This is a genomic window from Gilliamella sp. WF3-4, assembly GCF_001690275.1.
GTDB classification, from domain to species: Bacteria; Pseudomonadota; Gammaproteobacteria; order Enterobacterales; family Orbaceae; genus Gilliamella; species Gilliamella apicola_C.
In genome coordinates this window covers 1-115,343 of the sequence record NZ_LZGW01000001.1, presented here as the reverse complement: position 1 = coordinate 115,343, position 115,343 = coordinate 1, and the positions used below count along the sequence as shown (strand labels likewise).

At 36.3% G+C, this 115,343-nt stretch carries 116 protein-coding genes, 1 tRNA gene, 2 pseudogenes and 1 other annotated feature (1 of these 120 running past the window's edge); of the genes and pseudogenes, 72 read left to right on the top strand and 47 right to left on the bottom strand.

Annotated elements, in window-relative coordinates; genetic code table 11:
- The 4 genes from A9G47_RS00585 to A9G47_RS14100 form a co-directional block, all read left to right on the top strand.
- On the top strand, positions 1–255 hold the 3' portion of the coding sequence (locus tag A9G47_RS00585; protein WP_065641955.1) for a DNA adenine methylase. It extends 558 nt beyond the left edge of the window; only the last 255 of its 813 coding nucleotides appear in the window; its start codon lies beyond the left edge, outside the window; it ends in the stop codon at positions 253–255.
- A 5-nt stretch (positions 256–260) separates the two neighbouring features.
- Positions 261–2,351 (top strand): replication endonuclease, encoded by a 2,091-nt coding sequence (locus tag A9G47_RS00580; RefSeq protein WP_065641903.1) that lies wholly within the window; start codon positions 261–263, stop codon positions 2,349–2,351.
- A 461-nt stretch (positions 2,352–2,812) separates the two neighbouring features.
- Positions 2,813–3,010, top strand: coding sequence for a hypothetical protein (locus A9G47_RS00570; protein ID WP_065641901.1), 198 nt, complete (start codon positions 2,813–2,815; stop codon positions 3,008–3,010).
- Positions 3,011–3,194: 184 nt separating this feature from the next.
- The gene (locus tag A9G47_RS14100) at positions 3,195–3,359 is read left to right on the top strand and encodes a hypothetical protein (protein WP_176700623.1); all 165 of its coding nucleotides are present in this window, start codon (positions 3,195–3,197) and stop codon (positions 3,357–3,359) included.
- Here A9G47_RS14100 and A9G47_RS14750 read toward each other — a convergent pair.
- Genes A9G47_RS14750 through A9G47_RS00555 form a run of 3 tightly spaced genes read right to left on the bottom strand, consistent with a single transcriptional unit; the run spans position 3,349 to position 6,489 of the window.
- Positions 3,349–3,603, bottom strand: a complete 255-nt coding sequence (locus A9G47_RS14750) for an ogr/Delta-like zinc finger family protein (protein ID WP_065641900.1) — start codon at positions 3,601–3,603, stop codon at positions 3,349–3,351. The two genes, A9G47_RS14100 and A9G47_RS14750, sit on opposite strands and share 11 nt — an antisense overlap.
- A gap of 43 nt (positions 3,604–3,646) precedes the next feature.
- Positions 3,647–4,720 (bottom strand): phage portal protein, encoded by a 1,074-nt coding sequence (locus tag A9G47_RS00560; protein WP_065641899.1) that lies wholly within the window; start codon positions 4,718–4,720, stop codon positions 3,647–3,649.
- Positions 4,702–6,489 carry a terminase large subunit domain-containing protein gene (locus tag A9G47_RS00555; protein ID WP_065641898.1) on the bottom strand — a complete coding sequence of 596 codons (1,788 nt, stop codon included), beginning with the start codon at positions 6,487–6,489 and terminating at the stop codon, positions 4,702–4,704. The genes A9G47_RS00560 and A9G47_RS00555 overlap by 19 nt, the downstream gene beginning before the upstream one ends.
- Before the next feature lie 166 nt (positions 6,490–6,655).
- Here A9G47_RS00555 and A9G47_RS00550 point away from each other — a divergent pair, with 166 nt between their 5' ends.
- From A9G47_RS00550 to A9G47_RS00450, 23 genes and pseudogenes are all read left to right on the top strand, one after another.
- Entirely contained in the window at positions 6,656–7,534 is an 879-nt protein-coding gene (locus A9G47_RS00550) for a GPO family capsid scaffolding protein (protein ID WP_065641897.1), read from the top strand.
- A 19-nt stretch (positions 7,535–7,553) separates the two neighbouring features.
- Positions 7,554–8,543 (top strand): phage major capsid protein, P2 family, encoded by a 990-nt coding sequence (locus A9G47_RS00545; protein ID WP_065641896.1) that lies wholly within the window; start codon positions 7,554–7,556, stop codon positions 8,541–8,543.
- Between the two features lie 50 nt (positions 8,544–8,593).
- Positions 8,594–9,298: a phage terminase small subunit gene (gpM, locus tag A9G47_RS00540; protein ID WP_065641895.1), complete on the top strand. Its 705-nt coding sequence runs from the start codon at positions 8,594–8,596 to the stop codon at positions 9,296–9,298.
- Between the two features lie 91 nt (positions 9,299–9,389).
- Positions 9,390–9,842, top strand: coding sequence for a head completion/stabilization protein (locus A9G47_RS00535; protein WP_065641894.1), 453 nt, complete (start codon positions 9,390–9,392; stop codon positions 9,840–9,842).
- On the top strand, positions 9,821–10,315 hold the full coding sequence (locus A9G47_RS00530) for a phage tail protein (protein WP_141674766.1): 495 nt from the start codon (positions 9,821–9,823) through the stop codon (positions 10,313–10,315). Before A9G47_RS00535 ends, A9G47_RS00530 begins: the two co-directional genes overlap by 22 nt.
- Positions 10,305–10,997 (top strand): phage virion morphogenesis protein, encoded by a 693-nt coding sequence (locus A9G47_RS00525; protein WP_065641892.1) that lies wholly within the window; start codon positions 10,305–10,307, stop codon positions 10,995–10,997. Before A9G47_RS00530 ends, A9G47_RS00525 begins: the two co-directional genes overlap by 11 nt.
- Positions 10,994–12,106 (top strand): DUF2586 domain-containing protein, encoded by a 1,113-nt coding sequence (locus A9G47_RS00520; RefSeq protein WP_065641891.1) that lies wholly within the window; start codon positions 10,994–10,996, stop codon positions 12,104–12,106. The genes A9G47_RS00525 and A9G47_RS00520 overlap by 4 nt, the downstream gene beginning before the upstream one ends.
- 18 nt (positions 12,107–12,124) lie before the next feature.
- Positions 12,125–12,583: a phage protein gene (locus tag A9G47_RS00515; RefSeq protein WP_065609042.1), complete on the top strand. Its 459-nt coding sequence runs from the start codon at positions 12,125–12,127 to the stop codon at positions 12,581–12,583.
- 12 nt (positions 12,584–12,595) lie between these two features.
- A complete protein-coding gene (locus tag A9G47_RS00510; RefSeq protein WP_065581744.1) occupies positions 12,596–12,883 on the top strand; it encodes a hypothetical protein in 288 nt (95 codons plus the stop codon).
- On the top strand, positions 12,883–13,242 hold the full coding sequence (locus A9G47_RS00505) for a D-Ala-D-Ala carboxypeptidase family metallohydrolase (RefSeq protein WP_065641890.1): 360 nt from the start codon (positions 12,883–12,885) through the stop codon (positions 13,240–13,242). The genes A9G47_RS00510 and A9G47_RS00505 overlap by 1 nt, the downstream gene beginning before the upstream one ends.
- Entirely contained in the window at positions 13,235–13,573 is a 339-nt protein-coding gene (locus tag A9G47_RS14095; protein WP_065641889.1) for a hypothetical protein, read from the top strand. The genes A9G47_RS00505 and A9G47_RS14095 overlap by 8 nt, the downstream gene beginning before the upstream one ends.
- Positions 13,574–13,710: 137 nt before the next feature.
- Positions 13,711–13,968 (top strand): putative phage tail assembly chaperone, encoded by a 258-nt coding sequence (locus tag A9G47_RS00495; RefSeq protein WP_065641888.1) that lies wholly within the window; start codon positions 13,711–13,713, stop codon positions 13,966–13,968.
- Between the two features lie 17 nt (positions 13,969–13,985).
- Positions 13,986–14,159, top strand: coding sequence for a DUF6890 family protein (locus A9G47_RS14745; RefSeq protein ID WP_442903226.1), 174 nt, complete (start codon positions 13,986–13,988; stop codon positions 14,157–14,159).
- Positions 14,159–16,201 (top strand): phage tail tape measure protein, encoded by a 2,043-nt coding sequence (locus A9G47_RS00490; RefSeq protein WP_065641887.1) that lies wholly within the window; start codon positions 14,159–14,161, stop codon positions 16,199–16,201. The genes A9G47_RS14745 and A9G47_RS00490 overlap by 1 nt, the downstream gene beginning before the upstream one ends.
- Positions 16,191–16,517 carry a DUF2590 family protein gene (locus A9G47_RS00485; protein ID WP_065641886.1) on the top strand — a complete coding sequence of 109 codons (327 nt, stop codon included), beginning with the start codon at positions 16,191–16,193 and terminating at the stop codon, positions 16,515–16,517. The genes A9G47_RS00490 and A9G47_RS00485 overlap by 11 nt, the downstream gene beginning before the upstream one ends.
- Positions 16,510–17,685 carry a baseplate J/gp47 family protein gene (locus A9G47_RS00480; RefSeq protein WP_065641885.1) on the top strand — a complete coding sequence of 392 codons (1,176 nt, stop codon included), beginning with the start codon at positions 16,510–16,512 and terminating at the stop codon, positions 17,683–17,685. The genes A9G47_RS00485 and A9G47_RS00480 overlap by 8 nt, the downstream gene beginning before the upstream one ends.
- A complete protein-coding gene (locus tag A9G47_RS00475) occupies positions 17,682–18,293 on the top strand; it encodes a phage tail protein (RefSeq protein ID WP_065641884.1) in 612 nt (203 codons plus the stop codon). The genes A9G47_RS00480 and A9G47_RS00475 overlap by 4 nt, the downstream gene beginning before the upstream one ends.
- Positions 18,290–19,201, top strand: a pseudogene (locus tag A9G47_RS14740) (phage tail-collar fiber domain-containing protein); the annotation flags it as partial. The gene A9G47_RS00475 and the pseudogene A9G47_RS14740, both read left to right, overlap by 4 nt.
- A gap of 606 nt (positions 19,202–19,807) precedes the next feature.
- Positions 19,808–20,236: a phage tail protein gene (locus A9G47_RS14735; protein ID WP_442903225.1), complete on the top strand. Its 429-nt coding sequence runs from the start codon at positions 19,808–19,810 to the stop codon at positions 20,234–20,236.
- 18 nt (positions 20,237–20,254) lie between these two features.
- On the top strand, positions 20,255–20,860 hold the full coding sequence (locus A9G47_RS00465) for a tail fiber assembly protein (RefSeq protein WP_065641882.1): 606 nt from the start codon (positions 20,255–20,257) through the stop codon (positions 20,858–20,860).
- 6 nt (positions 20,861–20,866) lie between these two features.
- A complete protein-coding gene (locus A9G47_RS00460; protein WP_065641881.1) occupies positions 20,867–21,532 on the top strand; it encodes a hypothetical protein in 666 nt (221 codons plus the stop codon).
- Positions 21,504–22,091 carry a baseplate complex protein gene (locus A9G47_RS00455; protein ID WP_065641880.1) on the top strand — a complete coding sequence of 196 codons (588 nt, stop codon included), beginning with the start codon at positions 21,504–21,506 and terminating at the stop codon, positions 22,089–22,091. Before A9G47_RS00460 ends, A9G47_RS00455 begins: the two co-directional genes overlap by 29 nt.
- Before the next feature lie 3 nt (positions 22,092–22,094).
- Positions 22,095–23,786 (top strand): hypothetical protein, encoded by a 1,692-nt coding sequence (locus A9G47_RS00450; RefSeq protein ID WP_065641879.1) that lies wholly within the window; start codon positions 22,095–22,097, stop codon positions 23,784–23,786.
- 23 nt (positions 23,787–23,809) lie between these two features.
- On the opposite strand, the gene A9G47_RS00445 is transcribed toward A9G47_RS00450, so the two are convergent.
- The 5 genes from A9G47_RS00445 to guaA all read right to left on the bottom strand — a co-directional run bounded on the left by A9G47_RS00445 (position 23,810) and on the right by guaA (position 28,973).
- Positions 23,810–24,004, bottom strand: coding sequence for a hypothetical protein (locus A9G47_RS00445; RefSeq protein WP_065641878.1), 195 nt, complete (start codon positions 24,002–24,004; stop codon positions 23,810–23,812).
- Positions 24,005–24,906: 902 nt separating this feature from the next.
- Entirely contained in the window at positions 24,907–25,095 is a 189-nt protein-coding gene (locus tag A9G47_RS00435) for a hypothetical protein (RefSeq protein WP_065641877.1), read from the bottom strand.
- A gap of 566 nt (positions 25,096–25,661) precedes the next feature.
- Positions 25,662–25,859: a hypothetical protein gene (locus tag A9G47_RS00430; RefSeq protein ID WP_065641876.1), complete on the bottom strand. Its 198-nt coding sequence runs from the start codon at positions 25,857–25,859 to the stop codon at positions 25,662–25,664.
- Positions 25,860–26,247: 388 nt separating this feature from the next.
- Positions 26,248–26,321, bottom strand: a tRNA-Cys gene (locus tag A9G47_RS00425).
- Between the two features lie 1,068 nt (positions 26,322–27,389).
- Positions 27,390–28,973 carry a glutamine-hydrolyzing GMP synthase gene (gene guaA / locus A9G47_RS00420; RefSeq protein ID WP_065641875.1) on the bottom strand — a complete coding sequence of 528 codons (1,584 nt, stop codon included), beginning with the start codon at positions 28,971–28,973 and terminating at the stop codon, positions 27,390–27,392.
- Between the two features lie 271 nt (positions 28,974–29,244).
- On the opposite strand from guaA, the gene A9G47_RS00415 reads away from it, so the two are divergent.
- Both A9G47_RS00415 and A9G47_RS00410 read left to right on the top strand, forming a co-directional pair.
- The gene (locus tag A9G47_RS00415; protein ID WP_065641874.1) at positions 29,245–29,676 is read left to right on the top strand and encodes a hypothetical protein; all 432 of its coding nucleotides are present in this window, start codon (positions 29,245–29,247) and stop codon (positions 29,674–29,676) included.
- Positions 29,677–29,679: 3 nt separating this feature from the next.
- Positions 29,680–30,147, top strand: a complete 468-nt coding sequence (locus A9G47_RS00410) for a MarR family winged helix-turn-helix transcriptional regulator (protein ID WP_065567571.1) — start codon at positions 29,680–29,682, stop codon at positions 30,145–30,147.
- Positions 30,148–30,370: 223 nt separating this feature from the next.
- On the opposite strand, the gene pta is transcribed toward A9G47_RS00410, so the two are convergent.
- Together pta and A9G47_RS00400 are read right to left on the bottom strand one after the other, a co-directional pair.
- Positions 30,371–32,521, bottom strand: a complete 2,151-nt coding sequence (pta, locus tag A9G47_RS00405) for a phosphate acetyltransferase (RefSeq protein WP_065641873.1) — start codon at positions 32,519–32,521, stop codon at positions 30,371–30,373.
- Positions 32,522–32,587: 66 nt separating this feature from the next.
- Complete coding sequence (locus tag A9G47_RS00400) at positions 32,588–33,793, bottom strand: acetate kinase (RefSeq protein ID WP_065641872.1); 1,206 nt, start codon at positions 33,791–33,793, stop codon at positions 32,588–32,590.
- Between the two features lie 194 nt (positions 33,794–33,987).
- On the opposite strand from A9G47_RS00400, the gene yfbV reads away from it, so the two are divergent.
- Genes yfbV through A9G47_RS00385 form a run of 3 tightly spaced genes read left to right on the top strand, consistent with a single transcriptional unit; the run spans position 33,988 to position 35,716 of the window.
- On the top strand, positions 33,988–34,449 hold the full coding sequence (gene yfbV / locus A9G47_RS00395) for a terminus macrodomain insulation protein YfbV (RefSeq protein ID WP_065581857.1): 462 nt from the start codon (positions 33,988–33,990) through the stop codon (positions 34,447–34,449).
- Between the two features lie 5 nt (positions 34,450–34,454).
- Positions 34,455–34,967: a primosomal replication protein PriC gene (gene priC / locus A9G47_RS00390; protein WP_065567574.1), complete on the top strand. Its 513-nt coding sequence runs from the start codon at positions 34,455–34,457 to the stop codon at positions 34,965–34,967.
- A gap of 29 nt (positions 34,968–34,996) precedes the next feature.
- Positions 34,997–35,716 carry a hypothetical protein gene (locus A9G47_RS00385; RefSeq protein WP_065567575.1) on the top strand — a complete coding sequence of 240 codons (720 nt, stop codon included), beginning with the start codon at positions 34,997–34,999 and terminating at the stop codon, positions 35,714–35,716.
- A gap of 102 nt (positions 35,717–35,818) precedes the next feature.
- Here the strand turns inward: A9G47_RS00385 and A9G47_RS00380 are convergent, their stop codons facing one another.
- The 5 genes from A9G47_RS00380 to rluD form a co-directional block, all read right to left on the bottom strand.
- Positions 35,819–36,220, bottom strand: a complete 402-nt coding sequence (locus A9G47_RS00380) for a hypothetical protein (RefSeq protein ID WP_065641871.1) — start codon at positions 36,218–36,220, stop codon at positions 35,819–35,821.
- 139 nt (positions 36,221–36,359) lie between these two features.
- A complete protein-coding gene (locus tag A9G47_RS00375; RefSeq protein WP_065641870.1) occupies positions 36,360–36,578 on the bottom strand; it encodes a DUF7710 domain-containing protein in 219 nt (72 codons plus the stop codon).
- A gap of 444 nt (positions 36,579–37,022) precedes the next feature.
- Complete coding sequence (locus tag A9G47_RS00370; RefSeq protein ID WP_065641869.1) at positions 37,023–38,243, bottom strand: hypothetical protein; 1,221 nt, start codon at positions 38,241–38,243, stop codon at positions 37,023–37,025.
- 763 nt (positions 38,244–39,006) lie between these two features.
- Positions 39,007–39,774, bottom strand: a complete 768-nt coding sequence (gene pgeF, locus A9G47_RS00365; RefSeq protein WP_065641954.1) for a peptidoglycan editing factor PgeF — start codon at positions 39,772–39,774, stop codon at positions 39,007–39,009.
- Positions 39,775–39,782: 8 nt separating this feature from the next.
- Positions 39,783–40,757, bottom strand: coding sequence for a 23S rRNA pseudouridine(1911/1915/1917) synthase RluD (rluD, locus tag A9G47_RS00360; RefSeq protein WP_065581851.1), 975 nt, complete (start codon positions 40,755–40,757; stop codon positions 39,783–39,785).
- Between the two features lie 91 nt (positions 40,758–40,848).
- Between rluD and bamD the strand changes: the two are divergent.
- A pseudogene (bamD, locus tag A9G47_RS00355) lies at positions 40,849–41,571 on the top strand (outer membrane protein assembly factor BamD); the annotation flags it as partial.
- Positions 41,572–42,302: 731 nt separating this feature from the next.
- Here the strand turns inward: bamD and A9G47_RS00350 are convergent.
- The 6 genes from A9G47_RS00350 to A9G47_RS00325 all read right to left on the bottom strand — a co-directional run bounded on the left by A9G47_RS00350 (position 42,303) and on the right by A9G47_RS00325 (position 48,225).
- Positions 42,303–42,830: a hypothetical protein gene (locus tag A9G47_RS00350; RefSeq protein ID WP_065641867.1), complete on the bottom strand. Its 528-nt coding sequence runs from the start codon at positions 42,828–42,830 to the stop codon at positions 42,303–42,305.
- A gap of 162 nt (positions 42,831–42,992) precedes the next feature.
- The gene (locus tag A9G47_RS00345) at positions 42,993–43,469 is read right to left on the bottom strand and encodes a hypothetical protein (protein ID WP_065641866.1); all 477 of its coding nucleotides are present in this window, start codon (positions 43,467–43,469) and stop codon (positions 42,993–42,995) included.
- A 274-nt stretch (positions 43,470–43,743) separates the two neighbouring features.
- Positions 43,744–44,262, bottom strand: a complete 519-nt coding sequence (locus A9G47_RS00340; RefSeq protein WP_065641865.1) for a hypothetical protein — start codon at positions 44,260–44,262, stop codon at positions 43,744–43,746.
- Positions 44,243–44,944 (bottom strand): alpha/beta hydrolase, encoded by a 702-nt coding sequence (locus A9G47_RS00335; protein ID WP_065641864.1) that lies wholly within the window; start codon positions 44,942–44,944, stop codon positions 44,243–44,245. Before A9G47_RS00335 ends, A9G47_RS00340 begins: the two co-directional genes overlap by 20 nt.
- Positions 44,931–46,244 (bottom strand): DUF4123 domain-containing protein, encoded by a 1,314-nt coding sequence (locus A9G47_RS00330; protein WP_065641863.1) that lies wholly within the window; start codon positions 46,242–46,244, stop codon positions 44,931–44,933. Before A9G47_RS00330 ends, A9G47_RS00335 begins: the two co-directional genes overlap by 14 nt.
- Positions 46,234–48,225 carry a type VI secretion system Vgr family protein gene (locus tag A9G47_RS00325; protein ID WP_065641862.1) on the bottom strand — a complete coding sequence of 664 codons (1,992 nt, stop codon included), beginning with the start codon at positions 48,223–48,225 and terminating at the stop codon, positions 46,234–46,236. Before A9G47_RS00325 ends, A9G47_RS00330 begins: the two co-directional genes overlap by 11 nt.
- Before the next feature lie 445 nt (positions 48,226–48,670).
- On the opposite strand from A9G47_RS00325, the gene leuS reads away from it, so the two are divergent.
- The 5 genes from leuS (at position 48,671) to infA (ending at position 53,882) form a co-directional block, all read left to right on the top strand.
- Positions 48,671–51,253: a leucine--tRNA ligase gene (gene leuS, locus A9G47_RS00320; protein ID WP_065641861.1), complete on the top strand. Its 2,583-nt coding sequence runs from the start codon at positions 48,671–48,673 to the stop codon at positions 51,251–51,253.
- A gap of 35 nt (positions 51,254–51,288) precedes the next feature.
- On the top strand, positions 51,289–51,783 hold the full coding sequence (gene lptE / locus A9G47_RS00315; RefSeq protein WP_065641860.1) for an LPS assembly lipoprotein LptE: 495 nt from the start codon (positions 51,289–51,291) through the stop codon (positions 51,781–51,783).
- Between the two features lie 7 nt (positions 51,784–51,790).
- Positions 51,791–52,795 (top strand): DNA polymerase III subunit delta, encoded by a 1,005-nt coding sequence (gene holA, locus A9G47_RS00310; RefSeq protein ID WP_065641859.1) that lies wholly within the window; start codon positions 51,791–51,793, stop codon positions 52,793–52,795.
- Entirely contained in the window at positions 52,789–53,442 is a 654-nt protein-coding gene (gene nadD / locus A9G47_RS00305; protein ID WP_065567054.1) for a nicotinate-nucleotide adenylyltransferase, read from the top strand. The genes holA and nadD overlap by 7 nt, the downstream gene beginning before the upstream one ends.
- A gap of 221 nt (positions 53,443–53,663) precedes the next feature.
- Positions 53,664–53,882 carry a translation initiation factor IF-1 gene (infA, locus tag A9G47_RS00300; protein WP_025315083.1) on the top strand — a complete coding sequence of 73 codons (219 nt, stop codon included), beginning with the start codon at positions 53,664–53,666 and terminating at the stop codon, positions 53,880–53,882.
- Positions 53,883–53,993: 111 nt separating this feature from the next.
- Here infA and A9G47_RS00295 read toward each other — a convergent pair whose 3' ends face one another.
- On the bottom strand, positions 53,994–55,436 hold the full coding sequence (locus A9G47_RS00295; RefSeq protein ID WP_065580499.1) for an amino acid permease: 1,443 nt from the start codon (positions 55,434–55,436) through the stop codon (positions 53,994–53,996).
- Between the two features lie 205 nt (positions 55,437–55,641).
- Positions 55,642–55,908, bottom strand: coding sequence for a YkgJ family cysteine cluster protein (locus tag A9G47_RS00290; RefSeq protein WP_065641858.1), 267 nt, complete (start codon positions 55,906–55,908; stop codon positions 55,642–55,644).
- A gap of 117 nt (positions 55,909–56,025) precedes the next feature.
- Between A9G47_RS00290 and efpL the strand changes: the two genes are divergently transcribed.
- Complete coding sequence (gene efpL, locus A9G47_RS00285; protein ID WP_065567057.1) at positions 56,026–56,598, top strand: elongation factor P-like protein EfpL; 573 nt, start codon at positions 56,026–56,028, stop codon at positions 56,596–56,598.
- 14 nt (positions 56,599–56,612) lie between these two features.
- Entirely contained in the window at positions 56,613–57,506 is an 894-nt protein-coding gene (ttcA, locus tag A9G47_RS00280) for a tRNA 2-thiocytidine(32) synthetase TtcA (RefSeq protein WP_065641857.1), read from the top strand.
- 589 nt (positions 57,507–58,095) lie between these two features.
- Here the strand turns inward: ttcA and glnE are convergent.
- From glnE to aceE, 6 genes are all read right to left on the bottom strand, one after another.
- Positions 58,096–60,936: a bifunctional [glutamate--ammonia ligase]-adenylyl-L-tyrosine phosphorylase/[glutamate--ammonia-ligase] adenylyltransferase gene (gene glnE, locus A9G47_RS00275; protein ID WP_065641856.1), complete on the bottom strand. Its 2,841-nt coding sequence runs from the start codon at positions 60,934–60,936 to the stop codon at positions 58,096–58,098.
- 463 nt (positions 60,937–61,399) lie between these two features.
- Positions 61,400–62,392: a hypothetical protein gene (locus A9G47_RS13760; RefSeq protein WP_141674764.1), complete on the bottom strand. Its 993-nt coding sequence runs from the start codon at positions 62,390–62,392 to the stop codon at positions 61,400–61,402.
- A gap of 14 nt (positions 62,393–62,406) precedes the next feature.
- Positions 62,407–63,351 carry a CYTH domain-containing protein gene (locus tag A9G47_RS00265; protein WP_065567465.1) on the bottom strand — a complete coding sequence of 315 codons (945 nt, stop codon included), beginning with the start codon at positions 63,349–63,351 and terminating at the stop codon, positions 62,407–62,409.
- A 372-nt stretch (positions 63,352–63,723) separates the two neighbouring features.
- On the bottom strand, positions 63,724–65,148 hold the full coding sequence (lpdA, locus tag A9G47_RS00260) for a dihydrolipoyl dehydrogenase (RefSeq protein ID WP_065580506.1): 1,425 nt from the start codon (positions 65,146–65,148) through the stop codon (positions 63,724–63,726).
- Between the two features lie 16 nt (positions 65,149–65,164).
- Positions 65,165–66,757 (bottom strand): pyruvate dehydrogenase complex dihydrolipoyllysine-residue acetyltransferase, encoded by a 1,593-nt coding sequence (aceF, locus tag A9G47_RS00255; RefSeq protein WP_081301560.1) that lies wholly within the window; start codon positions 66,755–66,757, stop codon positions 65,165–65,167.
- Positions 66,758–66,769: 12 nt separating this feature from the next.
- Positions 66,770–69,436: a pyruvate dehydrogenase (acetyl-transferring), homodimeric type gene (aceE, locus tag A9G47_RS00250; protein WP_065567467.1), complete on the bottom strand. Its 2,667-nt coding sequence runs from the start codon at positions 69,434–69,436 to the stop codon at positions 66,770–66,772.
- A gap of 373 nt (positions 69,437–69,809) precedes the next feature.
- Between aceE and lipB the strand changes: the two genes are divergently transcribed.
- Complete coding sequence (gene lipB / locus A9G47_RS00245; RefSeq protein ID WP_065567468.1) at positions 69,810–70,430, top strand: lipoyl(octanoyl) transferase LipB; 621 nt, start codon at positions 69,810–69,812, stop codon at positions 70,428–70,430.
- Between the two features lie 10 nt (positions 70,431–70,440).
- Complete coding sequence (gene lipA, locus A9G47_RS00240) at positions 70,441–71,400, top strand: lipoyl synthase (RefSeq protein WP_065567469.1); 960 nt, start codon at positions 70,441–70,443, stop codon at positions 71,398–71,400.
- 38 nt (positions 71,401–71,438) lie between these two features.
- Here the strand turns inward: lipA and A9G47_RS00235 are convergent, their stop codons facing one another.
- The gene (locus tag A9G47_RS00235) at positions 71,439–73,211 is read right to left on the bottom strand and encodes a DUF3413 domain-containing protein (protein ID WP_065641854.1); all 1,773 of its coding nucleotides are present in this window, start codon (positions 73,209–73,211) and stop codon (positions 71,439–71,441) included.
- A gap of 189 nt (positions 73,212–73,400) precedes the next feature.
- Between A9G47_RS00235 and A9G47_RS00230 the strand changes: the two genes are divergently transcribed.
- The 3 genes from A9G47_RS00230 to A9G47_RS00220 all read left to right on the top strand — a co-directional run bounded on the left by A9G47_RS00230 (position 73,401) and on the right by A9G47_RS00220 (position 76,540).
- Positions 73,401–75,173 (top strand): AAA family ATPase, encoded by a 1,773-nt coding sequence (locus A9G47_RS00230; RefSeq protein ID WP_141674763.1) that lies wholly within the window; start codon positions 73,401–73,403, stop codon positions 75,171–75,173.
- Positions 75,174–75,289: 116 nt separating this feature from the next.
- Complete coding sequence (gene fabA / locus A9G47_RS00225; protein ID WP_065567471.1) at positions 75,290–75,811, top strand: bifunctional 3-hydroxydecanoyl-ACP dehydratase/trans-2-decenoyl-ACP isomerase; 522 nt, start codon at positions 75,290–75,292, stop codon at positions 75,809–75,811.
- A gap of 204 nt (positions 75,812–76,015) precedes the next feature.
- The gene (locus A9G47_RS00220; RefSeq protein WP_255309191.1) at positions 76,016–76,540 is read left to right on the top strand and encodes a thermonuclease family protein; all 525 of its coding nucleotides are present in this window, start codon (positions 76,016–76,018) and stop codon (positions 76,538–76,540) included.
- A gap of 6 nt (positions 76,541–76,546) precedes the next feature.
- Here A9G47_RS00220 and A9G47_RS00215 read toward each other — a convergent pair whose 3' ends face one another.
- The 7 genes from A9G47_RS00215 to A9G47_RS00185 all read right to left on the bottom strand — a co-directional run bounded on the left by A9G47_RS00215 (position 76,547) and on the right by A9G47_RS00185 (position 82,839).
- A complete protein-coding gene (locus tag A9G47_RS00215; protein WP_065641853.1) occupies positions 76,547–76,807 on the bottom strand; it encodes a DUF5339 family protein in 261 nt (86 codons plus the stop codon).
- Positions 76,808–76,976: 169 nt separating this feature from the next.
- Complete coding sequence (cspE, locus tag A9G47_RS00210; protein ID WP_034909833.1) at positions 76,977–77,186, bottom strand: transcription antiterminator/RNA stability regulator CspE; 210 nt, start codon at positions 77,184–77,186, stop codon at positions 76,977–76,979.
- 305 nt (positions 77,187–77,491) lie between these two features.
- The gene (gene proC / locus A9G47_RS00205) at positions 77,492–78,301 is read right to left on the bottom strand and encodes a pyrroline-5-carboxylate reductase (protein WP_065641852.1); all 810 of its coding nucleotides are present in this window, start codon (positions 78,299–78,301) and stop codon (positions 77,492–77,494) included.
- Between the two features lie 575 nt (positions 78,302–78,876).
- Entirely contained in the window at positions 78,877–79,314 is a 438-nt protein-coding gene (locus A9G47_RS00200) for a hypothetical protein (RefSeq protein WP_065641851.1), read from the bottom strand.
- Positions 79,299–80,036, bottom strand: a complete 738-nt coding sequence (locus A9G47_RS00195; protein WP_141674762.1) for a hypothetical protein — start codon at positions 80,034–80,036, stop codon at positions 79,299–79,301. The genes A9G47_RS00200 and A9G47_RS00195 overlap by 16 nt, the downstream gene beginning before the upstream one ends.
- 285 nt (positions 80,037–80,321) lie before the next feature.
- Positions 80,322–81,524, bottom strand: coding sequence for an IS256 family transposase (locus A9G47_RS00190; protein ID WP_065641849.1), 1,203 nt, complete (start codon positions 81,522–81,524; stop codon positions 80,322–80,324).
- Positions 81,525–81,894: 370 nt separating this feature from the next.
- Complete coding sequence (locus A9G47_RS00185; protein WP_065641848.1) at positions 81,895–82,839, bottom strand: type IV pilus twitching motility protein PilT; 945 nt, start codon at positions 82,837–82,839, stop codon at positions 81,895–81,897.
- A 36-nt stretch (positions 82,840–82,875) separates the two neighbouring features.
- On the opposite strand from A9G47_RS00185, the gene A9G47_RS00180 reads away from it, so the two are divergent.
- Positions 82,876–83,577, top strand: a complete 702-nt coding sequence (locus A9G47_RS00180; protein ID WP_065567475.1) for a YggS family pyridoxal phosphate-dependent enzyme — start codon at positions 82,876–82,878, stop codon at positions 83,575–83,577.
- Between the two features lie 36 nt (positions 83,578–83,613).
- Positions 83,614–84,171: a YggT family protein gene (locus A9G47_RS00175; protein ID WP_065641847.1), complete on the top strand. Its 558-nt coding sequence runs from the start codon at positions 83,614–83,616 to the stop codon at positions 84,169–84,171.
- 81 nt (positions 84,172–84,252) lie between these two features.
- Here A9G47_RS00175 and A9G47_RS00170 read toward each other — a convergent pair whose 3' ends face one another.
- Positions 84,253–84,507: a helix-turn-helix domain-containing protein gene (locus A9G47_RS00170; RefSeq protein WP_065567477.1), complete on the bottom strand. Its 255-nt coding sequence runs from the start codon at positions 84,505–84,507 to the stop codon at positions 84,253–84,255.
- A 151-nt stretch (positions 84,508–84,658) separates the two neighbouring features.
- Here A9G47_RS00170 and A9G47_RS00165 point away from each other — a divergent pair, with 151 nt between their 5' ends.
- The 8 genes from A9G47_RS00165 (at position 84,659) to A9G47_RS00130 (ending at position 93,220) form a co-directional block, all read left to right on the top strand.
- Positions 84,659–85,348, top strand: a complete 690-nt coding sequence (locus A9G47_RS00165) for a LexA family transcriptional regulator (RefSeq protein ID WP_065567478.1) — start codon at positions 84,659–84,661, stop codon at positions 85,346–85,348.
- A gap of 257 nt (positions 85,349–85,605) precedes the next feature.
- Positions 85,606–86,718 (top strand): tRNA 2-thiouridine(34) synthase MnmA, encoded by a 1,113-nt coding sequence (gene mnmA, locus A9G47_RS00160; protein ID WP_065641846.1) that lies wholly within the window; start codon positions 85,606–85,608, stop codon positions 86,716–86,718.
- Positions 86,719–86,731: 13 nt separating this feature from the next.
- Positions 86,732–87,370 (top strand): high frequency lysogenization protein HflD, encoded by a 639-nt coding sequence (gene hflD / locus A9G47_RS00155; protein WP_065567480.1) that lies wholly within the window; start codon positions 86,732–86,734, stop codon positions 87,368–87,370.
- Between the two features lie 56 nt (positions 87,371–87,426).
- On the top strand, positions 87,427–88,794 hold the full coding sequence (gene purB, locus A9G47_RS00150) for an adenylosuccinate lyase (protein WP_065641845.1): 1,368 nt from the start codon (positions 87,427–87,429) through the stop codon (positions 88,792–88,794).
- 123 nt (positions 88,795–88,917) lie between these two features.
- Complete coding sequence (gene hemC, locus A9G47_RS00145; protein ID WP_065567482.1) at positions 88,918–89,838, top strand: hydroxymethylbilane synthase; 921 nt, start codon at positions 88,918–88,920, stop codon at positions 89,836–89,838.
- Positions 89,835–90,563 carry a uroporphyrinogen-III synthase gene (locus A9G47_RS00140; protein ID WP_065641844.1) on the top strand — a complete coding sequence of 243 codons (729 nt, stop codon included), beginning with the start codon at positions 89,835–89,837 and terminating at the stop codon, positions 90,561–90,563. Before hemC ends, A9G47_RS00140 begins: the two co-directional genes overlap by 4 nt.
- A gap of 274 nt (positions 90,564–90,837) precedes the next feature.
- Positions 90,838–92,310, top strand: coding sequence for a uroporphyrinogen-III C-methyltransferase (locus tag A9G47_RS00135; RefSeq protein WP_065641843.1), 1,473 nt, complete (start codon positions 90,838–90,840; stop codon positions 92,308–92,310).
- 10 nt (positions 92,311–92,320) lie between these two features.
- The gene (locus tag A9G47_RS00130) at positions 92,321–93,220 is read left to right on the top strand and encodes a heme biosynthesis HemY N-terminal domain-containing protein (protein ID WP_065641842.1); all 900 of its coding nucleotides are present in this window, start codon (positions 92,321–92,323) and stop codon (positions 93,218–93,220) included.
- A 102-nt stretch (positions 93,221–93,322) separates the two neighbouring features.
- Here the strand turns inward: A9G47_RS00130 and A9G47_RS00125 are convergent, their stop codons facing one another.
- The 3 genes from A9G47_RS00125 to A9G47_RS00115 all read right to left on the bottom strand — a co-directional run bounded on the left by A9G47_RS00125 (position 93,323) and on the right by A9G47_RS00115 (position 94,681).
- On the bottom strand, positions 93,323–93,646 hold the full coding sequence (locus A9G47_RS00125; RefSeq protein WP_065566825.1) for an AzlD domain-containing protein: 324 nt from the start codon (positions 93,644–93,646) through the stop codon (positions 93,323–93,325).
- A complete protein-coding gene (locus A9G47_RS00120; RefSeq protein WP_065641841.1) occupies positions 93,643–94,338 on the bottom strand; it encodes an AzlC family ABC transporter permease in 696 nt (231 codons plus the stop codon). Before A9G47_RS00120 ends, A9G47_RS00125 begins: the two co-directional genes overlap by 4 nt.
- Before the next feature lie 142 nt (positions 94,339–94,480).
- Positions 94,481–94,681, bottom strand: a complete 201-nt coding sequence (locus tag A9G47_RS00115; protein ID WP_065641840.1) for a hypothetical protein — start codon at positions 94,679–94,681, stop codon at positions 94,481–94,483.
- A 240-nt stretch (positions 94,682–94,921) separates the two neighbouring features.
- Between A9G47_RS00115 and gmk the strand changes: the two genes are divergently transcribed.
- On the top strand, positions 94,922–95,554 hold the full coding sequence (gene gmk / locus A9G47_RS00110; RefSeq protein ID WP_065580792.1) for a guanylate kinase: 633 nt from the start codon (positions 94,922–94,924) through the stop codon (positions 95,552–95,554).
- A 51-nt stretch (positions 95,555–95,605) separates the two neighbouring features.
- Here the strand turns inward: gmk and gloA are convergent, their stop codons facing one another.
- Both gloA and A9G47_RS00100 read right to left on the bottom strand, forming a co-directional pair.
- The gene (gloA, locus tag A9G47_RS00105) at positions 95,606–96,013 is read right to left on the bottom strand and encodes a lactoylglutathione lyase (RefSeq protein WP_065588830.1); all 408 of its coding nucleotides are present in this window, start codon (positions 96,011–96,013) and stop codon (positions 95,606–95,608) included.
- Positions 96,014–96,212: 199 nt separating this feature from the next.
- Positions 96,213–96,713, bottom strand: coding sequence for a glycine zipper 2TM domain-containing protein (locus A9G47_RS00100; RefSeq protein ID WP_065641951.1), 501 nt, complete (start codon positions 96,711–96,713; stop codon positions 96,213–96,215).
- Positions 96,714–96,879: 166 nt separating this feature from the next.
- Between A9G47_RS00100 and A9G47_RS14075 the strand changes: the two genes are divergently transcribed.
- From A9G47_RS14075 to pgm, 3 genes are all read left to right on the top strand, one after another.
- On the top strand, positions 96,880–97,065 hold the full coding sequence (locus tag A9G47_RS14075) for a hypothetical protein (protein WP_065580793.1): 186 nt from the start codon (positions 96,880–96,882) through the stop codon (positions 97,063–97,065).
- Positions 97,066–97,087: 22 nt separating this feature from the next.
- Complete coding sequence (locus tag A9G47_RS00090) at positions 97,088–97,591, top strand: hypothetical protein (RefSeq protein ID WP_065572379.1); 504 nt, start codon at positions 97,088–97,090, stop codon at positions 97,589–97,591.
- A gap of 104 nt (positions 97,592–97,695) precedes the next feature.
- Complete coding sequence (gene pgm, locus A9G47_RS00085) at positions 97,696–99,333, top strand: phosphoglucomutase (alpha-D-glucose-1,6-bisphosphate-dependent) (RefSeq protein WP_065566269.1); 1,638 nt, start codon at positions 97,696–97,698, stop codon at positions 99,331–99,333.
- Positions 99,334–99,550: 217 nt separating this feature from the next.
- Here pgm and A9G47_RS00080 read toward each other — a convergent pair whose 3' ends face one another.
- Positions 99,551–100,102, bottom strand: a complete 552-nt coding sequence (locus A9G47_RS00080; RefSeq protein ID WP_065641839.1) for a cysteine hydrolase family protein — start codon at positions 100,100–100,102, stop codon at positions 99,551–99,553.
- A gap of 106 nt (positions 100,103–100,208) precedes the next feature.
- On the opposite strand from A9G47_RS00080, the gene A9G47_RS00075 reads away from it, so the two are divergent.
- The 9 genes from A9G47_RS00075 to hisIE all read left to right on the top strand — a co-directional run bounded on the left by A9G47_RS00075 (position 100,209) and on the right by hisIE (position 108,090).
- On the top strand, positions 100,209–100,601 hold the full coding sequence (locus A9G47_RS00075; RefSeq protein ID WP_065566267.1) for an Lrp/AsnC family transcriptional regulator: 393 nt from the start codon (positions 100,209–100,211) through the stop codon (positions 100,599–100,601).
- A gap of 257 nt (positions 100,602–100,858) precedes the next feature.
- Positions 100,859–100,983 (top strand) — a sequence feature (His leader region).
- A gap of 38 nt (positions 100,984–101,021) precedes the next feature.
- Positions 101,022–101,921, top strand: a complete 900-nt coding sequence (gene hisG, locus A9G47_RS00070; RefSeq protein ID WP_065580798.1) for an ATP phosphoribosyltransferase — start codon at positions 101,022–101,024, stop codon at positions 101,919–101,921.
- A gap of 4 nt (positions 101,922–101,925) precedes the next feature.
- Complete coding sequence (gene hisD / locus A9G47_RS00065; RefSeq protein WP_065641838.1) at positions 101,926–103,224, top strand: histidinol dehydrogenase; 1,299 nt, start codon at positions 101,926–101,928, stop codon at positions 103,222–103,224.
- A gap of 10 nt (positions 103,225–103,234) precedes the next feature.
- The gene (hisC, locus tag A9G47_RS00060) at positions 103,235–104,293 is read left to right on the top strand and encodes a histidinol-phosphate transaminase (protein ID WP_176700622.1); all 1,059 of its coding nucleotides are present in this window, start codon (positions 103,235–103,237) and stop codon (positions 104,291–104,293) included.
- A gap of 8 nt (positions 104,294–104,301) precedes the next feature.
- The gene (gene hisB, locus A9G47_RS00055) at positions 104,302–105,369 is read left to right on the top strand and encodes a bifunctional histidinol-phosphatase/imidazoleglycerol-phosphate dehydratase HisB (RefSeq protein ID WP_065641836.1); all 1,068 of its coding nucleotides are present in this window, start codon (positions 104,302–104,304) and stop codon (positions 105,367–105,369) included.
- Complete coding sequence (gene hisH, locus A9G47_RS00050) at positions 105,370–105,957, top strand: imidazole glycerol phosphate synthase subunit HisH (RefSeq protein ID WP_065566262.1); 588 nt, start codon at positions 105,370–105,372, stop codon at positions 105,955–105,957.
- Positions 105,958–105,959: 2 nt separating this feature from the next.
- A complete protein-coding gene (hisA, locus tag A9G47_RS00045; RefSeq protein WP_065580802.1) occupies positions 105,960–106,712 on the top strand; it encodes a 1-(5-phosphoribosyl)-5-[(5-phosphoribosylamino)methylideneamino]imidazole-4-carboxamide isomerase in 753 nt (250 codons plus the stop codon).
- Positions 106,694–107,470, top strand: coding sequence for an imidazole glycerol phosphate synthase subunit HisF (gene hisF / locus A9G47_RS00040; protein WP_065641835.1), 777 nt, complete (start codon positions 106,694–106,696; stop codon positions 107,468–107,470). Before hisA ends, hisF begins: the two co-directional genes overlap by 19 nt.
- A complete protein-coding gene (gene hisIE / locus A9G47_RS00035; protein ID WP_065580804.1) occupies positions 107,464–108,090 on the top strand; it encodes a bifunctional phosphoribosyl-AMP cyclohydrolase/phosphoribosyl-ATP diphosphatase HisIE in 627 nt (208 codons plus the stop codon). The genes hisF and hisIE overlap by 7 nt, the downstream gene beginning before the upstream one ends.
- 72 nt (positions 108,091–108,162) lie before the next feature.
- Here the strand turns inward: hisIE and cysB are convergent, their stop codons facing one another.
- The 3 genes from cysB to matP all read right to left on the bottom strand — a co-directional run bounded on the left by cysB (position 108,163) and on the right by matP (position 112,403).
- Positions 108,163–109,134 (bottom strand): HTH-type transcriptional regulator CysB, encoded by a 972-nt coding sequence (cysB, locus tag A9G47_RS00030; RefSeq protein WP_065580805.1) that lies wholly within the window; start codon positions 109,132–109,134, stop codon positions 108,163–108,165.
- Positions 109,135–109,299: 165 nt separating this feature from the next.
- A complete protein-coding gene (gene topA / locus A9G47_RS00025; RefSeq protein WP_065641834.1) occupies positions 109,300–111,909 on the bottom strand; it encodes a type I DNA topoisomerase in 2,610 nt (869 codons plus the stop codon).
- A 29-nt stretch (positions 111,910–111,938) separates the two neighbouring features.
- Complete coding sequence (gene matP / locus A9G47_RS00020) at positions 111,939–112,403, bottom strand: macrodomain Ter protein MatP (RefSeq protein WP_065641833.1); 465 nt, start codon at positions 112,401–112,403, stop codon at positions 111,939–111,941.
- 148 nt (positions 112,404–112,551) lie between these two features.
- Here matP and A9G47_RS00015 point away from each other — a divergent pair, with 148 nt between their 5' ends.
- From A9G47_RS00015 to A9G47_RS00005, 4 genes are all read left to right on the top strand, one after another.
- Positions 112,552–114,234 (top strand): amidohydrolase, encoded by a 1,683-nt coding sequence (locus tag A9G47_RS00015; RefSeq protein ID WP_065641832.1) that lies wholly within the window; start codon positions 112,552–112,554, stop codon positions 114,232–114,234.
- Positions 114,235–114,376: 142 nt separating this feature from the next.
- Positions 114,377–114,493 carry a transposase gene (locus A9G47_RS14720; protein WP_141674760.1) on the top strand — a complete coding sequence of 39 codons (117 nt, stop codon included), beginning with the start codon at positions 114,377–114,379 and terminating at the stop codon, positions 114,491–114,493.
- 18 nt (positions 114,494–114,511) lie between these two features.
- Positions 114,512–114,634 (top strand): hypothetical protein, encoded by a 123-nt coding sequence (locus tag A9G47_RS14565; RefSeq protein WP_255309190.1) that lies wholly within the window; start codon positions 114,512–114,514, stop codon positions 114,632–114,634.
- On the top strand, positions 114,634–115,343 hold a 710-nt coding region (locus A9G47_RS00005; protein WP_065641831.1), incomplete at its 3' end, for an IS3 family transposase. The genes A9G47_RS14565 and A9G47_RS00005, both read left to right, overlap by 1 nt.

The following is a 115,343-nucleotide window of genomic DNA, read 5'->3' as shown; positions in this document are numbered from 1 at the left end:
GAAAATGGCATATTTACAGGCTACACACCCGGAAAATTCGACGCTGAAACAACAAAGCGATTACACAATTTACTAGTTTCAGCAGTAAGAAGGGGCGCAACTGCGATTATATCTAACAGCAATAATTCATTAGTTAGAGAGATTTTTAACGATTTTGAAATCTATGAAGTCAGCGCTGCCCGATCTATTGCCGCCAACGGCAACCGCAAGCCCGCAAAAGAGATAATCGGCGTTTTTACACCGGACATGGTTTAGGCAAAATGGCAACAATCACGCAGACGTTACCGCCAATTAACAACAGGGTTAAATTTGCCCTGTTTTCGGCTATGCGTGATTTTTACCAAACTGTGGGGCAATATTTACCAACACAGCATATCCAGCCCAAATCACAATACGCAACCAGCCGCCGAACACCTAAAGATTTAACTGTCATTGAGCGTCCGCTGTGGGAGCAAATACCACACGAATACGATTATTTTCATCCGTTTTTTAGTGATACTCCGCAATTTATAGGCAGTTATTTTGCTCGTAAATATGGCTCACTATATAAAGAAAAAGGAAGTCAGGTTGCAAACACCTACCTGCGCACATGCGGGCTAACACGCTGTGCGGAAGTCCAAGAGCAGTACACAATAAAAAATGCCGGTGCCAGTTTAATTGCTCAGCAGTTTTATAAACAACTTTCAACACTGCCGACGCTCGACAAATCCGACGTTAACGATTTAGGTGCTGATATTTCTAGCTATATGCAAAAGTTAATCATCAAATTTTTAGAAACCGATGAATTTAAATTAAATGATTCCGAACATGAGCTATCTATCTATAAATTTGCATTAGAGCAGTTAAAACCACTCAAAATTACCGCCCCCTATTTTGCCGATTACCAAAAATCGGAAATTAACGAGCAACAAATCGTGATCGCGCTCGCCAAATTGTCTGATGCTAAGTGGTGGCAAAACAAACTTAAAAGAGTTTGGGCTTTTCAACGTGAACATTTAGCAATAGCCGCCGGGCAAGTGCAAAAATCGGCTAGTCCATATGCTAGTAAGACTTGCGTTGGCGAATGGAAAGAGCAAAAGCGCAAAAACCGAGAATGGCTAAAAAACCAATGTATCGAAAACACCGAAACTGGCGAGCAATTCGAGCTGGCCCTACAGGTTGACAAATCAAATGCAAATCCGGCAATTCGACGTTGCGAACTAATGATCAGAATGCGAGGCTTTGAGGATATCGCAAATGAATTCGGCTATGAGGGTGCATTTATAACATTGACTGCGCCGTCAAAATATCACGCGGTACATGCCAAAGGTGGGTTTGTCAAAAACTGGAACGGCGGCACACCACGGGACACGCAGCGTTATTTATGCGGCGTATGGGCAAAAATCAGAGCAAAGCTAAACAGAGAGCGTATAAAAATTTTTGGGTTTAGAGTTGCTGAGCCACATCACGACGGTACGCCGCATTGGCATATTTTAGTTTTTATGCTACCAGAACACAAACAGCAAGTTTATGAAATTATGCAAACCTATGCACTAGAAGAAGACGGCGGTGAACAAGGTGCGCAGTACGCCCGCTTTAAGTTTGAAAATATCGAAAAAGAGAAAGGATCGGCAACGGGCTACATCGCTAAATATATTTCTAAAAATATTGATGGTTATCAGCTTGATAACGAAGTCGATGACGAAACAGGACAAAATCTAAAAGAAATGGCAAAAAATGTGACTGCTTGGGCAAGTCGTTGGGGTATTCGCCAATTTCAGCAAATCGGTGGTGCACCTGTAACGGTTTGGCGTGAACTCCGCAGGCTCGGCAGTCAAAAAGTCGAAAGCCCTACAATCGACCCAGTGCTTGCCGCAGCCGATGCAGGCGATTGGGCCGCTTACACTCAGTTACAAGGTGGAGCTATGGTGCAACGTAAAGACTTACGGGTAAGAATTTCGTACGAAGAAGCACAAAATCAATTTGAGGAAGATATCAAGAAAGTAAAAGGTGTGTTTTCCCCGATTATTGGCATGGCTTCTTTTATATGCACTCGTTTAATAAAGTGGGCTATTGTCTCTAAAAACAGGAGCGATAGCGACGCTCGGAGTTCTGTCAATAACTGTACGCAGGTTAAAAAATCACCGCAGTACGATCAGCGTGAAGAAATTAGAAAACAATTAAAAATAATCGGCTTGCCCGATGATAATTTCACTATTAATAGACTTTATTTGCGAGAGAGTATAAAAATTAGTGAAAGTCAGTGGTTAAAATTAGATAACACATTAGATGGTGTGCATCTCATCGTTAGCAATTCGCCAAGCCGATTTAAAAAGCCGATTAAAAATGATTTTGTTGAGTTTGATTTTTAATTAACTTAATTAACTAAGGAGTAACAAAGTGACAACACCACCGAATAAGCCTTTAATCAGACCTGTGCCTCGATCAGTGTCTCTTTTGACTCTTATTAATGAATTAGATTCTTTGCAGTTTAAATGCAATTGTTCGTTAGAGAAGATGCAAGAAGCGCTAGAACATTTAAAGGCAATCAATGAGAAAGTTGACAATGAAACTACAATCGATATATAGTAAAAATACGTTAGCAAAATCTAACGTTGGGATTGGCGTCCTAAATTATTCCACAAGCGCATAGCCGCTCAAAGCGGTATTTTTATGCCTAACGTCTAGTCATACCTTTCCTATGGTGGGCTGGGTGAGGGAGCCGAAAGGCTCGCCGTAACTTGTGGAGCGGTACGCCAACCTTATTCAGCTCACCTCCAGTATTGGCGTGCTGGTGGTGATTAAATAAATTTTATCCACAAGGAATTTAATCATGAAAAACTTTAACCAAATGACACCGGTCGACACATCCGAAAACGTTATCGTTCATTTAAACCGATTCGCAAAAATTGAACAGGCTGAGACAATTGCTCGTAATTGCATCAACTCACATTCAAACCCAGCCGATTTTATGATTATCATCTGCTGTATTGCTGATTTGTTGCATTCTGTGATTGAACAATCTGAATAGAATAAATGTCTGTCGTTAATTTCGGCTGCTCGTTTTTTTTGTGTTATTTTTATCCATTTTTTACGTGGTTTTACATATTAATAATCAAATAGTTAGATGTAGATCCCATTTTTTGTAAATTTTCTTGAAAATAAATAACCACACAAATATACTGTGTTTAAATACAGCAATTTAAGGGTGAAAGATGGATCAAATAACAATAAATAGTATTAAATTAGAGCAAGCCGAATTTTTAAACAAATTAATGATTGATGCTGAGCTATCAAAAAATGATATAAAAATCGGCCTGTGCTTGTTACATGATATTTTATCAAAAATAAAGGAGCGTGAACTGGAAACTAAGGATTAAGTGCGTCAAACGCTAGCTGTGAATTATTGCCGCAGCTAGCTAAATAAGAATTTAATCTGTCTAGTCCTTTTGCGCTTGGGCTTAACACTTTGTCAAATTCCGATTTAATTCTAAATGTCAGACCACACTCTGGATCTGAACATGAACAATATTGATAGTTTAATAGTTTGTGGGTTCTAGCTGTTTTTGTAATTACAGCTTTTTGTCCGCATTCGGGGCATAATAATAACGGGGTTCGGCTCATGTTATTACCTCATTTCTACACACAAGCCGAATTATATCATATCTTAATCAGTTGGCGGTATAATTTCTTCAAAATCAACGAGTAATCGATTTGAAAATGGAGAATTAATTATATCGGCATCGCTGTTCACGGAATCACGTATCAAATCTTGCAAAACTTTGGTTTCCGATGCCATGTAATTCTTGCGTAACTTTGTAACATCGCCCGTATTTGAGCCGTTGGCTGGAATAACCCCCGAAAGCCCCGCGGGGAAACGATGCGCATTTAAAAGGTCTTGTGCTGAAATATTTTTGATATTCGCAAATTCATCTTTGGCCGAGTTTAGATCGCCAACAGGTATCAGTTTTATCCCGTCTGGATTGCCCTGCGGTATGCTCACAAACATGTTTTTGAAGTTGCCGACACCTTTAGAATTTTCTATCCGCTCTTTTATCTCGTTTTCGACTTCATCAGTGATATTTGGGTCATTAACGTAAAAAATGTACCCCATATGTGCTCCGTTGTTGTAATAACGGCGGCGGAACATGGTCGATTCACTGTTTAACATTGCACTATTTACGCCGCCCAGATAATCGGGCAGTCCGTAAACTTGTTGCTGCGTGTCGGGCATTTTGACTTGTATTACATCATCAACTGAGTAAATAATTGTTTCATGTTTATTTGGTAGAACAAATCCGGTTATTTCGTTCTCGTCGTCATTTTTTTGCGCTCTTACATACAACGACATCAGCGGCATTAATTCAACAACGTTACCAAATGCGTTACGTAATTTTAGTAAATAGCAATCGCCAAAGATAATTAGGTCCAAAAAAGCAGACATCGCGTGCATGTTGCTTAGTCCGCCACTTTTGTACGTGCTTAATAACATGTTACGCCGTGCTTGCACTATTCCGCCGTGCTGTGCATTGATATTCGGCAGTTGTGACAGGGCGAGCCGGTCAATCGGGATAGTATAGCAATCACGCTCGTATTCATTACGTGCATTATGATAGTAGGTCAGATCAGTTAATACAGTTTCCGGACGCTCAAACGAGATCGAGCTCATGCGCGCCGTATTTTTTGTTTTTTTGTCTGTTTTTTTTCGTTTAAATAAATTTATCATTTTTGTAGTACCCATATCGATTTACGTCGTTTGTCATTATTGAGCGGTTCATTAACTACAGCATGAGCAATAGCGAAAAATTCGTCGGCATGGCCGGTTTGCTCGGTTCTGCTCGCTGCGTATGTGATTTGGTTTGATTTTGCCGTTGCCTGTTGTTCAATTGACATAAACGCTGTTATTAGTGTTTTCTGCTCCTCGTCCCACTCGATCCGCTCCGCCTCCACAACGTCAATCATTTTTAGTACTAATTGATTTTTAATATTAACGTTATAGTGAATATCTCGAACCTCACGACGGGCAAACTCTTTTATATGTTCATAAACACCATAACCGATCCCCGTTATATCAATGCCAATGTAGGTAATATTAAATTTCTCTTTAATTTTTTTTATTTCGTTGGCCATGTATTTAAAATTCATGCCGCGCCATTGATAAATAGCTAGCACCCGGAACTTTTCATCTGGGTGTAAAGGCGGTGCAACAAGCACAAATGTCGCATTGTCGCGGGTTCGACTTGGGTCAAATCCAGCCCACACTTCACGATTACCAAAAGGTCGATCTGCTTTTAAATCAAAATCTTGCCATTTTGTGATATCTGTCACACATTTTTGTAATTTCTGGAAATCAAAAATACTTTTGCCGCTTTCTGCAAATTTACAACAATATAGTATTTTAAATGCTTGCGCGCTGTTCGATTCCCGTAAATCGTCCAAATCGACTTTTTCAAACCCCAGTTTGATTGCATCTTCCATTGTGATCAATAGTCGCCAGAATTTATCCGGGCAGATTGTGCCATTCATTCTTAGCGATTCATCATCCGGAAAGTCGATGTTTTTTCGTTTTGGCGATCCGTCTTTCCATTCTTCGCCTGACCACAATTTGTGGCACGGGTGATCGATTGTGCTAGGCGTTGAAAATAACGTTATTCTAAAATCGCCCAATGTCGCCATCGCTTTAGCTCCCGTGTATAACTCAATGAATTTAGCCATCCAGAAAACTTCGTCAAAATAGACATTACCGCTATAACTTTGTGCTGTGCTTACGTTATTTGCACATAAAATCAGATTTGCATGATTGCTTAATGTGATAAAGTCACCGCCTTTTATTTCAACGTTAAAAAATTCATCGGCGATCCGCTTTATGTACATTGAAAAAACCCGGGCTTGTGCTTTTGATGATGAAACAAATATCTGATTATTTCCAGTTAGTACCGCATCTTCAAATGCTTCAAAAGCAAAATAGAACGTAAAACCAATTTGTCGGCTTTTTAAAATAAATCGATAGCGTGACGCTGTTTTATGCTCTCTAACATATAATTGATGTTTATATAACAACGTTTGAGCAACATCATCAAAATCTTCTTTTGTAATATGTGAAACATCATTCTTCTTACGTCGCCGTGGCTTTTTGACTGATTTTTCATTTTGTTGTTGTAAATTTTGCCCGCTGTGGGCATTAATATTATCTGTAGTTTCGGTTTGCTCTTGTTTGTGCTGTGTTTTTGCCCGTGCGTTAATTAATTTGACATGCTGCGCTACCAGATTTTCGATCTCTCGCAGCTCTAACTCGTTTTTATTATCTCGTCCGATCAGTAATGCTAGTCGCCGATTGATCGCATCTTCTACCGACTCTTCACTTAACAGTAACGACCATTTATACTTTTCTGCCCAATAGTAAACGATCCTTACATTTTTTAAATGTAACGATTTTGCTATCTCTTTTGGCGTGTGACGCTTTAAATATAGCGCCTGCGCAGCTTTTATTAATTCTGAATTATATCTCACGTAACTACCTCTATTTTTAGATGATAGTATTGTCCTTTAATCAGCTGAGACAATCATTAAGCCATTTTCGGAAAAGCCTTTATATCCGAAACGCACGCCGTGCAAACTAAATTACTAGCCGTTAACATACTCACGTTATTTAAATCAATTCAACAAAATTAAAAATATGGCAGAAATCAAAATCAGTGATTGGTTATGCATTGCGCAGGAAGGCAAAACAATCGACGGGCGAGAAATCAAACGAGAATGGCTCGAAAGCATTGTAAAAAATTATAGTGCAGAGTTATATCAAGCCTTGGTTTGGTGTGAGCATGAAGAACCATTCTGGCGGCAATTTTCTGCCAACTTGGGCACGGTTGAAGAATTAAAGTTGGAGGAAAAAGATGGAAAGCTAAGATTGATGGCTCGGTTACGTGCTAACGCTATTTTTCAATCTATGAATGAGCGGGAACAGAAAATCTATTCATCGATTGAAATTTTGCCCGACTTTCCAGAAGATGGCGATTTTTATCTTATTGGTTTAGCTGCCACCGATCAGCCGGCAAGCACGGGAACTTCGCGGCTTGCATTTTCAGCCAACAAAAAAGGTTTTCGAGCTGAGCCGGTTTTACTATTTAATTCTGAAAAAAATAATTGCTTACCAAATAAAAAAATTAATTTATCAAAACTCACTAAAAGAGAGAATTTTAGCATGACACAAGACGAAATTGATGCGCTATTAGCTGAAAATGCAGAAGCTAAACAGCTAATACAAGAGCTACAAGAGCAGGTAAAAACATTAATGGAGCAGTTAGAAAGCGGCAATACAGAAGAAGCGCAAGAAACTGCAGATGATATTCAAGAGCAAGCTGAACAAGCAGAAGAAAGCCTTGACGAAGTACAAGATATTGCTGAAAGCGCGGGATTCTCAAAAATAAAAAAAGAAATTCAACAGCTTAAAGCGGAAAGCAAAAAATTAGCAGCAAAATTTAATGCGCTGATGAAAACGCCAACAACTGTAAAACCAACGATTGGCTCACAAAAATTTGGCATTGACTTGCATTAATTAAGAACGGGATAAATAAATGTTAAATAAAAAGGCTGAAAATTTAATACAAAAATATTGCACGGCGTTAGCACAGCAAGCTGGCGTTTCGGATGTTACTCGGCAGTTTTCACTATCTGATCCTATGGACACACGGCTACGTGAAGCAATTTTACACAGCACCGAATTTTTACAGATGATTACTTGTTTTGATGTCGATCAGCTGGCGGGGCAAGTTGTTGTAACGGGAACATCTCAATTATTAACGGGTCGCACCGCTGGCGGTCGATTTATTCGTAAATTAGGCGTTACGGGCAACAAATACGCATTAAGCGAAACGGATTCTTGTGCTGCTTTGGACTGGGCAACGTTAAGCGTTTGGGCTAATTCTGGCGATGAGGGTGAATTTTTCCGCTTGATGCAATCGTTTATTGATAAACAGTTTGCACTAGATATGTTAAGAATTGGTTTTAATGGTACTAGTGTTGCGCCAACATCTGATCCAGTCGTGAATCCAAATGGCGAGGATGTGAATAAAGGCTGGCATCAAATTGCTAAAGAATGGAATGGCGGTTCTCAAGTATTAACGACTCCAGTTACTCTAGGTCCGGGCGGTAGTTACGAAACATTAGACGCTATGGCTTCTGATCTTGTTAATCATCTGCCAGTTGAGTGTCGTAACGATCCGGATATCGTGATTTTAGTTGGTAGTGATTTACTGGCTCGTGAACAATTTAGATTATACAGCAAAGCGGATACACCAACCGAGAACCTTGCCGCAGCTCAGCTTGATACGATTATCGCAGGTAAAAAAGCGTTTGTACCGCCGTTTATGCCCGGTAAGCGAATTGTAGCTACTACGCTTAAAAACTTACATATCTACACGCAAAAAGGTTCACGTCGACGTGCTGTTGAAGATGTACAAGATCGCAAGCAGTTCGAAAACAAGTACTGGCGCAACGAGGGTTACGCTTTAGAAGTGCCTGAATTATACGTGTCAATTGATGAAAGTGCGATCTCATTTGTTTAAGTTTAGTCCTGCTGCCAGTTATTACTGGCAGCTCAATAAAAGGTAAATTTATGACAGTTGTTTTATCACCGTTTCAACAGCACCGGGAAAAAGTGGCACAAATCAGCCAAGAAAAAGCGGTGCTAGTTGATTCAAAAGATAGCTTGCATATTGTTAATGCTGAGCTAGAACGTGATATCGAATACTTACGTAATTTCGGTAATGACATGGCAGAGCGTAACGAATACAAATTAAACGTTGTGTTACCCAAATGGATGCCAAAAGTTGAGCGATATTTACAGGAGGGTAAAGTCTACCCTAACCCAATTTTTGTTTGGTGTATTGTTTGGCTGTTTGATACTCAGCAGTTCGATCAGGGGCTAGACTGGGCAGAAATTGCGATAGAGCAAAACCAAGATACGCCAAAGTCGTGGAGTATGAAATTATCCGGTTTTGTTGCTAGGGCTATGTTCGAATGGATCGAAACCACTGCCGCTAATGGTCATTCAATCGAGCCGTATTTTAGCTGGGTGTTTGAGCTTGTTAAAAACAAATGGCGATTATATGAATCAGATAAAGCGGAATGGTACAAGTTCGCCGGTTTATATCTATTGCGTGATGAAAACGGCGCACCAAAAGCCACAGCAACCGATAATATCGAAGTGTTAAATCAGGCAAAAGAGTTATTAACTCAGGCGCAAAATATTTATGCCAAAGTAGGCGTTAAAACCATGCTTGGCAATATTGAGCAACGAATTAACGCATTAAATAAATAACAGACTACACACAACCCCAGCGCCCAGCAGATGCGAATTTAGCATTTGCCAAAATTCAAAACCTGCGCACGGGCGCTTTTAAAGGTATTTTATGTTTAGTGGACAAGATTTTAATCAATCAGCAATCGTTATTAGCAATGATGGTTTTTGGCCTGATTTAGATTTATCTGAATTTCAAATTGAAAGAGCTATGTCGCCAAACATTAATGATCGTTTATTACGTGATGCGATTGTTTCGGCAGTTGTTGAAATTAATTTAACGTTAGAACAGTACAAAAATAAACAAATGGCAAACGGTATTACAAGCGCTAAAAATTGCGGAGTAGTCAGCGTTGATGGTGTGTCATCAACAGTGATTATTTATAAAAAAGCCGTTTTTGCACGAGCTAAGGCGGATTTGATCGGTGAGTTTGTCAGTATTGCTAGTCGTGATAACAAAATCGACGAAAACCAAACCGCCATGCGCTCCGCGTTATTAGCTGAAAGCTCACGCGAAGTTCGGAAGATTTTGGGGTTGCGCCGTTGTGGAGTTGCATTGATATGAGTTTGATTACTGAATTAACCGAGTTCCTAAAAACCAATTTACCGCCTGCGGTTTATCGTGGTCAAAAATTCAGCTCATTCATGGACAACTTAGAAATAGATCGAGTGTTTAAATTAGTAACAAAACAGCCGACTGAGCAACTTTTATGCGCAAAACTGAAGTACGACGCAGTAATCACATTTGACGAATTTCCGTACCGTGTTTACGACCCGTGTTTGGTTTTTGCCTTAGTGATGTGCTGGCTTGAAAGCAAGAACCGTGACGATGCGCAGTTCGATAATGTTAACCCTGATATTGACGTATCAGAAAATGACGAGCAAACAGCATACTTAATGATTGCGGTACCGTTGTCAGAAGATATCACTTTAATCGAGGATGAGAACGGATCAATACCGTATAAGGACAAGCGTTATAAATTGGGTGCTGCTAGCGTTTGGGCACATCCTGAGCAGGTGAATATTAATGCGAATTAAAGGCGAATTAAATCAGGCCCAATTACGGCCTTTACAAGCTGAAATTAAGCGCATGAATTTAACGCCAGAAAAGCGCCGTCGATTGTTATATCGAATTATGAAAAATGGCGTATTAGCAGCAACGGAACGGAATATTAAGCGGCAAAAAACGCCGGACGGCACCAAATACAGTAAACGGCATAGTAAACGCAAGGCGAAGATGTTAAGCAAAATAACAAAAAACATCAAAATAAAAGCAACCGATAATTATGCTGCTGCGTTTTTTGTTGGTCAGTACAAGAGTACAGCAACAAAAAGCATTTCTGCCGGCGTTGTGGCCAAAATGCAGCAAGATGGGCTAAAAGTAACACAAAATAAAAGCATGTTTGAGAATCAAACACATAATAAAGAAAAGGGTTCTATTACAGCGCGACAAATTCGACGATTACGAAAGCTCGGGCATACACACTCAAAGAATAAAAAAATTATTCGTTCATCTGTTAAGTGGTTGCAAGCAAATTTAAGCGAATCGCAGGCCGGGGTAACGATTCGGCACATGATGGAAATGCCGGAAAAAAATAGTTGGGATATCAAAATCCCTGATCGTGAGTTTTTGGGTATTAGTGATGCTGATTTTAACAAATCACTAAAACGCGAATTAAAAAATATAAATTTTGGTGGCAGACAAGGGGCAAATTCATGACATGGCCAACGATTACAATTAATCAATTAAATTTACTACAGGGCGAGACCGACGAAGTCGAGCGACGATTTTTATTTATCGGCAATGCAAATAAAAACAAAGGGCAAATTATTTCAGTCAACGCTCAAACCGATTTTAACGGCGTGTTGGGCAATGATGACAGTGCGCTAAAAAAAGGCGTGTTAGCCGCATTAGAAAATGCCGGTCAAGATTGGTTTGCCAGTGTTGCCATCTTAAATGATGGGCAAGATTGGACTGATGCTGTAATGCAAGCTCAGAAAATCGGATCGTTTGAAGCGGTTGTTTATGCTGAAAATATCAATACTAAAGCTGAAATTAATAAAGCTATTACGTTGCGAAAGAATTTAATTTCAAAGTATGGCCGTTGGGTTCGGTTTATTTTGGGTATTGAGGGACTACAAGCTAACGAGACATGGGCAAAATATGAATCGCGGTTAGCAACACTACAAAACGGTATTGCTGAATATGCAATTACGTTGGTCCCGATGATCTGGGGTAACGAGCCTTTTGTTAATGCTGGTCGCTCATGTAACCGATCGGTAACCATTGCTGATGCGCTAGCACGCGTTAAAACGGGTGCAGTGAGTAACCTCGGTTGTGATGAATTGCCGTTTGATTCTGCCGGTGTTGAATTGCCGCTGGCAACATTACAGGCGCTGAATGCAAATCGCTACAGCGTCCCGATGTGGTATCCCGATTACGACGGCATTTACTGGGCGGACGATCGCACATTAGACGTCGAGGGTGGCGATTATCAATCGGCCGAAACAGTACGCGTTATCGATAAAGTGGCTCGAAAGATTCGATTATTAGCAATCGCTAAAATTGCCGACGCATCATTCAATAGTTCTGCTAATTCGATAGCCGTGCATCAGCAATATTTTGCAAAACCGCTACGAGAAATGTCGATCACCTCGCAAATTAATGGTATCGAATTCCCGGGCGAGGTTAAAAAGCCGCGGGATGGTGACATTGTGATCACGTGGAAAACGCCAAAAACTGTTGACATTTACGCAGTTGTGCGTACGCGTGATATTCCAATGCAGATCACTATTAGCTTGATGCTCGATGCGTCACTAGATCAATAATTTAGGAGTAACTAACAAATGGGTTCAAGAATTACAGGTAAATCATTCGATGTCAATATTGGTGGTGAATTAGTTCAGGTCAAAACTGCGACGCTATCGATTACTGATAATAGCGCGGCGGCATCGACCAACGGCGTACCAGATGGATACGTCGCGGGTTCAGTAACAGCCGAAGGCGCGCTAACTTTTTCGAGCAAATATTTTAACAAATTAATTGATCTTGCTCGCAGTGCCGGCTCATTTCGCAATCTGCCAGACTTTGATTTGATGTTTTATGCAGATACGGGCGACGAAAGTCAAAAAATAGAAGCATTCGGATGTAGATTAAAAATATCAGATCTACTTAATGCAGATAAATCCAGTGACGACGAGACAACTCACACTATCGATTACATTGTCACATCACCGGACTTTGTCAGCATTAACGGCGTGCCGTATTTGTCCGCAACTGATACACGCAATTTATTAAATTATTAATGGGTTATAACAATGACTAATGAAGAATCATTATTAGTAAAAATCGGGCTTGTAGGCTTTATGCTCGGTGTAGCTAAGCTGCTCGCAGGTGACGAAGCGATCACTTGGAGAAAAGTTATTGGGCGAGCGTTGCTAGGTACTGGTTCGTCTCTTATTTCCGGTTTAATAATGATTCCTCACCCAAACGCACCTCAGCTGGTTGTCGTTGGCGCGGCGGCGTTGCTCGGTATTCTTGGGCACTCACTGATTGAATGGGTTGTTATTACTTACATTGATAAAAAACAAAAAGGGAAAAATTAATGAATTTATCAACACACTTTAAACGCTCAGAATTTGCATGCAAATGCGGTTGCGGCTTTGATGATGTTAACCCGCTTTTAATTGATGTATTGGAAGATATTCGCGCTCATTTTAATGCTCCTGTTTTTGTTAATAGCGCATGTCGCTGCAAAAAACATAATCAAGCCGTGGGTGGCAAAACCAGTAGCCAGCACGTACTCGGTAACGCTGCTGATATCAGAGTAAAAAACGTTCCGCCGTCCGCTGTTGCTGACTATTTAGATGCAAAATGTCTGGAAAATTTCGGGATCGGTCGATATCGCACATTTACCCATGTTGATGTTAGAGCAGTAAAAGCTCGATGGGGATCGAATGAGTAAATACAAACTTGCGATTATTGCGTTACTGGTGTTGTTGATTTTTTGTTTCGGTATTTATTTTTCATCATTACAACATGATAGCAAATCACTAAAACAAATAAACAAACTAAATTTTGAAACACAGCAACAACAATCAGTTATTAACAATAAATCGCAAGAGCTAGAAATTAAATTACAACAGGTAAAAACGTATGAACGACAAAATAACAAGAAAGCGCCGCTGGCTAGCAATGTTGCTAATAGCGATTGCATTAGTCGTGATTTTGTCGAGCTGTTCAACAGACAAACAGCAGATTACGAGCAAATTTTATCAACAAAACACATTAACTAAATGCACAGAAATATTGCCGAAAATTGCTAATAATTCAGCGCTGGCAATACAAAACGCATTAATTGAATGGCGCAGTATCTATATTGATTGCGCGCTACGACATAACACATTAATAGAAACAATAAAAGAGGTACAACATGAAAATCACGTTAACAATTAATGGCACAGATATTACTTTTGAGCCAACAAAGCTGGCTTATAACACGTATATCAACGATATCACGATGAACGACAAAATTGCACCAGCAACCAATTTTTTACGTCGTACGGTTTTAGCTGATGATAAAGAGAAGTTGAATGAAATTTTGGATACACATGTTGGCGCAGCGTTACAAATTGTTGAAAAAATTATCAAACAGTTTGCGCCTGATCTCGAAATCGAAATAAAAAACTAAATCGGCGAGTAAGTAAGATTGAAAAAAATTCACTTGAACAGCTTTTAATCTTACGCCGCTACTATTTACCAAGTGAGGATGATAGTAGCGAAAACCTCGCCCGGGCGGCGTGGCTAGATAATCATTTAGCGGAAGTATTGGCGGCAGCAGTAGCAAATGGCATAGGCAAGGCGTTTAAAGGTGTTAAATAATGTCATCATCATTAGATTTTGTAATTAAATTGACAGACAGAGTAACAAAACCGCTTAAAAAGGTTCAATCTCAAATCAAAGCGTTTAACGCAACTGCTGCTGGCTCATTAAAAAAAATTGGTGGTGGCGGCATTGCCCTCTTTGCCGTTGCCAAATCAATTACCGGGTTGTTATCTCCGGCTGAAGAAATGGATCGGGCATTAAAAAATGCAAGTATTGGCGGTGTTTCGTCAATTAATGAGCTGCGCACAGCAGCCAAAAAATTTAGTGCGGAATACGGCACTAGTGCTATTGATTTCGTCAATTCAGCATCATCAATCAAAGGCGCATTATCGGGTATTAGTGATGCAGACGTACCTCAAGCTGTTGCTGCGATGAATATGTTATCAACAGCTACAGGCGAAAGCGTGGACACATCAACGGCGTACATTGAGCAAATGGCAGCCAGCTATAAGGGAACAGTTAATAAAATTGGCCAGTTAAATTTTGCACGGCACGCTGCTGGTATAGCTGCATACGCTAAAAATAATTTTAACGTCTCAACTCAGCAACTGCAAAGCATGATGCAAAAAACTAAGGGGACAGCCGCTAATAACGGAGTTAGTATGGCTGAGCAGAGTGTGGTCTTGGGAATGGCCAGCAAAAGCCTTGGCGCGGGCGCTGCTGGCTCATATGCCGCGCTTTACAAAAATCTAGGCAAGGCCGGCAAAGAATTGGGGCTTTCGTTTGCTGATGCGAACGGCAAAATGCTATCAATGCCTGAAATTATTGCAAAAATTCAGGGTAAATTTGGAAAAGATTTATCAAAGAACATTAAAGCCCAAGAATTATTAGATAAAGCCTTTGGTGCTGGTGCTGATATTGTAAAAACATTGGCGAATAACTCCGACGAGTTAAATCAACACGTTAAAGAAATTGGCAAGGGGCAGAATTTTAAATTAATGCAAAAAATGGCACAGGGTAACGTCAAGCCATTAGAGCGTATTAATGCCCAGTTTATGAATATCAAAGAGTCAATCGGGCGAGCGTTGTTGCCTGTGTTTGAGCCAATCATGAAAGCCGTTGGCGGCATTATCGGTAAATTTGCTAAGTGGCTGGAAATGTTTCCAAATATCGCAAAATGGATAGGCATAGTCACCGTCGCGCTTATAAGCTTGGCGGGTATTGCTGCTGTGTTTGCAATTATTTCGGGTGTTATATCGTTACTGCTGTCCCCTATTACACTAATTATTATCGGTATTGCGGCCGTGATTGCTGTTTGTTGGGTATTTCGTAAACAAATCGGTAATGCAATTGACTGGGTAATTGAAAAAGTAAAATTATTATGGGCAGCGTTTAGTGAAACATGGGTGTTTAAGATGATCGCCGGGTCGTTGAGATTTATCGGTAAAGTGTTTTTGCTGCTTTGGAAAGTCGTTAAATTCGGGATCGGGGTCTGGGTATCTCTGTTTGTTTGGCTAAAAGATATTATTGTCTCGGCAATATCAACGGTTTGGGAGTGTATAAAAAATTCGTTATTTATACAAATCTGGATCGATGCATTCAATTTATTATCCGATGTTGTTTGCGGTGTTTTTGAGCTTATCGGCGATATATTTTTATCAACTATCGATAGTTTGAACGATGGCTGGGGTAACTTTATTGCATTTTTTACCGATTTTTCATTTATTGACTCATTTTCAAAAATTGGTGAATCGCTAGTAAAGATGTTTACTAACACATGGAAAACAGTAAAAAACATGGGAATAGCTGTTATTAATACAATTATCGATGGCTTAAATTATATCCCGGGCGTTAACATTGAGCTGCTTGAATACGAAAAAATCGACGCACCGGAGCAATCCCCTGTTAGCACTGCAAAATCGCCGATTACAAGCACCCTTGTACGTGATATCGATCATGGTGGATTATCAAAAGAGATTCAGAACAGTAAATCACAAAATATTGATAATAGTAAGGCTATTCAATCAGTATCAATCTATAATTCGCAGCCGATGACGCCCGCGCAACTGCAAGAGTGGGAGCAACTTTATGCCGGATAAGTATTTTGATTTACTCATTACTGATCGTAATTTTACGCTCAATGCGGGCTATGAGCCAAATTTGGCAAAAAATCAGCAAAGCATCGGTCAAGATATTCAACATGCAATTATTGAAAGCGGTTTAGCTACTGAATTAGTTGCTGAACGCTCGCCGACGCTGCGTTATGACGTATTTACTAAAATTATTTTATTAGTTGAAACCGATCGCCGAATTATACCCGGCACGGCACGCATTAAAGAAGAAACATCAGAACGATTATATCTAACTGCGGATACATACGATTTCGGAAAAATTGGAGTTGCGATCAATGGCTGATTATCAAAAAATGTTTGAAAAAATTCTACACGATCACGGTATGCCGGTTGACGAGGATGCAGCCCGTAAAGAGTTCGAAGAATTGACAAAAGCAGAGGGGTTAATCACAAACACATCGAAATACTCCCCTTTTTGGCGTTTGATGTCAGCTATCGTTATAAAGCCTTATGTTTGGCTAAAAGCTACATTTATCAAAAATGTATTAATGAATATGTTTCTAATGACGGCTAGCGGTCAGTTTTTAGATCTGTTTGCTAATGCGGTTAATTTAGAGCGTAAATCGGCAACGTTGGCGACGGGTGAAATTTTGTTCACTAAAGCAAATAAAAATCAGTCGGTAGTAATACCTGTGGGCACGGTGATCAGCTCGCCAGAGATTAACGGCGTTACATATCAATTACAAACTACTCAAGAGTATAGCATACCGGCGGGTGTTGAAACTGCACGCATCCCAGTAGTAGCGGTCGGAAGCGGTGAAAACTACAATCTTGCAGCAGGTTATTACCGTTTTTTAGTTGAACAGATAGACGGTGTAACTGTTACTAATGACGATAATTGGTTGATCTCACCGGGTGCTAACATTGAATCAGATGATGATTTAAGAGATAGAACTAAAAACCAGTATAACTTTGTTAGTCACTATCATACTGATGCAGTTTACCGCGGCATTGTGACAACAATTACGGGGATTTCAACAAAACAAGTCTATTTTTTGCATGACGCGCCGCGTGGGCCGGGTACTGCCAATTTATATTTATTGCTGAATGACGGCGTAGATTCAAAATATTTTATCGATAGAGTTAACGATTACATCATGGGACAGGGCTACCGCGGGCATGGCGACGATTTAAAGTGCTTTGCTGTGCCGGAAAAGAAAATTGATATTGCTGTTACGTTATATTTTGAACGTGAACAACAACCGATCGACATCAATCAATATGTATTAAACGTTGAGCATTTTATACGTTGTGCCTTTCGTCAGAATAACAACTATAGCGTCACGCAAGTAAGTGCGTATTCACGGTTTAGCATCTCAAAATTAAACGAAGAATTACACGAACAATTTAACGAGTTACATTCGATTGTTTTTAATATTGGCGACATTGTCAGCGAGTTAGAAGTGCCAAGACTTCGAACTCTAACAATTAATGCAGAGGTCGCAGAATGAAACTAAAAATCAATCTGCCGGTTTGGATGAGCGAAGGTGAGCCGTTAAAACTGGCTAATGCTGCGGTTAAGTACTGGGATCGTATGTATCAATGGTTAAAATTTCCCGTTATGCAGTTCGACCCTCTAACGTGTGATGAGCGATTATTATTTTTATATGCATATCAACGAGATGTTAAACGATTAAATAACGAGCCGCTAACACTATATCGAAAGCGCATTAGATACGCATACGCTAATGCTGCGGATTCGGGATCGGTTGTTGGTTTTAAAAATATATTTGAGCGACTAGAGATTGGCTCAGTACAAATACTGGAACGCCAGCACGGCTATGATTGGGACGTCATTATCTTGCGATTATCTGATAACCAGTTAACAAATAACCGCGATTTGTTAACGGAAATTATTAGGCAATACGGGCGTACATGTCGGCGTTATTTTTTTGAAATTGTTCACGTGCAACCAATGAGGTTTAAGTGCGGTGATTTTAATAACAAACAGCATTACAACGGTTCTAAATTTGATTTTAAACGAATACACCAAGCAACAGTAATTTTAAAAGTGGGTGGTTTTGGTGAGGTAAAAGAATTTAATGGAGTACAGCGATGAGTAAAACAGCAATAGTGAAAACAGGCGAACAATTTTTTATAAAACAATTGAGCAAATCGCAACCAATAACGCTCGATCGAGTGATTTTTGCAAATATAAACGGCGTTAGCGGTAATACAAATGTAGACACTAACAGCAAAATGCCAGCGTCAAGTCAAATTGTATATACGGCTCCGGTTACACAGTGCGGTTTACTAAATGATAAAACGGTAGTTTATTCTGTTATTTTAGACACGAATGTCGGCGATTTTTCGTTTAATTATATCGGGCTAGTGAACTCTGAAACCGACACGCTGTGCATGGTCATGCATACAGATTTAACGAAAAAAATTAAAACAATTGGACAAAGACAAGGTAACACGATAACAGAGTCGATCTGGTTAGAAATTGATAATGCATCTGAGTCGACGGGTATTAATGTCAATGCCCAAACTTGGCAGATCGATTATTCACGGCGTTTAGCGGGCGCAGATGAGCGTATTCGATTAACTAATTATGATTTATATAATCGATTAGCAATTCATAGCGGTTTTGGAATAACAAAAAATGGCAATCAATTAACAGTATCTGCCGGGCTTGCCTATGTTGCCGGTTTGCGAGTTGAGCACACAGCACAAAAATTGGTAAAAGTTGAAAATAATCAATCGTTATATATTGATGCTTGGCTAGCCGGTACTGTAACTGGGGAGTGGTCGGTAAGCTATAATTTGATTGCTGGCGCAAATTTACGTGATTACGAAAAAAATGGATTTACGCACTATGTTGAGCGTGTAGCTTCAGTTGACGCAAACGGCAAGCTAGTTGTTGTTAAACCGAAATCATTTATCACAACGTACGATCATGCAACGACTGAAAAAATGGGCATCGTTAAACTCAGTTCAGCAGTTAACAGCACATCAGAAACAGCAGCTGCAACGCCCAAAGCTTTGAAATCCGCATACGATTTAGCGAACAATGCGGTAAAAAAATCCGGCGATGAAATGACAGGACAGATGCGTTTTGCTCCAACGTCGTACGGCATAAAATTTCTGCACGAAAACGGTAATGAACTAGAAATGCACTCATCCGGCGATAGTTTTGTATACTCATACTATAATGCAGAGTTAGATAAATGGACAAACAAATTACGGTACGTTGCGTCGAGCAATACTTGGCGTTTTGAAAACGTTGATGATGTTACGATTAACAATAAATCTGTGTTAAAAGCAGGCGATTTCGGTATTGGTTCAAACACGGGCATCCCAGTTTATAATTTAGATGATAAATTGCCGACCGCGTTTTATTTCACAACGACAGATAAAATCAACAATTTGCCGTTTTGCGGCGGTAAAAGCACTGCGTCGCTATTGCCTCTGCCTACATCCACAGCGACATGGGGCGTCGAAATGCTCTCAGTTATAAACAGTAAAATACCGAAAATTTTCTATCGATGCTCAACGTCGAGGGGGAAAGAAAGCTGGTACGAGGCGATCACAACTGACAATATTAATGATTTTCTGCCGGTTGGCATACCAATGCCGTGGCCACAAGATCGTCCGCCAACGGGATGGTTTGAATGCAATGGCGCGTCATTTGATGTAAATCAGTTTCCAAAGCTAGCATCTGTTTTCCCGTGGGGGCGGCTGCCCGACCTGCGGGGTGAGTTTATACGTGGATGGGATAACGGCCGCGGCGTTGACTCTGACAGACAAATGCTGAGCTGGCAAGCGGATGCAATCAGAAATATTACGGGGGAGATGTCGCCCATTTCAGAAACATTTGGGGCTGAGCATGTTGCTACTGGAGCATTTCAATATTTCGAAAAACACGCTGGACACACTCCGACAACTGTTGATCGCGGCAGCGTCGGCGGCGTTGTATTTGATGCATCACGAGTTGTACCCACAGCTAATGAAAACAGACCGCGCAATGTTGCATTTATGTACATAGTTAAGGCAGAATAATTTTAGGAGATTTATATAATGAAATATCAATTACAACCAGAAATTGCAGTTTTAGATAAAAACGGATTAACAGTGAAAGCAGGTTATGCAGTTATTTACAATTTTGATGCATTAACTGGCGAGTACAAAAAGGCTAGTTATCAATATTTGCAAACCGGGGTCGGTGTGCCGGCTAACTCATGCATTGATGCACCGAAATCGGTGGAAGATAAAGCGATTGTTCGTCAAGACAACAAATGGGTTTACCTTAACGATTACCGTGGTAAAAAAATCTACTCAATAGAAAATGGCGCAGAATCAACAGTAACAGAAATCGGTGATATTCCAAAAGGTCACACACTATTAAAACCGTCCAGCGAATTTGATGTATGGAACGGTGATGCATGGGTATTAGATGAAAATAAGCAGCATCAACACGATGTTGACGTAGCATCAGCACAGAAAAAACAACTATTAAATGAAGCTACTGCGCAAATTGATTATCTACAAGATGCAATTGATACAGAAATAGCAACTGATGAAGAAAAAGCGTTGTATTCTGCATGGAAAAAATATCGTGCGTTACTAAATCGTATTGATGTTGATACTGCGCCAGCAATAACGTGGCCAGAAAAGCCGGAGTAATTAGCTATGTGGTGTGATAAAACATTTTCATTAGCAAAATATCAACAGATGAATTTTGAAGTTGTAGCAATTGAGCCGTATAAAATCACTAACAGCAAATTTTTATCACCAGAAGAAGCAATTACGGCGTTATTAGCAAAAATCGACAGCATAACGCCGGTTGCTGTTATATTGCTATCATCTGTAACAGAAATCGGTTTTATTAATCAGCTAACAGCATTAAGCGATTGTTGGGATTTGCCGGAGATCACGCGTGCGCTGAGAACAGCTAAAACAGTGCAAGATTTAGATATCACAAAAATGGTTATACCGAATCCCGCAGATCGTAAAGTTGTCAAACAGCTATCATCAAGCAATACACGAGCAATTGTTAACAGTCAAACGTTAAAATCAGCACAAAAAGACGCTAAAGCGTCAATTGATAGCGTAATGAGTGAATTACAGCAGTTTGCACAGCAAAAAGAAGCCGTTTTAAATAAAGTTGCAAATCAGGCGACGTCATTAACTGGCGGTAGTATTGATATAAAGTTTTTTTACGGTTTGCCCTGTGATCTCTATAAAGAGTTACCAAATAAAGAATACATTTTTACGTTTTTACTGGCGTTCTCAGATAACCATTTAACCCCTATTTTGGATTTAGTACATGATAGAAAACTCATCGTTGAACAATAACGGATCTGCTGGAAGCGTTGATAATATTGTATTGGCGTTAGACGGTGAATCAATTATATTAAAAAACCCGTCTATTAGCGCAGAATATGATTTACCTGAAGAAGATCAATCAGGGCAATCATCATCAACAAATAGCAGTGAAAAAGGTATCAAGCCGAAAAAATTAAGTGTTAACGGGTTAATTGAATATTCAACACCGGATCGATTAAGTCGATTGATTGAATTGTCATATCAGACAGAGAAAGGCGGAGCTAAAAAGCTGTATCGTGTAGCAAATGCTACAGCTAACGTTATAAATTTACGTGAAGCTGTTTTTAGTGGCAAGATTTCGGTTTCTCCGCACTCTACACTACTTGCGTGGCAAATCGGCTTTACATTATCAGAACGTAAATCAGTACCTGAAAAACGAGAGGCAAGAGCACAACAGCGAGCAGTTGAAAACGGTGACGAGAGCGTCGGCGCAATAATTGAAGAAGTACCAGCCGAGCATGAAGAAAAAGACGGGCTTTCTTGGTTTGAAGAAAATATTTTAGCTAAAGCTAATGATGTTATGGGCTAGTAAATGAAAATAAATAAACATGCAATTATTAATAATGAACGAGTTCAAATTATAGATTGTAATATTGTATTAGAACTAAACGCTTGTGGACGTGGTTTTATTGTTATTGCAGATAAAAAAACATCACTTAAAAACAAAGTAATAAAAATCAATATAGGCTATAACAATGACTTACAAAGATTTTTTACTGGCTATATCGAAAGCGAACAAACAACATCACGCAACACTAAAAAGCTGTTTATTCGTGAACTGATCGGTTGTTATCAACAAACAATTGGTTGTTCGTTTCAGCATCCAACATTAAAAGTTGTTGCTGATTATTTGACAGAAAAAAAGGGCTTGCAGTTCAATTTGCCGGCCGCTGATTATGTTAATAAAAAAATCCCACACTTTAAGCACGCAGGAACAGGATTTCATTTATTACAAGAAATCGGACGAGCGTTTAATATTCCAAATTATACATTTTTTCAGACGCCGGTTGGTGGTATTTATTGCGGCAGCTATGATGATAGCTATTTTAGTGATAAAGACATCAAGTTTGGCGATAATTTAAATAAAATCGCATCTTCAACCGCCGGATCTAACATTGTCGAAATTCCGTTAGTGCCAAAGCTACGCCCGGGCGTTAAAATCAACGGTAAAAAGGTCTCTATTGTCAATCTAATTAACGATAACATGACAATCACCTTTGAAGACAAAACGGGACAAAAGTCAGCGGCACGGCGACAAATTGAAAAAGAATTCCCGGAACTGGCAGACGGCTACCACTTATCAAAAATGGCGAAAGTTGTAGCAATTTCGGAGGAGACAAATTTAGGGGATATATCAACACCATTTAGGCCGAAATATGCCGTAAATGTGCAATTGCTAGACGAGAACGGCAAAGAATCAACGACACCAGTTTATAAAGCGGTACCGTTGCCTGTTACAAATATAGGATCTGAGGGCGGGTCGTACCACTACCCCGAGGAGGGCACAGAAGTAGAAATAGGGTTTATTAACGGTAAGCCTGATCAGCCGGTTATACGCAATATCTACCCTAATAACAAAACAATGCCAAACATCAAAAAGGATGAGCATTTATTGCAACAACGAGCCGAAGTTTTTACCAAGATTGACGGCGTCGGCAATATGATACGTGAAAGCGATCAGACTGTGACAGATAACGCCCGCGATTATTGTTTGAATAGTGATTCATCAACTGAAAAAACGACAACAAAAATAACCACAGTTAACGCTAATTATACTATCAACACGTACAGTAATTATAAGTTATCTGCGAACACTATAACGCAGCTTGCACTAAAAGATTATACAATCGGGACTAATTCGAATTTTGTGCAGTTTGTCGGTATTGATTACTCATTAACAATAAATGGCAATCAATCGGTATCAGTAAAAAATAAAATCGACATAACGGCGAACGAGATTAAAGAACAAATCAAAACAATTAAACAAAGCATTGCCGCCGCAAAACAAGAAATCATTGCTCCGCAAGTTTGGATCGGTAGCTGCGAGATAAATGTATCGCAATTAATGTTAGATACTCTAGAACTGATTGAGCGGCTAGCTGATTTGACAGCACAACATACTCACCCAAACACTAGCACGCCAACCAATGCCAGTGAAATTACTGACGTGAAGACTGATGCTGTCGGGCTGGATCAAAAATATTCACCGGTTATTGCTAAATAGTTATTTGTACTTCAGCGTGCCCGCTATTGCGGGCTTTTTTGCAGAATGCTGTTATATAATTTGATTGCGTCACAAATAATTGCACTTTGTGGTTTTCTGGTCGTCTTGCTTAATTCTGTGATCATGTCTATAGTTTCAAGCGGTAGTTTGTATCCTTTTGATTTCACGCCTCTTTTTTCGTCGCTTCTTTTTTGAATCTCAGCTTTTGATAATGCCATGGTTTACCTCTTGATTTTTTGTTAATCGGTGATATATTAAGGTCATCGGCGGGGTGGCAGCCCCGCCTTTGATTAGTTAATAGACTGGCATTGAAACCAGAACTAAAACTAAGAGAATTAAGAATCGGTACATTCTTCTTCTCCCTTAAGCCCCCATCGAAAGCTGGGGGTTTGCTTTATCAGCACCCTGCTGATGTTTATAATTATAGATGCACCTACCTATAAAGTCAACACTTTTTAAATATATTTCAAACAAAACTAAAATAAATCAATACCCCATCTGAACTATTGGCATTTTTATATCTAAATTTTTAAAAATAAATAATTGGGGGACAAAATCGATCATGTGACCAAATCGGCGCTACACCGCACCCGCCTACGAGGTTTGTACGTGAAATTTTTTTCAGTTAGATTTTATTACAAAACAAAGCTTGAAGGCTTATTGAAAAAAGGATCTTAAAGGATCGTGTAAAACTGAAATAAAAGAAATGCTTTTCAATATTTTTCAGTTTTTAACTTATAAAAAAGATCGCGCTAAATAATTAACGTTATGAGTAATAATAACATTTTTATTTTAGGTGACATTTGGAATCAATATCCCAAAACTAATAAAATATAATATTCATTTAATATCAATTTGTTATAAATTATTACAACTGAAATTTTATTACATTGGATAATATGAAAATATCAATATTAATAGATGAATCGTTTGATATAGAAAATTGTGAATCGGGTTATATCGTGGCACTTATGGTAAATGAGTGGTGGGTCTTTTTAAAAAAAGATTCTCTTGATCTAATCGGTGTATTTGAAACAATTCACGAAGTAAAGAATTTTATATCATCATTGATAATGCCAATTGACTGAACAATTATAAATTGCTCAGTCATAAATATCTTTTATTGAACGTGATTAATTGTTTCACGCAATAAATCATGAACACAAGTTATAGCGCATAGCGTGTCATTTTTATTTAAATTTGAATCAAGAGTTAGGCGGGTAATTAATTTGGCTTGCTCTAATTTGCAATAACCATCAATACTTATTTCTGATGTTTCAATAGAGTTAAACTTTTGTTGGGGGAACATTCTTTTTCATGCTTATTTCCTTGTTGATTGATTAATTATAATTAATCACCCCAAACCTGCTAAAATTTGGCGGTGAACTAAGCAAGGTTAGCAGTACCGCTCTACAAGGAACACGGCGAGCCTTTGGCTCCCTCACTTAGCTCACCATTGAAAATGGCGTAACTAGGCTTTAAGCATAAAAATACCGCATTGAGCGGTTATGCTCCTTATAGAATTGCAAGCTGCTAAACTTGGCACTAGAATTTGCTAGTACATAGCTAATCTATCGAAAGAGCATATCTATGTCAACATTTTTCAGTTTTTAACTTATAAAAAGATCGTGGTAAATATTTAATATAATGATAAATAATAATATTTTTATTTTTGGTGATGTTGGAACTAATATCACAAAGCTAATAAAATATAATATTTATTTAATATCAAATTGTTATAAATTATTGTAACTGAAATTTTACTGTGTTAGTCCAAATTTGCTAAGATTTGGCGGTGAACTAAGCAAGGCTCGCAGTACCGCTCTACAAGGAACACGGCTAGCCTTTCGGCTCCCTCACTTAGCCCACCTAATTTTATTCAGATTTTTCAATCACAGAATGCAGCAAATCAGCAATACAGCAGATGATAATCATAAAATCGGTTGGATTTGAATGTGAGTTGATGCAATTACGGGCGATTGTTTCGGCTTGTTCGATTTTTGCGTAAGTATTTAAGTTGATAATAACGTTTTCTGATGTGTCAACTTGTGTAAGTTGGTTAAAGTTTTTCATAGTATTTACCTTTGCGTAATAAATTAAGCAAACACCCCAACAAGGTCAATTATTGGTGGTGAACTGAACAAGGTTGACCTTACCGCCCACAAAGAAAACGGCGCTTCTTTCGAAGCCCTTGCTCAGCCCGCCGTAGAATAGGTATGACTAAGCGCACATAAAAATACCGCGCAGAGCGGTTATGCCCTTTGTGAGTCTCAAGAGGTCAATCTTGGCACTAGATTTTGCTAGCACAAAGCTAATCTATCGAAAGAGCATATCTATGTCAACAATTTATTTTGAATATGTAGGAATGGATTATATACGATTATAAAAAAATTGCACCGCCATTTTACCGCCACTTGTTATCATTCACTTCAGAAGTTGTTAGGTAAGTTGTTGATTTTTATGGAGGCGCGTCCCGGAGTCGAACCGAGGTAGACGGATTTGCAATCCGCAGCATGGCCACTCTGCCAACGCGCCTTAGTGGTCTGTCTGAATAGGCTGTAAATAGTAGCACTGCCTTGAATAATCGTCAAGATTAAATAGATTATAATTACAGCAATCACGTTGTTTTTAACTTATTTTTTTATAACCTAATTATTCGTGGCAAAAAATTTAGTGGTTCAATATATTTAAATAAAATAATCTTCAAAGTTAATTAATAATAATTACAGCCTTATAACAATGATATAAATAATAAAAATTACAAAATATTCCTTATGTTATCAAATAACTTTAAGCAGTGTAACTACCACCTAAAATAGTACAGCAAAAAAGTAGCTATTGACGCCCTTTTCACATGATCGGAGGGATTTTTATAATTAGTACCTTGAGCTTTTACTTATGTAAAAAAACGTACCAATACATGCGTTCTCACTGTCGTAACTGGTGCTCTTGCTTTTAACTTCTCACGATATTACCGTAATACATCAGGCGTTATTTTCGACAATAATAACTTTTCGAATTTTTGTGCAACATCTCTATTAATTATCTCGCTAGTAACATCACGCGTTCTATCTGCATAATCAACATCCGCAAACCAACGTTCTAGTCAATAACCAAACACGTCATTATTCAATGAATGTTTTCTAAGCTGCTTTTCCCTCGTAGAGAAATATTATTAGCCAATATTTTTTAGTTTCTAGTAATTTATCTATAGCTTCAGATAGTAAAATTTCACCCTGTTTTCCAAACGTTATTATTTCTCTTCTTTCGTTAATTCGATAATCATAACGAAATGCTATTGTCGCCGTTTTTTAATACTGCAACATACAAATAAGTCAGGATCTGGAATTTAATACTACTTATCTTTGGATTTTATTCATTTTAGCTTTGTTTCTGTTAACATAAAACACTTCGATACCATCAGCATTGTCGGTACTTTTGATAAGATGTTTTATATCAAAACGTTAATACTATCAACATTACCGTCAAAAAAGATAAGCTTAAATGAGACGAGGTGAGACTAATAGAGATTAAAAAGCCTTGTTTTTCAAGGCTTAGTTGTGATACAAAAGCTTATATGAGATCCTATAAGACGGATTGCGATTACTCCCACTCTATCGTCGCAGGAGGCTTTCCACTTATATCATATACAACACGCGATATGCCGTTGACTTCGTTGATAATACGGTTTGATACGCGCCCTAAGAAGTCATAAGGTAAATGAGCCCAATGCGCTGTCATAAAGTCGATAGTTTCAACAGCTCGCAGTGAAACAACCCAGTCATATTTACGCCCATCGCCCATTACACCAACAGAGCGTACCGGTAGAAATACGGTAAAAGCTTGGCTTACTTTGTGATATAACTCAGCTTTGTAAAGCTCTTCGATAAAGATAGCATCGGCCTTGCGTAATAAGTCACAATACTCTTTTTTAACTTCACCAAGCACGCGAACGCCAAGACCTGGGCCTGGGAATGGGTGGCGATAAAGCATATCATAAGGCAAGCCCAGTTCTAAGCCCACTTTACGTACTTCATCTTTAAATAATTCTCGTAGGGGTTCAACTAAGCCCATTTTCATATCTTCAGGTAAGCCACCAACATTATGGTGTGATTTGATCACATGTGCTTTACCTGTATCTGCAGCAGCGGATTCAATAACATCAGGATAGATTGTACCTTGAGCCAGCCATTTTACATCTTTTAATTTTGCTGCTTCTTCATCAAATACAGCAACAAATTCGCGGCCAATAATTTTACGTTTAGCTTCAGGATCGACTTCGCCTTTTAATGCAGTCATAAAACGATCTTCAGCATTAACCGCGATAATATTCAAACCAAATTTATCGCCAAACATGTCCATTACTTGTTGTGCTTCATTTAAACGTAATAAACCATGATCAACAAAAACACACGTTAACTGATCACCTATTGCTTGGTGTAATAATAACGCAGTAACGGATGAATCAACACCGCCAGATAAGCCTAGTAGTACTTTATCTTTGCCAACTTTCTCTTTTATACGCTCTACCGCATCGGTAATAATTGAAGATGGTGTCCATAATTTTTCACAATGGCAAATATCAATTACAAAACGTTGCAATAGTTCAAAGCCTTTCACTGTATGAGTGACTTCTGGATGGAATTGTACACCATAAAACTGTTTTTCATCATTTGCCATAATCGCATATGGGCAAGTTTCTGTTTGACCGATTAAGGTAAAAGTATCGGGTAATGATGTGACTTTATCACCATGACTCATCCAAACATCAAGTTGCTCAGTACCCGCATCGCTTATACTATCTAAAATGCCTTCAGTTAATTTAGATTTTGCAACAAGATCAACTTTTGCATAACCAAATTCACGCTGATTAGAAGCGGTAACTTGCCCCCCCTGCCCTACTTGAATTGCCATCGTTTGCATACCATAACAGATCCCAAGTACAGGTACGCCAGCATTAAAAACATATTCAGGTGCTCGTGGGCTATTTTGCTCGGTAGTGCTTTCTGGTCCACCGGATAAAATGATACCTTTAGGATTGAATTTTTTAATTTTTTCTTCTGACACATCCCATGGACAAAGTTCACAATACACACCAATTTCACGAATTCTGCGAGCAATTAATTGGGTAACTTGCGAACCAAAATCAAGAATTAAAATACGCTGCTGGTGGATGTCTTTTTTCATCAATTTTATTCCTAAACTATGAACTAATACAAAATTAGGCTGATATTGTACCATTTACCAATTAAATTGAGAGTATTAATTAAAAACAATTATAAATATTTTATATTATTAATAATTTTGAAATCATCTTATTACAAAGTCCAATATCTAGTCATCAAATTAACCTTGTAATAAGTCAACAAATCAAAAACTTGAATTTTCTTTACTTAATTAATAAGTAAACTTATAATAAGCAAACTTATGACAAGATAACTTATTAAAAGGAGACACTATGAATACCATTTCAATTTCTTTCATATTACCAACCAAAGCTAAACCAACTCAAATTTGGCAATACTATACTGATCTTAATTTAAGAAAATTATGGGAAACTGATCTTGAAGACTTTCGTATATTTGGCGACTTAAAAACAGGGTCTAAAGGTATTTTCAAATTACAAAATATACCGGAAATGGAAGTGACTTTATCAAAGATTATTGATGAGCAAGAATTTACAGAACAATTTGATATGCCTGAAATAGGTTTACTGTTTTTCTCACATCAAATTATTGAAATATCGCGTAATCAATATGCATTAAAATCAGAAATTTCTCTAAAACCGGATCCAAAAATGGATACTAAAGCATCCTATGATTTTATAAAACAGATTTCAGATGATATTATAGATAAAACTTACAAATTAAATGGCTTAGTTGAAGGGTAAATTATGACAAAGGACAATAAGTTTTTGACTCAATTCCAAACTGATTCTGAATCTATTGGTTTTATTTTTATGAAAACTTATTCGTCCTGGCATACGAATATCAAAAATTGCTTGAAAAAACAGTCTATCACTCATCCTCAATTTATAGTGCTTGCAACGCTTGCTTATCTATCACAGCAACCAGACGAAATAACACAAGTTATTTTATCAAATAAAACAAATATCGATGTGATGACAATTTCCCAAATATTAGAGAATTTAGAAAAAAAAGATTATATAAAACGCTCTTGCTCAATTAAAGATAGTCGAGCAAAATCCATTCAATTAACACAAAAAGGATTGAATAAAGCAAATGAAACTGTACCTTTGGTTGAACAAATAGATAAAGATTTTTTTTCAACATTACAAGGTGATAAAGAACAATTTATGGAAATGTTATTAACACTATTAAAAACCAACATGAAGGGATAAAATCATTTATAAATTTTTATTATTTATTGTTTTTATCAACTTTGAATGCATCAACTTGACTTAAAATAAGTTTTTGAAGACTTTGTCTCAAATTTCTAGAACAAAATACTTTAAAACTAAATCGTTATAACTCAAGCTGTTAAAGCTCATTACTTGACTAAATTTAATTAAAAAAGGTGATATTACATCACCTTTTATCTATAGTTAGAACGTTTTGCTAAACTTATTTTGTCGCATTTTGTTCTTGAGCTGATTGAATCGCTGTTAAAGCAATAGTGTAAACAATATCATCAACTAATGCACCACGAGATAAGTCATTAACTGGTTTACGCATACCTTGTAACATTGGACCAATCGAAACAAGATCGGCTGAACGTTGAACAGCTTTATATGTAGTATTACCTGTATTAAGATCAGGGAAGATAAATACTGTTGCTTTACCTGCTACTTGTGAATTTGGCGCTTTTGATTTTGCCACATCTGGCATTACAGCTGCATCATATTGTAAAGGACCATCGATCATAAGATCTGGACGTTTTTCTTGAGCAATGCGAGTTGCTTCTTTCACTTTTTCAACATCAGCACCTTGACCCGAGCTACCTGTTGAGTAAGAGATCATCGCAACGCGTGGTTCAATACCAAAGGCGATTGCTGTATCAGCTGATTGAATCGCAATTTCGGCTAACTCTTGTGCATTTGGATCTGGATTAATTGCGCAGTCGCCATAAATATAGACTTGATCAGGCATTAACATAAAGAATACTGATGAAACAAGTGAACTACCCGGGGCAGTTTTAATTAATTGTAATGGTGGACGGATGGTATTAGCAGTTGTATGCACAGCACCTGACACTAAACCATCAACCTCATTTGCTTCAAGCATCATTGTACCAAGTACTACATTATCAGCTAATTGCTCACGAGCAATTACTTCTGTCATACCTTTATTTTTACGTAATTCAACTAAACGAGGTACATATTTTTCACGAATTAATTCAGGATCAACAATTTCAACACCTTGACCTAAAGTCACACCTTGAGAAGCGGCAACTTTACGCACTTCGTCCGGATTACCAATTAATACGCATTTAGCGATATTTCGCTCAGCACAAATTGCGGCTGCTTTAACTGTTCTTGGTTCATCACCTTCTGGTAATACCACTACTTTTTTCGCATTGCGCGCAAGTTCAGTTAATTGGTAACGGAATGCAGGAGGAGACAGACGACGTGCAGAATTTACCACCTCATTTAATGATTTAACCCATTTAGCATCGATATGGTCAGCCACATAATTTTGGGTGTTTTCCATACGTTCTTTATCATCAACAGGGATTTCTAAATTGAATTGTTGTAAATTAATCGACGTTTGGAAAGTATTAGTTTTAACTGTAAATACAGGTAACCCCGTATCAAAAGCAGGTTGGCATAATTTTGCGATTTTTTCGTCGATTTCGTAACCACCCGTTAAAAGCACACCACCAATAGCCACACCATTCATAGCAGCTAGACTAATTGTCACTAATACATCAGCACGATCGGCAGAAGTCACTAACAGTGCATTTGGTTGTAGATGACTGATAATGTTAGGCACACTACGTGAGCAGAAAGATATATGTTTAATGCGACGGTTTTTGATATCACCTTCATTAATAATTTTTGCGTCAAAATGTTTAGCAATATCAATAGAACGACAAGCACTTAAATCCATATTCCAAGGAATACATCCAAGTACTGGCAATGGGCTGTGTGCATTTAAATCATCGATAGTGATTTTTTTATCATCAAATTTAGGAGTGTGATAAATTTCAGCAACATCAGGACGAGCAAGGCTTTGTTCTTCAACTGGCGCATTAACTTTATTAACAATCACACCAACGATTTTTTCGTTTTTAATACCACCAAAGTTAGAACGCGCAATTTCAATACGATCTCTAAGCTGTTCTGGTGTATCTTTACCCATATTAACGACAAAAATAATTTCGGCGCCAAGGGTTTTAGCGATATTATTATTGAGTTCATTAGCAAAAGGATAATCAGACGTGGGTACAATACCCTCAACCAAAACAACATCAGCACCTTTCGTGTTTTCGGCATAAAGGGCTACGATCTCTTCCATTAACACATCTTGTTGATTTAAACCTAATAGGTTTTCAACATGGCTCATTTTAAGCGGTTTTAGTGTTGGGATTGAAGTGTTATGACTAACTAACGTTGTGGTATTGTCTGGCGCATCGCCACCCGCTCTAGGTTGTGCTACTGGTTTGAACACGTTTAAGTTAATACCTTGACGCTCCATAGCTCGAATAACACCAAGACTCACGCCCGTTAATCCAACATTGGTACCGGTAGGAATGAGCATAATAGTACGAGACATAATTGTTACCTCTTAATTCTTTTTATATAAAAAACAAACCGCCATTTAGGCGGTTTTAAATATTTATTACGCGGTTAGACGCGCAGCATCTTGAGCAATAACAAGTTCTTCATTGGTTGGAATAACCATCGCAATTGCAGAACCCTCTTTAGTAATTGTACCACCTTGACCAAAACGAGCAGCAAGATTACGCTCTTGATCAAGTTCAAAGCCAAGAATGCTTAATTTTTGTAATGCCATACGACGAACTTCTTCAGAGTTTTCACCGATACCACCAGTAAAGATAATAGCATCTAAACGACCGTCTAAAAGCATTGCATAACCACCGATATATTTTACTAAACGATGAACAAAAACATCTAAAGCATTTTTGGCATCTTCATTGGTATCATAATTATCGGTGACATAACGGCAGTCACTGCTTACACCTGTCAAACCTAATAAACCTGATTTTTTGTTTAAAAGATTGTTAATATCGGCAACTGACATTTTTAAATTGTCGTGTAAGAAGAACATAATAGCAGGATCGATATCACCGCTGCGCGTACCCATAACTAAACCTTCGAGTGGCGTTAACCCCATTGAAGTTTCAACACATTCACCATTTTTAACGGCAGTAATTGATGCGCCATTACCTAAATGACAAGTGATCACATTCGTTTGGTCAACGGGTTTATTTAATAATCTTGCAGCTTCACGGCTAACATAATAATGGCTAGTACCGTGCGCACCATAACGACGAACGCCATGTTTAGTATAAAGCTCATTAGGAAGAGCATATAAATAAGCTTCTTTTGGCATTGTTGTATGGAATGCAGTATCAAACACAGCAACATTTTTATTTTTTAAGTGTGGAAAGGCTTCAAATGCCTCACGAATACCGATTAAATGAGCTGGGTTATGTAACGGAGCAAAAGCTGCTGCATCTTCAATACCTTTTAATACTGAATCATCAATCACAACTGATTGTGTATATTTTTCACCGCCGTGAACAATTCGATGACCAATAGACTTAATACTATCTAATAATTCTGGTTTTTGTGGGAAGATACTATTAACGATAAATTTAATTGCTTCACTATGTGCAGCGCCTGCACCTAAAGATGCTTCACCTTTAACACCATCAAGTTTCCACTTAATGCGTGCATCAGGCAGGTTAAAACATTCGGCTAATCCAGAAAGAAACTCATCACCGTTTTCAGGGTTTATAATAGCAAATTTTAATGATGAGCTTCCGCAATTAAGAACAAGAGCGTTATTACTTGATGACATAGTAATTCCTATAGATTGAATAAAAAGATATATACCAATCAAAATTGGTAACTAAGCACATGATTTAAAATCAATGTGACTACGCTAAGGTGACTTCTGATATCTTACTTTTTGAGATAGAATAATGAGAGTCCCCAATTTGAATGGTACTATTTTAAGATAATAACAAGTGAATGTCGAGGAATCGGAAAAATATGAATGTAATAAGCACATTTAAAGCAGGTCAACGATATATAAAGCTTTGCCCGACAGATAAACAATTAGCATATTCATTTCCTGAATTAAAAATCATTAACTACATAAAAACTACAAGCAAATACTTGCCACCAATCGTTATTGGTTTGCTAGTTTGGCAATATTACATGCCAGCACAAATTGCGGTAACAGCAATAACCGTACTATTTACTTTAAGCTTACCGCTACAAGGGATATATTGGCTAGGAAAACGAGCGCTATCACCACTTCCACTTAATTTAATTGACTGCTACAACCAGTTAAAAGCGAAATTAGTTGCGAAAAAAATCGTCGCTGAGAATAGCCCTGAAGTCAACAAATTAACGTTTGAAGAATTTATGAAACTGATCAAACTTGCAAAAGAACATTTAGGTGATTATTTTGGTCAAGATAATGATAACTCACCTTATGATAAAGGCTAATATCCATGGCAGATTTAATTAATACTCTACAAAATCAAATTGACCGACTTGAACAGCAAATCAGTTTAGCCAACGAACAACAATATCAAGAGCCTTATTTTGACGAACAATTATTTCAAACCAATAACATTGTCACAGACAAAGCATTTTATCTTGAAAAGATCAAACAAACATATCAAGCGTTAATGGCTAATATCAAATCAGAAAAAGTTGAACAAATCACCTTTTTATCAGATACATTAGTCAACCAAATTGCCGCCCTAACACGCGAACTTGCTACCCACAACTTACGTCGCAAAGATCTAAAAATCATTTTTGAAGAAACATTAGCCCAAAAGCACATGCGCCATTTAGATTATTTGCGTCGATTACAAGAGATGAAATATGAACTAGAATTATCACCTGATGTGATCAACCAAAGCAAAATTGCTGCGCTTGATAACCGCATCTACCGCTGTGAACAAGCCATTAACAAGATTGAATTAGAAATGGAAAATGATGGAAATTTAGCTGAATAAACATAGATTAAAATAAGTCGTGAAAATTTATGGAACAAAAATTTAAAAATTATCGTATTGATGCTATTGATAACATTCAAAAAAAAACCTTTAAGCCACTTTCCAGCGATGGAAATATTCGATTTCGATATAATGCTGTATATAAAATTATAATGATTGCTTTTTATATTTTACTAGTCATTAACTGGATTTATTGCTCATTCAAAGTAGGTAGGGAAACAATTCTTTCAGATTTTTTTAATACTAGTTACTGCATTTTTTCGATAGTAATTAGTTTTATTATCGCTCTCTTCTTTTATTTAATGACTAAACCAAATTTAATTGCGGTGAAAGTTCCAATACCACGGTGGGAAAGAATTAAATTCTTGCTAGGGCATTTTTTTCAATTTTTTCTATGCTCGCTTTTTATTGCAATTTGCCTACCAATCAATTTAGTTCATCTCTACCCGGGAAATACATATGAGTATTTGACAGATTATGAAATTACAACACCGGGGCCCCAAAAACGGCACTATCACCGCTACGCTAACGGTATAAAAATTCATGATCCATATACATCAAAAAAATTTTTTCTACCATTTACAAAAAATGACGCTGATATTTACCCTAAAAAATTATTGGTAACCATTAAAAGTAATTTTTGGGGATCTTATCTTATTGATTACAAACTATATGATAAAGCGCCTCAATTACCTAAAAATAACGTGATTGATAATTCAGCGAAATACAAACATGATTATAATTATTAATAGTATTGAGTGAATATTGAACAATAAAGAATAATTTCCAGCAATTATCGTTAATACCTATTTTTTTAATACCAATAAAATTTGCCAAAAATCTATTAATTTTTATCTATTAATCATTACTTTTACTGAACTATTAAGAAAAATATCGTTAATATATTTTATTAACAAAGTTTGATCTATTTGGCCAAATTCAACCACTATTTTTTTGACTTTCACTTCATCAACTTTATGCTTATTTATTGCTATAGTAAGTATATTGGCTTTCAACACAATACTGTTAATTGCACTAGATATTTCCATTTCAGTTAGATGTGTTTGAATGCCTATTGACTTATCTACTTCACCATCATTAAATCTAGAAAGAATCAAATAATGATCTGGTGATACAGGATCGTTACCCATTCCAATAATAAGCACTTCATCTTCGGTATAGCAATTAACGGTTGTTGCTAAAAACCTTACTTCACAGTTCAACATATTATCAACACGTTGATCTTCTTGCATGTTATTTTCCTTACAACATTTACACCAGATATATTTACACTAGCTATCATATTTGCTAATGCCTATAATGGCTTAAATTGCAATCTCCCAAATAACAATCTCCTAAATAACAATGACCTAAATAACCTTAACATGACGATTATCTAACACCTTTTTGGTAATGGTAGTGCTCAAGCATTGGCTCATTATTTTCAATACACCAATCATAACCACCAATATCTATTGGCATCTTAGTTAACATGCTCGTTAATTTATTAAATTTTATCCAATTGTCCGCATTTTCAAGTGATGAAAAAACAGCAGATACCGTTGATACCCCGTCTTTCTTAAAAACCCAAACCCAACTATATTCTTTCATACATTTCACCTTATTAGCTATTTTGGTCTTTTTCCCTTTAGTAATGATTGAATAGCTATCTTCCTATAAAATAGTATAGTTAAAAAGGAAAAATTTCTCTATGATGAAAATAAAAAGGGTAAATATTGATATTGTAATCAGCTTACCAACAGGACGGTTTATCCTCTTTCTGTAATCACTCAGAAAGGTATTATCCTCAACCACATTCTTATCCACGGCAATTGAAGTGCGCATATCAACCTAATAATCCATTTTCCCCAAACCAACACAGCCAAATTGCATTATCGGCTGCGCAATTTGGTCGCTTACGCAACCAAATGCTTTATTTTACTCGCCCGCTTCGTAAGCTTAAGCTCAAAATTTACTTTTGGCGATGCAACCATTCACTAGCGACTTAACCCTATTTGCGCTATCTCCTCACGTCCAAGGATTAAAAAATAAGGACTAAGGTCTAAGGGAAGAGGCGCAAACAACAAAACGATTGCTTTTCGGTTCGCCCTTGCTGACTTCACCAATGTTCGATAACACATCGAACTGAGAGCTACCCGCCGTGTCACTAGTCCAGCAACCGTAGTAGGTAAAACGAGCACTCGGGTAAGAGCCCATGCTACCCCACTCGGTGAAAAAGCCAGCATTAATGTGGCGCTGGTAATAATTATCTGAAGAAGAAGGAGTAGCACCAATGAAGCCATCACCATACAAATCACTCGCATTAGTTAAATCTCTTACCCTAGGCAGACTATAACCTATGCTATTACACCAAGCTTCTTGATTAGAAGCTGAATCATATTTACTTCCACGGTTGACGAACCACTGCTTTAATACAAATCCATACTTGATAACGGCGTTACCACCACTATCTCGGCCGACTAACTCGAATGTTGCAGGTAAAGACGGGCGAAGTATATTACCTGGAGAACTTGAATTCCACTCCGTTGAAGTAGCGTGAGGACCAATTAAAGTGACACGCACGCTTGTACCTGATAGATCAGGCATCATTATTGCAGTAATACCACTATGGGTGACAGAATCCCATGATAACGGTTCACTACCAACAATATCTAAATCAAAGTACAAATAATGTGCCCCAGTAGTAGGAAAGTTTAAATCATAAGATGATGGGTTAGTAGACTGAACGAGAAAACCCTTCTCAGGATTCCATATGGATGGCGGACCCGCATTCTCTCTTATACCATGTTCTAAATAAGGACGTACAAAGCTCACCTGCGGTGATACCTTTGGGCTAATATAATAGGTTGCGCTACTAGCGTTAAAGGGGCTACTATTAGGAACACCGTAGCGTGTACTTAAAGTGCCACTAGTATTGGCTAATGTTACTTTATAAGGAGCATCATGTGCTGTTAATACCTTATTACGCGCTACTAATTGGTTATTTTTATCCGTAATTGAGACGGTTAGCGCTCCAGTCGCACTAACCTCATTAACGCCTTGACCGTCACCATCATCATCACGCCAATAATTATTTGGCGGGCCGATAAGTGAGTTTAAAGCGATTGAATTGGTATTAACTGGCACAAACATGTCAATGTTAGCAAAACTCTCACCAACATTAGGTAACCTGATAGGATTCGTGGCACTTGAAGTATTTGTTTGAGGAGTAAAAACTCGATCGTCTGATAACTTGATACTTAACAACATATCCATATTTGTGGCCTTTGTCCGCCCACCGTCGAATGTCAAATACGGCGCACTACCCTCTATAATGTTCGTGCTTTTTGCCGATAGTGCCTGTGCAGTCAATGAACATAACAACAGCCACGGTAACAATAACCATTTTTGCCTTAACGAAAAGTTTAATGTTGTGGGTTTAATTAAATTGCATATATAAAAGTAATTTTTGAGACTAGCTAAAAGATTGAAGACCAAGAACAGCCAATACTGAGGACTAAAAGAATACTGCATTACGTTTTTCCTATTACATAATGTTTTGTTTTATTTTATATTAATCACTTATTCTGCGTATAATATCGCTTGTTCGATCCGTTTTTTGATCAAATAAATTATAATTACTAAAATTTTTTTCGCTACTTTTTTGTGTGTTTTTAGATTGTTTTTTGTAAATTTTGTTTATAAAAACAGCACAAATTTTAGAAAGGTTAAAACGCTAGTGTTTTGTGTTTTGATTGCATCGACAAATTCTTGGGATGAAGTATTCTATTATCATTATTTTGAGAGCATTTTACATTTGCCAATAAAACTTGTTCTTCTTGCTATTGATGAAAACGCCCGAAAATCTCCCTCAAAATAAACACTTTTTCCCTTAAAAAATCATTCAGAAAAACCATTGATTTTATTAAAGTTTTTATTTTTATAAAAATCAACAGCTTTTGCCTACAAAGGCTCATGCCGTGCTCTATTCGATATCAAAACATGTCATCGACAGTATAAGAGCTGTTTTGATTACTTTTTACTCAAACCAAATCATTGATGCCATTCTGCCAGTTCTGTTTTCACGACGGTACGAAAAGAATTTATCTTGCTCAATATAAGTGCAATAATCGCCACCAAAAATTTGCGTTATTCCCATCATTTGTAAGCGCTGTTTAGCAATTAAATAAAGGTCGGCTAGGTACTTTTGTTCTGTAGGATTGATTAATTTGAACGCAAATTGTGCTTTTTTATCGACTTTTTCAAATTGCTGTTTAACTTCAATACCGACTTCAAACTTTTTGGCACTGATAGTAGGGCCTAACCAAGCAATGATATTTGCTGGCGAGCAGGCAAATTTCTTAACCGTTTCTTCTAATATACCATTACATAATCCTCGCCAACCTGCATGGGTTGCGGCGACTTCGTCACCATTTGTTGTGCAAAATAATACAGGCATACAGTCTGCGGTTAGTACTACACTAACTTGTTTGGGTTGATTAGTATATGACGCATCGGCTTCAAGTGTTTGATTCAAATCGATGTTAGCTGTTGGCGGTTGTAATGGCATTTGTGAGATATCAAGTACTGTGGTGCTGTGGGTTTGTATTAGCCAATGCGGTTCGCTAGGTATTTGTTCCGCTTGCATAATGCGACGGCGATTTTCCGCAACATCTTCTACGTTATCCCCCGTTCGATCACCCATATTTAAACTTGCAAATGATGCTAAGCTAACACCGCCACTACGTGTTGTAGTAAAGGCACGAATATTTTTTGGCGCCGTCCAATATGGGTAAATCGATTTAATCATATTTATCACCAATCAAGTTCATCTTTATGTTGTTCAGTATCTTGTTGCAATGCTTGAATCAATTTTTGCATATCATCAGGAATAGGCGCATGCCATTCCATCAGTTCACCTGTAATTGGGTGGAATAATCGCAACATGGTAGCATGTAGTGCTTGCCTATCAAAATCACGAAGCGTTTGAATAAATAAGTCGCTAGCACCTTTTGGCGGCCTTGGACGCCCACCATAAAGAGGATCGCCAATTAGTGGGTGCGCAATATGGGCCATATGAACTCGGATTTGATGAGTTCGCCCTGTTTCTAGTCTTAAGCGTAAGCGTGTGTGCAAGCGATATTTTTCCATCACTCGATAATGTGTAACCGCAGGTTTGCCAGTTGGAAAAACAGCCATGTGAGTTCGTTTAGTTGGATGACGTGTGATAGGCTGATCCACTGTGCCACCTGCGGTTATAATACCCATAGCAACAGCTTCGTATTCGCGCGTGATTTCGCGTAGTTGGAGCGCTTCAACTAAGTGCGTTTGAGCAGTAATAGTTTTAGCAACAACCATTAAGCCCGTGGTATCTTTATCGAGCCGATGCACTATCCCTGCGCGCGGCACTCGGGATATTTCTGGATAATGGTAGAGCAAGGCATTGAGCACTGTACCATTAGGGTTACCTGCGCCAGGATGTACCACTAAATCTCGAGGTTTGTTGATCACTAAAATATCGTCATCTTCATAAACTACATCGAGTTTTATATTTTCAGGTTGGTGATGGGTTTCTTCTTCAATTTCGGCATTGATTATTATTTTTTCACCACCCAGTACTCTTTCTTTGGGTTTATTGACGATCACATTGTTGACAGTGACTTTATTATTGACAATCCAATCTTTTATTCTAGATCGTGAGTAATCAGGGAAAAGTGCTGATAATGCTTGATCTAAGCGCATTCCTAGCTGGTTTTGTTCTATTTCAGTTGATAATTTTAACTCGTGCATGTGTAATTTATCTATTTTAAGCTGTTTTGTTTTAGAGTATTATATACCAATCATAGCTTTTAATGTTTAATTATATTTGGATTAAAACTGAATGAAATTGCGTTTACACTCTTTGTTAGCTATCGCTTTAAGTGGCATGTTAATTGGATGTACATCATCTAAACCTGATGTTGAAAATGTGCCTGAAATTGAGCTTCATAATAAAGCGAAATCAGATCTTGAAAATGGTAATATTAAATCCAGTATTGCTATATTAGAGGCTATGGACAAAAATTATCCATTTGGTCCTTATTCTCAACAAGTACAACTTGATTTAATTTATGCTTACTACAAGTCTGCCGATTTTCCGTTAGCGATTGCCTCAATCGACCGATTTTTAAAATTAAATCCAACGCATCCTAATGTAGATTGGATTATTTATATGCGTGGCATTTCAAATATGGCACAAGACGATAATATGATTCAAGGCTGGTTTAATGTTGATCGCTCAGACCGCGATGCAGATTATGCAGCTGCTGCATTTAAAGACTTTAATTACTTAGTATCTAGTTTTCCAAACAGCCACTATACTGCCGATGCACAAAAACGCCTTGTATTTTTGAAAAACAGATTAGCCCGCTATCAGTTGAAAATAGCGCAGTTCTATACTAAACGCGGTGCTTATGTAGCGGTAATTAATCGTGTGACAGATATGTTAACGATGTTCCCTGATACCGATTCGACTAAAAAAGCATTGCTATTAATGCGTAATGCTTATAATGAACTAGGCTTAGTAAACGAAACCGAAAAAGTTGATACACTGATCCAAGCAAATCTTCACAACATGCCGAAAGAAGAGCAACGTTCATTCTTATCATATTTTACCAGCATTTTTAATGGCGGTTAGATTTCCTCAATTTAGGATCCTGTCTTTGGATAATCTTGTATGGCTTTAATCGCTATTTAATTAAACTTAAATAGCGATTAATTCGTTTTATAGCCATTCTTTATGTCCAAACAATGATAGTTTAGATATTTATTTGTAGGAATTAACAGTTTTTTCAAACTTCATTTTTTAAAAAATATCACCACCATTTTACTAAATCACAATAAGTACTGCTAAATCTCAACTAATCACGAAACAGTATAGAATCCTGAATATTTTTAACAAAAAAATCACCTAAAAAGTGGATAGTATCATAGTTACTACACACCTAGAAAATTACTTTACCAGTTTCATTGCGTTATCTTCAATGGAAGTCATATTATTTAATGCCCCATGGGGTATTTACAAACTTTTCAGTAGTTCAAAGTGGAATACGCTTTATTCTAAAGTTAACTTTTCACTCACAATACATCGGATAAACACGTTTATTATCCTAAGCATAGCCAAGCTTTCAAATATGATGAAAACATTACAGAAAACGTTAGCGTAAATGTTTTCATCATATCGCTCAATGTCAAAGTAATCATCAAATCATCCAATAATTTAGGTTGATATTACAATAACAGCATTTCTCAAACTCATGTAAATAACGCAAGCAATGCCTAAAAATTATTGTACTGTCACTCATCCCTTTTTCTTTTAATTATTACCCAACTTCGCTTTCGATCCAATGATTTTTGAATAATATTATTGTGGCGAGAAATATCATACTGCTTTGCACCAATAATTGATGAACATTTATTATGAGGATATAATACTAAACTATAATATAAAATTAGGTTTTCTTTCAATTCTTCTTTGTTATTTTTTAATTTGGATTCGCCATCTTTTAATTTGGATTCACTATCTTTTAACTTGGAATAAACTATATCCATTGTATTATTCGGCGAATATTGGGGATCACTTGCTGCCTCTGATATAAATTTGAGTCTATATTTTGCACTTAAAGATAAGTAGCTAGAAACATTGTTATAACAGCGTGCATAAATTTCGCAAAATGAATAATGATTAGCTTCACAATATTTAGTTACTTTATCATTAATCTCAATTTTTGACTTCTTCTCTACAGCAAAATAATCATTACCACATCCAGTAAGTAATATTATGGTTGTTGTAAAAATAATACTTTTATAGCTTAATAATTTCACTTCTTACCTCCATTTTAATTAACATTTGCTTATATTTTATCTCGTTACTTCTTTAGACAAAAAAGTTTCACTATTCTGTTTTTTTCAGCACTATAACCCGAATAAAACAGGCCTTCAGTTGTAAAAGTTGAGAACTTTATATTACCTTAATTAACTAGCTTGCTATTTTTTATTCATTTTCTTTCTTTTTCTTTCTATGGATTCTTCAATTTTGGGATAATAGTGCGAAATATCGTACTGTTTTGCACCAATAATGGATGAACATTGATTGTGGGAATATAACAGATAACTAATATCTAAGCTTATGTCTTCTCTATTTATTTTTTCTTTATCTTTTAATTTAGAATAGAGCGCATCCATTGTGTCTTTGGCATTCATTATGCTATAATCTAATGGAGAGAATTTTAATACTGAACTAAGTGTAGCACTCAACAATCCTTGATTAACGTATAGTTGATTAAAATTATCGAGATAACATTGCGCATAAACCTCACAAAATGCATAATGGTTCGATTCACAATATTCAACCACGTTCCCATAAATATCCATCCTTGCTCTTTTATCTAAATCACCATAAATACACCCTGTTAGTGATAACGTAGCTGCTAAAATAATAGAGTTATAATTGAATAACTTCATCTTTAACCTCCTCCAATTCAAACATCTCTTTTTCGTTAAATTATATTACCTAGTATATCGCTGTTAATTATCATATTTACGTCAGCGTTGTGGCATTTTTGCCATGATCCACCTATCCATGCAATAAAGTTATCAGTACTTAACCAACTTGCTGTTTTATAATTAACATACACATTAAGCCAGCATTTTACATTTTTCGGCTTTGCCTACTTACCATTTTTTGACCATGATACTGGGTCTAAGGTGACTAATAATGCTATTACTTGCTAACCAGCTATTTTTTATTCATTTTCTTTCTTTTTCTTTCTATGGATTCTTCAATTTTGGGATAATAGTGCGAAATATCATACTGCTTTGCACCAATAATGGATGAACATTGATTATGGGAATATAACAGATAACTAATATCTAAGCTTAGGTCTTCTCTATTTATTTTTTCTTTATATTTTAAGTCAAAATAAAGATCATCCATTGTGTTTTTAATATATAGTCTTTTATAATGTGACAAAGAAATTCTTGATGCTGACGAATTTGAGCCTCTTTCGAACATAGAGTCTGTCATTGAATAGCTCATCGCGGCACTCAACAATCCTTGATTAACGTATAGTTGATTAAAATTATCGAGATAACATTGCGCATAAACCTCACAAAATGCATAATGGTTCGATTCACAATATTCAACCACGTTACCATAAATATCCATCCTTGACATTTTATCTAAATCACCATAAATACACCCCGTTAGTGATAACGTAGCTGCTAACATAATACATTTATAATTGAATAACTTCATCTTTAAACCTCGTCAATTCAAACATCCGTTTTGCATCAGCATGCCCATAATCAATTATATTACCTTTTATATCCCTGTTAATTATCATATTCACATCAGCGTTTTGGCATTTTTGCCATGGTCCACCAATCCGTGCAATAAGATTATCAAGACGCCACCAGCTTGCTGTTTTATAGTCAACATACACATTAAGCCAGCGTTTTACATTTTTCGGTTTTGCCTGCTTACCATTTTTTGACCATGATACTGGGTCTAAGGTGACCAATAATTCTATTGTAATGTCGGGATTTTCTTCGGCCAAACAAATCACTCTATGCCCTCCCCAACTATGTCCAACCAATACAATTTTTTGTTTTGCATCAAACCACTTTTTTATCACTGCAACAACCTTACCCCCACCATGTTCTGAATAACAAACATCGTGCAATCGATTTTCACCTCGACCATAATCGTTCTCATACTCACCAAATACGTGGTTTAATAACGGTTTACACCAAGAATCGGCTGCCCCTCCAATAAAAACCACTAGGGTTTTTTTACATTCTGTTGTATGTGCTCCTATTTGTTCCTCAACACTCGGTAAGATAATATCTATATCCTCATTTTTATTTTTATCTCCATTTCTTTTTCTATTTTTCGAAGGATCATATCCTGGATAAATTATCCCATCAGCTGCACACATTGTTTTTCCTCAAATGATTGTTTACCATTATAATTTCTTTTCTTACCCGTTTTTTGGCATATGTGACAATGCGTTCAACACTCTCTTTTTCGGATGATAGTCCATTTTTACTCATTAATGTACTGACCCAAGGGTAAAGCGGATCTTCAAATATCTTATGCCCTAAAAAGAATTGCATTGCCAATAGTGCGGCATGACTTGAATAATCGAAAAATAACTGAGATTGGTAATAAGGGATTTGTTGCTGATAAAACCTTTCAAGAGTATTGTATGACAACTGTTGATTCCGCTCAGGGTATAGATCCTGTACAAATTGAATCACCTGTTCTTCATTTTCAATTTCAAATAAGGTATGTGTTGGTTTTTGCAATAATTGTTGTAATCGGGTAAGGTAAGTCGATAAGTTTTCACCCATAGTTATTTTAAAAGGTATTGATAAATCGTCATTTAGTTCGATCAAGCTGATAGTGTTGGTTGCAACAGTAAGCAAACGCGGTTTTACCCATCGGCTTAACATGGGATCAGTATCAAAATGGGTGCCAAGTACCATCGCTAAATCTAAAAATTGTTTTGCCTGATCTTTTCGTGGGATTTGGTATTGCGCGATTTTATCCATCATTAAATTAAGAAATTGTTCTGAGTATTTTGCTCCTAACGTTCGCATTTTTTTGGGGAACTTTTGTTTTAGATACGTTTTTAACTCTTGGCGTAACTCTTTTTGTTTCTCGTCAGCTAATAACGATAATTGCTCTGGCGCTAGGGTTTGTATGGTATCGTGATAAACGATGATAGGCTCAGGAAAATGAATAACTTGGTTGTTTGTCCAAAGTGTCGAAAATCCAGGTAATAGCGCTTGTTTTTGTGTGTTTGTTGAAGCAGCTAGAATTTGTGCTAAAAAATGGCCATCCCAATAACGAAAAAAAACCTCTTTGTTATCAGGTAGTTTTACTTTTGTTAATAATTTTAGTTGAGGGACTAACTCTTGTTGCGAGAAAGGAGAGAAAGCTAACCATCCCCAATTACTTGTTGTTGTGTCATTAATCCATGTCAAAAAGGGACTGTCAGGCGATAATTCCACTATATATGGCATCATATCGTACCATTGCTGGTAAGGGGTATTTAACCAGATACCTTCGGGTGAGCAAGTTCCATCTAATCGACCATAATAAGTCAATGCATCGGTAGTTGCTGAGCCTGATAGGATGGCATATAAGTGATTATGCGTCGTTGAGTGAACGGCTATCCAGTCACTAAGATGATTGCAATCATTACTCATCATATTTAGGCGATTAAATCGCACATCCTCCTTCTTGTTTACATTTTTCACACTCCTCACAAAACGGAGTATTGCTCAGAAGTACTAATCGTTGATTACGATTGAGAGGTAAAATTTGTGTTCTTTCTGTAAATAAACCACTAGGCAATTTTCCTCGCCAACCCGTACCTTTGCCTGCTGAGCCAGAACCGATATTAAACACCGAACTAGTGTGAATACCTGTGCTATCAATTTTAATAAAGTTGTTTGCTGCTTGTAAGGTTATTTCTGCTCCAGCATCAATAACGATTTTCATACCAGATTCAAGATGTATTTCATTTTTTCCTTGAGCAAATATCCCTTGACTAGCATTAATATGTAAGTCTAAATCTGTCGAGAGTGATATATCATTTTTTGCATGCACTCTGCATTCATTATCAATTTTTAAATGACTATCATTTTTTATATGGTGTTTACTATCATGCTCAATATTGACGGTGTGATCATTCAATACATGTATATCCATATCTTTTTGTGCATGTAGATGCAAAAGTTCATTACCCGTCGCATCGTCAAAACGCAATTCATTATGCCCCTGACCTTTGTGAGTTTGGGTTCGAAATACCGTTTGTGTTTTCTTCTCTGGTAATTGCACCGGCAATGCCATGATGTCGTTGTAAGTACAGCCAGTAATAATCGGCCGGTCAATGTCACCATTGATATAACTGACTATCACTTCTTGACCAATACGTGGTATAGCATAAAATCCATAACCTCGACCACTCCAACCTTGCATAACCCGTACCCAACACGATGCCTTTTCGTCCGCCTCGTCATATAAGTTCCAGTGAAAGTGTACTTTGACCTGTCCTAGCTTGTTGGTAAAGATTTCTTCACCTGCGGGCCCTACTACTTCGGCTACTTCTGGACCATCAGCAATAGGTTTAGGAATAAACGTTGGGCGCCAATTTTTGTAATAGCCAATAAAACGAAAGTGATTGGTTAAGCTCGCCGCTGTATCACTAAAGTCTTCCTGTCCTGACTGGGGTAAAACGCCATGATGAACCGCAGCGACCACCTGCCATTTTTCATTAAGAGCGGCAGAAGGATGGCCACAAAGCTGAAAATAATAACCTGGGCGTAAAGCAAAACAGTTACTTTCACCTTCACCATATTCACTCTCTCTTTGTAAAACTTCCAGTCGATAACGAGTCATCTGTTCAGCCGAATCGTAATCAGGAAAACGGGCAAAGCTGTCATAAATGGTGTAGAGAGAAGTATTCGGCCCTTGTAAGGTGTCTCCCCTAACTTCGTATTGATAAGAAAAACGAGGATGTAAATATGTCCGGTCTTTGCCTATCGCCTTTTGGGGTGTCATTCGGGCAGACAAATTCATCTGATAAGCAAAGTCGCCCTCTGTGCTACTTTGCGGATGGTCATTATATTCTAGCGTATCACCGCCTAACACAGAAAGAAAACTATCCGTATATAAGCACTGCGCTTCGCCTTTGGTGACTTCAAACCAAAAAGTTATTCCTTCTTCTGCCGCTAAGCGACAAAAAAATGCATAATCTGTTTCTCGTTTCTGAGTGATAAATTCACGCTGAGTATGTTTATCCCGACAATCACAACAAAAGCGAATTTGATGCTCTTGCAGTAAAATATCGAGGACTTCAGGAATGCTTTTAAAATGGAAGATACGACTTTGTTGGCGTTGGGTGAGTAACCATAGCGAGGGGCGAACAATCAGGGTATAGTAGGTCTGCCGAAAACCACTTTTACCTCGCTTAGCTTCGTTAATAATCCCTATCACCTCTCGCTGAAATACACCATTTTGACTCACCGTTAAATGCGCATTACACAAAATCAGCGATTTAATATCAATATCAGCATCGGCACTAATTACCGTCAAGGTTAAGGTGAATAACTCTGACAGGTGCTCATCTAAAGTAAACTCCGTGACCGCAAAAGTATCAGGAGCACAACCATCAACCTGGCAATCAAAATACAATCCTTTTAATCTCATTATATTAGTTCTTTTTTATGTGATAGCTAAACTAAAAAAATCATTACCCTTTATTCACTGTTTGAGAAAGTTGCTGCCTGATATAGATAAAAATTAGCCAACTTATTAATTAACTAGCGTGACTAACAACCCGCATCACGATTAACCTATTCTATAAAGAAGATTGTTTATATTCAGCCGAATATTTTCTAATCATTAGTACTTTCTATCATTACAGTTAACTGATTAATTTAGATAATCTAATTGGGTTATCTAAATTAAATTATTTCTGTAAACAATGCAATATTTTTTGTAGATCAAAGCTTATCTGAACTGATGAATATTTAAATTTACTACTGAAAGAAATCAATATTGTGCCTCATATATCATTTGTAAAACGAATCAATAACCAATACAATTAGCGACATATTTTTATTAGCAATAATAGATAGGACATTAACTCGTCATGCAAGAACAATATCGCCCTGATGAAATCGAAGCCACTGTACAAAAACACTGGCAAGAAAATAAAACCTTTCACGTTACTGAAGATCCATCAAAAGAGAAGTACTACTGCTTATCAATGCTCCCTTACCCTTCTGGGCGCTTGCATCTTGGCCATGTTCGTAACTATACCATTGGTGATACCATTTCACGTTATCAGCGCTTAAACGGAAAAAATGTACTACAACCTATCGGTTGGGATGCGTTTGGTTTGCCTGCTGAAGGTGCTGCTGTTAAAAATAATACTGCACCTGCAAAATGGACTTATGAAAATATTGCTTATATGAAAAAGCAATTACAGCTTTTAGGCTTTGGTTATGATTGGGATCGTGAAGTGACCACTTGTCGTCCCGAATACTATAAATGGGAACAATGGTTCTTCACTAAACTATTTGAAAAAGGCTTAGTTTATAAAAAAACCTCAGCAGTTAACTGGTGCCCTAACGATCAAACGGTTCTTGCTAATGAGCAAGTGGTTGAAGGCTGCTGCTGGCGTTGTAACACCCCTGTTGAGCGTAAAGAGATCCCGCAATGGTTTATTAAAATTACTGCTTATGCCGAAGAATTACTTAATGATCTAGACACGCTAGAAAGTTGGCCAGAGCAAGTTAAAACCATGCAACGCAATTGGATTGGTCGTTCTGAAGGGGTCGAATTTGATTTTGCTGTTGAAAATTACGCTGATAAGTTACGCGTCTACACAACACGCCCTGATACGTTAATGGGCGTTAGCTTTGTCTCCGTTGCCGCAGAGCATCCGCTTGCCCAATTAGCAGCCCAAAACGATCCTAAAATTGCTGAGTTTGTCGCTGAATGTAAAAACACTAAAACAGCCGAAGCCGATATGGCAACCATGGAAAAGAAAGGTATTGCTACTGGTTTTTATGCTATTCACCCTTTAACAGGCAAAAAAGTCCCTGTTTGGATTGCCAATTTTGTACTAATCGAATATGGCACAGGTGCAGTAATGGCGGTTCCTGCCCATGACGAGCGTGATTATGAGTTTGCTTCTAAATATAACTTGCCAATTAACTCCGTTATTTTAAACCAAGACGGCAATGCACCTGATGTATCTGAGCAAGCCTATACTGAGCATGGGATCCTATTTAATTCTGGTGAGTTTGATGGCCTTAATTTTGAACAAGCATTCAATGCCATTGCTGATAAGCTGATAGGATTGGGTATTGGTCAACGTAAAGTTAACTACCGTTTACGCGACTGGGGTGTTTCACGCCAACGCTATTGGGGAGCGCCAATTCCTATGGTGACACTTGAAGATGGTACAACTATACCTACTCCAGCAGATCAATTACCAGTTATTTTACCTGAAGATGTCGAAATGAATGGCATTACCAGCCCGATTAAGGCCGATCCTAACTGGGCAAAAACAACTGTAAACGGACAAAACGCACTGCGTGAAACTGATACTTTTGATACTTTTATGGAATCATCTTGGTATTATGCTCGTTATACTTGCCCACACTATGACAAAGGCATGTTAGATGAAAACGCGGCAAACTATTGGTTACCTGTTGATCAGTATGTCGGCGGCATTGAACATGCTATTATGCATTTACTTTATTTTAGATTCTTCCATAAATTAATGCGTGATTTTGGTTTGGTATCATCAGACGAACCAGCAAAACGCTTGCTATGCCAAGGCATGGTATTAGCAGATGCATTTTACTACACAAGCCCAACGAATGAACGTATTTGGGTCTCACCAACTGAAGTCACGATTGAACGTGATGAGAAAGGACGTATTGCTAAAGCCGTTGACAGTAAAGGTAATGAGCTTGTTCATGCTGGCATGACGAAGATGTCAAAATCGAAAAATAATGGTATCGATCCACAAGAAATGGTTGAAAAATACGGTGCGGATACCGTTCGGTTGTTTATGATGTTTGCTTCGCCTGCTGATATGACACTGGAATGGCAAGAGTCTGGCGTTGAAGGTGCTAACCGATTTATTAAACGTGTCTGGCGTTTAGTTTACGAACATGCCCAAAAGGGACAAACAGCTAAACTTGATATTGCAAGTTTAAATAGCGAACAAAAAACATTACGTCGTGAATTACATAAAACCATTGCGAAAGTGAGTGATGATATTGGCCGTAGACAAACCTTTAATACGGCTATTGCTGCTGTGATGGAGTTTATGAATCGCTTACAAAAAGCGCCACAAGAAACCGAGCAAGATCGAGCTCTAATGGATGAGGCATTAAATGCAATTGTTCGATTACTTTACCCTATGATGCCTCACGCCTGTTTTGTTATGTGGCAAGCTTTAGGCCATAGCGAATCGATCGATAACACTACATGGCCTATCGCTGATGAATCGGCAATGGTTGAAGATGAAAAGCTCATTGTTGTGCAAATTAATGGTAAAGTTCGCGGTAAATTTACTGTGCCAGCTAATGCCGATCAAGATTTTGTTATGGCACAAGCAAAACAAGAGCCTAACATCCAAAAATATTTGATCGATGTTGCTATCCGTAAGGTGATTTACGTATCAGGTAAATTGTTAAACCTTGTTGTTGGTTAATATTGTTTGATAACTCAATTTAGGCGGTTATAAGTATGAGAAAATATTTAGCATTCATTATGTTATTAACAATATCCTTAACAGGATGTGGATTTCATCTGCAGCATGAGCCAGAAGTACCTGAACGTTTCAAAACGATGTCTTATGTAAGTTATGATCCTTATGGCCGCCTGTCTCGCAATATTAAAGAGTTATTGCACGATAACCAAGTGACTCTAGCCAATAATAATGCTTCAGAGCCATTGCCATCGCTAAGAATGATAAGCGAAAATCTAAGTCGCAATACCATTTCGATTTATCAGGATGGTAAAGCTGCCGAATATCAATTAGTCTTAGCTGTTGAAGCACAAGTTGTTATTGCTGGTCAACAAACATACCCAATTAATGTTCGTGTATTTAGAACGTTCTTTGATAATCCATCTGAAGCACTAGCGAAAACGGTCGAACAAGACTTAATTGAAAACGAGATGTTTAAAGAGGCAGCTAAACAAATTATTCGTAAATTAAAATCAATTGATGCGGTAAATTAACGTTATCATGATTAAAATTAGTGCCGATCAAATTAGCCATAAATTAGGATCACCTTATTATTTGATTTTAGGTAGTGATCCTTATTTACAGCATTATACGCAAACTGAGTTACGAAACGCTTTTAAACTTGCTGGCTTTGATGAACAGCTTACGTTTGTTATTGATAATCAAACTGATTGGATAGCCATTTTTGATTGCTGTCAAGCAATGAATTTATTTTCAAGCAACACTTTGCTTCTGCTTGATTTTGGTGAGAATTCATTAAATGCAGGCATTACCGCTAAACTTAATACGCTCAGCGAGATTTTAACGCCTGATATTGCACTGATAATCACGCTCAATAAAATGACTAAAGCCCAAGAAAATGCAATTTGGTATAAAGCTTTATCGGATAAATTAGTCGTTGTCAATTGTGCCACACCCGATACCTTACAACTACCACAATGGGTTAAAAATCATTTACAGCAACAACAAATTGCTATTGAGCCTAAAGCAATAGATCTACTTTGCTATTATTATGAGGGCAATTTACTTGCATTAACGCAAATTATTGCACAGCTAAAATTGTTGTATCCCGATCACATCATTTCTTATGACGAAGTCGAAAGTAATATTAATGATTCAGCAATATTTACGCCCTATCATTGGACTGATGCATTAATGGCCAATAAAACAAAAAGGGCTATGCATATTTTACAGCAGTTAAAGATGAATGAATTTGAGCCATTAATCTTGTTGCGAATTATTCAACGTGAGCTAATACTGATCATTAATTTAAAAAAAGGGTTACAGCAAAAAACTTTAAAACAGGTTTTTGATGAATATAAAATTTGGCAAAATAAAAGAGCGATTTATACCAATTATTTAAATCGTTGCGATATTAAAAGCTTGTTTAATTTACTAGCCAAACTGACTGAAATTGAAATCAGTCTAAAACATAATAATCAAGTTCAAATATGGGACGAAATATTTAATTTATCGATGCAATTTATGGGATTAGATAAATGTTGAGCGCATTACTAGGAGGGACTTTTGATCCAATCCATTATGGACATCTTCGCCCTGCTATTTCATTAGCAAACGAAGTGGGGTTAAAGCAAATTAGTTTATTGCCTAATCATATTCCACCTCATAAACCTCAACCCGAGGCCAATACTGAACAGCGTTTAGCAATGTTAAAATTAGCTATCGAAGATTTGCCTTTATTTGCGTTAGATGTAAGAGAGATCGTTCCTAAAGCATCAAAACGCCCTTCTTACACTATTGAAACACTTCAAGCGTGGCGAGAAGAAAATGGAAATAGTAATGGACTGGCGTTTATTATGGGGCAAGATTCATTATTGAGCTTGCCAACTTGGAACAAATGGAAAACACTGCTCGATTACTGCCATTTGTTAATTTGCCGTAGGCCAGGTTATGCACAAAATACCAATAACATTGAGCTACAACAATGGATTGATGAACATAGCACAACCAAAGTTCAACAATTACATGACTCTCCTCATGGTTATATCTTTTTTGCGCATACACCACTTGAAGATATTTCAGCAACGGAAATTAGGCGAAATATTAACAACCAAGCACGTTGTGAAAAGTTATTGCCACCTCAAGTATGGCACTATATTCATCAACAAAGACTTTATAACGTAAAGAAATAGTAGAAAGGGCTTTACATCTGACAGTTTTTTCGGCATTATTTCGCCGCTGTATTTATATATTCTAAACTCAGTTTTTTTGTGTTTATACTTAGCTTGTTAGGCTTCTCATCAAATACCGATAAGGTAAGATGAAAGTGTAACATTATTGTTTTGTCATTAAGTACTTTACATGGCAAATCAGTTAAGTATATTTAATTTGTATTTATTATTAAGAGGCCCCAATGGCAAAAGAAGATAACATTGAAATGCAAGGTACCATACTTGATACACTTCCAAACACGATGTTTCGTGTTGAACTTGAAAATGGTCATGTCGTTACTGCACATATTTCTGGTAAGATGCGAAAAAATTATATTCGTATTCTCACTGGTGATAAAGTTACTGTTGAAATGACGCCTTACGATCTATCTAAAGCACGTATCATCTTCCGTAGTCGCTAATATCGTTATCTAAATAACCTATTTAAAAATATAACGGTTTATTTATCTCTTTTTTAATAAAAAATCCGTCGACCTTTGTCGACGGATGAGTGATAAATTTAAACGAGCGATTTAATCTTCTTTAGAAAAGTTCATCTGATCGTATTTAACCCATTTTGTCTTTTTGACTATTTTGTAACTAAAATAAATCACTAAAAATAGCGGTAAACCAATATAGGTTGCAATCACGCCATTCCAGTCAATGGTGTCTTGTAAGAATGCTTCGTAATTCTGACCTAAAGTAATAATCAAACATAGTACAAAAGCAAAAATAGGCCCCAATGGGAATAAGTTTGAGCGATATGGTAATTTATTAAGATCATGACCTTGAGCCATATAACCTTTTCTAAAACGATAATGGCTAATGGCGATACCAAGCCAAGCAATAAAGCCCGTCATACCCGACATGTTCAGCAACCACAGATAAACTTCTTGATCTTTGTACATAGAGGTTAAGAAACAAAGCATAGCGACAAATGTCGTGACTAGTAGCGCCACTCTAGGCACCCCTGATGACGATAATTTTCCAAAAATTTTCGGAGCCTTACCTTCTTTAGCTAAGGCATAAAGCATTCGAGTTGACGCATACAATCCTGAATTACCAGCAGAAAGAACTGATGTCAAAATAACAGCATTCATTAATGCCGCAGCTGACAGTAACCCTGCATTTTGGAATACTAAAGTAAATGGGCTTACACTAATGTCGGTTTCATTATTGCGCAACAAATTAGGATCAGTATATGGAATAATTAAACTAATGACTAAGATTGCAAAGATATAAAATAACAAGATTCGCCAAAATACTTGTTTCATTGCTTTAGGAATGTTTTTTTCTGGAGAGCTTGATTCACCCGCAGCAATACCTATTAGCTCTGTGCCTTGGAACGAAAACCCAACCACCATAGCTACGCCAATCATTGATGAAAATCCACCAACAAACGGAGCGTCACCTACTTGCCAATTGTGCCAACCTGCACCTTGTGCTCCACCCAAAATACCGACAATCATGAGCAACCCAACAGCAATAAAAATAACAACAGTGACAACTTTAATTAGTGAAAACCAAAATTCTGCTTCACCAAAGCCTTTAACCGAAATATAGTTAAGGCAAAAGATAATGCTTAAAAATAGAAAGCTCCAAAGCCAACTATAACTGCCTAAATCTATCCAATATGAGATCACCAATTGCGCTGCAACTAAGTCAACCGCAACAGTAATTGCCCAGTTGTACCAATAATTCCAGCCAATAGCAAAGCCAAATGCCTCATCGACATAACGTGATCCATAAGTTGCAAATGTTCCTGAAACGGGAAGGTAAGCAGCCAATTCACCCAAACTTGTCATTAAAAAGTAAACCATTAAGCCGATAATGGCATAAGAAAGTAGTGCCCCTCCTGGGCCTGCCTGCGCAACTGTTGCACCAGATGCAACAAATAATCCTGTACCAATGGAACCACCAATGGCAATCATGGTTAAATGACGAGCCTTTAAATCTCGTTTTAATTTATTTTTCATAGCAATATTCTTCTTTATTAAAGAGAGTCAATTTTATAGCGTATACGTATTTTCAGCACGTTACATTCTTAGCTGTCAACTGGCAGCTCAAAATTTATATTAATCATTACAGATAAAATAAAATGCGCAGAAGTGTATCAAAAAAAAAGCATGACGAGATAAATAATTTTAATAATAAATCTCATTTGTTAAATAGAAGCAATACTTACCCACATGTAAGTTGTTCTAATTGAGTTAAATAATCCAATGCTTGCTCACGATTATCACCGCACATCTCGTAACAGGGTTGTAACCGCTCACAAACCGATGGTCTTGATGCAAGCCCGAATAGCTGGCATTTAAAATCTTCACCTAAATGAATACAAGCAATACCAGCTATTTTACCATTAGGCATACTAGGAATATGAGAAGAAATTGATGGTGCAATACAACAAGCACCACAATTTTCTCGACATTGAAATAAATTTGCCATCATTTTTCCTTTAATTTAAAGCTTATTAATAAATTTAGTTGGTGACAATAACAAGTTAGCGTTAAAATAGCGAGTTAATTTTTTAACTCTATTTTTAATAATCGCGAAGAAAATATTATGGCTAAAGCAAATGAAATAAAACGTGGCGATGCAGTCACCTATAATGGCAAATTATTACTCGTTAAAGATATTGATGTTCAAAGCCCTAGTGCTCGTGGTGCCAGTACGCTTTATAAAATGCGTTTTACTGACGTCAAAAATGGCGGCAAAGTCGAAGAACGATTTAAAGGAGATGATATCCTCGAAACCATTGAACTGTCTCGCCGTCCTGTTAGTTTTTCTTATGTTGATGGGGATGAATATGTGTTTATGGATAATGAAGATTACACATCATTTATTTTCAAAAAAGAACAAATTGAAGATGAGCTTTTATTTATTCCTGAGGGCGGAATGGATGGAATTCAAGTATTAATGGCGGACGACGAAGTCATCGCATTAGAGCTACCACAAACTGTCGATTTAGAAATTGTTGAAACTTCGCCAAGTATTAAAGGCGCTTCAGCAAGCGCACGAACTAAACCTGCAACATTATCAACGGGTCTTGTTATTCAAGTTCCTGAGTATATTGATAATAATGAAAAAGTCAAAATTCACATCGCTGAGCGTCGCTATATGAGCCGAGCGGAATAACTAATAAGATTGTGATGAATACATATAATCAAAATAAACTACATAAACGATTGCGTCGCCTAACGGGCGAAGCAATCGCTGATTTTAATATGATCGAACAAGGCGATCGTATTATGGTTTGCCTATCAGGTGGTAAAGATAGTTATACTTTGCTTGATATTCTTATTAATTTAAAAATCAGTGCCCCAATAAATTTCGAATTAATTGCGGTTAATTTAGATCAGAAACAACCTGGTTTTCCGGAACACGTTTTACCAGAGTATTTAAATTCGCTTGGTATTGAGTATAAAATCGTCCAAGAAAATACCTATGGCATTGTTAAAGAAAAAATCCCTGAAGGCAAAACAACTTGTTCTTTATGCTCACGCCTTCGTCGGGGAATTTTATATCGCACTGCGACCGAGCTTGGCGCAACTAAAATTGCGCTTGGGCATCATCGTGATGATATATTAGAAACACTGTTTTTAAATATGTTCTATGGTGGCAAACTTAAAGCAATGCCCCCTAAGTTAATGAATGATTCGGGTGAACATATCATTATCCGACCGCTGGCTTACTGTAAAGAAAAAGATATTGCTAAATATGCGCAAATTAAGCAATTCCCGATTATTCCTTGTAATCTTTGTGGTTCACAACCCAACTTACAAAGACAAGTCATTAAAGAAATGCTAAATGAGTGGGATAGGAAGTTTCCTGGCCGGATAGAAACCATGTTTCGAGCCACGCAAAATATCACCCTATCCCATTTGTGTGATACTAATTTATTTGATTTTAAAGGGATTCAAAAAGGTGATAGTGCTATTAATGGTGGTGACATCGCTTTTGACCGCGAAGATATCGCACCAATCAGCTTTGATGCTTCAGATCTTGAAGATCAGGATCTGATTTTGTGGAAAGAAGCAAAATAGTGGCTTAATACTTAATATGGTAGACTCACACCGCTTCCTCATGAATGCCACTAATGTGGCATTTATTTTTATTAATATCACTCAACATGTTTTAAAACTTTACCGTTGTGAAGAAATTTTAGTGAATATATACGTAGATAATACATGCGATTGAGTAAAAATTTTACAAATTCAGTTGCTCTGTACAAAGTAATAGTTTTAAAAAGTTTATTGGATTATTTGAAATTAAGCCTTTTTAAAAACAATTATTTAATCTATCCATTACTGGCAGCTAAAATTTTCAGCCATTAATAATATTAAAACAACATTTTTCACAAATGCTTGCAAAATCCCCCTCCTTTAGTATTTTATTATTGCTTTATTTCATGGCGAAATAATCGAAAATAACAAGCTTCTTTATTTTCATTACTATAAAATATTACCTAATCAAATATCGCGGTTCAAAGGTAAACAATTCATCCCCCATGATGAGCTTTCTCATTCTAGCCGTTGCGAGGCTATCATGATAAATGACTTAAAGCTTTTCTCCGCTTTTGACTACGAGCCTCGTCTCATCGTTGAAAGTAACAAAATAATAATATTTTACTCACTACATTAACCACTTACGCCAGCTTTGATTAACAATATTTTTTACTTGACTGAATTGCGAATCATCAACAGTACTTGGTAAAGCTTGTAATGCCAATTGATGAATTTTATTGCGCATGTCAATATAAGCTTGTGTTAGTTGCTGGGCTTCGTTGCTATCCATAATTTGGTAATTTGTTGCGAGTTCTAAAATACGAACGTTGTCGCTCCATGTTGTCATTTTTGGGTATTGATAAGCATAATTAAGTACAAGATATTGCGATAAAAATTCAATATCACCAATCCCCCCTTCATCAATTTTTAAATTAAACAAATGCGTGTGTGATGTGCTAAGGTGGGCTCTCATTTTTTCGCGCATTTGCCGAACTTCTGTTTTTAAGGTATTTTGATCTCGCTTTTTACAAAGTACATTATGACGAATTTGGTTAAAACGTTTTATTAATTCGCTTTCGCCATATACGGCTCTGGCTCGTACTAATGCTTGATGTTCCCAAGTCCAAGCTTCATTCATCTGGTAATCCTCAAATGAATTTAAGCTACACGCAAGTAACCCAGCATTTCCCTGAGGGCGGAGCCTTACATCGACTTCATATAAAATACCAAAGCTAGTACGTACATTAAATAGGTGAATAATTCGTTGTACTAAACGCAAATAAAATTGACGACTGTCGATCTGTTTTTCGCCTTTAGTCATGCTGTTTACTGGGCAATCGTGTAAAAAAACTAAATCAAGATCGGAACCATAACCTAGCTCCCAGCCACCTAATTTGCCATAAGCAACAACAACTAATCCTTTGTCATTAGCAGATAAATGTTCTGGCTGACCATAACGGGCGGTTATTTGATTCCACGCCATTTGTATAACAAAATCGAGTAATGCTTCGGCCACATAGGTTAGGTGATCACTGACTTTCATGGTGGTTAATACATGTTCAACATCTGCGGTAGCAATATGGAGTAATTGCATTTGCTTAAATTGTCGTAATGCTTCAAGTTGTTGTTCTTCATCATCCACTTGAATACGAAGTAAATATTGATAAAGTTGGCTTTTATATTCGTGTGGTGCAATCGTTTGGTGTAGCGAATTAACATCAATAAGTTCATCAAGCAATATGGGGTAATGAGCGAGTTGATCACTGATCATTGGTGATGCACTGCATAAGCGAATCACCTGTTTTAATGCGATTGGGTATTCTAGTAATAACTCTAAATAGGTGGTACGACTAACAATATTAACTAGCAAAGGAAAAATTCTCGATAAAATGACTATTGCTTGTTTTTCACTACAAATGGATTCTAATAATCTAGGCATCAATTGATCGAGTATTTCACGCCCCCGTACACCAATAGTACGTTTACCGATATCATCGCGAAATTGTACAAGCATTTGCCAAAGTTGATTTACATCATCATCTGAATAAGATGGCAGTATTGCTTTTACATCATTTATTTGTAGATCGGGTACCCAAAGATCATCGAACTGATCATTGTATTGTTTTGCCGTGGATGATGTCGATTCATGTTCACCAATAAGCTGATTAAATATTTGGCGATTAGCTTGCATGCGCTGAGTTAAGTCACGTTGAAAATCAGCCCAATTAGCCAATCCCATACCGCTAGCTAGGCGCAGCTGATCAAGTTCATCATCTGGTAAGGTTTGAGTTTGTTCATCGTTAATAGCTTGCAGTAAGTTTTCACAACGGCGTAAAAAAAGATAGTTTTCACGTAATGCGGTTACTTCATCAGTGTTGAGCAATGATTCTTGTTCAATAACCTGTAAAGCCGTGAGCAGTGAACGGGTTTGTAACCCCACTACTCGCCCACCACGTATAAGCTGAAAGACTTGCACAATAAACTCAACTTCCCGAATTCCCCCAGCACCAAGCTTAATATTATTTTTTAAACTGCGACGACGTACTTCACGTTCAATCATGCTTTTCATATTACGCAATGACTGTAAGACGCTAAAGTCGATATAACGGCGATACACAAAGGGTTTTAGCATTTGGTAAAGTTCATTGACATAAGGCGATTGTTGATCCCCAAGTATTTTAGCTTTGACCATTGCATAACGCTCCCAATCACGACCTTGCTCTTGGTAGTAGTCTTCCATAGATGAAAAACTTAACACCAAAGGTCCGCCATCACCTAGCGGGCGCAAGCGCATATCAACACGATAAACAAAACCATCTTCGGTAATTTGATCAAGAGCTTTAATTAAGCGTTGCCCTAATCGAGTGAAGAATACACTATTATCAAGCTCTCGTCGCCCACCTTGCGTTTGCCCATGTTCTGGGTAAGTAAAAATCAAATCAATATCAGACGAAAAATTAAGTTCTCCACCACCAAGTTTACCCATCCCTAAAATTAGCAAGGGTTGTAATTTACCTTGTGCATTACAAGGAGTGCCCCACTCTTTACAACTCAGTTCATAAAGCCAATCTCGAGCCGTAACAATGATCACTTCTGCCAACTCGCTTAATTGTAATAAAATTTGCTCATCACAACTGATGTGGGTTAATTGAGACCATGCCAATCGAACTAAAATATAACGCCTAAATTGCCGTAATTCTTTCATCAATTCAGTTTCATCCGAAACTAAGGTTAATTTTTTAGTTAACCAATTTTGGTAATATTGTCGTTCGTCGGCTTTCGGTAGATTGTTTGCTATCTCAGAGAGCCACTGTGGGAATCGATAAAAAGCATCCACCAAAAAATCACTTTGTACTAAAATATCAAGATTAGCTTGCACTTCATCTGGCTGGCATTGTTTAAGTTGCGAGATAACTTTTTGCTTTTGTTTTTCAAGCAAAAGGCAAAGTGGTAGATTAAATTCCGACATGGGCAAACTCTCTTAGAAATATTGTTACTAAAAGTAAAATCACCAAAATAAGCCTCTATTATAAATAACTTTTTTCATTGATATAGTATTTATATAAAAAATAAAAGTTTGTAGAAAAATAGTGGCGTATGCTTTTTGTTGTTATTTTATCAAAAGATCTTAAAGATAATTCACTATATATTGAATATCTTATTTAAGATTCGTTATTTACTTCAAGTGGTTAATTTTGATTTAAGGCAGGTAATTATTTTTACCATTTAAACGGTATAGACATATTGAATGTTTTTTTACAAAATAGGGAATACCTCATAATTAATAGATAGCTAATCATCAGGTAATTTATTCACTATTTTTGGGTATACTATTTTGCAAGATGAGCTACATCAATCAATGGAGCTTATTTACTAAAAGAAAAATCTTAAAATTCTATCGTATCAATGTTCAATACGATAGAATGATGATCTTATTTGCTAAAAAATACCTTTACTACTTTGCGAACAACGAGCCAACCAATCAAACATAACACTACAAAAAACGCTATAATATAAGAGAATGCAATAGCTAAAATTTGTTTATCATTCAATGGTTTAACCATCTTATCAAGCCATCCTAAATTCATAAAATAGGTATTGATAGAAAAAACAATTATAGATAGTAGCAAGGTTACACTAAAAGCAATAGCAGAACTAAAAGCTAAATTTTTTAGTTGAAGTTTAGACCCGACAGAAGTAAATTGTTTGCGTAAAGCAATGTAGCCAACGGTATTACATATTAGTAAAAAAATTGAATGAAAACTCATCGCAAAAATATCTGATTCGAAAAGAAAATCAGGAAGTAAAAAGTAATTCAAAAAGAATAAGACAATAACCAAATAATAAAAATTAAATAACAAGATAAATAAAGATAAATGAATTTTTTGACTATACTTTGTAGGCAATGCAATCATTTCCAGTTCCGTTACAAAAACCGAACGCAATAGTTTTATCCCTAAACAAATCCCCATGAATATCCAAATATAACTAACAAACCGCAATATTCCTATATAAAACCTATAGGTATAAAAGAAGTATGATTCCAACAAGTAACTATTCAAAAACACGCCTGTCTGCTGGGCAAATATAATTTGATAAGCATATAAACCAATGATTATCAAAAGTACTATTGTAAATGCATATAAAAGATTATTTGCGTTGACTCGATAAATAAAATATTGGTTTAATACTATTGCTGAAGTAATAAAAACTAGAACCAGATTCGCTAATTGATTAAAAGTATTAGTTAAAATTAGGGTATTTAATAATGATATACTATAACTATTTGAACTAAATAAAGCCAATACTTCATCGCTGTGAAAATCACTATTAACAAAAAGCAAACATCCAATCGTAAAGATGCTATCAAGAATCCAATAAAAGAGTACAAAAAAGAACGGTAATTTAAAAAAAGAGAATTTCATCTATTTTTAGTCCATTAATTAAGAGTCAGATTCGCAATCAATGCCAGTTTTAACCTTGTGTTCAGTTCACTAAAAGCAAACTTTTCTATTGAGTTAAAAGACAATAATGCCTCTTGCCATTGAGTAAATTCAGGTTCAAGAGATAAGTTTTTATCAGCTAATACATTACTAATCTGCTTTAAAGTTTGTTGATAAAAATTTAAGTTGTTAGTTTCTAACGCATATTCTTCATTTTGTTGCCAAAAATTGAGCAGTTGCGTTAAATTTTGATTCATTTTAATATCAAACTGACAGCTTTTCAATGGTGAATTTTTAAGCAACAAATAACCTCTAGCGGCTTTACTTTGTGAAAAAAGATGTAAATGAAATCGACTTAATTCAAGCGCAAAATTGAGCAAATCTTGTTTATTACCCTGTTTGAGTTCAAGTTCGACTTCTTGAATAATTTTAACCTTTTGGTTTGACTTAATCTCTCCTTGATCTAAAGCGACTTCAATTTCACTACTTGCAAACGAAATCAACCAAGTTTGACGTTTGAAATCAGTACTAAACAATGGCAATAAATTTTGTTGTAACTGGGCAATATTACAATTATCAGGTAATGCCGCATGTGGTAATAGTGTTAAATCAGGTTCTGAGTTAGGTAAGTTGACATTAAATTCTATTCGTTCATGTAAACCAGCCACTGATTTTCTATCTCGCTTTAAGGTAATTTCAAACTTTTTTTGGTGATTTTCTTCACATCCTCTTACTCGCAGACCACAATGGTTATTACGTAAATAATGATCGTTTGTGTCATAATAAGTATTAGTCAAGTTGAATTTTGTAGAACGTCGTTTGACTGATGATATTGCCGAAAATTCGGCTTCGTCACTATCAGCCCATTGTTCCAAAAAACATTTTAAATTAGCAATATCGTTGTCATTGATTTCAAATTTTAATTCGATTTCGTTACTCATTATTCTGTTTTATCTTAGTTATTTTGCTATATGATATATTGAACAGTTAAAGAAATATACTTAATCATTAATTAAAAAATTGAATCTTGGAGTTGAGTTAAATCCCAAAATTGTGAAAAAAACACTAAAATTAAGATGATTAAATTTAAATGAAAAATATTAGCAATTACGCAAACTATCATGATAAATAGATGACCTACTCTTTCATTCAATTTTATTAAGATCCATACTAAGTATATTTAATTCAGTTTTATTTTATTAAAACACTTTATTTTCGGAAGCGTTTTGACAAACAAATTTATTTTAAGACAAATAAAAATGCCGTTAGTTTGAGCTAACGGCATTTTATTAAGTATATAAATGACTTATTAACTATTTCTTCTTCGCTTTAGCATTGGGTAAATCAGTGACAGAGCCTTCATAAATTTCCGAGGCTAAGCCAATTGATTCATGCAATGTTGGGTGCGCATGAATGGTTAATGCGATATCTTCTGCATCACAGCCCATTTCAACCGCTAAGGTGATTTCACCCAGTAATTCACCGCCATTAGCGCCAACTACCGCACCACCTAACAAGCGATTATCTGCTTTATTGAAGATGAGTTTTGTCATCCCCTCGGAACAATCAGATGCAATAGCACGTCCTGATGCTGCCCATGGGAAGATTGACACTTCATAATCAATGCCTTTTTCTTTCGCTTCTTTTTCAGTTAAACCAACCCAAGCTACTTCTGGCTCAGTATAAGCGATAGAAGGAATGGTTTTTGGATCAAAGAAATGTTTTTTACCTGCAATCACTTCGGCTGCAACATGACCTTCGTGTACGCCTTTGTGCGCAAGCATTGGCTGACCAACGATATCACCAATAGCATAGATGTGTGGTACATTGGTACGCATTTGCTTATCGACCTCAATAAAACCACGATCAGTCACGTTAACACCTGCTTTTTCAGCACTAATTAGCTTACCATTCGGTGTACGACCAATTGCCACAAGTACCGCATCATAAGTGTGGGTTTCAGTGGTGCCATCTTTCTTTTCCATGGTGACATAAATTGCATCATGCTTTGCTTCAACAGTAGTCACTTTGGTTTCTAAACGTAAAGTGAATTTCTTCTGGATCTGCTTAGTAAAGACTTTAATAACATCTTTATCAGCTGCTGGGATCACTTGGTCAAACATTTCAACCACGTCTACTTCTGAACCTAATGCATGGTAGACAGTACCCATTTCAAGACCAATGATTCCGCCACCCATTAATAATAGTTTTTTCGGAATCGTTGTTAAAGCCAATGCATCTGTAGAATCCCAAATACGCGGATCATCATGCGGAATAAACGGTAATTTAATTGGGCGAGAACCCGCTGCAATAATCGCATTATCAAAAGTAATTTTAGTGATACCTTTTGAAGATGTCACATCCATGGTATGACTACCCGTAAATTGTGCTTCACCTTGAATCACATTGACTTTGCGCATTTTTGCCATACCAGCAAGCCCATTAGTGAGTTGACTAATGACCTTTTCTTTCCAACCACGTACTTTGTCTAATTCAAGTCTCGGCGTACCAAAATGGATGCCATGTTCAGTTAATGATTTTGCTTCATCCATTACTTTAGCAACATGAAGTAATGCTTTTGATGGAATACAGCCTACATTTAAACAAACACCACCAAGTGTTGAATAACGTTCAACAAGGGTAACATCTAGTCCAAGGTCAGCCGCGCGGAACGCAGCGGAATAGCCCGCTGGTCCAGCACCTAAAACAACAACCTGTGTTTTTACTTCTTGACTCATAATCTGTTTTCCTCCACTACATCACTAAACGACGTAAGTCGGATAATACGTTAACAATATGGCTTAAGAAGCGCGCACCATCAGCACCATCAATAACACGATGATCGAATGATAATGATAAAGGCAACATTAAACGTGGTGTAAACTCTTTACCGTTCCAAACTGGTTTCATGCTAGAACGTGACACGCCTAAAATGCCAACTTCTGGCGCATTAACAATTGGTGTAAATGAGGTCGTACCAATGCCACCAAGGCTAGAAATGGTAAAACATCCACCTTGCATATCACTGCCAGTTAATTTACCTTCACGTGCTTTTTTGGAAATTTCAGCAAGTTCACGAGAAAGCTCAATAATGCCTTTTTTATTGACATCTTTAAATACAGGAACAACTAAACCATTAGGCGTATCCACAGCTACACCAATGTTAATGTATTTTTTGATAATTAAGGTTTGCGCATCTTCAGATAACGAGCTATTAAAGCGCGGGTATGCCGTTAACGCACTAGCTACTGCTTTCATGATAAACACAAGTGGCGTTATTTTAAGATCAAGTTTCTTTTTATCGGCTTCGGCATTTTGTTGTTTACGGAAAGCTTCCAAATCAGTAATATCTGACTCGTCGAATTCAGTAACATGTGGAATCATTACCCAGTTACGGTGTAAATTAGCACCCGATACTTTTTGAATTTTCGTTAATGGTAGCGATTCAACTTCACCAAATTTACTGAAATCAACTTTTGGCCATGGTAATAAACCAGGCAATGCACCACCAGTAGCCCCGCTTTCAACTTGTTTAACGGCATTTTTAACGTAAGCTTGAATATCTTCACGTAAAATACGATTTTTAGGGCCTGTCGCTTGCACTTTTGCAAGGTTCACACCAAATTCACGCGCTAAACGACGTACAGATGGGGTTGCATGGGCATAAGCATCATTTTCAACGAAATCATTACCTGACGATGCAGGAGCTGATTTTGCCACAACAGGCGCTGCTGGCGTTGGCGCAACTTTTTCAGCAACAGGAGCCGAAGAGGCTTGATTTGCTGTAGTAGCAGAAGCTACACCAGTAGCGCTTTCAAATTCCATGATTTTGGAACCTGTTTTCACTTTATCGCCAATTTTTACTAGGATATTTTTAACTACGCCAGCAATGGTTGCTGGTACTTCCATTGAAGCTTTATCACCTTCAACAGTAATTAATGAATCATCAACAGCAATAGTGTCACCAACTTTAACCAAAATCTCTGTTACTTCAACTTCATCGCCACCAATGTCTGGTACATTGACATCAACAACTTGGCTTGCTGCTGGCGCAGCCGCTTGCGCAGAAGCTGCGACTTTCGGCTCTTCTTTTGCAGCAGCTGGTGCACTTGCACCATCTGCATCAAATACCATGATGTCAACACCAGTTTTGACTTTATCACCAACTTTCACAATAATTGATTTAACAATGCCTGCTTGTGGAGCAGGAATTTCCATTGAAGCTTTATCGCCTTCAACGGTCATAATTGACTGATCAGCGTCAACTTTGTCACCAACATTAACCAGAATTTCAGTCACTTCAACTTCATCACTACCAATGTCAGGTAACTTAATTTCAATACTCATTCTTTTTACCTCTTATGCAATACGTGGATTAAGTTTATCTGCATTGATTTCGAATTTTTTAATTGCTTCTTCAACAACGCTAACTTCAATATCACCACGTTTAGCAAGTTCACCCAATGCTGCAACTACAACATAAGATGCATCAACTTCAAAGTGATGGCGTAAATTTTCACGGCTATCACTGCGTCCAAAACCATCAGTACCCAGTACTCGATAACTTTCAGCTGGTACAAATCCACGAATTTGTTCAGCAAAAAGTTTCATATAATCAGTTGAAACAACCGCAGGATTGTTATTCATAATTTGAGCAACATAAGGAACTTTTGGTGTTTCGCTTGGATGTAACATATTATAACGTTCACAATCTTGACCATCACGAGCAAGTTCAGTAAATGATGTTACGCTATAAACATCTGAGCTAATACCATAATTTTTAGCCAGAATATCAGCAGCTTCACGTACATGTCGTAAAATTGAACCTGAACCTAATAGCTGCACAGTTGGTTTGCCTTTTTGACCTTCAACGGTATCAAGTTTATAAATACCACGACAAATCCCCTCTTCTGCACCTGCTGGCATTGCAGGTTGTGCATAGTTTTCGTTAAGGGTGGTGATGTAGTAATACACGTTTTCTTGTTCGCCATACATACGACGTAAACCGTCTTGCATAATCACAGCCACTTCATACACATAAGCAGGATCATAAGAGATACAATTTGGAATAGTTAATGATTGAATATGGCTATGGCCATCTTGATGTTGTAGGCCTTCACCGTTTAATGTTGTACGACCAGATGTGCCACCGATCATAAATCCACGTGCTTGTTGATCGCCAGCCGCCCACATTAAATCACCAATACGTTGGAAACCAAACATAGAATAGTAAATGTAGAATGGAATCATTGGGTAATCATTAGTACTGTATGATGTTGCAGCCGCTAACCATGAAGCAGTTGCACCACATTCATTGATCCCTTCTTGTAGAATTTGCCCTTTTTCATCTTCACGATAATAAGCAACTTGTTCCCTATCTTGCGGTGTATATTGTTGACCATGAGGATTATAGATGCCAATTTGACGGAACAAACCTTCCATACCAAAAGTACGCGCTTCATCAGCCAAAATTGGTACTAAGCGTGGCGCTAATTCTTTATCCTTAAGCATGATATTAAGTGCACGAACAAAGCCAATTGTGGTTGATATTTCTTTTGATTGTGCTTCAAGTAATGATGAAAATTCGCTTAATGCTGGAATTGAAACACTGCCAGAGAATTTTGTTAATCTTGATGGAACGTAACCATGTAAGGCATTACGGCGCTCATGAATATATTTATATTCTGGAGTATGTTCTTCAAATTTAATATAAGGTAATTTTTCGAGTGCTTCATCTGTCACAGGAATATTAAAGAAGTCACGAACATGGCGAACTCCATCCATATTCATTTTTTTCACTTGGTGGGCAATATTTTTAGCTTCTGCTGCATCACCCATACCATAACCTTTAATGGTGTGAGCAAGAATGACTGTTGGACGATCTTTAGTCTCTTTTGCTCGTTGGAATGCTGCAAACATTTTAGCTGGATCTTGACCGCCACGGTTTAATCTGAAGATTTCTTCATCAGTCATATCTTTAACAAGCTCTGCTGTTTCAGGATATTTACCAAAGAAATGCTCGCGAACATAAGCGCCATCTTTAGATTTTAATGTTTGATAATCGCCATCAAGCGTTTCATTCATAAGTCGGATTAATTTACCAGACTTATCTTTTTGCAGAAGTTTATCCCAACGATCACCCCAAAGAACTTTAATCACGTTCCAACCTGCACCAGCAAAAACACCTTCTAATTCATTGATGATCTTACCATTGCCTGTTACTGGACCATCTAAACGTTGTAAATTACAGTTGATAACAAATACCAAATTATCCAGTTTTTCACGTGTTGCAACGGTAATTGCACCTTTTGATTCTGGTTCATCCATCTCTCCATCACCTAAGAAAGCATAGACGGTTTGTTCAGAAGTATCTTTAAGTCCACGGTGATTTAAATATTTTAAGAATCGTGCTTGATAAATTGCACTAATAGGTCCAAGCCCCATTGATACTGTAGGGAATTGCCAGAATTCAGGTAATAACTTAGGATGTGGGTAAGAAGGTAATCCTTTACCATGTATTTCTTGGCGGAAATTATCAAGTTGCTCTTCTGTTAAACGGCCTTCAAGAAATGCTCGTGAATAAACACCTGGTGAAATATGTCCTTGGAAATAAACTAAATCACCACCATCTTTTTCATTACGTGCACGGAAAAAATGGTTAAAACATACTTCATAAAAAGTGGCTGCGGATTGGAACGATGCCATGTGCCCACCAAGTTCTAAATCTTTTTTAGAAGCTCTAAGCACCATCATAATTGCATTCCAACGAACAATTGAACGAATACGTCTTTCGATATCCCAATCACCCGGATAAGGGGGCTCTTCTTCCACAGGAATTGTATTAATATAGTTACTGGTTGAAGATCCGAAAAGTAAAGGAACACCACCATCTCTTGCTTTATTAACTATTTGTTCAATAATATATTGTGCACGTTCAATCCCTTCCTCGCGAATAATTGACTCAAGGCTTTTGAGCCAATCTTGTGTTTCAATGGGATCGATATCATTCACTTGCATATCCGACATATAAAAACCTCTTTTTTGTTAAAAAAAATGCAGCATTTGCTATCCTTAGCTATAAATAACTATATAAATTACAACTCTGCATTATGGAGCTTTATTAGCATAAGTCTGCCATTTTCATAAAAAAAGTAAAGCAAACCATAGCTTATAAAAGAACGTTAATTCCTATCAAATTAATCAACTATTTCAATGGTAATATTGAAAGTTATGTTAGCTGTTTGATAAAAACCAAATTTTATTGATAAATAAATACAAAAAAATAGTCAAAATGTCTATATCGGAATTACCTACAAGTTGTCAAAATATAGTAAAATCTGTTATATAATGGGAAATTTTAAGTTAATATCAGCTAATACCAATGGCAATAAGCAACATCATGATCATAAATAATGTCATTATCAAAGATTTAAAAATTCAATCTTACGGACAAACCTATCAGGCGATGCATGACTTTACAAAAAACCGTAATGAGCACACTCCAGATGAAATCTGGCTAGTTGAACATGATCCCGTATTTACCCAAGGAAAAGTAGGCAAGGCAGAGCATTTATTAAATCATACTGATATCCCTGTTATTCAAAGCGACCGTGGCGGTCAAATTACCTATCATGCACCAGGTCAACAAATTATGTATATTTTGTTTGACTTAAAACGTCTTAAGATTGGTATTCGTGATATAGTTAGTTATTTAGAAAATAGTGTCATTCAAACATTAGCTCATTATGGTATTATAGCCCATGCAAAACCCGATGCTCCAGGAGTTTATATTGACCATAAAAAAATTTGTTCGCTGGGTTTGCATATAAACCGAGGTTGTACACTACATGGACTAGCATTAAATATTGATATGGATCTTACTCCTTTCAATAACATTAACCCTTGTGGCTACGCAGGATTACAAATGACGCAGTTAAAGGACTATGTGTCAAAATTTAACCGCAAAGAAATACAACAGTTATTAACTGATAATTTTATTAAGCAGTTACCCCAAAGATAAGATACCAATTATGCAAAATAATGAAACAACAATCAGAAGCTCAAAATACCGAGATGCTGACAAAACACGTTTAATTCCAACAATAACATTAGAAGACACCAAACCACTAAAAAAACCAGAATGGATGCGAATAAAATTATCCGCTCACTCTGATAATATTGCGCATATAAAAAATACCATGCGAAAACATGGTTTACACTCTGTCTGTGAAGAAGCATCTTGCCCTAATTTGGCGGAGTGTTTTAACCATGGCACAGCCACTTTTATGATTTTAGGTGATATTTGTACGCGCCGTTGCCCATTTTGTGATGTAGCACATGGTAGGCCATTACCCCCAGATCGAGAAGAACCAATCAAGCTAGCTAAAACAATTCAAGAAATGAAGCTGCGTTATGTTGTTATTACCTCTGTAGATAGAGATGATTTAAAAGATGGAGGTGCGAGCCATTTTGCATCTTGTACTCAAGAAATCCGCGCCTTAAGCCCAAATATAAAAGTTGAAACATTAACGCCTGATTTTCGTGGTTGTATTGATGAAGCCGTTGAAATATTGAGTGAAAACCCACCTGATGTATTTAATCATAATTTGGAAAATATCCCTCGTTTATATAAAAGGATACGCCCTGGCGCTAATTATGAAGGATCGCTCAAGTTATTATCAGCCTTTAAAGAAAAGCACCCTGAAATTCCAACAAAATCAGGATTAATGGTTGGGCTCGGCGAAACAAACGAAGAGTTAATTCAAGTACTAAAAGATTTACGCAGCCATGGCGTTACTATGTTAACATTGGGTCAATATTTACAGCCAAGTAAATATCACTTGCCAGTTGAGCGCTATGTTTCACCGCAAGAATTTGAAGTCCTGAAACAAACTGCATTAAATATGGGATTTACACATGCCGCTTGTGGGCCTTTTGTCCGCTCATCTTATCATGCAGATCTACAAGCTATGGGTAAAGAGGTGAAGTAATCTTCACCCTCTTTTTTATTTTTAAATCAGCAAATAAATCAATTATCCACCACCATAAAACGGCGATTTTCGGTGACTATCTGTAAGAATATTGGCAAGCTAATTTTTTCACCTTTTTTTAACTTGCCATTTAAATCGTAAATCTTAGAACGGCCAGATGCGTCTAAAACTACTGTTTTATCATCATAAATCGCAGCAATAGTATTCTCATCACCCACAACTAACCATTGCCTTGTTTTAGGGCTAAATAGGCTTTTTCCTTGGCTATACTGCCGTGGTGGTGTAGTGACATAAAACACATCTTGCATTAATGTACACATAATATCGGTTTGCGAGGTCGCTTGTGTTACTTGCGATTTTTCTTTACCTGGCCATGATATAATCAGAGGGACTTTTAATAAGTCACGATTAAAGCCACTACCTGTATTGCGTAAAGCTATTTTTTTTGCTTCATCAATTTTAATATCATTCGAGCCTGTAACAATAACAACTGTATCATCACTGGCATTAGATAATTTTAAATAAGTCATTAATGATGCAATATTCTGATCTAATTTTTTAGCTTCTAATTGAAGGGCAGATATAGCAATTTTTTTGTTTTTATCACCTAACGAATATTGAATTATAGAAAATGAAGGCGCATGATTATCAATATTATTCTGTTCTTTATGCCACGCCATCCAGCTTTCGGTTATTTGTTTATTGGTTTGTTTTTTAGGCTCTGATATTGAAAAATTAGATAACAATGCAGAACGATATAAAGGCTCTGCAAATCCATCAACCGAAAATAAGCCTAAATTATATTGTCGTTTAGTAGCAGCCTCAAATAATACCGACGGTTTATGCCCAACAAGGATACTATTATAGTAATTAGGATCTAATCCATAAAACAATGAAAAATTATTCAAATAAGGGTGATTACTTGCAACATAATGATTAGTAAAGGCGATGTTATCTTGAGCAAACTCATTAAGCTTTGGCATATATTTACTTAATAAATCAACATTCCATCCATCAATAGTAATGATTAGAACATTGTTTTTTATTGGTTGTTCATCATAAACAATACGCCCTAAAGGATACTCAATTGCTATTGCAAAAGGGTTCCCCTCTTGAGTCACGCGATCACGATAACCATTTTCTTTCATAAATCCATAGCGTTCAAGAAAATGACGAGCGGTTAAAGGATAAGAAAGCGGCAGGCTTGAGCGCTGCATAGTAATTGGACGATAAAAATTAGCATCAGCCCAAATATGAGTCAAGTGCGAAGTAACAAAGCAAATAATAAAGGCAACCACAACAGGCTTTGCATAGCATTTACGCTTACTTAAACTACGTAATTTTTTCCAGCTCCAAACTGAAAATAGAATCTCAATTAATAAAATAAACGGAATGATAATAAATATTGAACTTAAATAAGTAACTTTTTGTGATGAAAATAATTGCCAAATAGACAAATTTAAATGCATTCTAAAATGCGAAAAAACCTCAATATCAATAAGTAATAATGAAATACCAACAGTTGCAAAAACTGTTGCAATAATCCTTTGCCATCGAGATGAATGAATAAAAAAACTTAAAGGAAAAAGTAGAACTAGGTAAGCAATAAAAGTCAAATAGCTAAAATGGCCAATCGCACTAATTATTGCATAAAATCGCCCCATAAAAGTGCGAGGCCAATCTGCAATAATTAGATATTGACTACCAAGTATTATTACGATAAAAATATTAAACAACGTAAACCAATGTCCCCAACTAACAATTTGAGAGGAACGTTCATCTTTGAAATAGGTATTTTTGATTCTGAGCATGTTTAGTCGTTGATAATGATGATAGTGATGCAAAATAAACAATAAATTGTGACTTAGTCTACCTGATTTTGAAAAATCTTTCCGTAATTTTTTTATTTGTTACCATAAAGATTTTGGTAATCTGTTGGCGATACAACGGATACTTGTTATAATTTGCAGATGAAATAAGCTAACAAAAAGACAATAATTTTGGCAATTACACAACTCAACACACAACAGATCCAACCTAATTTATCATATATTTCTGATCTTAAAAACAAAACTAATTTTTCAGCAGCATTAACGCCAGAAAAATCGAAGCATTTACTCAAGTGGCAACCCCGTGTTGCCTCCGCTTTGTCACGATTATGCAACAATAAAAAAGAATGTTATAATCCACGTTTTATGTTGCTTAAAGCGCCTGAAAGTGAGCTTTTTTTTGGTTTACTTCGACAAGCAATTAAATCAGACTTATCTTTCTCATCATTAGGCTACAGCTATTTTTTTAGTGAAAATAAAATTACACTAACTGAGGCAAAAAGCAAACAAGATAATTTTGCAGCTCAAGATAATTGTCTATTTGCATCTTCTATTGATACTGAAAAACTTTATGGCTGTGTTAGACAGCCTGAAAATAGTCCAATAAAATTACAACCTGGGATTGTTCATCGTGTTAATGGTGGTGTTTTAATTTTAGGGCTTCGTTCATTACTTAGCCAACCTTTGTTGTGGGCAAAGTTAAAACAAATGGTAATGAAACAAGAATTTGAGTGGGTTTCTACAGATGATTCCCATCCTTTACCTTTATCAATTCCATCTATGCCACTTGATTTGCGGGTTATTTTAGTTGGAGATAGATTGAGTTTAGCAGAATTACAAGATTTCGAGCCAGAATTTTTTTCAACTTCAATTTATGCTGAGTTTGAGAATGAATTGAAAATCACTTCATTTGAGCAATTTGAGTTATGGATTGATTACCTAAACTTTATTGCAAATAAACAAGGCTTGCCGAATATTGATACTTCGGCAATTTCTACAATATACAAAGAAGCCACTCGCTACACTGGTGACCAATATTATCTCCCTCTTTCGGTTGATTGGATTAATTCACTATTAGCTAATGCTTCACACTTTATGCAAAATTGCTCAATTGATGAATCTGCAATCACTACTGCAATCAGGCAAAAATCATGGCATGAAGATTATTTGCAAGAAAGATTATATGATGATATTTTCAACAATCAAATAATGATTAATACTAAAAATCAAATTGTTGGACAAATAAATGGCTTATCAGTCATTGAATATCCTGGGCACCCAAAAGTTATTGGTGAGCCTACGCGTTTGAGTTGCCTTCTCCAATTTGGCGATGGCGAGCTAATTGACATTGAACGCAAAACAGAATTAGCAGGCAATATTCATTCAAAAGGGATGATGATAATGCAGGCTTTTATTATGTCTGAATTTGCGATCAATCACCAATTACCTTTTTCAACTTCTTTGGTATTCGAACAGTCCTATAATGAAATTGATGGTGATAGTGCTTCGCTTGCTGGGCTGTGTGCAATAATTAGCGCTTTATCGCAACAACCTATCGATCAGCAGTTGGCAGTAACCGGGTCAGTAGATCAGTTTGGGCATGTTCAATCGATTGGTGGTGTGAATGAAAAAATTGAAGGTTTTTTTGCTGTTTGTAAGCATCAAGGTTTAACTGGTCAACAAGGCGTGATCATTCCTGCTACCAACCAACGCCATTTAAGTTTAAATGATGAAGTTATTGAAGCAATCAAACAAAAAAAATTTTCAATATGGACTGTTGATCATATTGCTGATGCACTTTATCTACTTACTGGTATCCCCTATAAAGATAAAAATAGCATTAATCTTTACCAATTGATTCATGCTCGTATGCAAACAGCACTATTACAAGACAAAAAACAAGATAGTTGGCTTAGTAAATGGCAAAAATATTGCAAAAATTAACAATACCCAATAAACTTTAGCCCAAAATTTTATTGATTATGAAGTAGAAATAGAAAGCTCGATAACTTTCAATTTTCAAAACATATTTTAATTTACATTAAATAAAAGGTTTTTTTATGACATTTGAACGTAAATCATCGTACGATAAAACAGATTTAATAAAATCAGGAAATAATGAATTATTTGGTCATGATGGGCCTCCATTACCATCTGATTTAATGTTAATGATGGATCGTATTATCGAGATGAATGAAAACGGTGGTAATTTTGGCAAAGGTTTTGTCGAGGCAGAACTGGATATTAATCCTAATTTATGGTTTTTTAAATGTCATTTCAAAAATGATCCTGTTATGCCAGGCTGTTTGGGTCTTGATGCTATGTGGCAACTAGTTGGCTTTTATTTGGGCTGGATAGGCGGCAAAGGCAAAGGACGAGCTTTAGGTGTTGGTGAAGTAAAATTCACGGGACAAGTATTACCAACTAATAAAAAAGTGACCTACAAAATCCATTTCAAACGGGTAATTAACCGCAAATTAATCATGGGAATCGGTGATGGTGAAGTTTTTGTTGATGGTAAGCTTATTTACCAAGCATCTGATTTAAAAGTAGGTCTATTCCAAGATACCAATGCTTTTTAATTAATTTAACACTTGCTTTCGTCAGCCTTATCTAATATGGATAAGGCTGCATAACTAACTTTTCTAATTTAATCAAAAATAACAACACTTAACCTCTGAGCCATATTTTTATTAATACGGCCTAGAGGATGGACAATCATTAAATAAGTGCTTAACCATTAATTAAACAAAACACCACCGCAGCTTCGTGATTTTTAACAATCAATGTATAATATTAAAAACTTTTATACTATTCTTACTATTTCAATGAACCATTTAGCTCGTTTATTTTTTTGTATTATTTTATTTTGTTTATCGAACACGTTAGTATATGCTGATTTTAGTGGCAAAGTTATTAAAGTGATTGATGGCGACACTGTGGATATTTTAACTGTCAAAAAACAAAAAGTCCGTGTTCGTTTACTTGATATCGATGCCCCAGAAAGCACACAAGCCTATGGTAATGCATCACGAAAATATTTAGCCACACTCATTGCTAGTAAAAATGTTTTTGTGAAGGAAAACAAAAAAGACATCTATAAAAGATGCTTAGGGACTATTTTTTTAAATAAAATAAATATTAATGCCAAAATGGTCGAAAGTGGTTATGCTTGGGCATACCGTTATAAAGGCGTTGCTAATAACAAAATGATGGTAAAATTAGAGACCAGAGCAAAACAAAATAAAAAAGGACTATGGAAAGATAAACATCCAATAGCTCCTTGGGATTTTCGGCATAATATGCGATAAATTATATTATTTTTTAAATAAATTTTCTTCAGCTTGTTGAAGAAAATCCATACCTTGTTTACAAGCTGGAACTTGATTATCTGCAGACAGTGACGAAATTTGTTGTTTAGCCAGTTCTACGCTTTGTTTAATCATATTAGATTGTTGTTTAGGAATTGCTTTCATAAAACTGTCAAGTTTATCAAAATAGGTTTTACATGATTCAGTTAAATCCGCCATAGAAATTGAAGAAAAGCCTAATAACACAATAAATAGTAATCTTTTCATTTTCTTTCCTTATATTATAAGTTTGTTGCTAATATCATGAAAAATGATAATTAATACTAGAAATAGCTAGAATATGGTAAAGAATTTAAGGTGGGAAGTCTATAAGAAAATACCCTATCAGTAACAATTTACCGATAGGGTAGCAAAACTAAAAAATAAAATATGAATCTTAGATGATGGTAACATCCGCTGCTGCAGGTCCACGAGGGCTGTCTTGAATTGAAAATTCTACTTGTTGACCTTCACCTAATGTCTTAAACCCATCGCCAGAAATTGCAGAAAAGTGTACAAATACATCTTTACTGCCATCAGCAGGGGAAATAAAACCAAAACCTTTACTTTCGTTAAACCATTTAACTTGACCAGTTTTCTTAGACATAATAATCTTCCTATATAAATAAATTAATCTTAGCCACTGTAGGCTATATACAAAAACATAAAACTTCGATTACTTACTAACACTAAGAAGAAGATACTGAAGAAAACTAATCTTTAAGACATAGTAAACTACAAACTACATATATCGAAATGTTACAAAATAAATCCGCATGTCATATGCTTGGTACTATTTACTCATAATTAGTTTATTAATGCAAGGAATCTTTTTAAATTTGTTGATTTTATTATTAGTTATAACAATTTATCATGTTATATTAGGTGTATAACATGATAAATTTTATGATATTAATCTTTTCCCATTGCTTGAGATTTTTTTATCGTTGCTTCTACTGCATCAATAATAGCCGATCTAAACCCTTTAGCTTCAAGCATCTGTACACCTTCAATTGTTGTACCTGCAGGAGAACAAACCATATCTTTTAATTCGCCAGGATGTTTGCCTGTTTCTAATAGCATTTTTGCTGAACCAAAAACAGCCTGTGCTGCAAATTTATAGGCTTGCTTTCTTGATAATCCGCCTTTTACGGCTCCATCAGCCAATGCTTCAATAAACATAAAGACAAATGCAGGAGAAGAGCCGCTAGCGCCAACAACAGCATCAATTAAATATTCTGGCACAACTTCAGTTTTGCCGATACAGTTTAGTAACGTTTCTACAATAGTTAGCTCTCCATCAGTTACTTCGGTATTTGGTGTAATGGAACACATTGCCGCATTAACTAAAGCGGGTGTATTTGGCATAACTCTAACTATTTTTTGTTCATAGCCGATACATTTTGCAATTGCTCTAATAGTAACTCCAGCAGCAATTGAAATCACAATTGTATTCTTTTTTAATTCTTTCTGAATATCTGTAAGAACATCTATAATCACATTAGGTTTAACCGCAATAAAAACTATATCGGCCTCACGAGCAACATCTCTTGCTGAATCGAGATCATTTACTGAATAAGTTTGATTAAGAACTTGACCTTTTTCCGGATGATGATCATAAACATAAATTTGTGTTCCTGGCACAATATTACTACCCAAAATACCTTGCAATATGGCATTTCCCATGTTACCTAAACCAATAAAACCAATTTTTTGTTCCATTTATTTATCACCTTTTAATATCAATGCTTTTTCACAATTATAGAATATTTTTTTGATACAAAACTCACTTTTTAACAATATAGTTTATTGTTAACTATATTCATAAGTATTTTTAAATCTAAAACTAATTTCTATTAAAGTGTGTGATCAATAGTTGTTAAACATTTTACTTTTTAAATAAGAAAAGTAGCATTTGCTGGCGTATTGTCTAAAAACTAATTAGCAATCGGGTTAGTTCTTAGTTTACATCTGTATGAACTTTATTGATTATCTAGGCAAAAAATTGAGTTCTTTACTTGCCTAAATAATCATGATTAGATCTGTTTTAGATGATAACTACAAACTAAGGAGTAACGCAGGCTACTCTATCATCTTGATCTGAAAGCCCGCTATTACCAATACTACCAATATTGGCCTCTACAACATAATTATACTTTCAATGATTTTGATCATCTGAAGTCCAATAAGCGGATCTAAAATCTTCCCAAGCAGGATCACTAACACAAAAATATTCCCAATCACTGCCTTTATAATAAAGCTGTATCATACACCCCCATTTACTAAGTACCGCCCATCTAATAACCATTCGCTTTATAACTAATTTTTCTCAGATAAAACGGTTCAACTATACCTAGTTGCCAGTTGACATTACTAGCATTCCCATCAGTAAAATCAAGTACTTTTGTTATTCGATACCCACCACCATTAAAGTTATTACAAAATGCTACTGCATTTTGATAACTGTCTGCGCCACCTTTTTTAACCACATACCAACGCTCAAGTTTAAAATTATATAGTGATTCATTGTGGATACCATGTAATGAAAATACCGAGGGCGGGAAAGCACTAGGGTTATTTTCTTTAGGATCAATTAAAGTCATTTTAACTAAACCAGTAGGAGAGGTATTTTCAGCATTTAATTTTAATATCACACCTCCTTTGCTAATTGTATTACCATTTACATTAACAAATTCTTGTGCTTTTATTCCTGCAACACTCAAATAAAAAAACAAATTATGAGAGCCTGTAGTTGGAAAATTTGCGTCAGTATTCTTGAATTATAAGCATAAAATCCCCTATGCTTATTCCACTCGTCATTTCCTGCGTTAATAGAAGAAATCGCTCCATCATAAGGGACTTTGCCTGGATGAAAATTAAATTCTAAATTTGGTTTAGCATAACAAAATTTAGGTTTATCAATTTTAGGGTAAATATAATAGGTATGTTTCCCACCTGTAAATTTATCACTTTTTGATGGTATACCATATTGAGCCACTATTTCAATATCATCTAATTCTAAGGTCAGTTTATAAGGCGCATCACACCCATTCAATACGCTATTTGAGTTGTTTTTTACATAACTAGTTATATCTTGACCTTCCAAATTTTGCCAGTTAATAGTTAATTTACTTGTGCTTGTGTGATTAAGCTTATCGCCATCATCATCTTGCCAATAACCATTATTATCAATAACTTCATCGGTTAATATATTTGGATAGTTTTTAAATGGCACCAACGTTTTTATATCAGCAAAAGTAACAGATTTTTTATCTAACATTATCGGACTTTCCATACTTGATTCATCTTCTAATGCATTAATAACTTTATTATCAGGTAGCATAATTGACAATAATGGAGAAACAGAATCAGCATGCGAACGTACACCATCAAAAGTTAAGTATGGCGCACTACCATAAATCTCTTTTGTTGTTACAGCAGATAAAATTGATGCCACGTTATTAGATATTAGTAAACCGAATAGCGCCATCATAATTTTGAAAACATTATGTCTAATATTTAAAAGAATATGTATTAACTCAAGAATATTACCATATGCTTTAGTTATTTTTATTAAAAATACAGGTTTTATTTGTTGTACAAAATTTAAAAATATTATTAGGTGTGTATTATGATAAGGAAAGCACTGGAAAACCTTAAAAAAGGATGAAATCCATAATGGTAGTGTTAACTTTCGGCATTGTTCAAATGGAGACTGTTCATAATTCTGTGTCAGCTTAATTCACAAAGAGATTACCTTATCAAGACGATTAGGAAAAAATATCATCAATTGTGACAATGCTAAATTCCAATTTTGGATTGGCATTGTCCATTTTTTCTCCGCATTTTGCAACCCTAAATACAGCAGCTTAAGTAGGCTATTTTCATTAGGAAATCCGCTTTTTGTCTTTGTTAATTTACGAAATTGTCGATGAATTGACTCAATAGCATTGGTGGTATAAATCACCTTACGAATAGGCTCAGGATAGCGGAAATAAGCTGATAAATTATCCCATTTACGACGCCATGATTGGATGACGATTGGATACTTATCGCCCCATTTTTTCTCAAGTTCATCTAATGCATCAATTGCTGCTTCACGAGAGACCGCCTTGTAAACAAGTTTCAAATCGCTCATAAATGCTTTGTGATGTTTAGAGGCAACATACTTAATTGAATGGCGGATTTGATGAATAACACAAAGTTGAACCTCTGTTTGTGGGTAAATAGTATTAATCGCTTCAGGAAAGCCAACTAATCCATCGACACAAGCAATTAAAATGTCATTTAATCCTCGGTTTTGTAAATCGGCCAACACCGATAACCAAAAATGAGCCCCTTCGTTTTCAGATAAATACAAGCCTAATACTTCCTTTTTTCCGGCTAAATTAAGTGCAAGTACAGTATAAACAGCCTTACTGTGATAAACCCCATCTTCTTTTACTTTATAATGAATTGCATCCATCCAAACAAACGGATAAAGCGATTCTAGCGGTCGTTGTTGCCATAATCTGAGCTCAGGAATGATTTTATCTGTAATGGCGGTTAAAGTTGCAGGAGAAAGACGAAAAGCATAAATCTCTTCAATATGCTGGCTGATATCTTTATAACTCATCCCCAGCGCATACATACTGAGAATTTTTTGTTCAATTTCATCGTTTAATGTTGTCTGATTTTTTTTGATGAGTTGAGGTTCAAATGAACCGTTTCTATCTCTTGGTGCATCAAGTTCGAAACTGCCTGATGAGCTTTTTATTGTCTTTGAACTCTTACCATTACGCCGATTAGGGGTAATGTCGTTGGCTAAATGAGAATCTAATTCCGCCGATAACGCCGCTTCTGTTAGCTGCTTGATTAATGGCGTTAAAATACCATCTTTACCCGTTAGCGGTTGACCATTTTGTAATAATTTTAATGCTTTTTCAAAATCAAATTCTTGGGACATGGGTCATTTCCTTTTTTGTTACATAGTTTACCGAAATGACACAGAATATTGAACAGTCTCTTCAAATGTGTGTACCTGTGTACCTGTACTAACAGTATATCATTTTCCTTCCATTTTTTCAAGTTACAGCTTCCTAACAAATTAAATTTATTAAATAAATTTAATTTGTTAGCTAATTTTATAATACCTAGACTAGGTGAATCGCTTTCATAAATAGAATATATAAGAATCGCTCAATTGTAACTAAAAAGCACACAGTTAAAAAATAAAAAAAACTATTTTTTGTAAAGATTTGTAAAGATCTACTTTTATTTATTCGTTGTTATCATTCAAAAATTAGATTGGCATAGAACTGTATAATAGCTAATCCCTAATTATCAGCCATAATTTGCATGCCATACTGTTGCCCGGTCTGCATAAGTGAAAAAATTTGTTTAATTTTTCCTTCACTAATCAAATTACTAATAGCTGGCGTATTGATTAGAATTTCAAACAATGCTTTACGTCCTTGTTTGGCAGGTACTAGTTTTTGGCTTATAACTGCTCTTAAACTGTTAGCTAATTGTGTACGGATAAAATCATGTGAGTTGCTTTCAAATACATCAATCATACGATTAATGCTTTGAATAGCAGAATTTGTATGCAAAGTAGCAAAAACTAAATGGCCAGTTTCAGCGACAGTTAATGCTGCTTGAATTGCGTGTTTATTACGTAATTCACCTAATAATATAATATCAGGATCTTGTCTTAAAATACTATCAATAATGGCATGATCAAAATAGGTAAGTTCTCTTTGCTGGACTAATGAATTTTGACTTTGATAGATAAATTCAATAGGATCTTCCAGAGTAATAATGTGCTTAGACTGAGTCAAATTGATGTGCTCAATTAATGATGCAAGTGTGGTTGATTTACCACTTCCAGTCGAACCAGTAACTAATATTATACCTGTTTCGTACTTGATTAGTTTCTTAAAAACCTCTGGTGCGCCTATCTCAGATAGATCGGGAATATAGTTTTTAATTATTCGAAATGTAGCTGAAATGCCCCGTTGTTGATAAAAAATATTGACCCTAAATCGACCTATTCCAACAGCTTGATAGGCAAAATCGATTTGTCTATTTTGTTGTAATTGTTTTTTTTGCACTTCATTTAGTAACTTTAATAATTCAATTTCCAAGTTTAATGGTAACAATTTTTCTTTTGATAAAATCTGTAGTTGCCCATTAATGCGAATCCGTACAGCTTCGCCACTTGAAAGATGCAAATCTGAAGCATTTTGCGTTACACTAAGCGCTAATATGGAGTTTAACATTACAATTAACCTAGTAATTATTAATTGGGAATTAAAATGAATACAATACATGACAATTTATTAGCTATTAGAAATGAAATTGAAACAATCGCATCAAAATGCAAACGAGATCCCAATACAATAGAACTTATTGCAGTTAGCAAAACTAAACCAGTACAACAGATCACAGAAGCAATAAGTGCTGGACAATTTTCTTTTGGTGAAAATTATGTTCAAGAAGGCATAGAAAAGATCCAATATTTCAAAAAAACTATGCCATCCCAACTTTTAACTTGGCATTTTATTGGGCCTTTACAGTCGAATAAAAGTAAATTAGTGGCAGAAAATTTTGACTGGATGCATACCATTGATCGCTTTAAAATCGCTCAACGTTTAAATGATCAGCGTCCTACATCCATGGCTAAATTAAATGTACTAATTCAAGTCAATATTAGCCAAGAAGCCAGTAAGTCAGGAGTTGCTCCTGAAGAAGTTGCGGGTTTAGTAAAACAAATTATTGCGCTACCCAATCTAAATTTACGCGGATTAATGGCCATTCCTGAAATAGAAGATGATTTTGGCAAACAATTAAATGTCTTTACCAAAATGCAGAAACTTTTGCATTCTTTACAAGCTGATTATCCATTTATGGACACATTATCCATGGGTATGAGTAGCGACATGCAAGCTGCGATTGTTGCAGGTAGCACGATGGTTCGTATTGGTACTGCTATCTTTGGGGCAAGGCAGTATTTGTGATATATTGCCAAAATATATTTAGTTAAGGAGTTTTAAATGACATCACTTTATTTTTTAGGGAAATCGGCCTTAACGGCATGTTTATATATTTTAATTTTACGGTTATGGATGCAACGGGTACGTGTGAATTTCTATACCCCTTTTACCCAATTTATTGTTCGCATTACTCAGCCTGTTATTGGCCCATTACGTAAAGCTATTCCTTCAATTGGACGTATAGATACCGCTACTTGGTTGCTATTATACCTATTTGCATTGATTAAAATTATTTTTATTTGCCATTATGGAATAATTAACACGCCAATTTGGTCTAGTGAATACCTTCTCTATGCTCTTGCAGCAATAGCTCATGCGTTTGGATATTTATTATTTTGGTTATTGTTATTTCGAGCAATTTTAAGTTGGATTAGTCGCGGACAATCAAATGCTGATGAGCTTCTTGCTCAGTTAACGGAGCCTTTTATTGCACCTATACGACGTATTGTGCCACCAATTGGTATGATTGATATTTCATTTATGATTTTTGTGTTTATTCTGATGTTTTTAAATAGGTTCGCTGTCGATATTTTTGGCTATTTGTGGTTGTTGCTTTAAAACAAAATAAAAGGGAGCAATAGCTCCCTCAGATTATCTGTAAACATCAATATAATTCACAGTATATTTTGTAAAAAATAATCACATTTTAGTATTTTTTATATTTATATTATTTTGGCCTTTTGATTGATAACGTGATGGCCAAATTTTTTCAACAGGAACTTGCAAATATTCAGAAATAATTCGCTCATATTTAGGGCAATGTCGATATAATGCATTCCTCAAAGTATCGGCCTGCAATCCGCTAGCTCTCGACAATGCTCTTAAATTCCCCCCTCTTATTTTAATTTCGCCTACAACTCTAGATGGTGTCCAGTCTTGATCTTGTTCTCTCATTATGAGATCCTCTATTAGTTAAACTTTTGCTATTGTAAAGATTATCGGTATTACAATGCTCAAAATATAAGAAATCACCTAGCAAAGAATAACACATAAAAAAACGAATTAAAATAACAAAAACAAAAAAACACATGGAAAGGGACAGAAAATGACCAAAAGCAACGCAAAAAAACAATATGAAAAAGAAAAAACACGAGCACTAACCGATACAGGAGTAATTAATTTTAGGAATAGATTAAATCTAGTATTAGAAGGTATATCAGGTAATGCCTTTGCTAAAAAAGTTGGTATGTCGGAAGCTGTAATACGGGATTACCTGTCAGGAAAAACCTATCCAGCATTAAATAGGCTAGCTATTATTGCCCAAAAATGTGATATTCCGATTGAGTGGCTAGTAACAGGTAAAGGAGAATGTCGTTTATTGCCAGAATCCAAACGTCGCAGTTCTGTGCATATCCCATTCCACCATCTAAACGAAACGAATAATTCTTATTCACAAATTGAATCAATTCCTTTTGATGTTAACTTAATAAAACATCAATGTTGTGACTACGAAGACTTAACTGCGGTATGGGCAAAAGGTGATAGTATGGAGCCTACAATATCAAATCATGATATACTTATTATTAACAAGGCGCATTGCAAACCAATTGATGGCTACTTATATGCAGTGGAATATGAGGATCAAATTAGTATTAAGCGCATTCAAAATCAAGGTGCTAATTTAGCGTTACTTTGTGACAACCCTAAGTACCCTGCTATCATTGGTGATAAATCTGAACCTCAAGATTTTAAAATTATAGGTCTTGTTGTTTACTTATTAAAAGATCTTAACTAATTCTAATTAACCTTTTAAATAATAACAGCTTTATGAATTTGATAGAATAAAGCTGTTTTAATCCATTACCATCTCGTTTTTTTCCGTGCCAAATAAAACATCAAAATTTTTGGAAAATGAGCATTTTAGTATAAAACTAGCGCAAAAACTAAACTAACATGACAATCGCTACTAGCATAACTTTATGCTTTTTTCCCTAATTATGTTAAAATTAGCATCAAATTTTTTGATTAATTTTACCTATTAATATAATCATTATGCCAAATATAAAAACCCAAAAAAAAGTCGTTGTCGGTATGTCTGGTGGCGTTGACTCTTCTGTCTCTGCTTATTTATTACAACAACAAGGATATAATGTTGTTGGATTATTTATGAAAAACTGGGAAGAAGACGACACAGAAGAATATTGCTCAGCCGCTGCTGACTTAGCAGACGCCCAAGCTGTTTGTGATAAATTAAACATTAAACTACATACTATTAATTTTGCTGCCGAGTATTGGGATAATGTTTTTGAACATTTTTTATCTGAATACAAAGCAGGACGCACACCAAACCCTGATATTTTATGTAATAAAGAAATTAAATTTAAAGCATTTCTTGAATACGCAGCTGAAGATCTTGGTGCTGATTACATTGCAACTGGACATTATGTGCGCAAACGAGAAGTAGATAATAAAGTTGAGTTACTGCGAGGTATCGACAACAACAAAGACCAGAGTTATTTTCTCTATACTCTTAGTGAATCGCAAATCCATCAAAGTTTATTCCCCGTTGGTGAACTTGAAAAACCTGAAGTGCGCAAAATTGCACAGCAACTTGGTCTAGCTACTGCAACTAAAAAAGACTCAACTGGTATCTGTTTTATTGGAGAACGCAAATTTAGTGAGTTTTTAGCACGATATTTACCCGCTCAAGCAGGTAAAATTCGTACTGTCGATGGCGAGGTGATTGGTCAACATCAAGGCCTTATGTATCATACGTTAGGACAACGAAAAGGCTTAGGAATTGGTGGACTAAAACAGGCAGATGACACGCCATGGTATGTTGTTGATAAAGATCTAACCAATAACGAATTGATTGTAGCGCAAGGTCATGATCACCCTGCACTGTTTTCAGACGGGTTAATTGCTCAACAACTACATTGGGTTGACCGTAAAGTGATAACTCAACCATTTAGTTGCACCGTAAAAACACGCTATCGCCAACAAGACATAGCCTGCCAAGTTACTCCATTAACTGATGACAAAATCAAAGTTATTTTTGATAGTCCTGTTGCAGCTGTAACGCCAGGTCAATCAGCAGTATTTTATAACGGCGAGGTATGCCTTGGTGGTGGTATTATAGAAGAACGAATAAAAAGCAGTAAGTAAGGAGTTCTAAAAAGTGAATAATAAATACCATCATATTGCTATTGCGCTTGCTGGTGCTGTACAAAGCGCAATATTAGTGCCTCAACTTGCTAACACGGGTGTTTGCAGTACCATAATTTATGAACAAGCAATAAAAAGCGTTTTTAAAATTACGCCAAAGACTACAGACGATGTTTATGATGGCATTGAAAACATCAAAACAGGATTACAAACATTAATACAACTATTATCATCGGGGCAAAAAGAACAAACCCAAATTATTCGTTACCTGTTTGGCACACTTAGCATTACAAGCAAACTACTAAAAAATAATGACGCATTAGATAAGATAGATCAGCGATTAAAACGTATATCATCACTTTATCCCGATATAAGTGATGAAATTGTTAGAGCGCATATTGATGACCTATCTTATTCTTTAGCAGGAATTTATTCTGATATCATCAGCCCTATATCAACTAAAATTAAAGTGATTGGCAAAGTCGAGTTTTTGCAAAACACATTAGTGCAAGCTAAAGTAAGAACAGCGCTTTTGGGTTGTGTTCGATCCGCCATTTTATGGTATCAAGTTGGTGGCAATCGTTTTCAACTTATTTTTAACCGCAAGCGCATTTGTAGCGCTGCACAACAGCTATTAGAGCAAATTAATTGAGCAAACTAGCTTACACTTTATAACTGATATTTCAAAATAGCAACGGAGTTAAACCGATGGAATTATCTGCACTTACAGCCCTTTCACCCATTGATGGGCGTTATGGCGAAAAAACAAGAGAATTACGCACCATTTTTAGCGAATATGGTTTATTAAAATACCGTGTCCAAGTCGAGATTTGTTGGCTACAAAAATTAGCCTCACAAGCAGATATTTTAGAAATTCCAGCCTTAAGCCAATCAGCTATCGATCATCTGAACCAAATTATTGAACAATTTAGTGAACAAGATGCAAATCGCATTAAAGAAATTGAAAAAACAACCAATCATGATGTCAAAGCGGTGGAGTATTATTTAAAAGAAAAAGTCAGCACAAACGAGGAATTACACGCAATCAATGAGTTTATTCATTTTGCCTGCACATCAGAAGACATTAACAACTTATCTTATGCATTAATGCTAAAAACAGCTAAAGAGTCTATCTTAATCCCTTATTGGAATAAGCTAATTGATAACATCAGCGCACAAGCAAAAGCTTATCGGGACTTACCACTACTTTCAAGAACACACGGTCAACCAGCTACCCCCACAACAATCGGTAAAGAATTTGCCAATGTAGCTTACCGCCTAAAACGCCAGTTAAAACAGTTACAAGAGGTTGAAATACTGGGGAAAATTAACGGAGCGACAGGCAACTATAATGCACATATTGTAGCTTATCCACAAGTAAATTGGCATAAATTCAGTGAAGATTTTGTCTACTCGCTAGGACTAAAATGGAATCCTTATACCACACAAATCGAACCTCATGACTATATTGCAGAATTCTTTGATTGTGTAGCACGCTTTAATACCATTCTAACCGACTTTGATCGTGATATTTGGGGCTATATTGCATTAAATCACTTCAAGCAAAAGACTATTGCAGGTGAAATAGGATCTTCTACAATGCCACATAAAGTTAACCCGATTGACTTTGAAAACTCAGAGGGCAACTTAGGGCTTGCCAATGCTATCATAAAGCATTTAGGCAGCAAATTGCCAATTTCTCGCTGGCAACGCGATTTAACTGACTCAACAGTCTTACGTAATCTTGGAGTTGGCATTGGCTATGCCATTATCGCTTACCAATCAACTTTAAAAGGGTTAAATAAACTTGAAGTCAACGAGGCTTATTTACTTGAAGAGCTTAATTGTAATTGGGAAGTGCTTGCCGAGCCTATCCAAACAGTTATGCGTCGTTATGGAATAGAAAAACCCTACGAAAAATTAAAAGAATTAACTAGAGGGAAACGTGTTGATGTACAAGACATTAAACAATTTATCGACTCTTTAGCGTTGCCCGAAGCTGAAAAAATGCGATTAAAACAGCTAACCCCAGCTAACTATATCGGTTACGCAACGAGTTTTGTTGACAAACTATAATAATAACCACTTAAATCTAATAAATAGCCTGAAACGAGCTACTGCAAACCTTTCAGGCTGTAAAATAAACTCATTAATTGAGTCAAATAAAAGTATATAATTTGTAGAGATAGGAAACTGTAATTGAATATCCGCATTGCAACACGAAAAAGCCCTTTAGCTCTATGGCAAGCTAATTTTGTTAAGCAACAGCTATTAGCTGCTCACCCAAATTTAACGGTGGATTTGCTCCCTATGACAACTAAAGGTGATGTATTACTTGATAGCCCACTATCAAAAATTGGAGGAAAAGGCCTTTTTGTTAAACAACTAGAACAAGCAATACTAAATAATGAGGCAGATATTGCTGTCCACTCGATAAAAGATATTCCTGCTGAGTTTCCCGAAGGGCTAGCTCTCACGACAATTTGCAAACGAGATGATGTACGTGATGCGTTTATTTCAAATAAATATTCAAACCTAGATGAACTACCCAATAATGCAGTGGTTGGCACATCAAGCTTACGACGTCAATGTCAATTGCGAGCTAAATATCCACATTTACAAATTAAAGAACTTCGAGGTAATGTCGGCACTCGTTTAGCGAAGCTCGACAATAATGAGTATGACGCAATTATTTTAGCTGCAGTTGGCTTAAAACGGTTGGCATTAGATGGCAGAATCAAACAATATATTGATACCAGCTTAATTTTACCTGCTGTTGGACAGGGTGCGATTGGCATTGAAACAAGAACAAATGACAAGCAAATATTAGATATTCTTTCAGTGCTTGATGATAAAAATAGCCACATTTGTATCCAAGCTGAAAGAGCGATGAATAAAGCCTTACAAGGTGGTTGCCAAGTCCCCATTGCTTGCTATAGTCAATTAAATAATAATACCTTATTATTAGAGGGCCTTGTTGGATGCATTGATGGTTCTAACATAATCAAAGCCTCGTTAACTGGTAGTTTAACCGAAGCAGAAAGGCTAGGACAAGAGCTAGCAAATTGCCTGTTAAAACAAGGTGCAAAAACAATATTACAGGAATTACATCAAAAATGATTTTTGTAACCAGACCCTCTCCAGAGGGTGAAAAGCTTGCCCAACTATTTAATCAAGCAAACTTGCCAGCGCAGCATCTCCCATTTTTTAAAATCTCACAAGGAAATGAGCTTCTAAATTTACAAGAACAATTCAATAATCTTGTACCCAACGATATAGTCATTATTGTTTCACCGCAAGTTACGCATGTTATTAATGCACATTTTTCAAATCTAATATTGCCAACTAACATTCGTTATTACGCAATAGGCAAAAAGTCAGCACAATTATTCAGCCAATTCACTACAGCTAAAATCAACTATCCCGAAAAAGAAAATAGCGAAGGGTTATTGGCAAAACTTCAACAAGAATCTGTACAAAACCATACCATTTTAATTTTATGTGGCAATTCGGGACGACAATTATTAGCACAAACATTAACAAATCGAAAAGCTAAGGTTAAATCTATAGCGTGTTATGATCGCAAGCCAATCAACTATCCATCGAATATATTCTCTGGAAATACTGAAAACCAAATCATCATTATTACCAGCCTAGAACACTTAATCCAACTTGAGTTATATAGCAATCTTAAACATAAAATGCAGGTTAATCTTGTTGTCACAAGCCAACGAATCTTTGCAAAAGCCAAACAACTTAAATGGCAAAAAATTCTACTGGTCAATAGTGCCAATAATCAAAATCTGTTTGAGGCTGTAACGATAAACCATGCTATAACGACATAATAAAAATAGATTAATACGATGTTTATATGCCAAGTAAAACCATTAAAGGTACAAGATGAATGATCAATAAATACTGAGAAAAATGGTACTCGACTTCGAGCTAGCTGTTGTGGATCTAAAAATAAAATCAACTCAATTTAATAATAAACAAGCTACTTAAAAATAGTATATGATCTTTTTTCAATAAAAGAATAATCAAAATTTATTTAAAACGAGATTAACTCTGTGTCATAATGCCAATATAAATTTCTAATAAATCTAAATGAGGTCATTTATGCCACCAAAATACTATGGCGCCAATGCAACACTATCAACAATAAACACAACTTCATTTAGCCAACCATCAACAACTGCGACTCAAAATGAAGCAAATAAGACTATGAAAGAAGACAAAAGAAATTCAACAGACCCACAACCTTATCCACCTGTAGAATCTAAGGCTCAACCCAAGTCAATTAACAACAACGCCAACAGTAGCTGTACCCCTACTTCAAAGCTATCGATAATTGCTATAGCATTAACCGTTTGCTTAAGTGGTTTTGGTTTTTATTATGGTCATCAGCAAATTAAGCAGCAAAAAAAGGTCATTTCGACATTGCAAACTGAATTGGCAAATTTAAAACAAACAACAAAACAAAGCATCACCAATGATTTACAAGATAGTATTAACGATGCAATCAATAAGCAAAACCAACAATTTAACTCGTTAGAACAGCGTGTTAAGCGTGAGCTTGACGATCAGCAAGAAAAGCAACAGCAATTAAGCAATCAATTTAATGATTCATTAAAACTTACCGAACAAAACTTGCAAAAAATTAATGAACGCTTAGCTGCTATGTCCACCACCGATCACAATGTTTGGTTAATTTCACAAGCAAATTATTTAGTACATTTAGCAGGTCGTAAAATATGGAATGACCAAGATTACACATCAGCACGATTACTACTAAAAAGTGCAGATCAAAGCCTTGTACAAGCTGAAGATCCAAGCTTACTACCTGCAAGGCAAGCTATTGGTAAAGATATCAATTCGCTCGCTCAAGTAAGCTTTATTGATACCGATGGTATTATTATTAACTTAATTGGTCTGTCAGAATCAATTACCGAATTACCTTTAGTTGGTAATTATAAAGATATTGACCTTGGTATGACGCTATATAGCGAAGATACTACCAATGCAAACAGCTATAATGATAAATCTCAAAATGTTGATACCACCAGCAATACTGTACAGGCGAATTCTAATAATGTAGTTGATAACAATAATAATGAGTTATCATCATCAATTAGTGAGTGGTCCAGCAATTTGTTAAGCAGTGCTAGGACCTTTATGGATAAATTCATTACTATTGAAAAACTTGACGATAAAGATAACAATTTTAAAGCATGCTTAGAACAAGCTGGCAAAGATGAAAAACAAATCACAAAATGCCAAATTTTAAAAGCACCACTGAGTTTAGAACAATCACTCTACCTGCGTGAAAACATTCGTTTCCGCCTATTGATTGCAGCACAAGCAGTACCAAGGCATCAAGAACTTATTTACCAACGAGCACTTAGCGATGCCGCTATTTGGGTTAATGCCTATTTTGATGGTAATGCGCCAAGCGTGAAAGCATTCATTAATGAACTTGAAAGTTTACAAAATCAATCTATCAGTAATCAAAATGCCCCAGAAGACCTAGCTAGCATCGGCGAGCTTGAAAAACTGATGCAAACCCGTGTTCGTTCAATGTTAGCAAAATAGGAGAATAATGATGATAAAAATACTAATTATTTTCTTAGTGCTAGTTGGTGGATTGTTTCTTGGACCATTATTACAAGGGCAGCAAGGCTCAGCGGTATTTGAATTTGCTAATTATCGTATTAGCATGTCGTTTAATTCATTTATGATATTTGAATTAATTGGGTTGCTTTTCCTTTACCTAATTTATTGTTTTTTTAGTAAAATATTTAGTTCTAAAACGGCATTAGGCAATTGGCTAAGCTTACATTCACCCAAAAAATCAATAAAACGCATTGAACAAGCACAAACCTTATTGCTTGAGGGAGATTATAAGCAAGCTGCTAAACTTTTTGTAAAAAGCGCTAAAGGGGCAAAAAATATCACTTTATCGTATTTACTTGCAGCCCAAGCTCAAATCAATAATAATGAATTAATTGAGGCAAATCAATCTCTTGAGCAAGCTGCTAAAAGTTGCCAATCAAAAGATTTATTTACCTTTCAATTGGTACAGATTCGCTTACAAATAAAAAACCACGAATACACTGCTGCAAGAATGACATTGAATCAACTATTAAACGAAAAACCACGCAATGGTGAAGTGCTTAGACTAGCTGATCAACTTTATTACGAAATGGGCGATTATCAAGCAATCATAGACCTATTGCCAGCAATGTATAAAGCTAAAGCGTATAGCGAATTGCGATTAGATCAGCTTAAACAAACAGCCTATATTGGCCGAATTAAACAACTTTCAGCTAGCGATGATCCTCAAACGCTAGTAAAATGGTGGCACTCACAACCCCGAGCCATCTTAAATAATATTACTTATCAAAAAGCGGTAGCCGATAGTTTTAATCAATTAGGCCAAACCAATGAGGCAGAAAAGTTATTAAAGTCGATAAATAAGCTAGAACCAAAAGAAAGAACATAAAAGCGCACAAATAAAAAACAGGGCAAATGCCCTGTTTTTTATTTGTGCTTAAAATAGCCTTTATACATCGTAATTAGAAATTAATTATCGAATAACGTAAAATCAAACAATAAAGTAACGAATTAACGCCATAAAGCATATACCAGCAACCACAATACACATTAAATTTTTGGTTACAAAAGCAATAATGACAGTTGGAATTGTTGCTAAGCAATACTCTATATTAAAAGTAGGAAACTGTCCTTGTTTTGCTACAAATAAATTTTGCACAAACAGTGCAGTTAAAATACATAAAGGTACATACGACAAAAACTGAATTACACTATTAGGTAACTGCAATTTCCGAACCAATAAAAATGGGATAATTCTCGGCAACCAAGTCACTAACCCACAACCGAAAATAATTAATAAGCTATACATTGTCATACATCACGCTCCATTGCCATCCCCATAAAACAACCGATAAGCGTACTGATTAAAATAGCTATTTCAGGAGATACAAAGCGCATTAACAAAATAAGCGTAACCGCAACCGTTAGCATTGCTAAAATTCGATTTTTAAAATGCTTACTTTTATCACCAATTAATTGCAAATATAACAAACCAATAAACATGGCTACTAGAGCATAATCTAAACCGAACAGAGCAGGATCGGGTAACCATTCACCAATTAAAGCACCCAATAAGCAAGATAAAATCCAAGTAGTATAAGCGGTTAAGTTAAGTCCATGCATCCAAGCTGCGTTAATAGGCTCTTTATTAGCAATAGCATTCATAGCAACAGCAAAAGTTTCGTCAGTCAATAAGCTACCAATACCAATATTATTAAATAGCGAAAACTTGCGAAAAATGGGGGCTGTTGCCATGCTCATTAAGAAATGACGTGAATTAATTAAAAAAGTAGTAAAAATAATGGCTGAAATGGGTGTCGCTACCATCATTAATCCAGCAATAATAAATTGTGCTGCACCAGCATAAACGATAATAGCCAGCAACGTAACTTCAAATACTGACAAGTTTGCTGATTTGCCCACAACTCCAGCCGCAATACCAATACCGATGTAACCCAATAATGTTGGAATACAGGCATAAACTCCATCTTTAAATGTTAATGACATAACAACCACCTAAAAATAAACATTGTATTATCGTAAATTATCAATAAGCGCAAAGTATCAGCAGTTTGCTTGAATATAAAAATAAATGCAATGAGTTATTCATTGATTTGCGATATTTTCGATTTTGCAAAAACACACCTATTTAAATTTTTTCAAGGTTAGGTCTAACATAAATCTTATCGCCATAACAATACTTATCTTCAACGACTTTAGGTTTGATATAATAAATAATCCTACCACCATTTTTTCCCTGATTAGGCATACCATAAAGAGTTTGTACATAAAGAGCACTCGTTGACACGGTCAATTTATACGGAGCTAAGCAAATAGCTAATGTTAGCATAATCAAATCAATGCAATGATTAATTTGTAACAAAACTTGGTTAACTACCGTGTGTTAAGCAATGTTTGTAAAATAATTTTACCTAAATCGCAAAAAGTAATGATAAACAATAAAAATTGCACGATCCAATATCAAAAATAGATATAGAGCTCTATCTATTTTTTAATTTTGCTATAATATTTACAAAAGCATCTTTGACAATTAAAAAACATTTATTTATTAAAAGTGATAAAGCAATCTATGTATACAGGAACTCTATTTATTGTTTCAGCGCCAAGTGGTGCTGGTAAATCAAGTTTAATTCAAGCTTACCTTTCCCAAAATAATTTGTACCCAGCCAAAGTATCAATTTCGCATACAACACGCACACCTCGCCCTGGTGAAGCGCATGGCGAGCATTATTATTTTGTGGATCATGAGCACTTTGAATCATTAATTGCCAAGCAGGCATTTGTTGAATATGCTAACGTTTTTGACCACTATTACGGCACATCTAAAGCCGAAATCGAGCAAAGCCTAGCACAAGGTATTAATGTTTTTTTAGATATTGATTGGCAAGGTGCTAGGCAAGTACGCAAAAAAATGCCTCATGCAAAAAGTATATTTATATTACCACCCTCACTAAAAGAGCTTGAAAATCGGCTAGTAAAGCGTGGGCAAGATGACAGCAATATCATTGCCAAACGAATGAAAAAAGCACAGGCTGAAATTTCGCATTATAACGAGTATGACTATGTCATTATCAATGACGATTTTGATGTATCATTAAATGCCTTAAGCGCAATAATTACCACAGCTAGTTTAGAGCAATCAAAACAAACTGTTATCAATAAACAATTATTAGCAGATTTGTTGGCAAACCATTCAAATTAAAACATATATGATATCGCCTAAATATCAGTGCGATATCATTGATAGAATAAATTAATGACCTAATCCTCTATCGGCCTGATCGTTTTGAATTAACTCTAACTTATAGCCATCAGGATCTTCAACAAAAGCAATAATAGTTGTGCCCCCTTTAACTGGTCCGGCTTCACGAATAACTTTACCGCCTGCTTGTTTCACGTCATGGCACATTTTAGCTACATCATCAACACCAATTGCAATATGACCAAATGCCGAACCATGTTCATATTGATCCGTACCCCAGTTATAAGTTAACTCAATAACTGAACTGGTAGTTTCATCACCATAGCCAACAAAAGCTAATGAATATTGGTATTCAGTATTTTCACTGGTTCTTAACACACGCATTCCCATTATACGAGTATAAAAATCAATGGAACGTTGTAGATCGCCAACGCGGATCATGGTATGTAATATACGCATTACTTTATTGCTCCTTATCACATTAAAATTTGTGGTGAGTTTATACGTTAGTGCTTAGACAGGCAAATATTTGTTACAGATTAAGAATGCATGATAAAAAATAACTACAAAAAACGAGTAAAATTAACATTTTGCTCACCATAAAGATGAGCAAAATTCAATCAAAAATGACATACAATTTATTAAAAGTTAAAAACTCTTATTTTATTGAATCTTTAAAACTACGAGGTGAAGCGCTAATTTGCTTACCGTTAGTCACTAAACGAACAGGTTGACCAACAAAGAAATCATTAGGAGAACCTTTTTGAACAATAACAATATTTGATCCCTTATTCTGTTTAATTTCTAATTCAACCCCTTCAGCTTGGTTGGCTTTATTTTGAATTGCATCGCCCAAAATTGCACCACCAATAGCACCTGTAGCAGCTGCTAACACACGACCAGTGCCATCACCAATGGTATTGCCTAAAACACCACCTAGAACAGCACCACCTAAAGTACCCGCTACGTTTTCACTCTTACCATTTGACGCATTAGCTTGAATTTTAACTGGTCGTACAGAAACAACTGTACCATAACTCACTTGTTGAACTTGTTTTGCTTGATCAGCCGTATATACATCGCCAGAATGGAGATCACTATTGCTACATCCAGATATAAGTGCAGCTAAAATAGTTAATGTGACGATTTTTTTCATAATTAATTCCTCATGTAATGTTCGTATAAACTCGTTATACATTGTTTAGGATAATATTGTTTTTGAAAAACGACAATACCATTTTCATTATTTTATCAATAGCCAATACAATTTATGCCTAAGTTAGGTTATACTCAGCGCAATATTTTATTAAGTATATAATGAATATATGAAACGGTTATTTTTTCAAGTAATATTATCAGTTATGATAACTGCCTGTCATGATGTGAATCAAGCGCCACAAAAAACAGATAACGCTGCTTTTGAGCAACCATCAGGTGGTTGTTTAGATAATAAAACAGCAAATGATTCACATCTTGGCAAAGTTCCTGCTTTAGGATGTCCCGTAAAATAATTTAATAGGCATATGTAACATAATGAAAACTATCGAAATCGACGAAGAATTATACCAATTTATTGCTGGCCAAACTAAACATATTGGTGAAGACGCATCAAGTATATTACGACGTTTGTTAAATATAAACCAATCAGGATTGGCAAAACAACGAACTAGCGTAAAAAAAGAAAATCATTATCCTCTTTTTAATGATTTATTAACTAGCAGCACTTTTACAAACGAAAAATCCATTATTAGTCGTTTTATATTATTACTTAGTGCCTTATATAACTATAATCCAGCACTTTTTGCTATTGCCGCCACTTCATTGCATGGTAGCAAACGACAATATCTTGCAAAAGACAAGTTATCACTCGAAACATCGGGTAAAAATACCAAACCTCGCGAAATTACTGGCACACCTTATTGGGTTATTAGTAATACCAATACAGCCAGAAAAATGTATATTATTGAATCGATAATGAGTGACATGGGCATATCCGAAACAATGATAAACCAAGTTACCAACGCTTTTTTACCTTAACAGGTTACATAAAAACACATATAGCGTTAAAAACACGATATAAACTCAATCAATTCATGTTTTTAGCCATTATAAAATATTAGTTTATGAAAGAGGAGTAAAAAATGGCCAAGCAAAGCCGCGCAGGAATGCTAGCACAAGCATCGGATCTTATTAATGTTGAAGCCTTAAAAAATAACTATTACCAAATCCAACCTGATACGGATAATGCTAGCCAATTAGTCATTTTTGGTACGTCTGGTCATCGTGGCAGTTCCAACAAAGGTACATTTAATGAAGCTCATATATTAGCCGTTGCTCAAGCCATTGCCGAATACCGCAAAGCCAATAACATTACTGGTCCATGCTTTATTGGTCAAGACACCCATGCACTTTCAGAACTTGCATTAAAATCAGTTATTGAAGTTTTTGTTGCTAATGAACAAACTGTGGTTATGGCTCGTGATTGGGGCTATACACCAACGCCAGTGATTTCACATGCTATTTTAACCTATAACCAAGGCAAACATTCCCAGCTTGCCGATGGCATCGTAATTACGCCATCACATAACCCACCTGAAGATGGCGGAATAAAATATAATCCAACTAATGGTGGTCCTGCAGATACTGATATTACAAAGCAAATAGAAAACCGTGCTAATGAATTACTAAAAAACAAACTAAATGGTGTAAAACGCATTAGCGTAGACAAAGCAATACATTCAAATTATATCCATACGAAAGAATACGAAACCGATTATATTAATGATCTTGAAAACATTCTCGATCTATCTCTCATCAAATCATCATCACTAAAAATTGGTGTTGATCCATTGGGTGGTGCTGGTATCACTTATTGGCCTAGAATTGCCGAAAAATATGGTATTAACTTAAATATTGTTAACAACAACATCGATCCAACATTTAGTTTTATGCACCTAGATCATGATGAAGTGATCAGAATGGACTGTTCAAGCCGTTGGGCAATGGCTGGATTATTAAAATTAAAAGACCAATTTGATTTAGCCTTTGGCAACGACACTGATTTTGATCGGCATGGTATAGTGACCCCTACAGGGCTAATGAACCCAAATGCCTATCTTTCTACTTGTGTAAATTACTTGTTCCAAAACCGTCCTCAATGGCATAAAGATATCGCCATTGGTAAAACGCTAGTCACAAGCTCAATGATTGATCGAGTAGCCAATAGCTTAAACAAAAAATACTTAGAATACCCAGTTGGCTTTAAATGGTACGCTGATGGGCTTTACCAAGGTAAACTAGGCTTTGCTGGCGAAGAAAGTGCTGGCGCCTCATTTTTAAGAACCAACGGTAAAGTTTGGACGACCGACAAAGATGGGATTATTTTATGCTTATTAGCGGCCGAGATGACAGCTAAATTAGGTAAAAATCCACAAGAACAATATCAAAAGCTAGAAGAAAAATTTGGTGTTTCTTATTATGGACGAATTCAAGCGCCTGCCTCATTTAATGAAAAACAAAAACTAGCGAAACTTGATGCAAGTCAATTAACTACCGACAACCTAGCTGGCGAAAAAATTACTCAATGCCTAACGACGGCACCTGCTAATAATGCACCAATTGGTGGGCTTAAAGTGATTACAGAAAACGGTTGGTTTGCCGCCCGCCCTTCAGGAACCGAAGATGCTTACAAAATTTATGCTGAAAGTTTTATAAGCAACGAACATTTAAGTACGCTTCAACAAGAAGCGCAAGAAATTGTGGCAAAAGCAATTAAATAGTTAGCCGAATTTGCAATAAAAAGCAACTATTAAAGTTGCTTTTTATTTTTAAAGTACAATTTGAATTCCAACTTAACATTTTGATTTTCTGATAAAAACGATTTTATTAGTTTTTTGTTTCTATCAACACCTAATTTTTCCCAATGGCTTTATACCATTTGATATGGCGTAGCATTTTGTATACATACCGATCAAAAAAGCTAGTTTCACTAATATTCTATTTCATCTGAATAAATGCATCAGCACTTATTACTGATGCAAATCCCGTCAATGCCGACATAAAACCACTATGCACCATTTGAGCAGAAAGGATTTGATCATTAAATTCAAGATCTCGCGTTGTGCAAGCATTATGAATTAAAATAGGCTGATAACCTAGTTCGCAAGCATAGCGCGTAGTTGAATCAACACACATGTGGCTCATCATGCCGCAAAGAACTAATTGTTCTATGCTTTCTTGCTGTAATTTTTGTTGTAAATTGGTTTGGTAAAAGCTATTGGGAAAATTTTTTTCTATAATATATTCACGTAAATCCTTAATAGGTAATAGGCTAGAGTGAATTTCAGCGCCATTACTTCCTTTAACAAAAAAGTTAGCATTAGGATCAGATTTTATATGTTGAATATAATAGATGGGTAACTGTTTTAATCTAAAATATTGCTGTAATTTTAGAACATTTTTTAATGTAGATTCGGTATTAACTAAGGCAAATTTACCTTCTGGAAAATAGTCATTTTGGACATCAATAATCACTAATGCCTGTTTCATCTTTTTTCTCCTTTGTTATCTTTCTATTTATAATTATGTAATAATTGAGTAACGCATAACATAGTAGACTGAAAGCCTTTGCTATTATTCGCTTTCAAAATGAAAAATGGATAAAAAAGATCGAGCTATTTTAGATGAATTGAAAAAGAACAGCCGTCAATCATGGAAAGAGATTGGCGAAAAAGTATTTTTAACAGGGCAAGCTGTTGGGCAGCGAGTTCAAGAACTGCACGCTAATCACATTATCGAAAAGTTTACTATCAAAGAAAAAACCAGCAATCTGCAATTTATCACTATTTATATGGATTGCAACCAATTCAGAGCATTTGAAAATAGGGTTAAATCGTTTAACGAAATTATCGAGTTTTATAAAATTACAGGCGATGGGTGTTATATGATAAAAAGTTGCTTTATTGATGAAAGGTTAACGTTATTTTTAGAAGAAATTGAGCAATATTGTCGATACAAAATTAATCATCAACTACAACAAATTATTTAATGTTATACAGTTGTAAAAAATATTCAGGATTCTATACCATTTAAGCGTGAAAATAACTGATTATCTTAAACTTAAGTAAACAATTCATGCCCATTAGCTAAGAATAAATACGAATTTTATTAATAAAAAACAAAAAACAGTTGCGAGTAAGCAATTTATGTTATATTTTGTTCAATAGCTTTAATTATTAACTCAGTTAAAGGTTATTATTTTATGATTTGTTTTTGCGTTTTTGTAACTAATTTTATCACTAAACATCATCATCACCATCATTCCTGAATAGTCTTCGGGCGATTGGTGCTGGAAGACGTTGATCTTCCGGTGATATCGCAAAAGCAAATAGAAAACCCTCGGAAGATCAAACTTCCGGGGGTTTTTTGTTTGTAATTTATAAATTTTTTGGATAGATGGGAGAATATTATGTTAGATAATTCGCGTTTACGCATTGCGATGCAAAAATCAGGTCGTTTAAGCGATGAGTCAAAAAAGTTACTGGCTCAATGTGGCATTAAAATAAATCTTCAAGAACAGCGCTTAATCGCCTTTGCTGAAAATATGCCAATTGATATCTTACGAGTTCGTGATGATGACATACCTGGGCTGGTTATTGATGGTGTTGTCGATATTGGTATTGTTGGCGAAAATGTACTAGAAGAAGAAGTGTTAGATAGACAAGCAGAAGGAGAAAATCCACAATTTAAAAAATTGCGCAATTTAGATTTTGGTGGCTGTCGTTTGTCGATTGCAGCGCCTCGTGATTTTGATTATACGGGACCTGAATGTTTAAATGATTTGCGAATTGCTACAACTTACCCTCACCTACTACGTCGCTATCTTGCTCAATATAATGTGACTTTTAAAACCTGTTTACTTAATGGTTCGGTCGAAGTTGCGCCACGAGCTGGGCTTGCTGATGTGATTTGTGATTTAGTTTCCAGTGGAGCAACACTTGAAGCAAACGGACTTAAAGAGATAGAAGTCATTTATCAATCAAGGGCCTGTCTAATTCAACGACAAGGTGAAATGTCTACAATCAAACAAGCATTAATAGATAAAATTATGACTCGAATTCAAGGAGTGATCCAAGCTCGAGAATCAAAGTATATTATGTTACACGCGCCAACTGCGGTTTTAGATGATGTTGTTGCTTTACTCCCTGGCGCTGAAAATCCAACCATTTTACCGTTAACTGGTGAACAAAATCGAGTGGCATTACATATGGTCAGCACTGAATCGCTCTTTTGGGAAACCATGGAAAAACTAAAAGCGTTAGGAGCAAGCTCAATTCTTGTATTACCAATTGAAAAAATGATGGAGTAAAAATATGAAACTCTCTTATTGGCAACAATGTACTAATGAACAACAAGCAGCATTATTAACTCGACCGGCAATTAGCTCTTCTGAATCAATTAGCAAAGCAGTGGCTGACATTTTGGCACAAGTTAAACAAAATGGGGATCAAGCATTAAAAGCGCTTAGTAGCAAGTATGATAAAGTTCAAATTAAGCAAATTAAACTAACTCAAGATGAAGTCAAATTGGCAACCAGTCGAGTTAACCCTGAATTAAAACAAGCTATGCAACTTGCCGTTGCTAATATTAAGAAGTTTCACCAAGCGCAAATCCAACAAACCATTAAGGTTGAAACAATGCCAGGAATAAAATGCCAACAAGTAACTCGCCCAATTGATTCTGTTGGACTTTATATTCCAGGTGGTTCAGCACCTTTATTATCAACCGTATTAATGCTTGCGACCCCTGCTAAAATTGCGGGTTGCCATAAAGTAATCTTATGTTCTCCGCCTCCGATTGCTGATGAAATATTATATGCAGCTGAACTTTGTGGAGTGACTGAAATTTATCAACTCGGAGGAGCTCAAGCTATCGCTGCTATGGCATTTGGTACAGAATCGGTACCTAAAGTGGCGAAAATCTTTGGACCTGGTAATGCGTATGTCACCGAAGCGAAACGTCAAGTAAGCCAGAGTTTAGATGGTGCTGCTATTGACATGCCTGCTGGCCCTTCTGAGGTGCTGGTCATTGCTGATAGTTCGGCAAATCCTGCTTTTATTGCCGCCGATCTTTTATCACAAGCGGAACATGGTCCAGATTCGCAAGTCGTTTTGTTAACGCCAGATGAGAAAATAGCTCAAACAGTATCGATCGAAGTTGATAAACAACTAGCCAATCTATCGCGCAAAAACATTGCCGAAAAAGCCTTACAAGAAAGTCGTTTAATTGTGACTAGCGATTTAGATGAATGTGTCAATATCAGTAATTGCTACGGACCAGAGCATTTGATTATTCAAACATCTAATGCGGATGAGTTAGTTGAAAAAATCACTAGTGCTGGCTCAGTATTTTTAGGGAATTGGTCACCAGAATCAGCAGGAGATTACGTATCAGGAACCAATCATGTACTACCTACTTATGGCTATACCGCAACATATTCTAGTCTTGGACTTGCTGATTTTCAAAAGCGTATGACCGTGCAAAAATTAACGCCAGAGGGATTAAAAATGATAGGTAACGCTGTTGAGCTTATGGCCGAAGCTGAACAACTTACTGCACATAAACAAGCCGTAACACTCCGTTTAGCGGCATTACAAGCAGAAAATAAATAAGGTAATTAACATGGATATCAATAAACTTGTTAGAAAGAATGTACAAAAACTAACGCCATACCAATCTGCTCGTCGAATTGGTGGTAATGGCGATGTGTGGTTAAATGCCAATGAATTCCCCGTTGCACCGCATTTTGAGTTAAAGGAACAAAGCCTAAACCGTTATCCTGAACCACAACCAGAAAAGGTTATCAACCGTTACGCTCAATATGTTGGTGTTACGCCAGAACAAGTCATTGTGAGCCGAGGAGCAGATGAAGCCATTGAGTTATTAATGCGTGCTTTTTGTGAGCCTACTCAAGATAGTATTTTATATTGCCCGCCAACTTATGGTATGTATCAAGTTAGTGCTGAAACACTTGGAATAGAAACCAAAACCGTTCCAACAACAGCAGATTGGCAGCTCGATCTTCAAGGAATAAAACAAAATCTTGATAAAGTAAAACTGATCTATGTCTGCTCACCTAATAATCCTACAGGTAATTTAATCAATCCTGATGATATTAAGATGTTACTTGATATAGCTAAAGATCGTGCATTAGTTATCATTGATGAAGCTTATATTGAATTTTCACCCGAATCATCAGTCGTTAGTTGGCTTGCTAATTATCCACATTTAGTGATTTTGCGTACCTTATCTAAAGCGTTTGCGTTAGCAGGATTACGTTGCGGTTTTACTATTGCCAATAAAGCAGTGATTGATGCACTACAAAAAGTCATTGCGCCTTATCCTCTTGCAACGCCCGTGGCCGATATTGCAATACAAGCGCTGAGTAAAGATGGTATTAATACCATGAAATTGCATGTGATCAATTTAAATAAGCAGAAAGAGAAGTTTACCAACCAATTATCTCAACTACCGATTGTTGAAAAAGTTTACCCAAGTCGATCCAACTACTTATGTGTTAAATTTCAAGATAATAAAGAAGTATTTAACACCTTATGGAATAAAGGAATTATTTTACGAGATCAAAGCAAAGTAATTGGACAACAAAATATGATTCGCATTACCATTGGCACTCAAGCTGAATGCGAGGCGGTAATTTCAGCACTCAAAACGATAAAATAGGAGTAATCATGTTACAAAAATACTTATTTATTGATCGAGATGGCACACTAATTACCGAGCCACCTATTGATTTTCAGGTTGATCGTTTTGATAAATTAGCTTTTGAACCCAACGTAATCCCTGCTCTGTTAAAACTACAATCAGCAGGGTATAAATTAGTCATGGTCACCAATCAAGATGGACTAGGTACAAGTAGCTATCCACAAGCAGATTTTGATGGCCCACATAACCTTATGATGCAAATTTTTAAATCACAAGGTGTTAATTTTGAAGATGTCCTAATTTGCCCTCATTTTCCTGAGGATAATTGCGAGTGCCGTAAGCCTAAAATTCAATTAGTTTTACCTTATCTTATCAGTGGTAAGTTAGATACACAAAACAGTTATGTTATTGGTGATAGACTCACCGATATTCAACTTGCTGAAAATATGCAAATAAAAGGATTACGCTATCATCCTGAAAATCTCAATTGGAATGAAATTGCTCAACAGTTAACAGAGGTTAATCGTTATGCTAAAGTTAAGCGTAATACCAAAGAAACCAAGATATTAGTCGAGGTCTGGCTCGATCGCCAAGGTGGTAGCCAAATTAATACAGGAATTGGCTTTTTTGATCATATGCTTGATCAAATTGCTACCCATGGTGGAATTAAACTCAATATCCAAGTCGATGGCGATTTACATATTGATGATCACCATACAATTGAAGATACAGGACTTGCTTTAGGTGAGGCACTAAAAAAAGCACTGAATAATAAGCGAGGTATTACTCGATATGCTTCTGTTATTCCTATGGATGAGTGCCTAGCTAAGTGCGCAATAGATATTTCTGGTAGGCCGTACCTTAAATTTAAAGCAGAATTTAATCACCAAAAAGTCGGCGATATGAGCACACAAATGGTAGAGCATTTCTTTTACTCTCTGAGCTATGCAATGGGTATCACGTTACATATTGAAACAGAAGGCGATAACGATCATCACAAAGTAGAAAGTTTGTTTAAAGCCTTTGCGCGAACCTTAAAACAAGCCATAAAAATTGACGGTGACCGTTTACCAAGCTCAAAAGGGGTATTATAAATGAATATAGTCATTCTCGATACTGGCTGTGCTAATCTTTCATCGGTTAAATATGCTGTGCAACGATTAGGTTATGAGCCAATAATTAGTCTTGAGCCTGATGTGGTACTTAACTCTGATAAACTGTTTTTACCGGGAGTTGGTTCAGCAAAAGCCGCTATGCAAAATTTAAAAGAACGCAATTTAATTGAGTTGATAAAAGTTTGTACCCAACCTGTGTTAGGGATCTGCCTTGGTATGCAACTTTTAGCAAATTATAGTAATGAAGGTCATGTGCATACGCTAGGCATTATTCCTGAAAATGTGGTAAAAATTCCTGATTGTGGACTACCTTTACCACATATGGGTTGGAATCAAGTCAAACCAAAAGCCGGACATCATCTATTTCGAGATATTCCTGATGATGCTTATTTTTACTTTGTACATGGATACGCGATGCCATTATGCTCAGCAACAATAGCAGAAACCAGTTACGGCGAAAGCTTTACCGCTGCCGTACAAAAAGACAACTTTTACGGCGTGCAGTTTCATCCCGAGCGTTCTGGCTTGGCCGGCGCCACATTACTCAAAAACTTTTTGGAGATGTAATCATGATTGCTTTGCCCACAATAATACCTGCACTTGATTTAATTGATGGATCAGTTGTGCGCTTACATCAAGGTGATTATGAACAAAAACGTGATTACGGAAATGATCCTCTTTTACGATTGCAAGATTATGAAAAACAAGGTGCTAAATTATTACATCTTGTGGACTTAACTGGCGCAAAAGATCCAAAAGCACGTCAGATTTCGTTAATACAAACATTGATTAATGCAGTACAAGTGCCAATCCAAGTTGGTGGAGGGATTCGCACAGAAAAAGATGTACAAACATTACTATCAGCGGGGGCTGCGCGAGTGGTTATTGGCTCAACCGCCATTAAACAACCCGAATTAGTCAAACAGTGGTTTACAAAATATGGCGCAGAAAGGTTGGTATTAGCACTTGATGTACGCATTAATGCTGATGGAGAAAAACATGTTGCTATTCATGGTTGGCAAGAAGATTCCAACCAAACCTTAGAACAAGTGATTGATGATTACCTACCGTTCGGTTTGAAGCACGTACTGTGCACTGATATCTCTAAGGATGGCACACTTAGCGGATCAAACGTTAAATTGTATCAGCAAATCAGCCAAAAATACCCACAAATTGCCTTTCAGGCTTCAGGTGGCATTGGTCAGTTAAGTGATGTCAAAGCACTTAAAGACAGTGGTGTTGCTGGTGTGATTGTAGGTCGGGCATTACTTGAAGAAAAATTTACTGTTCAGGAGGCAATTTCATGCTGGCAAAAAGGATAATTCCTTGTTTAGATGTCCGTGATGGTCAAGTAGTTAAAGGCGTGCAGTTTCGCAATCATGAAATTATTGGTGATATTGTACCTTTAGCTAAACGTTATGCACAAGAAGGGGCTGATGAACTGGTTTTTTATGATATTACCGCCTCGTCAGACGGCCGTGTAGTTGATAAAAGCTGGGTGGCAAAAGTCGCCGAAGTCATTGATATCCCCTTTTGTGTTGCTGGTGGGATAAAAACAGTTGAAGATGCGGGGCAAATATTAACCTTTGGTGCCGATAAAATCTCAATTAATTCGCCCGCATTAGCTAACCCTCATTTAATTACTGAACTTGCCGATTGTTATGGTGTGCAGTGTATTGTAGTGGGTATTGATACATGGTATAACCAAGAATCACACAATTATCATGTTTACCAATTCACGGGCGATGAAAAACGTACAGTTGCAACTAAGTGGAACACGCTTGACTGGGTACAAGAGGTACAAAAACGTGGTGCTGGTGAAATTGTGCTTAACATGATGAATCAAGACGGTGTTCGCAATGGGTACGATATTGCTCAACTTAAAGCAGTTCGTGAAGTATGCCGTGTTCCTATAATTGCTTCGGGTGGCGCAGGCACTATGCAACATTTTTTGCAGGCATTTAACGAAGCTGAAGTGGATGGCGCATTGGCAGCATCTGTTTTTCATAAGCAAATTATTAACATTGCTGAACTAAAACACTATTTGGCACAATATGGAGTAGATATTCGATTATGTTAACTCAAAATTGCAATACGAAATTAAATTCACAACAATTAGATTGGCAAAAAGTAGATAATTTGATGCCAGTTATTATTCAGCATTATATTTCTGGCGATGTTTTGATGCTGGGTTATATGAATCAAGAGGCATTAACGCAAACACAAAGTAGTGGTAAAGTAACCTTTTACTCAAGAACTAAACAACGTATTTGGACAAAAGGTGAAACTTCTGGTAACTATCTAAAGGTAATCAATATCACTGCCGATTGCGATAATGACACCCTACTTATTTTAGCCGATCCAATAGGACCAACTTGTCACACAGGTGCTAACAGTTGTTTTGTGGGTGCTAAAACTGAGTGGGGATTTTTATTTGAGTTAGAACAATTACTTGCTGCGCGCAAAAATGCCGATCCGAAATCGTCATACACAGCAAAACTCTATCACGATGGCACTAAACGTATTGCGCAAAAAGTGGGAGAAGAAGGCGTCGAAACGGCTCTTGCAGCAACTGTTCATGACCGTGAAGAGCTAAAAAATGAATCAGCAGATCTCATTTATCACTTATTAGTTTTACTTCAAGATCAGAATCTATCTTTACAAGATGTCATTGGTATTTTAAAAGCAAGGCATAAATAGTAAAAACCAATAAAGTGCGATCCCTATCGCGCTTTATGTTACTTTTCAATGAGCAAAAAATAATAGGCTTACTTAACAAACTGGCAATTTTATCCCATTAAACATTGCTAATACATCACTATTATTTTCACTTAGCATAAGTTTATCAACGGTTTGTCGATTCAGATGAGACGAAAACTGGTTGATAAAATCATACATATAGCTACGTAAAAATAATGAGCGAGCAAAAGTAATATAGGTGGTACTGTAAGGAAAAATATGCCCAGCATTCAGTACGACCAAATCATCATCTGAGGTATTATTTACAGCCATTTTTGCCACAATGCCAACACCTACTCCTAATTTCACATAGGTTTTAATTAAATCAGCATCTGTTGTGCTAAAAACGATATTCGGAGTCTGATGGGCTCGGGTAAAAGCTTGATTTAAATCTGAACCATCATTTGAAAAATCATAACTGACTAACGGATATTTTGAGAGTTCTTCAATTGAAATTAGACTACGTTTCGCTAACGGGTGATCTTTCATCACAATAATGGCTTGGTTCCAATGATAACAAGGTAAAGCAATCATATCATCACTTAACGACGAAATCTCAGTTACAATAGCAAATTCTGCCTGCCCTGCTTGCGCTTGTGCAATACATTGTGCTGATGAGCCTTGTTCCATATGCAAAATAATGCTCGGGTATTGTTGCATAAATTGTTGAATCACAACAGGCAAAGCATAACGAGCCTGAGTATACGTTGTGGTAATAGTTAACGAACCTTGATTTGGCTGACTAAATTCTTTAGCGATAATTTTAATATCGTTGGACTTATTTACAATTTCTCGGGAAAGCGCAACAATTTTTTCACCAACAGGCGTCACATGTGAAAGGTGTTTACCTGTTCGAGTAAATATCTGAACACCAAGTTCATCTTCTAATAGTTTTATTTGTTTGCTAATACCTGGTTGAGAGGTATACAGTTTTTCGGATGTTAACGATACGTTAAGATCATTATTGACGACTTCAACAATATAACGTAGTTGTTGCAATTTCATGACAAAGGCTCCTTCAACTGTATGCGTTTCACCCTGTTGATAAGATCGCAAGGGTGATTTTGTAAGGTAAATCCTTTCACACTCTAGTACAAACAAAAATAACTATTTTCATACTAAAACGTATAATTTCCTGAAACTTTTTAACAAAAATTCAGATACTATTATCTATTTTTTGGTATTTATCCATTTACCATCCACGTATTGCATCACCCACCCTGTCGATTTGCCATTCACTTCAGAAGTAACATATTGTTGTTTATTTTTACGACTAAAACGAACAATCGATGGATTACCATCAGGATCTTTGTTTGGCGCTTGTGTTAAATAGATAAATTTTTCTGGCAAACGATCTTTAAAACGTTGCAATTCTTCAATCAAAGGCGCTCGGGTTTCTCTTGATTTTGGAAAATTATGCGCTGCTAAAAAGATTCCAGAGGCACCATCACGTAATACGAAATGCGCATCAGATTTTGTACATTTAAGTTCAGGCAGATCAACCGGATCTTCTTTTGGTGGCGCAACCTCACCGTTTTTTAGAATTTTACGGGTATTTTTACAATCTGAATTTGTACAGCCCATATATAAGCCGAAACGCCCTGATTTTAGATGCATCTCAGAACCACATTTTTCACATTCAATAATAGGACCTTCGTAACTTTTAACTTTAAAGCTGCCTTTTTCAACAATAAAACCATCACAAATTGGATTATTACCACAAATATGTAATTTTCGCTCACTATCAAGTAAATAGCTATCCATTGCCGTATGACATTTAGGACAACGTTTGCATGCTCTTAATGCATCGGTTTCCGCGGTTTCTGACTCTTCTAAAAGATTAAGTGTTTCATGCTCAGGAATTAAATTAATTGTTTGCTTACAACGCTCCTTTGGTGGTAATGCATAACCAGAGCATGCTAAAAATACCCCTGTACCCGCCGTTTTAATTCCCATTTCACGCGCACAATTAGGGCATTTAATTTCAGGCGTTAACACTAATGGATTAAGTTGCATTCCACCTTTATCAGGTGCTTGTTCAGCCACTTCAAGATGCTTACTAAAATCGCTAAAAAATTGGTCAAGCACTTCGCGCCATTCTTGCTTTTTGTGAGCAATTTCATCCAATGCATGTTCCATGCGTGCTGTAAAGTCATAGCTCATTAGATCATTGAAGTTTTCACTAAGCCTATCGGTAACAATTTCACCAATTTTTTCAGCATAAAAACGGCGATGATCTAAACGTACATATCCTCGATCTTGAATTGTTGAAATAATCGTTGCATAAGTAGATGGACGACCAATTTCACGTTTTTCCAGTTCTTTGACTAATGATGCTTCATTATAACGAGCAGGTGGTTTAGTAAAGTGTTGATTTGGGGTTAAGCTAATTAAGCCAAGTTGATCATTTACCGATAATTGCGGTAATATCTTGTCTTCATTGTTTTTAGCCAGTTGTGGCTGCACTTTCGTCCAACCATCAAAACGCAATGTACGACCTTTGGCTTTTAACGTAAAATCGCCAGATTTAACGGTAATTGTCGTTGAATTATATTCCGCCGATGTCATTTGACAAGCCACAAATTGACGCCAAATTAGTTGGTATAATTTACAAGCATCTACTTCTACATCACTAATATTATCAGCAAGCATAGTCACATCTGATGGACGAATAGCCTCATGTGCTTCTTGCGAGTTTTTCTTGCTACTGTATACATTAGGTGAATTAGGTAAATATTTATTACCGAAATTTTTACCAATGTAATCCCGAACCATGGTTAATGCATCTTGACTCAAATTGGTTGAATCAGTACGCATATAAGTGATATAACCAGCCTCATATAAGCGTTGCGCTAGCATCATGGTCTTTTTAACACCAAATCCTAAACGCGTACTTGCAGCTTGTTGTAATGTTGAAGTAATAAACGGCGCAGTTGGATTACTTTTAGTTGGTTTTTCGTCAATATGGGTAACTTGATATTGGTTTTTATCCAACTGTGCTAAAGCGATATCAATAGCCACTTTATCTTTTGGCTCAAACGCTTCATCTTTGTAATGCGTGACTTGTAATGTTAATTGCTCTTTTTTAGCAGTATTTAAATCAGCATAAAGATCCCAGTACTCTTCAGGAATAAAAGCATGAATTTCACGTTCACGTTCAACAACAAGTCGCACTGCAACCGACTGCACACGACCAGCAGATAAACCTCTTGCCACTTTTTTCCAAAGTAATGGTGATAACATAAAACCGACAACTCGATCCATAAATCGGCGGGCTTGTTGTGCATTCACCCGATCCATATCAAGCATTGCAGGCTGATTAAAGGCATTTTTGATCGCTGTTTTAGTGATTTCGTTAAAAACAACACGACGATATTTACTATCGTCACCCCCAATAACCTCTTTAAGATGCCAAGCAATAGCTTCCCCTTCTCTATCCAAATCGGTTGCCAGATAGATCATATCAGCATCTTTAGCTAATTTTTTTAATTCTGATACCACCCGTTCTTTACCTGGTAAAATTTGGTAATGAGCTTTCCAACCGCTATAGGGATCAACGCTCATTCGATCAACTAAGATCTGTTTTTCGGAACGTTTGACTTTTTTCTCGGTTTTATCTTTTTTGTCTTTTGTTGATTTTTCAGCTCGTTGGCTGCTACCACTTACAGGCAGATCACGAATATGACCGACACTGGATTTAACCACGAAATCTTTGCCAAGATATTTATTAATCGTTTTTGCTTTGGCTGGTGATTCCACAATAACAAGGGATTTTCCCATAATTAAACCTTTTTATTCTGTTGTTTATATTATTTACTATCAAGCTTTACATCAAGAAGCGATAGTAAATCATCTTTAATTGTTGATACTTTCGTTGCATATTGATCTTTTTGCTCAGCATCTTCAAGGAGTTGTGTAATGGTTTGTGACAACGTGCATCCTCGGCGTTTGGCTAAATTAGCCAATCGTTGCCAAACTAAAAACTCCAAATCTATGGACTTTTTTCGGGTATTTTGTTGTTCTGCATTAAAATGCCGTTTTCGCTTTGCCCGAATGGTTTGCTTTAGGCGATTATCTAAATCGGGATTTAAATGCGTTTTTATCCAATCAACAACACCCGTTGGATTATGTTCTAATAACAATAACTCATTGACCGCATGCTGCGCAGCACTTTTTTCAATATAACGTGTTATTAACTCACCTTCTTGGTGCCTTTTTACTAAATAGTGCCACTTCCAACCGCATTCAAGGTTCTCTAATTGCTGATACTTCATTGACTCATCTTGTGACGCTGTAACTAATATAGTTTATTTGTAGCATAATCTCGACACACAATAAAGAAAATTATTACGTTTGACAAATTTTTTATAAATCTGCTATCGTTCACCTTTCATTTTGATCTTTATTTAAGGAACACTCATAATGGCTAAAGCTGATGTTATTTATATTAATGGCTATATTTATACCGCAGACAAACACGATAGTATCTGCGAAGCTATTGCAATTGAAAATGGCTATATTATTGCAACTGGCACAACCCAAGAAATAAATAACAGCCACTATGTTGATAATCATACAACGATTTATGATTTGCAAGGCAAAACGATGATGCCCGGTATTATTGATTCCCATTTACACACTTTTTGGGGAGGGATGCAATTGTCATCTTGCAATTTAAACTATCAAAGTTTAACCATTGATGATACTTTAGCCATTATCCAACAATCTTTAGATCAAGACTCGCTAAATCACAACGATAATTGGTTACAAGTTCGTGGTTGGTTACGACAAGAGGTATTACCAATTGGCACAGATATCACACGTTTTGATCTTGATAAACTCAATACGAAAAGACCCGTAATTTTGTTCTCAAACGATTGCCATACCCTCGTTGCCAATAGCATTGCATTAGAAAAATTTGGTTTAGATAGAAACACGCCAGAACCAACAGATGGAAAGATTGGTCGTACCGACGACGGCGAATTAAATGGTATATTAGAAGATGCACCAGCCATGCGCGCATTTGACAGCATTTCTAAACTGACTGACGAACAAGCAGTTAACATCGCAAAACTGTCACAAGCTGAGCTCAATAAACAAGGGGTTACTTCAGTGATGGATGCGCGCATTACCGAAACCCAAGCTGATGCATTTTTAAGACTACAACAACAAGATACGCTTTCGATTCGTCTATTTGGTGCCCGTGAACTGCCGCCAGATGATGTTTCGTCTATAGCGGATATTCCAAATGTCATTGAGAAAGTAAAACAGTTTGCTTCTCGTTACGATGATAAAAACTGGCAACCTAAGCCCGGTATAAAGATATCGCATACCAAACTATTTGTAGATGGCGTAATGCAAGCACCATTAATGACAGCACGCTTGCTTCAGCCATACCAGTTAACTGATGAAAAAGATCGTTATGGTGACCTGTATTACTCAATTGAGATGTTAGATGCTTTAATACTTGAATCAGCAAAAGCGGGATTTCACCCACATATGCATACAGTAGGTGAAGGTGCAATTGAAGTCGTGCTTGATGCCATTGAAAAAATGCGTAAAGCATTACCTGATGCTGATATTCGCCCAAGTACCGCACATAATGAACTAAGCGCATCACATCAGTTTGCTAGATACAAACAATTAAACGCTTGTGTTGTATTTTCATTCCAATGGGCAGGCTGTAGTACGGCAATGATTGAGCAGTATCGAACATTATTTGGTCTTGAACGTTATAACGGCTTAGAGGCACATGGCCAATATATTGATGCTGGTGTCACTTGCGCTTTTGGGAGTGATTGGCCAATTGATCCATTAAATGAATGGTATGATTTCCAAATTGCCATGACCAGACAAATCGATACGGAGCATCCTCGACTAGATAATGATCGTAATTTAACCGCTATTGAAGTATTGCGTAGTGCCACTATTAATGCCGCCTATGTATTAAAGCAAGATGAATATATTGGCTCAATTGAAAAAGGTAAATTTGCTGATTTGATTATTTTGGATCGCAACCCATTTACCATTCCAGCAACTGACATGCAAAATGTACAAGTTCTAACAACTATTGTCGGTGGTAAAACGGTTTATCAAAAAAACTAATGTGATAACAAAGATATTCAACATATAAAACAACATCGTAGGTGGACATCCTCCACCTACTAATCAATTTGTAACTATCCCCTAAAATAGTACAGCAAAAAAGTAGAAAATTCTCTATGATAAAAGAAAAGGGGATTTAATTATGAAAAAAATGACTGAACATCAAATCGTAGCTATTTTAAAAGAAGCAGAGGTAGGTGTACCCGTTAAAGAGTTGTGCCGTACATATGGCATGGGTAATTCAACTTTTTATAAATGACGGGAAAAATAGGACGGTATGGAAACGTCGGATATTAAACGCTTAAAGGAGCTTGAGGCCGAAAACCGTAAGCTTAAACAGATGTTTGCTGAGCTAAGTTTAAAATCACAGCATCAGGAACAAATCATAAAAAAGCTTTAGTGCCCACAAAGGCACGTAAAACGTGGGCACAGCAACTACAACAAAATCATTCGGTTACTATTGCTATGAGTTGTGCCATTGTTGGCTTAAGCCGTTGTGCTTACTATTATCAACCTAAGTTGCAGGATGACTCGGTGATTGTTTCAGTGTTGAATGCTATCACAGACCGGCATTTACGCTGGGGCTTTCCTAAATGTTTTAATCGTATCAGAAAGCTCGGCTATCAATGGAATCATAAACGTGTTTATCGGGTGTATTGTGAGTTAAAACTGAATCTTAAAACAAAACGAAAACAACGAATTCCACCTCGGGAGCCAGAAAAGTTATTGGCTCCCAATAAACAAGGTGAATGTTGGTCAATGGATTTTATGAGTGACAGTAGTCGTAATCAACGTCGCTTTAGGACATTCAATGTCATCGATGACTTTAATCGTGAGGCGTTAGGTATTGATATTGCAGTAAGCTTACCCGCAGGAAGGATTACCCGTTACTTAGATAAACTGGCCGAATATCATGGGTATCCATTAAAAATACGGGTCGATAATGGCCCAGAATTTACAGGAAAAACCTTTACCAACTGGGCTAAATTACATGGTATAACCATTGATTATATCCAGCCCGGTAGCCCTTATCAAAATGGCTATATTGAACGATTTAATCGTACCTATCGTACTGAAGTACTCGATTTATATCTTTTTAACAACTTAGC

What these genes read in the sequence shown, in the direction of transcription:
- A9G47_RS00580 (WP_065641903.1), top strand. Translation starts at nt 261, where the DNA reads ATGGCAACAATCACGCAGACGTTACCGCCAATTAACAACAGGGTTAAA.
- A9G47_RS00570 (WP_065641901.1), top strand. Translation starts at nt 2,813, where the DNA reads ATGAAAAACTTTAACCAAATGACACCGGTCGACACATCCGAAAACGTT.
- A9G47_RS14100 (WP_176700623.1), top strand. Translation starts at nt 3,195, where the DNA reads ATGGATCAAATAACAATAAATAGTATTAAATTAGAGCAAGCCGAATTT.
- A9G47_RS14750 (WP_065641900.1), bottom strand. Translation starts at nt 3,603, where the DNA reads ATGAGCCGAACCCCGTTATTATTATGCCCCGAATGCGGACAAAAAGCT.
- A9G47_RS00560 (WP_065641899.1), bottom strand. Translation starts at nt 4,720, where the DNA reads ATGGGTACTACAAAAATGATAAATTTATTTAAACGAAAAAAAACAGAC.
- A9G47_RS00550 (WP_065641897.1), top strand. Translation starts at nt 6,656, where the DNA reads ATGGCAGAAATCAAAATCAGTGATTGGTTATGCATTGCGCAGGAAGGC.
- A9G47_RS00545 (WP_065641896.1), top strand. Translation starts at nt 7,554, where the DNA reads ATGTTAAATAAAAAGGCTGAAAATTTAATACAAAAATATTGCACGGCG.
- gpM (WP_065641895.1), top strand. Translation starts at nt 8,594, where the DNA reads ATGACAGTTGTTTTATCACCGTTTCAACAGCACCGGGAAAAAGTGGCA.
- A9G47_RS00535 (WP_065641894.1), top strand. Translation starts at nt 9,390, where the DNA reads ATGTTTAGTGGACAAGATTTTAATCAATCAGCAATCGTTATTAGCAAT.
- A9G47_RS00525 (WP_065641892.1), top strand. Translation starts at nt 10,305, where the DNA reads ATGCGAATTAAAGGCGAATTAAATCAGGCCCAATTACGGCCTTTACAA.
- A9G47_RS00520 (WP_065641891.1), top strand. Translation starts at nt 10,994, where the DNA reads ATGACATGGCCAACGATTACAATTAATCAATTAAATTTACTACAGGGC.
- A9G47_RS00515 (WP_065609042.1), top strand. Translation starts at nt 12,125, where the DNA reads ATGGGTTCAAGAATTACAGGTAAATCATTCGATGTCAATATTGGTGGT.
- A9G47_RS00510 (WP_065581744.1), top strand. Translation starts at nt 12,596, where the DNA reads ATGACTAATGAAGAATCATTATTAGTAAAAATCGGGCTTGTAGGCTTT.
- A9G47_RS00505 (WP_065641890.1), top strand. Translation starts at nt 12,883, where the DNA reads ATGAATTTATCAACACACTTTAAACGCTCAGAATTTGCATGCAAATGC.
- A9G47_RS14095 (WP_065641889.1), top strand. Translation starts at nt 13,235, where the DNA reads ATGAGTAAATACAAACTTGCGATTATTGCGTTACTGGTGTTGTTGATT.
- A9G47_RS00495 (WP_065641888.1), top strand. Translation starts at nt 13,711, where the DNA reads ATGAAAATCACGTTAACAATTAATGGCACAGATATTACTTTTGAGCCA.
- A9G47_RS00490 (WP_065641887.1), top strand. Translation starts at nt 14,159, where the DNA reads ATGTCATCATCATTAGATTTTGTAATTAAATTGACAGACAGAGTAACA.
- A9G47_RS00485 (WP_065641886.1), top strand. Translation starts at nt 16,191, where the DNA reads ATGCCGGATAAGTATTTTGATTTACTCATTACTGATCGTAATTTTACG.
- A9G47_RS00480 (WP_065641885.1), top strand. Translation starts at nt 16,510, where the DNA reads ATGGCTGATTATCAAAAAATGTTTGAAAAAATTCTACACGATCACGGT.
- A9G47_RS00475 (WP_065641884.1), top strand. Translation starts at nt 17,682, where the DNA reads ATGAAACTAAAAATCAATCTGCCGGTTTGGATGAGCGAAGGTGAGCCG.
- A9G47_RS14735 (WP_442903225.1), top strand. Translation starts at nt 19,808, where the DNA reads ATGCCGTGGCCACAAGATCGTCCGCCAACGGGATGGTTTGAATGCAAT.
- A9G47_RS00465 (WP_065641882.1), top strand. Translation starts at nt 20,255, where the DNA reads ATGAAATATCAATTACAACCAGAAATTGCAGTTTTAGATAAAAACGGA.
- A9G47_RS00460 (WP_065641881.1), top strand. Translation starts at nt 20,867, where the DNA reads ATGTGGTGTGATAAAACATTTTCATTAGCAAAATATCAACAGATGAAT.
- A9G47_RS00455 (WP_065641880.1), top strand. Translation starts at nt 21,504, where the DNA reads ATGATAGAAAACTCATCGTTGAACAATAACGGATCTGCTGGAAGCGTT.
- A9G47_RS00450 (WP_065641879.1), top strand. Translation starts at nt 22,095, where the DNA reads ATGAAAATAAATAAACATGCAATTATTAATAATGAACGAGTTCAAATT.
- A9G47_RS00445 (WP_065641878.1), bottom strand. Translation starts at nt 24,004, where the DNA reads ATGGCATTATCAAAAGCTGAGATTCAAAAAAGAAGCGACGAAAAAAGA.
- A9G47_RS00435 (WP_065641877.1), bottom strand. Translation starts at nt 25,095, where the DNA reads ATGTTCCCCCAACAAAAGTTTAACTCTATTGAAACATCAGAAATAAGT.
- A9G47_RS00430 (WP_065641876.1), bottom strand. Translation starts at nt 25,859, where the DNA reads ATGAAAAACTTTAACCAACTTACACAAGTTGACACATCAGAAAACGTT.
- guaA (WP_065641875.1), bottom strand. Translation starts at nt 28,973, where the DNA reads ATGAAAAAAGACATCCACCAGCAGCGTATTTTAATTCTTGATTTTGGT.
- A9G47_RS00415 (WP_065641874.1), top strand. Translation starts at nt 29,245, where the DNA reads ATGAATACCATTTCAATTTCTTTCATATTACCAACCAAAGCTAAACCA.
- A9G47_RS00410 (WP_065567571.1), top strand. Translation starts at nt 29,680, where the DNA reads ATGACAAAGGACAATAAGTTTTTGACTCAATTCCAAACTGATTCTGAA.
- pta (WP_065641873.1), bottom strand. Translation starts at nt 32,521, where the DNA reads ATGTCTCGTACTATTATGCTCATTCCTACCGGTACCAATGTTGGATTA.
- A9G47_RS00400 (WP_065641872.1), bottom strand. Translation starts at nt 33,793, where the DNA reads ATGTCATCAAGTAATAACGCTCTTGTTCTTAATTGCGGAAGCTCATCA.
- yfbV (WP_065581857.1), top strand. Translation starts at nt 33,988, where the DNA reads ATGAATGTAATAAGCACATTTAAAGCAGGTCAACGATATATAAAGCTT.
- priC (WP_065567574.1), top strand. Translation starts at nt 34,455, where the DNA reads ATGGCAGATTTAATTAATACTCTACAAAATCAAATTGACCGACTTGAA.
- A9G47_RS00385 (WP_065567575.1), top strand. Translation starts at nt 34,997, where the DNA reads ATGGAACAAAAATTTAAAAATTATCGTATTGATGCTATTGATAACATT.
- A9G47_RS00380 (WP_065641871.1), bottom strand. Translation starts at nt 36,220, where the DNA reads ATGCAAGAAGATCAACGTGTTGATAATATGTTGAACTGTGAAGTAAGG.
- A9G47_RS00375 (WP_065641870.1), bottom strand. Translation starts at nt 36,578, where the DNA reads ATGAAAGAATATAGTTGGGTTTGGGTTTTTAAGAAAGACGGGGTATCA.
- A9G47_RS00370 (WP_065641869.1), bottom strand. Translation starts at nt 38,243, where the DNA reads ATGGATATGTTGTTAAGTATCAAGTTATCAGACGATCGAGTTTTTACT.
- rluD (WP_065581851.1), bottom strand. Translation starts at nt 40,757, where the DNA reads ATGCACGAGTTAAAATTATCAACTGAAATAGAACAAAACCAGCTAGGA.
- A9G47_RS00345 (WP_065641866.1), bottom strand. Translation starts at nt 43,469, where the DNA reads ATGAAGTTATTCAATTATAACTCTATTATTTTAGCAGCTACGTTATCA.
- A9G47_RS00340 (WP_065641865.1), bottom strand. Translation starts at nt 44,262, where the DNA reads ATGAAGTTATTCAATTATAAATGTATTATGTTAGCAGCTACGTTATCA.
- A9G47_RS00335 (WP_065641864.1), bottom strand. Translation starts at nt 44,944, where the DNA reads ATGTGTGCAGCTGATGGGATAATTTATCCAGGATATGATCCTTCGAAA.
- A9G47_RS00325 (WP_065641862.1), bottom strand. Translation starts at nt 48,225, where the DNA reads ATGAGATTAAAAGGATTGTATTTTGATTGCCAGGTTGATGGTTGTGCT.
- leuS (WP_065641861.1), top strand. Translation starts at nt 48,671, where the DNA reads ATGCAAGAACAATATCGCCCTGATGAAATCGAAGCCACTGTACAAAAA.
- lptE (WP_065641860.1), top strand. Translation starts at nt 51,289, where the DNA reads ATGAGAAAATATTTAGCATTCATTATGTTATTAACAATATCCTTAACA.
- holA (WP_065641859.1), top strand. Translation starts at nt 51,791, where the DNA reads ATGATTAAAATTAGTGCCGATCAAATTAGCCATAAATTAGGATCACCT.
- nadD (WP_065567054.1), top strand. Translation starts at nt 52,789, where the DNA reads ATGTTGAGCGCATTACTAGGAGGGACTTTTGATCCAATCCATTATGGA.
- infA (WP_025315083.1), top strand. Translation starts at nt 53,664, where the DNA reads ATGGCAAAAGAAGATAACATTGAAATGCAAGGTACCATACTTGATACA.
- A9G47_RS00295 (WP_065580499.1), bottom strand. Translation starts at nt 55,436, where the DNA reads ATGAAAAATAAATTAAAACGAGATTTAAAGGCTCGTCATTTAACCATG.
- A9G47_RS00290 (WP_065641858.1), bottom strand. Translation starts at nt 55,908, where the DNA reads ATGGCAAATTTATTTCAATGTCGAGAAAATTGTGGTGCTTGTTGTATT.
- efpL (WP_065567057.1), top strand. Translation starts at nt 56,026, where the DNA reads ATGGCTAAAGCAAATGAAATAAAACGTGGCGATGCAGTCACCTATAAT.
- ttcA (WP_065641857.1), top strand. Translation starts at nt 56,613, where the DNA reads ATGAATACATATAATCAAAATAAACTACATAAACGATTGCGTCGCCTA.
- glnE (WP_065641856.1), bottom strand. Translation starts at nt 60,936, where the DNA reads ATGTCGGAATTTAATCTACCACTTTGCCTTTTGCTTGAAAAACAAAAG.
- A9G47_RS13760 (WP_141674764.1), bottom strand. Translation starts at nt 62,392, where the DNA reads ATGAAATTCTCTTTTTTTAAATTACCGTTCTTTTTTGTACTCTTTTAT.
- A9G47_RS00265 (WP_065567465.1), bottom strand. Translation starts at nt 63,351, where the DNA reads ATGAGTAACGAAATCGAATTAAAATTTGAAATCAATGACAACGATATT.
- lpdA (WP_065580506.1), bottom strand. Translation starts at nt 65,148, where the DNA reads ATGAGTCAAGAAGTAAAAACACAGGTTGTTGTTTTAGGTGCTGGACCA.
- aceF (WP_081301560.1), bottom strand. Translation starts at nt 66,757, where the DNA reads ATGAGTATTGAAATTAAGTTACCTGACATTGGTAGTGATGAAGTTGAA.
- aceE (WP_065567467.1), bottom strand. Translation starts at nt 69,436, where the DNA reads ATGTCGGATATGCAAGTGAATGATATCGATCCCATTGAAACACAAGAT.
- lipB (WP_065567468.1), top strand. Translation starts at nt 69,810, where the DNA reads ATGATCATAAATAATGTCATTATCAAAGATTTAAAAATTCAATCTTAC.
- lipA (WP_065567469.1), top strand. Translation starts at nt 70,441, where the DNA reads ATGCAAAATAATGAAACAACAATCAGAAGCTCAAAATACCGAGATGCT.
- A9G47_RS00235 (WP_065641854.1), bottom strand. Translation starts at nt 73,211, where the DNA reads ATGCTCAGAATCAAAAATACCTATTTCAAAGATGAACGTTCCTCTCAA.
- fabA (WP_065567471.1), top strand. Translation starts at nt 75,290, where the DNA reads ATGACATTTGAACGTAAATCATCGTACGATAAAACAGATTTAATAAAA.
- A9G47_RS00220 (WP_255309191.1), top strand. Translation starts at nt 76,016, where the DNA reads ATGTATAATATTAAAAACTTTTATACTATTCTTACTATTTCAATGAAC.
- A9G47_RS00215 (WP_065641853.1), bottom strand. Translation starts at nt 76,807, where the DNA reads ATGAAAAGATTACTATTTATTGTGTTATTAGGCTTTTCTTCAATTTCT.
- cspE (WP_034909833.1), bottom strand. Translation starts at nt 77,186, where the DNA reads ATGTCTAAGAAAACTGGTCAAGTTAAATGGTTTAACGAAAGTAAAGGT.
- proC (WP_065641852.1), bottom strand. Translation starts at nt 78,301, where the DNA reads ATGGAACAAAAAATTGGTTTTATTGGTTTAGGTAACATGGGAAATGCC.
- A9G47_RS00190 (WP_065641849.1), bottom strand. Translation starts at nt 81,524, where the DNA reads ATGTCCCAAGAATTTGATTTTGAAAAAGCATTAAAATTATTACAAAAT.
- A9G47_RS00185 (WP_065641848.1), bottom strand. Translation starts at nt 82,839, where the DNA reads ATGTTAAACTCCATATTAGCGCTTAGTGTAACGCAAAATGCTTCAGAT.
- A9G47_RS00180 (WP_065567475.1), top strand. Translation starts at nt 82,876, where the DNA reads ATGAATACAATACATGACAATTTATTAGCTATTAGAAATGAAATTGAA.
- A9G47_RS00175 (WP_065641847.1), top strand. Translation starts at nt 83,614, where the DNA reads ATGACATCACTTTATTTTTTAGGGAAATCGGCCTTAACGGCATGTTTA.
- A9G47_RS00170 (WP_065567477.1), bottom strand. Translation starts at nt 84,507, where the DNA reads ATGAGAGAACAAGATCAAGACTGGACACCATCTAGAGTTGTAGGCGAA.
- A9G47_RS00165 (WP_065567478.1), top strand. Translation starts at nt 84,659, where the DNA reads ATGACCAAAAGCAACGCAAAAAAACAATATGAAAAAGAAAAAACACGA.
- mnmA (WP_065641846.1), top strand. Translation starts at nt 85,606, where the DNA reads ATGCCAAATATAAAAACCCAAAAAAAAGTCGTTGTCGGTATGTCTGGT.
- purB (WP_065641845.1), top strand. Translation starts at nt 87,427, where the DNA reads ATGGAATTATCTGCACTTACAGCCCTTTCACCCATTGATGGGCGTTAT.
- A9G47_RS00140 (WP_065641844.1), top strand. Translation starts at nt 89,835, where the DNA reads ATGATTTTTGTAACCAGACCCTCTCCAGAGGGTGAAAAGCTTGCCCAA.
- A9G47_RS00135 (WP_065641843.1), top strand. Translation starts at nt 90,838, where the DNA reads ATGCCACCAAAATACTATGGCGCCAATGCAACACTATCAACAATAAAC.
- A9G47_RS00130 (WP_065641842.1), top strand. Translation starts at nt 92,321, where the DNA reads ATGATAAAAATACTAATTATTTTCTTAGTGCTAGTTGGTGGATTGTTT.
- A9G47_RS00125 (WP_065566825.1), bottom strand. Translation starts at nt 93,646, where the DNA reads ATGACAATGTATAGCTTATTAATTATTTTCGGTTGTGGGTTAGTGACT.
- A9G47_RS00120 (WP_065641841.1), bottom strand. Translation starts at nt 94,338, where the DNA reads ATGTCATTAACATTTAAAGATGGAGTTTATGCCTGTATTCCAACATTA.
- A9G47_RS00115 (WP_065641840.1), bottom strand. Translation starts at nt 94,681, where the DNA reads ATGCTAACATTAGCTATTTGCTTAGCTCCGTATAAATTGACCGTGTCA.
- gmk (WP_065580792.1), top strand. Translation starts at nt 94,922, where the DNA reads ATGTATACAGGAACTCTATTTATTGTTTCAGCGCCAAGTGGTGCTGGT.
- gloA (WP_065588830.1), bottom strand. Translation starts at nt 96,013, where the DNA reads ATGCGTATATTACATACCATGATCCGCGTTGGCGATCTACAACGTTCC.
- A9G47_RS14075 (WP_065580793.1), top strand. Translation starts at nt 96,880, where the DNA reads ATGAAACGGTTATTTTTTCAAGTAATATTATCAGTTATGATAACTGCC.
- A9G47_RS00090 (WP_065572379.1), top strand. Translation starts at nt 97,088, where the DNA reads ATGAAAACTATCGAAATCGACGAAGAATTATACCAATTTATTGCTGGC.
- pgm (WP_065566269.1), top strand. Translation starts at nt 97,696, where the DNA reads ATGGCCAAGCAAAGCCGCGCAGGAATGCTAGCACAAGCATCGGATCTT.
- A9G47_RS00080 (WP_065641839.1), bottom strand. Translation starts at nt 100,102, where the DNA reads ATGAAACAGGCATTAGTGATTATTGATGTCCAAAATGACTATTTTCCA.
- A9G47_RS00075 (WP_065566267.1), top strand. Translation starts at nt 100,209, where the DNA reads ATGGATAAAAAAGATCGAGCTATTTTAGATGAATTGAAAAAGAACAGC.
- hisG (WP_065580798.1), top strand. Translation starts at nt 101,022, where the DNA reads ATGTTAGATAATTCGCGTTTACGCATTGCGATGCAAAAATCAGGTCGT.
- hisD (WP_065641838.1), top strand. Translation starts at nt 101,926, where the DNA reads ATGAAACTCTCTTATTGGCAACAATGTACTAATGAACAACAAGCAGCA.
- hisC (WP_176700622.1), top strand. Translation starts at nt 103,235, where the DNA reads ATGGATATCAATAAACTTGTTAGAAAGAATGTACAAAAACTAACGCCA.
- hisB (WP_065641836.1), top strand. Translation starts at nt 104,302, where the DNA reads ATGTTACAAAAATACTTATTTATTGATCGAGATGGCACACTAATTACC.
- hisH (WP_065566262.1), top strand. Translation starts at nt 105,370, where the DNA reads ATGAATATAGTCATTCTCGATACTGGCTGTGCTAATCTTTCATCGGTT.
- hisA (WP_065580802.1), top strand. Translation starts at nt 105,960, where the DNA reads ATGATTGCTTTGCCCACAATAATACCTGCACTTGATTTAATTGATGGA.
- hisF (WP_065641835.1), top strand. Translation starts at nt 106,694, where the DNA reads ATGCTGGCAAAAAGGATAATTCCTTGTTTAGATGTCCGTGATGGTCAA.
- hisIE (WP_065580804.1), top strand. Translation starts at nt 107,464, where the DNA reads ATGTTAACTCAAAATTGCAATACGAAATTAAATTCACAACAATTAGAT.
- cysB (WP_065580805.1), bottom strand. Translation starts at nt 109,134, where the DNA reads ATGAAATTGCAACAACTACGTTATATTGTTGAAGTCGTCAATAATGAT.
- topA (WP_065641834.1), bottom strand. Translation starts at nt 111,909, where the DNA reads ATGGGAAAATCCCTTGTTATTGTGGAATCACCAGCCAAAGCAAAAACG.
- matP (WP_065641833.1), bottom strand. Translation starts at nt 112,403, where the DNA reads ATGAAGTATCAGCAATTAGAGAACCTTGAATGCGGTTGGAAGTGGCAC.
- A9G47_RS00015 (WP_065641832.1), top strand. Translation starts at nt 112,552, where the DNA reads ATGGCTAAAGCTGATGTTATTTATATTAATGGCTATATTTATACCGCA.
- A9G47_RS14720 (WP_141674760.1), top strand. Translation starts at nt 114,377, where the DNA reads ATGAAAAAAATGACTGAACATCAAATCGTAGCTATTTTAAAAGAAGCA.
- A9G47_RS14565 (WP_255309190.1), top strand. Translation starts at nt 114,512, where the DNA reads ATGGAAACGTCGGATATTAAACGCTTAAAGGAGCTTGAGGCCGAAAAC.